Raw genomic sequence first — 115,343 nt, 5'->3', positions numbered from 1 at the left:
CACGTTCGGCGTCGCCCTGCGCCGCGCCCGGGAAGTGCTGCGCCCGGGCAGTCTGGTCATCATTCTGTGTGACGAACGTGCCCTGTCCGACTCGGCCGAACAACAGTTGGCGCTGCTGTCCCGGCATTGCGACCTGTTGCTGCTGCCGCTTTCCGACCCGCTCGACCACGCCCTCCCTGCCGCGGGCCTGTTGCGCTTCGCCGACCGAGGCGCACAACTGGAGCTGGACACGCTCAATCCGGATCTGCGTCAGGCCTATCGGGCTCAGGGCGAGGCGCGCCAGGCGCGCTGGGAGCTGCTGGCAAAGAAGCTGCGCGTGCTGTTGATGCCGCTCAGCACGCAGCGCGAGATGGTCGAACAGCTGCGCGAGTACCTCACAGGCGAACAGCCGGTGAAACAACCATGAGTTCGCTGGACCAACTGCAACCGCTGATCCTCCCGGAGCCGGTGGGTTTCTGGCCGCCCGCTCCGGGCTGGTGGCTGCTGCTGGTTCTGTTGCCGGTGCTGGGCTACGGGTTGTGGCGGGCACGCGTGTGGCTTCCCAAAAGAGCCGCTGACGAAAACGCCGAACAGCCGCTCGACCCGTTGCGTCAAGCGGCACTGATCGAGCTTTCGCAGATGCCCAAACCCTACGACGGCGCTCCTGCCGGTGCCTGGCTGCAGCAAATCAACGGCCTGCTCAAACGCCTGTGCCGCAACCACTACCCGTACAGCCAGAGCCACACGCTCAATGGCCGTAAGTGGCTGGCGTTTCTGGATAACCGCTGCCCGGCGGCGGGCCTCACGCGCTGGATGATCCTGGTCGAAGGCGCCTACAAGCCCGAATGCAAGCTTGACGACAAAGCCATCAATGGCCTGACCCAATCGGTCGAGACTTGGATTCGCAAGCATGTTTGAGTTCGCCTGGCCGTGGGCCTTCGTCCTGCTGCCGCTTCCATGGCTGCTGCGCTTCGTATTGTCGCCAGCAGACAGCGGCGAAGCAGCGTTGAAAGTCAGCTTCCTGAACGAACTCGAAGGCCTGGCCGGTCGCCGTGCCCGGGCTCATCTGCCGGGCTGGCGACGGCAGCTGCCCTTCGTCACGCTGTGGTTGTTGCTGCTGGTCGCCGCCGCCCGCCCTCAATGGCTCGGCGAGCCGTTGCCGGTCGCGGCCAGCGGTCGTGACCTGCTGGTGGCCGTGGACGTTTCGGGGTCGATGGATTATCCGGACATGGTCTGGCAGAACGACGAAGTCAGTCGTCTGACGCTGGTGAAGATGTTGCTCGGCGATTTTCTCGAGCACCGCCGGGGCGACCGCGTCGGCCTGATCCTGTTCGGCAGTCAGGCGTACTTGCAGGCGCCGCTGACCTTCGACCGCAAGACCGTTCGCGTCTGGCTGGACGAGGCGCGGATCGGCATCGCCGGGAAGAACACCGCCATTGGCGACGCCATCGGCCTGGCCCTGAAGCGTCTGCGCCTGCGTCCGGCACAAAGCCGGGTGCTGATTCTGGTGACCGACGGCGCCAACAATGCCGGTCAGATCGACCCGGCCACCGCCGCGCGCCTGGCGGCCAGTGAAGGCGTGAAGATCTACCCGATCGGCATCGGCGCCGATCCGGACAAGGGCGCAACCAGCATTCTGGGGCTCAATCCGAGCCTGGACCTGGATGAACCGGCGCTGCGTGAAATCGCGGCGATCAGCGGCGGGCAGTACTTCAGGGCGCGGGATGGCGTGCAACTGGCGCGGATCGGCAAGGCGCTCGACACCCTGGAGCCTGTCGCGCAACAGCCGACCCGGGCGCGCCCCGCGTTAGCGCTTTATCACTGGCCGCTGTCGATCGCTCTGGTGTTGAGCGTGTTGCTGGTCATCCAGGAACGCTGGCCGAACAACCCGCTCTCCCGACTCCTCGCCCGGCAACCGGTGCTCATTCAGGGCACGACGTGGCGCCAGCGCTTCAAGCGTCTGCGGAGGCACCGATGATCGCGTCCATGCTGGTCCTCTGGCCTCACTGGCTGCGCCCCGGCTGGCTGATCGTGCTGCCTTTGCTGGGCTGGCTGCTTTGGCGACTGTGGAACCGGCAGAAGCGCGTCGGCCGCTGGCAGATGATTCTGCCCAGCGCCTTCCATTCGGTGTTGCTCAGCGGCGGCAGTGGGCGTGAAAGCAAGCTGCCGTGGATTGCCCTCGGATGTGGCTGGCTGCTGACCTTGCTCGCCTTGCTCGGGCCCAGCTGGCAGCGCGTGGAACAGACCAGTCAGAAGCCGGTCGACCCGTTGGTGGTCATGCTTGAGCTCACCCCAGAAATGCTTGCAGCCGACAGTCCACCCTCGCGTCTGGAACAGGCGCGACGCAAACTGCTGGACCTGCTGCAGGCCCGCCCCGATGCGCAGACCGCGATCATCGTATATGCCGGCAGCGCACACACGCTCGTGCCGCTGTCCGACGATCTGGCAACCAGCAAGAATCTGCTCGATGCGATCAAACCGTCGATCATGCCCGAGCCGGGTCAGCGGGCGGATCTTGCGGTGCGCAAGGCGCTGGAGCTGCTCAAGCAAGGCGCGCTGGGGCAAGGCCGGTTATTGTGGATCGGTTCGTCGCTCAGCGAGCCGGAACGCGAGGGCATTCGTCAGGCAATGGGCAACCACGCGCCGCCCTTGCTGATGCTGGGCGTCGGGACCGCCGAGGGCGCGCCGGTCACACAGGAAAAAGGCGGCTTTCTGAAGGACGCTCAGGGCGGGATTCTCGTGCCGCGGCTGGACAGCCCGACTCTCAAGGACTTCGCCGAAGCATTGGGCGGCCGCTACAGCCAGTTGCGTCTGGACAGCGACGACCTCAATGAACTGGGTCTGCTCGATGGCCCCAAAGGTCTGCTCGGCGAAGGTCAGACCCTGCAACTCGACAGCTGGGCGGATCAGGGGTACTGGCTGTTGCTGCCTCTGCTCTTGCTGGCGGCCTGCGCGGGTCGACGCGGCTGGCTGTTTTGCCTGCCGCTGCTGCTGATGATGCCCCAGCACAGCTACGCGTTCGAGTTTCAGGATCTGTGGCGCCGACCCGACCAGCAAGGTCAGCATTGGCTGGAGCGCCATCGTCCCGGCGAGGCGGCGAAACACTTCGAAGATCAGCAATGGCAAGGCGTGGCGCTGTATCAGGCGGGCGACTATGCAGGCGCCGCCGAGCGTTTCGCCAAAGGCAACAGCGCCGCCGACCACTACAATCGCGGCAATGCGCTGGCGCAAAGTGGCGAACTCGAAGCGGCAGCGGATGCTTATGAACAGGCGCTGGAGCGGCAGGCGGACTTCCCCGCTGCGGCTGCCAACAAGGCGCTGGTTCAGCAGATGCTGGAAGAGCAACGGCAGACCGCGTCACAGGAAACTGAGCGCAAAAACGCGCAGGGCGATGAGAACGGCGACAATCCTCGTTCCGGCAACGTCGAGCAACCGTCATCGAATCCGCAAACCCAGCCGAGCGGCGACGAGGACGACGACGCCCAACGCTCGCAGGACATGACCACCGGGGCGCAGGCGACAGGCTCGGGACCGGATGCCGATGAGCTGACGCAGGCACCCGGAAAACCTGCTGACAGCCAGATCAACGGCGAACAGAAACAGGCGCTCGAGCAATGGTTGCGGCAGATCCCGGACGAGCCGGGCGAACTGCTGCGGCGTAAATTCTGGTACGAACAACAGCAGCATCAGGAAAAGACCCGATGAGTCGAGTGCACACGTTGCTAATTGCCTGGTGGCTGTGCCTGTTTGCCGTCGTGGCGCAGGCCGACACCCCGGCTTCGGCGCTGCTGTCGAGCGTCGACCGCACGCGTGTCAACACCGGCGAAACCGTGGAACTGACGCTGGAAACCGACGACGCGACGGTGTTCGGCAAACCCGACATGAGCACGCTGGAGGCTGATTTCGAGGTGCGCGACACGCGTCAGCTCAATAGCCTGACAACGTTGGAAGGCAACGTGCACGCCACCACGCGCTGGCTGATCACACTGATGCCGAAACACAGCGGCTCGATCGAGATTCCGCCGTTGAAACTCGGCGCGATGACCAGCCAGCCCATCACGCTGCAGGTGGTGGAGGTCGAGCCGTCGGCCAAAGGTGAACAACAGAAGCTCGACCCGGTGTTCATGGAGGCGAGCCTCGATCAGGACACCGTTTACGTGCAGGCGCAGGCGCTGCTGACCGTGCGGATTTATCATTCGGTGTCGTTGTTCGACGACAGCAACCTTACGCCTTTGCAGGTGCCGGATGCCCGAATCGAGAAGCTTGGCGACACCCGCACCTATGAAAAACAGATCAACGGCATTCGCCACGGCGTGATCGAAATGCGCTACGCACTCTACCCACAGCAGAGCGGCGACCTTGTCATTCCGGCCCAGGAGTTCAGTGCGACGCTGGTGCAAGACACGCCGGACGCCGGCGCCGCTGCAGCGATACCTCCCGGCGCCATCGCCGGTGCTCCGAAGCCCGGACGGCTGATGCGCGTCACCTCGCTGCCCATGATCCTGAAGGTCAAGCCGCAGCCGGCCAACTACCCGGCCAACACGCCCTGGTTGCCGGCGCGCAGCATCAGCCTGAGCGAGAACTGGAGCCCGGATCCGGCGCACAGCCAGATCGGCGATTCCCTGACCCGCACCTTGCAGCTCAAGGCCCAAGGCCTGTCCAGCGCGCAATTGCCGCCGTTGCCGGCCACGGAAGTGAGCGCGCTGCGGCGCTATCCCGATCAGCCGCAGCTGAGCAATCAGGCCGGAGAACGCGGCCTGACCGGGATGCGCGAGGAGCGTGAAGCACTGGTTCCGAACCGGCCAGGCGCCATCGACATCCCGGCGGTGGATCTGGTCTGGTGGAACACCCAGGAAGACCATCTGGAACACAGTGCCCTGCCCGCCCGCACGTTGCAGGTCAGCACCAATCCGGCGCTGGCGGTGGACATGCCGGTCAGCGACAACGGCGGCGCGCTCAACGGCGCCCCGATCTGGCCGTGGCAGCTGAGCACGGTGCTGCTCAGTTTCACCACGCTGCTGGGCTTCGGCCTGTGGTGGCGAGCACGCTGGCAGCCTGCGCTGACCCGGGTCGCGCAGGCCGGACCGAGTCCGCGCACGGTGCTTGACGACCTCAAACGCGCCAGTCTGGCCAATGATCCCCATGCGACGCGTCAGGCGCTGGATGCCTGGGCGCGCCAGCAACCTGAGACACTCGCCGATATGGCCGCACGCTTCGTGCCGCTGTCCGACGCACTGGATGGTCTCAATGGCGCCCTTTACAGTGAAACCGGCAAACTCTGGCTGGGCGAAGACCTGTGGCGGGCGGTGAAAGCGCTGCCCGCTGTGGAAAAACCGCAGGACCCCAACGGCGCCGACAGTTTGCCGCCGCTTTATCCGAAATGATTTTTTTATCGACAAGTCATCGTCGATTCATCAGGTTGAGTCATGACCTGCGAGCGCGAACGCCTCGAGGTCGTGGCGGGCAGACGCCGAACGGCTGTCGTCAGCACCGAAGCCTCGCCAACCCGCTCGCTCGCGCAGGGATCAGCGCCGGACTCGCCTACGTAAACCTATTCGAACCAAGGTATTCCAATGCGTCTGTTTCACACCTCCGACTGGCATCTGGGCCAGAACCTTCACGGTCAGGAGCGAGATTTTGAACACGCCAGCTTTCTCGGCTGGCTGCTGGCACGGCTGGCCGAACGCAAGCCGGACGTGCTGTTGATAGCGGGCGACATCTTCGACACTGTCAACCCGCCGGTCAAAGCTCAGGAGCGTCTGTATGACTTCATTGTCAGCGCCCATGAGCAAAACCCTCAACTGACCATCGTGATGATCGCCGGCAACCACGACTCTGGCTCGCGGATCGAGCTGCCTGCGCCGCTGATGCGCCGTCTGCGCACCCACGCCCTCGGTCGCGTGCTCTGGCTCGACGACGGCGTGCTCGACGTCGACCGCCTGTTGCTGCCGTTGACCAACGCCAAAGGCAAAGTGCTCGGTTGGTGCCTGGCGCTGCCGTTTTTGCGTCCTGCTGAGGTGACCGGTCCAACCCTGGGCGACAACTACCTGCGCGGCATCGGTCAGGTTCACGAAATGCTGATCGCGGCAGCCAACCAGAAGCGCAAACGGGGCCAGGCGTTGATCGCCATCAGCCACGCGCACATGGCCGGCGGGTCGGTGTCGGAGGATTCGGAACGCAGCCTGATCATCGGCAACGCAGAAGCCCTGCCCGCCAGCCTGTTCGGCGACAGCATCACGTACGTCGCGCTGGGCCATCTGCACAAGCCCCAGAAGGTCAACGGTGAAGATCGCATTCGCTACAGCGGTTCGCCAATTCCCCTGTCGTTCTCGGAAATCGGCTACCGCCACCAGATACTCGAAATCGACTGCGAGGGCGACACACTCACCAGCGTCACACCGCTGCTGATCCCACGTGCCGTCAATCTGCAACGCGTGGGGCCCGCGCCACTGGCCGAGTTGCTGCTGCAACTCAAAGAGATGCCTGACATCGATCTGCTTGCCGACGTTGATCGTCAACCCTGGCTTGAGGTGCGTGTGCGCCTTGATGAGCCGCAGCCGGATCTGCGCAATCAGCTCGAGTCGGCGCTTGAGGGCAAGGCGGTGCGACTGGTGCGCATCGCGGCGGAATACGCGGGCAAAGGCGCTCGCGATGAAGACGGCGAGCAAGACCTGATCGAGCTGGATCAGCTCACCCCGCAGGAGCTGTTCAGTCGTGCCTGGCTGGACAGCTACGGCAGCGAAGTCGACGAGCAGACCCTGCAAGACTTTGCCACCTTGCTGCAAGACGTCCAGCTGGAGAGCGAACAACCATGAAAATTCTCGCGATCCGTCTGAAAAACCTCGCCTCGCTGGCAGGCCCGTTCGAGCTGGATTTCACCGCCGAGCCGCTGGCCAGCGCCGGCCTGTTCGCAATCACCGGTCCGACCGGCGCAGGCAAAAGTACACTGCTCGATGCGTTGTGCCTGGCATTGTTCGGTGCGATCCCGCGCCTGAACAATGTCGGCCAGTCGAAAGTGCCGGAAATCGACGGCGACATCAGCACAAATGACCCGCGTAATCTGCTGCGTCGCGGCACGGGCAGTGGTTATGCGGAAGTCGATTTCGTCGGCGTCGACAACCGTCGTTATCGCGCCCGTTGGGAAACCAACCGCGCCCGCGACAATGCCAGCAAAAAACTTCAGGCCAGTCGTCAGACGCTGACCGATCTGGACAGTGAACAGATTCTCAGCAGCCAGAACAAGACCGAGTACAAAAACCTCCTCGAAGCGCGCCTGGGCCTGAATTTCGAGCAGTTCACCCGCGCGGTCATGCTGGCGCAGAGCGAGTTCAGCGCGTTCTTGAAAGCGGACGACAAAGAACGCAGCGAGCTGCTGGAAAAGCTCACTGACACGGCGATCTACAGCCAGTTGGGGCGACGCGCCTACAGCAAGAGCAAAGAGGCCGAAGAATCCCTGAAAACCCTTACCGCTCAGGCCGGTAATCTGACTCCGCTGGATGATGAGCAACGCGTCGAGCTGGAACAGCAGTTCAACGACGCCAGGCAGCAACTCGCGCTGGCTCAGGGGCAGTTGCGTCAGCTGGAGCTCAGACAGCAATGGCTCACCGAATTGAATCGCCTGCGCGACAGCCATCTGGCGGCGAGCGAACAGTTGGCCAGCGCCCAGCAGATGTGGGACGCGCAGGCCGCTGAACGCCAGCGCCTGGGTCAACTCGAGCGCCTGGCGCCACAGCGGCATCTGTTCGGCCAGCGCACGAAACTCGCCAGCCAGATCGCGCCACTCGCGGCGCGAGTTGACGAGCACGCACAGCAACACGCGCAGCGTCAAAACAGTCTCAACGACCTGGAAACGCAGCTGTCCGGCGCCCAGGCCGCACTGCAACAAACGCAGGAAAATCTGCACAACGCCAGGCCCGCCCTGACCGAAGCGTTTGAACAGCAGGTCCGGCTTAATCATCTGAACCAGGATCTGCACAAAGCCGGTGAGCAGGCGCGGCTGGCGGAGAAGGCGAGCACCGAAGGGCAAATCGCGCTCGATCAGTGGGTCGAACAACAGCGGCAGGTCGAAGCGCGCTTGCACTCGATTGCCTCGCAGCTGGAACAGAGCGCTTCACTGTCGGCGCTGAGCGAGTCGTGGAACGCCTACCGGCCGCGCCTGCAACAGATCGTGCAATTGAGCGCGCGACTCAAACAGGGCCGCGATGAACTGCCGCAACTGGAGGCCGGTTATGCCCTGGCCGAGCAGACCCTGAGCGAGCGTCGCACGGCATTGCAAACGCTGTTCGACGAAGCTCAGGTCAAGGCCGACGCCGTGAGCCAGGAAGTCGAGCGTCTGACGCAGTCGCTGCACGACAATCGCCAGCAACACAGCGCCAGCGATGCACTCGAGCGCCTGTGGCAGCGGCATCAGGAGGTCGCCAGCCGGTTGCAGCAGGTCCAGACGCAACAGCAACACGCCACCGAGCGACGGGCGCAGAGCATTGCTCAGGGCCTGCAACTGAAGGGCGAGCATGAAGCCGCCGAGCAGGCACTCACGCTCACCCTCGAACTGCTGCAACGTCAGCGTCTGGCACGCAGCGCCAGCGTCGAGCAGTTGCGTGCGCAGCTGCTCGATCAGCAACCCTGCCCTGTCTGTGGCAGTGAAGAGCATCCGTATCATCAGTCTGCCGAGCTGCTGCAGGCGCTGTCGGGTCATGACGACAACGAAGAGGCCAGCGCCCGGCAGAAAGTCGGCCAGCTCAGTGAAAAACTGGCCGAACTGCGCGCTGAAGTCGCCGAGCTGAACAACCAGCTCAAGCAGAGCAAACCGCAACAGGATCAACTCAGCGAACAGCTGCAGACACTGCGCCCGGAGCTGGAGGCGCATGCGCTGTACCCGCGCCTGCTGGAACAGCCTGAACACTTGCGCGGTGACTGGCTGGGCGAGCGCCTGCATGTATTGGCGCAGGAAATCCTCAGCGCCGAACAGCGCCAGACGCGTCTGCTCAAAGTCCAGCGTGACGCCGAGTCGCTTCAGCAGCAGGTTCAGCAAGCGCGCGAGGCGAGCCAGCAGGCGATGAAGCTGCTGGATGACCAGCAGCGCAATATCTCGCTGGACAACCAGGCTTTCGAAGCAGCGCTGCAGGAGTTCGAACCGCTGCTGCCAGCGGAGAGCCTGACGCCGTGGCGAACGTCGGCCACCGACAGTTTCGTGCAACTGGACAACGACATCGCGCTGCGCAGGCAACAGCTCGATCAGCAGCGCGATGAGCAACAGGAACACAACGAGCGCGCGCAGAAAATCGAGCGCGAGCGGGTCGCTCAGCAAGCGCGTCATCAGGAGCACCAGACCCTGCAAGAACGCCTGGCGGCCAGCCAGCAACAGCAGCTCGCGGTTGAACAGCGCCTTGCCGAATTGCTCGGCGAACATGCCAGTCCCGACCGCTGGCAGCAGTCGCTCGAGCAGGCCGTCGAGCAAGCCCGCCAGGCCCAGACCTCAACGGCAGACGCCTTGCAACAGGCGCGCAGCGAGTTGATCCGGCTGACGGCCGAACTCGACGGCGAGCGCCAGCGCCTGCAAGGTCTGGAGCAGGAGCACGCCGACCTCGATCGGCAGATCGCCGAGTGGCGCAGCACCCACAGCGAACTGGACGACGCGGCGCTCGAGGCATTGCTCGGCTTGAGCGACGACAGCGTCGGTCAGCTTCGCCAGCAGTTGCAACTCAGTGAGAAAGCGCTGGAACAGGCCAGGGTTCTGCTTCAGGAACGCGACGCCCAGTTGCAGCAACATCAGGCGCAACACAGTGATGCAGCAGACGCGGGGCAGTTGCTGGCTGCCCTCGCCGACGCGCAGGCCCAGGCGGCCAGTCACGATCAACTGTGCGCCGACCTGCGCGCACGGATCAGTGAGGATGATCGTCGTCGCGCAGCCAACAGCGAACTGCAGGCGCGTATCAAGGCCGCCCACGACGAGTATCTGCGCTGGGCCCGGCTGGCGACGCTGATCGGTTCGGCCGAGGGCGACAAATTCCGCAAGATCGCTCAAGCGTATAACCTCGATCTGCTGGTGCACCATGCCAATGCCCAGCTTCGGCAACTGGTGCGTCGCTATCGCCTGAAACGCGGCGGCAGCATGCTTGGCCTGCTGGTGATGGACACGGAAATGGGCGATGAACTGCGCTCGGTGCATTCGCTGTCCGGCGGGGAAACCTTCCTGGTGTCACTGGCGCTGGCGCTGGGCCTGGCCTCGATGGCGTCGAGCACCTTGCGGATCGAATCGCTGTTCATCGACGAGGGGTTCGGCAGCCTCGATCCCGAGTCCCTGCAGTTGGCCATGGACGCACTCGATGGCCTGCAGGCTCAAGGGCGTAAAGTCGGTGTGATTTCTCACGTTCAGGAAATGCATGAACGCATACCGGTGCAGATCCAGGTCCGCCGTCAAGGCAATGGCCTGAGCACCGTCGAGGTCAGCAACGGTTGATCGATTTTTTGACGCACGGACAGGTAAACTGATGTTTCTGTGCAACCCTATACCCACTGCGCGGTTGTCGCGCTGAATTTGATAGAAGGTAATACACGTGGCCAATTCCAAAGTATTTTTCGACATCACCGCCGATGGCGAGCCATTGGGCCGCATCGTCATGGAACTGAAGGACGACGTGGTACCTAAAACCGCTGAAAACTTCCGCCAGCTGTGCACCAGCGAGCAAGGCTTCGGTTATAAAGGGTCTTCGTTCCACCGCGTGATCAATGACTTCATGCTTCAAGGTGGCGACTTCACCAACCACAACGGCACCGGCGGCAAATCGATCTACGGCAACAAGTTCGCCGACGAAAACTTCACCCTCAAACACACCAAGCCAGGCCTGCTGTCGATGGCCAACGCCGGCCCGAACACCAACGGCAGCCAGTTCTTCATCACCACCGTCGTCACCAGCTGGCTGGACGGCAAACACGTGGTATTCGGTGAAGTCGTCGAAGGCATGGACGTCGTCAAAGCCATCGAAGCGCTGGGTTCGCAATCCGGTCGCACCAGCAAGAAAGTCGTCATCGCCGATTCCGGCGAAGTGAAACAAGACTGAGCACACGCCGTTGCCTTCCTCTGAGTCGGTGACGCCGACGCTGTACTCGTTCCGTCGTTGCCCATACGCCATGCGTGCTCGCATGGCGGTGGGTTACGCGGGGTGCGAGGTCGAGTTGGTTGAGGTCAGCCTGAAAGCCAAGCCTGCGCAGATGCTCGAGCATTCGCCCAAAGGCACGGTGCCGGTGTTGGTCCTGCAGGATCAGGTGCTGGAGCAAAGCCTGGACATCATGCACTGGGCGCTGGCCGTGAATGATCCGTCTGACTGGTTGCAGGCAAATGATCCAGGCGCCCGCCAACTGATCGCCGAGCTGATCGACGAGAACGACAACAGCTTCAAGGCTGACCTTGATCGCTACAAATACGCAGTCCGTTATCCCGAATACACGCAGGAAGAGTACCGCCAGCGCGGTGAGGTATTTCTGCGCAGGCTGGAGTCACTGCTGGCCAGCCGCGACTTTCTCGTCGCCGCTCACCTGTCGCTCGCCGATGTGGCGCTGGCGCCGTTCGTGCGCCAATTCTGCTTCGTCGACCCTGACTGGTTCTGGCAGAGCCCCTACCCTCGTCTGCAAGCCTGGCTGCAGCGGTTTCTCGCGTCGGCGCTGTTCATCAACGCGATGCACAAGCGCTGACTGCTAAACGACCGCCCATTCGAAAATAGGCGAGAACAGCTCGCCATGGCGTGGCGGTGGGTTGCCGGCATTCAACTTCTGCGCCCGTTGCATTTCGATCGCCTCGGCCACTTCAGTCTTGAACTCCATGCTGCGCGCCACGCCGCCCACCGAGCCTTCTCCGTGTCCCAGTAACGAGCAACCGTTGTTGATCAAGGCGAAGAACACAATCACCCAGAAGTTCGCCCCTTTCACGACGCACGCTCCTGGGTCTGGAGGAACGCGCGATCAAGTTCAACGATGGCAGTCGGTGCCGACACCGATGAAGGTGCCTTCAGTTGTGGGTTCATGCTGGTGATGGTGACCACTGCGATGAATACAACATACAAAGCGATGGCGGTATAAGCGCCTTGTTTAAGTGAATGAAGGATGGCAGTGGCCATGTCAGTAGCTCCGGGATATGTCTGTTTCAGGCGCCCAGAATGCTTGAATGGCTCATTATTGAAAAACGATGTACAGCGATTCAAAAGATCGATTCGGTTAATGATATGCGAAGTTAATCAGGCCGATAGATTTCGCCGTCACCTCATCTAATATGCCTTATCTTCTCTGCGGTGGCATGCACGTGTTCCGGATAGCCGCTTCGCATTCGCCCACGCTTGACGCAAATTAAAACCCAGGCATAAAAAAATCCCCGTTGCTTATTCAGCGAACGGGGACCAAAGGGAGGGAATTCAACGCTTTCGCGAGCAAGCTCGCCTACACTTGACACATGGCCTGACACGCAGTGGTCAGCGGGTCGCATCAACCTGTTCAAGCGAATTTGCTCGCGAAAGCGTTCGTGTTACTGCAAGGCTGTTTTACTGTTCGGTGGTGCGTTCTTACAAATCCATTCCCCGGTATCGTTTACGTCTTTAACGGGGAATGGATTTACATCGAACAGGACTTTCATCAAACGTGCTTGTCATTGCTGGGTCTTGTGATCCAGAGCGGCATAGAAGTTGGCGCTTTGTTGCAGGTACCTCGGAGTGTAGCTCTGGGTCGAGCTGATTTTTTTGTCGGTCACTTCAGCACTGGCACTGGCAGGCAATGCAACAGTAGCGGAGATGGCGGACGCGGCGATGATGGAGAAGATATTGAAGTTCATGGCGTGTACCTCGGTGTCGATGTTTCGTTTCAAGTCTTGACCGTCGTGGCCGTGGAATGAAAGTTACGCCCGAGTCGCTTTCAGAAAAAATCTTTTCTGGCACTAGCCCTTATCACTTCAATTAATACATGGCTCCAACCCTTGATTTTCAAGGGCTGGAGCCTGCGTCAACGTGTCACTTGTCACCCGTCAGCGGGTCAGGAAGCGGAAATCGGAAGGTGAATCGAAATCGACTTTCTGCACGGTGTCACCCAGAAGACCCGTTTTGGCGTCGACCCGGACGGTCACGATCTGGTTGCTTTTCTGGTTCGCGATCAGCACGAAATGCCCGCTGGGGTCGAAGCTGAACTCACGCGGCTCCTTGCCCTCGACCGAACGGCGCTGGATTTCCTTCAGCTGGCCATTGCCCGAGTCGATGCTGAAGACCAGCAGCTCGTTGACCTCGCCACGGTTGGCGACGTAGAGGAACTTGCCGTCAGGCGAGGTGTGCAAGCCACCGGCGGCGCGGTACTGCTGGCCGTCCTTGTTCGCCAGATCGACCAGCTGAGTCCGCTTGAAGGCGCCATCGTGGTAATCGAATACAGCCACTTGCGCGCTCATTTCCATGGTCAGCCAGGCGTGCTTGCCGTCCTTGCTGAACACCAGATGCCGCGGGCCGCTGCCGGGTGGCAGGTCAACGGACGGGGTTTTGGCCGGTTGCAGCGGCTGAGACTTTTTGCCGTCGTAGTTGAAGACGAACATCTTGTCGGCGCCCAGATCCATGGCAATCAGGTACTTGCCGTCCGGCGTTGGCACAGCCGCATGCACGTGGGACGAAGCCTGGCGTTCCGGATTGACTTTGCTGGCCTCGTGCGTCGCGGTCTGCGCGACAGGGCCAAGCTTGCCGTCCTTGCCGACCGGAACCACGGCGAGCGAGCCGCCCGGATCGGGATGCACAGCGTAGTTGGCGACGAACAGGAAGCGACCGTCCAGGCTCAGATTAGAGTGGGTCGGCTCCTCGCCTTTGCTTTCGATCTGATTGATGAACGAGACCGCATGGCTTTTCGGGTCGATGGAGAAGCTGCTCACCTTGCCCACCACGTCGGTCTGGCCGGGGCCGTTCTCATTGACCGCAAACAGATGGCGCTGGTCCTGGCTGAGTGTCAGCCAGGACGGGTTTTCGCTTTTGATCACCTGACGCGGCTTGGCGTCGAGCTGACCGGTCTGGGTGTTGAAGCCGAAGCGGTAGATGCCTTCGCTGGCGCCGGCGGTGTAGGCACCTACCAGCACGTCGTAGTCAGTCATGGTTCTGGCCTGAACGGAAAGGGCGGAAAGGCTGCTGGCAAGCACCAGCAAGGGCAATAATCTGGGCGTCATTGGGGCGATCTCTTGTTGGAGTTGTTGGCGCGCGGTCAGCGCAAGAATCAGGGCTATGACAGCGTTTTGCGCGCAGTAGTTGCTGAGCAAGAACACGGCAGGCGCCTGGCTTGCCACGCGCCTGCCGGAGGGCATCAGTCCTGCTCGTCTTCCTCATCCTCGTCACTGGCCGCAAAGGCATTGAGCACCACGATGCGATGATCGGCATTGCCATCGTTGATGACCCAGCTTTGCAGCGCTTCGTCGAACGCGGCGGCGTCGATCTGCGCCAGAGAAAAGCGCCAGACCTTGCGCTCGCGGCCATCCATGCTTTCGATCTGCAGCATCTCGTCGAGTGAGAACTCGAAAGCATGCAGGCCGTCGATTTCCAGCATGCTGTGGGCGGTCAGTGCGGTTTGCAGCGCTGCGCGCAGGGTGTCTGGTGATGAGGTCATGGCAGTGATTCGCGTAGGTGAAAGGGCGAATGATAGGCCAAAAGATGCCCCCGCGGCGTGCGCCCTCATCGTGTGCGAGCGTTCAGCCTGAACCCGTGAAGTCGGGCTCAGGCCGATTCGGTGATCAATCCTGCGCAGCTTCTTTCGCGTAGTAGCGCTTCGGAATGCCCCAGACGATCAGGCCGATCGCCAGCACACTCACGGCAAACAACGCGAACAGCGCCGGGGTTGCGGTACCGGTCAGATCTTTGATGCGTCCGACCATGAACGGCGCAATGATGCCGCCCAGTTGGCCCAGCGAGTTGATCAGGGCGATGCCCGCCGCCGCAGCGATGCCACTCAGAAACCGCGGCGGAATGGTCCAGAAGATCGGCATCCAGGCAACGATGCCGGTCATGATGATGGTCATGCCGATCATCAGCGGCAGCAACTGGCCTGGAAACAGCGCACAGACCAGATACCCGCCGGCGGTCAGCGTCGCGCAGCTCGCCATGTGCCAGCGACGTTCACTGTGACGATCGGAACTGGCACCGATCAACAAGTTGCCGATCACGGCGCCCACATACGGAATCACTGTCAGCAAACCAATGTTCATTGTGTCGGTGACGCCCGCGCTCTTGATCAGTTGCGGCATCCAGAACAGCAGACCGGTCAGGGCCATGACCAGGCAGAGATAAATCGCCGACATGACGTAGGTGGTCGGGTGCTTCCAGATATCTTTGACCTTCTGCGGCGTTGCTGGCGCGCTTTCTTTGGCCATCCGCGCGAGCACCACATTTTTTTCCTCGGCGGTGAGCCAGGTGGCGTCTTCGATCCGGTCCTTGACCAGCCAGAACACCACGACACCCAGCAACACCGAAGGAATGCCTTCGAGCAGAAACAGCCAGCGCCAGCCCGCCATGCCCATCACACCGTCGAAGTGTCCCAGGATCAGCCCGGCAATCGGACCGCCGACGATGCCGCACAAGGGGATGGAGCTTTTGAAGTAGGAATTGACCCGCGCCCGACGTGAGCTTGGGTACCACTGGGTGAAGAAATACAGCACGCCGGGGACGAAGCCGGCTTCCATCACACCGATCAGAAACCGCAGGGTGTAAAACCAGAACTCGGTCTGCACGAACATCATGCACGCCGACGCAATGCCCCAGGACACCATGATCCGCGCGATCCAGATGCGCGCGCCGATCTTGTGCAGCAGAACGTTGCTGGGGACTTCGAAAAGGAAATAGCCGACGAAAAACAGACTGGCGCCCAGGCCGTAGACTGTTTCGCTGAAACCCAGGTCGCTGGCCATCTGCAGCTTGGCGAAGCTGATGTTGACCCGGTCAAGGTAGGCGAACAGGAAACAACAGATGAACAACGGCACGATTCGCCAGCTCACCTTGCGGTAGATACTGTCCTCGATCACATCGGCGTCGAGCCGTTCCAGCGGTATGGCGTTGGCGGTCATGGGGCGCACCTCGTTTGTTTTTATGTGGGTGTCGGGTGGGTAGCGGTGATTCGTGGTTGAGGCTAATGCGGTGATCGTTCCCCCGCGCTGCGTGGGAACGATCACACCGTGTCAGCCGATGGCGTCGATGGTATTCACCCCGTCCACCAGTCGCTGAATCCCCAGCGGATTGGCGTTTTTCAAGGCATCGGGCAGTGCGCTGTCGGGGTAATTCTGGAAACACACCGGCCGCAGATACCGATCGATCGCCAACGTACCGACCGAGGTGCCACGGGCATCGGACGTTGCCGGGTACGGGCCGCCGTGGACCATCGAGTCCACCACTTCAACGCCCGTCGGGTAACCATTGATGAGAATGCGTCCGACCTTCTGCTCCAGCAGGCCGGTCAGTTCGCTGAAGCGCGCCATGTCATCGCCATCCACCAGCAGGGTCGCGGTGAGCTGACCGTGAAGGCCCAGCAGTGCTTCGGTGAGCTGCGCCTGGTCGGCGACCTTGACGATGATCGACGTGGGCCCGAACACTTCCTCCTGCAACAGCTCGTCGCCGTCCAGCAACAGACTGACATCCGCCTTGAACAGTTGAGGATGAGCCTGATCGCCTGCCTGCTCAGCGCCGGCCAGATGCTCGATGCCGGCGTGTGCGTGCAGGGCTTTCACACCGCGGGCGTAACTGCTCAGCGTGCCGGCATTGAGCATCGTCTGCGGCGGCTGATCGTCGATCTGTGCCGCCAGGCGTTGCTGGAATTGATCGAACGCAGGCGAGCGCAGGCCGATGATCAGACCAGGATTGGTGCAGAACTGCCCGCAGCCCTGAACGATCGAGGCCGCCAGTTCCGAAGCGATGCGCTCGCTGCGCAACTCAAGCGCCTGCGGCAGGATGATGACCGGGTTGATGCTCGACATCTCGGCAAACACCGGGATCGGCTGAGGGCGAGCGGCAGCCATGTCGCACAGCGCGCGACCGCCCTTGAGCGACCCGGTGAAACCGACGGCCTGAATCGCCGGGTGCTTGACCAGCCACTCGCCGACACCGCCGCCATAAATCATGTTGAACACGCCCTTGGGCATGCCGGTTTTATCCGCGGCACGCAACAGCGCGTCGGCTACCTGCTCGGCCGTCGCCATGTGACCGCTGTGGGCCTTGAATACCACCGGACATCCGGCGGCCAGCGCCGAGGCGGTGTCGCCACCGGCCGTGGAGAATGCCAGCGGGAAGTTGCTGGCGCCGAACACCGCAACCGGACCAAGGCCAATGCGATACTGCCGCAGGTCCGGGCGCGGCGCGGGCTTGCGGTCCGGCAACGGCAGATCGATGCGCGCGCCGTAGAAATCGCCCCGTCGCAACACCTTGGCAAACAGGCGCATCTGTCCGGTCACGCGGCCCCGCTCGCCCTGAATCCGGGCGGTGGGCAGCGCGGTTTCGCGACAGACCGTGGCGATGAACTCATCGCCCAGCGCGTCCAGTTCATCGGCGATAGCGTCGAGAAACTGCGCGCGACGTTCTGCGCTGAGCGAGCGATACGCGGGATAAGCGGACGCTGCGGCCTTGGCGGCAGCATCCACTTCTTCGACAGTGGCCTGATAAAAATCGTGGGGCAGGTTTTCACCGGTACTGGCGTCAACGCTGTAGACGATGATCGTGCCAGCAGCGCTGCGCGTGCCGCCGATGTAGTTGTGACCAAGAATCTGGGTCATGAGGGTACTCCGGTAGCGTTTGATGCTGGCCAAGGGGCTGTGGGACCGAGACCTGTCCTGCGATCTGGCGCGCAGCGGCAGCAAAACCAGCCGACACGCCGTGCCGGAAACACCGCGTTTCCCGGCAGACAGCGAAACAAGCCACGCTCCCACGCCCATTGGGCAGAAGCGGATCGAATGGTGGGTCAGAGCTGCTTGATGCCGCCAGGCTGGAACACGCCCTCGGCAGGCGCGATACCGTTCACCAGCGGCGCCCCGAATTCACGCTGGCTGATCTCGAACTTATCGCCCGGCTGCGTCTTGATGCCATCGGCGAACGACAGCGTCGCGGTGCCGAAAAAGTGTACGTGCACGTCGCCCGGACGCAGGAACTGGGCATATTTGAAATGGTGATACTCCAGATTTTCCAGGCTATGGCACATGTTGGCTTCGCCGCTGAGGAACTCTTTCTCCCACAACACCTGACCGTCCCGAAGAATACGGCTGGTGCCCGCCAGATTCTGCGGCAGGTCACCCACGCGCAGCTCTGGCCCGAACGAGCAGGCGCGCAGTTTGGAATGCGCCAGATAAAGGTAGTTCTTGCGCTCCATGACGTGGTCGGAGAATTCGTTGCCGATGGCAAATCCGAGTCGATAGGGCTTGCCGTCGTGGCCGATCACGTACAGCCCGCTCAGCTCCGGCTCTTCACCTGCGTCTTCGGAGAAAGGCGGCTGCGGGAACGACTGACCCGGGCGGATGACAATGCTGCCATCGCCTTTGTAAAACCACTCCGGTTGCACACCCGCCTGCCCTGCCGCCGGCTTGCCGCCCTCCAGGCCCCACTTGAAGATGCGCATGGTGTCGGTCATGGCCGACTCGTCATTGCCATGCTGATGCATTTTGTCCCGGGCCGACGCGCTGCCCAGATGGGTCAGGCCTGTGCCGCTGACCAGCACGTGCGCGGGGTCCGGATGATCGAGCGGCGGCAGGATCTGCAGATCGGCACGCAGCTGGGAATAATCGTGGTTGTCGCCCAGACCGAGGCTGTCGACCTGTTCGGCCAGGGAGATTTTCTTGTCGATGGCCGCCAGTGCCAGATCACGCGTACTGGTCGCACCCTGGATTTCACGTACCAGCGCACCGTCCACCAGACCGACACGACGCTGACCATTGCCCAGCTCGAACTGTACTAAATGCATGGAATGTCTCCTTTTCAGATGGTGTGCACGGTCTCTCCAGGAGCGCGCTTGCCCGCGACAGCTTTTTGGCTGAGACATTTTCATGCCTGACTCAACGCCTTCGCGGGTAAGCGCGCCCCTACACAGGCCGCTTTAACGAGAGCCGCGCGCGCTGGCGGCGAATTTCGATTCGGGCAAGACGTGCTTGCGTTCCAGCACGCGGTACACGACGCCGGTCAGAATCAATCCGCAGAGCATTACGCCCGAGAGGAAATACAGGCCGGTGGCGAGATTGCCCGTGAGTTCTTTGAGCCAGCCGATCACGAACGGGCCGATGTAGCCGCCCAGGTTGCCCACCGAGTTGATCAAGGCAATGCCGGCCGCAGCGCTGGCGCCTGCGAAGAAACGTCCCGGCAGGGTCCAGAACACCGCCGTGCAGGAAAACAGCGAAAAGGCCACCAGACACAGCGCCGCCAGCTGCAGGACTGGCGTGCCGAGGAAGGCGCTGAGGAACAGCCCGATCGCGCCGATCACGTAGAGAAACGCCAGATGGCCATAGCGATCATTGAGGCGGTCGGAGCTGCGCGGCACGATCAGCAGGCCAACGATGCCGAAGATGTAAGGCACCGCAGACACGAAGCCGGTGACCAGATCGCTGCCGCCAAATTGCTTGATCAGCGTCGGCAGCCACAGGCCCAGTCCATAAATGCTCAGCGTCACCGGCAGGTAGAACAGCGCCAGCAACAGCACGCGCTTGTCCTTGAGTGCATGCAGCGGGTTGCCGTGGCGAGTCTGGCCGTACTCTTCCAAGTCCTTTTTAAGCTCACCGGCGAGCCAGTCCTTCTCGACCGGGTCCATCCACTTCACATCCCTGGGACCGTCAGGCAACCAGCGCAGCACCGGCCAGGTCAGCAGAATCGCCGGCGCGCCGATGCACAGGAACAGCCATTGCCAGCCTTGCAGGCCGGCAACGCCCTCCATGCCCAGCAGGCCACCGGAAATCGGGCCGGTGATCATCATCGCGATGGGTTGGGAAAGGATAAACAGGCCAAGGATCTTGCCGCGGTGGCGAACCGGGAACCACTGGGTGATGTAGTACAGCACGCCCGGGAAGAAGCCCGCTTCGGCCGCGCCGAGCAGAAAGCGCATGACATAAAAGCTGGTCGGGCCCTGGACGAACGCCATGCCCATGGTGATCGCGCCCCAGGTGATCATGATTCGCGCGAACCAGCGCCGGGCGCCGAAGCGTTCGAGCATCAGGTTGCTGGGGATTTCGAGCAGGAAGTAGCCGATGAAAAACAGACCGGCGCCCATGCCATAAGCCGCATCGCCGATGCCGACGTCCGCGCCCATGTGCAGCTTGGCAAAGCCCACAGCGGAGCGATCGACGTAGGCGATCAGGTACAACAGGATCAAAAACGGAATGAGTTTCAGGGTGATGCGACGAATAAGCCTGAGTTCCTGGCTCATGTAAGCGGTCTCCACGTTGTTTTTGTTATGGAAGCTTCGGGGATCGCCTCTGTCGTCGTGTGCGCCGTGCTGCTGTGAGTGGCCTGACAGGGTCGTCCCTCGATTGGAGACGACTATATAGTATTACTATTTAAGGTTACAACTCTTCCACTCTGGCGATTTTCGGCCTATTTTAGTCAGCACGCGAAGCCTTTAGTCTTACAATAAGAGTGCTGATTTATGTCCGATTCCAATAAGAAACCCACCCTTCGTTCGGCCCAATGGTTCGGTACCGCTGACAAGAACGGCTTTATGTACCGCAGCTGGATGAAGAACCAGGGCATCGCCGACCACCAGTTCCAGGGCAAGCCGATCATCGGCATCTGCAACACCTGGTCTGAACTCACCCCCTGCAACGCCCACTTCCGGACCATCGCCGAGCACGTCAAACGAGGCGTGATCGAAGCGGGTGGCTTCCCTGTCGAATTCCCGGTGTTCTCCAACGGCGAATCGAACCTGCGTCCGACCGCCATGCTGACCCGCAACCTGGCCAGCATGGACGTGGAGGAAGCGATTCGTGGCAACCCTATCGACGGCGTCGTGCTGTTGACCGGTTGTGACAAAACCACCCCGGCCCTGTTGATGGGCGCCGCCAGCTGCGACGTCCCGGCCATCGTCGTCACCGGCGGGCCGATGCTCAACGGCAAGCACAAGGGCAAGGACATCGGCGCCGGCACCATCGTCTGGCAGATGCACGAGTCTTATAAGGCAGGCCAGATCAGCCTGGACGAATTCCTCTCCGCCGAAGCCGGCATGTCGCGCTCGGCCGGGACCTGCAACACCATGGGCACGGCGTCGACCATGGCCTGCATGGCCGAAGCGCTGGGCACATCGCTGCCGCACAACGCCGCGATTCCCGCTGTGGATTCCCGTCGCTATGTGCTGGCACACATGTCCGGCATGCGCGCCGTGCAAATGGTCAATGAAGACCTGCGCCTGTCGAAGATCCTGACCAGGGAAGCCTTCGAAAACGCCATTCGCGTGAACGCCGCCATCGGCGGTTCGACCAACGCGGTGATCCACCTCAAGGCCATCGCCGGCCGGATCGGCGTCGATCTGGAACTGGACGACTGGACCCGCATCGGTCGCGGCACACCGACGCTGGTAGACCTGCAGCCTTCGGGACGCTTCCTGATGGAAGAGTTCTATTACGCCGGTGGCCTGCCCGCGGTGCTTCGCCGTCTGGGCGAAAACAACCTGATCCCGAATCCCGAAGCACTGACCGTGAACGGCAAGACGCTGTGGGAGAACGTGCAGAACTCGCCGATCTACGGCGATGACGAAGTGATCCGGGCAATCGACAATCCGCTGGTCGCCGACGGTGGCATCTGCGTGCTGCGCGGCAACCTTGCGCCACTGGGCGCAGTGCTCAAGCCTTCTGCCGCGACGCCCGCGCTGATGAAACATCGAGGCCGCGCAGTGGTGTTCGAGAACTTCGACATGTACAAGGCACGCATCAACGATCCGGACCTGGACGTCGACGCCGACAGCATTCTGGTGATGAAGAACTGCGGACCGAAGGGTTATCCGGGCATGGCTGAAGTCGGCAACATGGGCTTGCCGGCCAAGCTGCTGGCGCAAGGCGTGACGGACATGGTGCGGATTTCCGATGCGCGCATGAGTGGCACGGCGTACGGCACGGTGGTGCTGCACGTGGCGCCGGAAGCTGCGGCAGGCGGCCCTCTGGCCGTGGTGCGCGAAGGTGACTTCATCGAACTGGACTGCTCGACGGGCCGATTGCATCTGGATGTCTCCGAGCAAGAGCTGGCGGCGCGCCTGGCAGACTGGCAGGCTCCGCAGCAACTGCTGGTAGGCGGCTATCGTCAACTGTACATCGATCACGTCATGCAGGCGGATCAGGGCTGCGACTTCGACTTCCTGGTCGGCATGCGTGGGTCGGAAGTGCCTCGGCATTCGCATTGACGGCCAGGGTGGCCAACGCGTGACCGGTTGGAACGAGCTTGCTCGCGAATGCTGACGCTCAGCCACTGAAGGTGCAGTGGCAGGACTGACGTTTTCGCGAGCAAGCTCGCTCTTGAAGGTTCTCCGCCAGTCGCGAGCTTCCAGTTTGTTCAGCCGTAAAATCCCGGACATTTCCTGCCCGCGCCCTGACTTGATCGCCAATGCTATGATGCGCGGCATTCACCGCTCAGGATCGCTCCCCGCCCCATGGATTACCGTAAGCCCTCCGACCGTAAAAGCATGCATTCGCGCATCGTCCAGGACATCGGCATGCAGATCGTTTCAGGCCGTTTCAAACCTGACGACAAGCTTCCTGCCGAAGCCCTGCTCTGCGAGGAATACGCGGTCAGTCGGCCGGTGCTGCGCGAAGCCACCCGCGTGCTGGTCGCCAAAGGGCTGGTCTATTCGCGGCCTCGCGTCGGGACGGTGGTCAAACCCCGTCGTGAGTGGCACATCCTCGACCCCGACGTGTTGCACTGGTTGATGCAAAGCTCGCCCCAGAACGAGTTTTTTACCCTGTTGACCAGCGTGCGCAGCATCATAGAACCGGCCGCCGCAGCCCTGGCGGCGCAGCATGCGACGCCGGACGAAATCGATGCCATCGGCGAAGCCTACGAGCGTATGGCGGCGGCACCGACCGTCGAGGACGTGCTGCAACCGGATCTTGATTTCCACAGCCGCATCGCCGACGCGACCCATAACGATCTGCTGGCGCATCTGTGCAACATGCTTTCACTGGCCCTGCGCGAGGCGCTCAAGCACTCCAACAAACGCCCGAATCTGCATGAGCTTGCGCTGCCGCGGCATCGTGCGATTCTCACCGCCATCGAAAACCGCGACGCCCTTGGCGCCCATCACGCAACGCTTGTGCAGCTGGATGATGCGCGCAATGCGCTGAACGCAGTGCTGGGGCAAAGCCTGAAACTGTAACTGCGCGAAAACCACGCATGCAGTCAGGGGTCCGTTTTCAGCCCGCAAGCGTCTGATCGGTTGTCGACCTCAGAGAAGCGCCCCGCATGTCAGGGCAGGTAGATGCTGAACAGGCCTCCGCCGAGTTCGCCGCCGTTGGCAATTTCAATATGACCGTGTACGCCCTGGCGCTGGTGCTGGCGTGCGATATTCGCTGCGAAATACAACCCCAGACCAGTGCTGCCGCTGCTTTGATTGATGCCCAGCACATAGTCGCTCTGCTGTTCGATCATGTGCACAGGGAAGCCCGGGCCGTCGTCGTTGACCGTGATCACCAATTGCTCGCCGACTTGCCCTGCCTTGATCAGCACCTCAGCGCGCGCGTAGCGGATAGCGTTGATGACCACATTGGAAATCACCGACCCCACCAGCTCGCGATCGAAGAAACCCGGCAGGCCGAAATCGTCGATCTGCAAACGGGCCGCGATCCCGCGACTGTCGAGCACCTCCTGATGCAGCGCCAGCTGAGCTTCGATGAAGTCGTCCAGCTCATGATAATCCGGCCGCAAAGGCAGCTGATTCACGCCCAGCTTGTACAGACCGAGCAGTTGCACGAGCATGCCGTTCAGGTGCGCAAATTCGTAATCGATCACGCCCTGTTCCGGCGTGCCGCGCTGAGCCTCGGGCAACTGTCTGATCCACTGTCCGTGGGCCTGAATCAGCGATGCCAGGGAATTTTTCATGTCGTGAACGGTGGAGGCGATCACCATCGAAAAGTCGAGCCCCGGTTGCTGATCCGTCATTCGCCGAATGCCCTGAGTCGCAGTTTCTGATATCGGTCGTATCGAGGGTCGGTCTCGGGCATTTTCCCGACCATCTTCAGACTGTTCTGACACTCTTGCAGGCTAGCCGTGTCCAGGTTCTGCACGCCCATGTGCAGCAGCGACTGAGCCATGTTCAACGCGATACTGATGTTCTTCGGCTGCAGCGCCAGCGCCTGGCGGAACATGTCCTGGGCTTCCCCCAGTTTGCCCGCGCGGTAGCTGCGAATGCCCTGCATATTGAGATCGACCGCGGCCTTGCCGGCGCTGAGGATTTCCGGGTCATCGGTCTGTTTGGCGATGCTCTGCATCACGGTCGGATCATCGCCGTAGATTTCCGCACAGCTTTTCAGCACGCCGGCGCCGGCCGCCTCCTGGCCCAGCTGCTTGAGCTGCGATGCCACGGCAAGCGCTGCGTCGGCACTGAGAAACTGCTCCATGCCTTCCAGCCGCGCCATCGCCTGCTCGGTCAGCTTGGCCGCCATTTCCGGGTCCGACGACGCCACGCTGGTCGCCTTCATCAGGCGCGCACGCACTTGCAGGCCGGCGTCGTTGGTGTGTTCCTTGGCGACTTCGCTCAGGGTCTGGTTGATCTCCACGCGGGTGCGCGCATCCAGACCACGCTCGCCGCCGCGACTGATCAAGGCCTGCGCCAGGCCCAGATTGGTTTCAGGATCCTTGAAGCGGGAAAACTGCCCCTGCGAGACCGCCTGACGATAGGCCTTGGACGCGCCGTCGAAATCCTGGTTTTCCAGCGCCAGCTTGCCCAGCAGACGCTGACGGCGCACGGCGTACGGCGACAGCCGCACGGCCTCTTCGAGCATCTTTTGCGCACGGCGGTTATCACCGCTGGCCATCAATACGTCTGCCAGACCGTCGAACAACACGGGCATGGTGTTGAACGTGCGGATGGCCTCTTCGTAAACCGTTTGCGCCTCGGCATTGCGACCGCGCTTGAACAGCAGCTTGCCGAGCGCGGCGAATGCCCAGGGCTGCGGGCGGTCTGCGAGGATCGACTTGAGAAATGCTTCCAGCGGCTCGTGCTGATTGAGGTCACGCAGCGCATCGGCTTTGTAGCGCAGACAGAGCGGCGCAAAACGTGGGTCCTGTTTGGTCAGGTTCACGCAGGCCGCCAGCACCTCGGCGGGCTTGCCGCGGTCGAGCGCCTGCAGGATCGGTTTGAGCAGATTTTTGCGCTGAACGATCTTTTCCAGTCGCTGAGCCAGACTGGCGCGGTTGAAAGGCTTCGTCAGATAGGCATCCGGCTCCCACTCCAGGGCACTCATGACCATGGCCTGGCTGTTTTCCGCCGTGACCATGACGAAGACACTTTCGTGGCTGATCAGCTTGTCGGTCATCAGGTCTTCAAGCACCTGCTGTCCATTTTTCTTGCCGTCACCCAGATTGAAGTCGTGCAGGATGAAGTCGTAGCGCTTCTGCGAGCACATCTTCAGCGCTTGCTCACCGGTGTCAGCGGTATCCACTTCCTTGACGCCCAACTCACGCAGCATCGACCTGACCGAGCTACGGAAATCGGAGAAATCATCGACGATCAGAAAGCTTTTTTGGTTCCACGCCAGCATCGAGATTCCTGTCACGGGAGTAAAAATAGCCCGAAGGCGTTACACGAAAGGTCGGCCAGCCAGCGCCCGTTTTTTTGCGGTGCAGATGATAGCCAACATCAATTTGCCATCAAGCTATTTCACGCTAGCCAAGGCCTGTTTGCATGCGGCATGACGCCGCTCGTCCGGGTTATCGGCGGCACGAAGGTAAAGCTTAGGTGATGAGCAGGGGAAAAAGCGATGCAACCACGGTGCCAGTATGCTCTCGTGTGCTCCGAGTGATCCGCCCGTTCGACCTTTAAGAGCACCTGTCGAGAATGACGTAACACGTTGATCGTGGATCCAAACTTTGTAGAAATGAAGTCAAATGACGACGTTCATCGCAAGCGTTTCAAAATGTGTAAAGTCCGTCATCCGTTAGCCGATACGCAGGCAAGGCGGCATACAACCGATGTCAGTCGCCATGCCCTCCTCCTTGCCCGAGTACTGTCCATGTCCTGGCTGATCAATCTGAAATTGAAGTCCAAGCTCCTCTCGGCATTCTGCCTATGCGCGCTGATCACTGTGATCGTGGGCGTGTTGGGACAAACCGGTATCTCGCGTCTGTACGAATTGTTCGAACAAACGGTCAGCAATAATCTGCTCTCGATCACCAAGGTCGATTCCGTAAAAGCGAACGTGATTGCCACCAACCGCGACTTTTTCAAAGTCATCGGCCTGAGCGCGATCAAGGCCAGCCCCGACGAGATCAACTCGGCGCTGCAGTCATTCAAGGAAAACCAGGTTCAGGCCGAGACCGACTTCAAGGTGTATCGCGGCACGCCGCTGCAGCCAGACGAGAAAGCGGCGGGTGACGACTTCGAGCGCGACTGGGCCGCATATATCAGCGCAGCGCAGAATACCCTTGCGGTGATCCAGACCGGCGACATCGAACAAGCCAGCAGACTTGCCGCCAGCAACGTCACGCCCAGCTATCGCAAGACCATGGGCGAGCTGAAAATCATCATCGAATCCAACGCCCGCCAGGCCAGCGAAGCGACGCAAGCGGGCGTCGACACCAACAGCCGCGTGACCTTGGTTCTGACCATCGGCTCGATCATCGCCGTGATCTGCGCCATCGCCCTGGGACTGCTCGTCACGCGCATGATTACCCGGCCGATCTACCAGTCCGTTGAAAGTGCAGCGCGCGTTGCCAGCGGCGATCTGACCCAACCGATCGCCACCGGCGGCCAGGACGAAACCGGGCAGTTGCTCAAGGCGCTCTCGCACATGCAAGGCAGCCTGAAGGGCACCGTACAGCAAATCGCCAGCGCATCGGATCAACTGGCCTCCGCCGCTGAAGAGTTGACCGTGGTCACCGACGACAGCACCCGAGGCCTGCTGCGCCAGAACGACGAAATTCAGCAGGCGGCCACGGCCGTGAACCAGATGACAGCAGCCGTCGAGGAAGTGGCGCGTAATGCCGCCAGCGCATCGCAGGTGTCCGCGCAAACGGCTGAGGACGCGCTCAAGGGTCAACAGCAAGTGCAACAAGCTGTGTCGGCGATGAACAGCATGACCGTGGAAATCAACGATTCGACCCAGCGCGTCGAAGCATTGGCCGGTCAGATCCGGGACATCACCAAAGTGCTGGACGTGATCCGTGGCATCGCCGAACAGACCAACCTGCTGGCGCTCAACGCCGCCATCGAAGCCGCTCGCGCAGGTGAGCAAGGTCGCGGTTTTGCGGTCGTCGCCGACGAAGTCCGCGCCCTCGCCCACCGCACCCAGGTGTCCACCGGCGAGATCGAATCGATGATTTCCCAAGTGCGCAACGGGGCCGAAGAGGCCGTACAGGCGATGGGCAAGAGCCAGTCGATCGCGGTGAACACCCAATCGCTTGCCACTGAGGCGGGCCGGGCGCTGGAGCGCATCAGCGAAGGTGTCAGCCAGATCAACGAGCGCAATCTGGTGATCGCCAGCGCCGCCGAAGAACAGGCCCAGGTGGCCCGCGAAGTGGACCGCAACCTGGTCAATATTCAGGACCTGTCGGCGCAGACTTCCGCTGGCGCAAACCAGACCAGCGCGTCGAGTCAGGAGTTGTCGCGCCTGGCCGTTTCGTTCAACACGATGGTCGGCAAGTTCACGCTGTAACCTGGTCGGAGCCGGTTCAGCGGACCGGTTTTCCCGCAAATGCTGTGCAATGGCCACATGAGACAAATTGGCGTATTGACTAAATCGTCCTGTGATTTGTCGTAAATCACATTTCGGGTACAATCGCCGCCCCGCCGCAGACACGCTTGGACCTGATGACCGAGTCCTGCGGCGATTGATGTTTACTCAAGCTGCTGAATCCAATGATCGAATAAAAAGCCAGCACCGAGGGACATAGAACTGGAGGTCGACCGCTTCACTGGCCTCCTGACCCTTTCCTCCGCGTCTTCCGAGAGCGAAGCCTGTCTGACGTTTGCGCCCCACCCGGCGCCAGCTAACAGGACGTTGCGCAACGAATGCTGCAGGCGGATAACTTTCTATCTATTGGATGACTCAATGTTCAAGAAAACGAGCAAGGCCCTGCTGGGTCTGGCGATTTCGGCGACCTTCCTGCAAGCCCACGCTGCCGAGAGCAAAAAAGTCGACGTGCTGTTGATCGGCGGCGGCATCATGAGTTCGACCCTGGGTGTCTGGCTCAACGAGCTGGAACCGGGCTGGTCGATGGAAATGGTCGAGCGTCTGGACGCCGTCGCCGAAGAAAGCTCCAACGGCTGGAACAACGCCGGTACCGGTCACTCCGGCCTGGCCGAGCTGAACTACACGCCAGAAGACAAAGACGGCAAGGTCAACATTTCCAAGGCTATCGAAATCAACGAAGCCTTCCAGGTGACCCGTCAGTTCCTGTCCTGGCAAGTGCGCCAGAGCGTCCTGAAGAACCCGCCTTCGTTTATCAACACCACGCCGCACATGAGCTTCGTGTGGGGCGATGACAACATCAAATTCCTGAAAAAGCGTTACGACGCACTGCAAGCCAGCCCGCTGTTCCGCCCGATGCAATACTCCGAAGACCCGGTGCAGATCGCCAAGTGGGTCCCGCTGATGATGGAAGGTCGCGACCCGAGCCAGAAGCTGGCGACCACCTGGACACCGATCGGCACCGACGTCAACTGGGGTGAAGTCACCCGTCAGTACGTGTCCTACCTGCAGACTCGTCCGAACTTCGACCTGAAGCTGTCCAGTGAAGTCAACGACATTACCCGTAACGAAGACGGCTCGTGGCACGTCGAATACAAGAACCTGAAAGACGGCACCACATCCGGTACCGATGCCAAGTTCCTGTTCATCGGCGCAGGCGGCGGTGCGTTGAAGCTGCTGCAGAAATCCGGCATTCCGGAAGCGCAGGAATACGCAGGCTTCCCGGTCGGCGGCTCGTTCCTGGTGACCGAGAACCCGACCGTCGCCATGCAGCACATGGCCAAGGCCTACGGCATCGCCTCCACTGGCGCCCCGCCCATGTCGGTCCCGCACCTGGACACCCGCGTACTCGACGGCAAGCGCGTCATCCTGTTTGGCCCGTTCGCGACCTTCTCCACCAAGTTCCTGAAAGAAGGTTCCTACCTGGACCTGTTCAGCAGCATGACTACCCATAACTTCTGGCCGATGACCAAAGTGGGTATCGAGCAGTACCCGCTGGTTGAATACCTTGCCGGCCAGTTGATGCTGTCCGATGATGATCGCTTCAAAGCGCTGCAGGAATACTTCCCGCACGCCAAGAAAGAAGACTGGCGCCTGTGGCAAGCCGGTCAGCGTGTGCAGATCATCAAGCGCGACGCAGATAAAGGCGGCGTGTTGAAACTGGGTACCGAGGTCGTCTCTTCACAGGACGGCAGCATCGCCGCTCTGCTGGGCGCATCGCCAGGTGCGTCGACCGCTGCACCGATCATGCTGAACGTGCTGGAAAGGATCTTCAAGACCCAGGTCGCGACGCCGGAATGGCAAGCGAAAATTCGTCAGATCGTGCCGAGCTATGGCACCAAGCTGAACGATTCGCCAGCCGCGGTTCAGCAGGAATGGAACTACACCGCAGAAGTGCTGCAACTGGGCAAGCCTCCGGTCATCGACCAGAGCGTCGGCACCAGCACCGCGCCGTCCAAGCCGGCCGAAAGCAAGCCCGCGAACGACATGGCGCTGTAACTCGCGCCTGACTACCCTGCGTCGGCAACCGTCGCAGGAAGGTCAATAAAGCCCCGCCAGAGCAATCTGCGCGGGGCTTTTTATATATCCGCACAAAGGCACTGGCGCACGAGGTCGGGATGTAAGCGCGGATGAGGAATTTGAGGGGCGCATTCAGAATGGTGTCCCAGGCGGGGTTCGAACCTGCAACCTTCCCCTTAGGAGGGGGATGCTCTATCCAATTGAGCTACTGAGACACTGATGCTGACGCTCTGAATGGCGCCAGCGGGACGGCGTGCATGTTAACGGCAAGCCATTGTTTTGTCATGTCGTCATTGGCTTTTTAGGCTGTAGTCCGCCGGACGTTTGACGAGGCAAAAAATCGCGTCATGCAAAATGCAATGCGGCAGAATGCCCTCATTGCAAAACGCAACCTACACCGCTGCCATTACGTTGCTAAGCCATTGATTTAAAGGCGTTTTTATTCTTAAAATGTTTGGCATGCAGACTGCATTATCCCTTCTCGCGCATTACCCCTTCAAAATCAATTTCAAGCGAAGGTACCCGAGATGAACATGACCCTCACTTTGCTGAACGCCGCCGCGCTCATCGCAATCGTCGCTTTCCATTTTCAGGATGATGGGAGCAAGGCTGAGAGTGTCGCCGTTCACGCTCAACCGCATTACCTGGTGAAACAGGCACCTCGTTTTGCAGCAATGCCCGCTCATAATTCGCAGGCGATGCTCGCCAACGACAGCGACGAAGCCATTCCAGTGGACCGGTCCGAACGTTGGGTATTCTGATTCGTTGATCTGAACCGGGTTTGCCAGCAAAAATTTTCCTAGAGAACAGCCATGTCCAAAGCAGCGTTATCCTTTCTCATCCTCGCCATTATGGCCGTAGCCCTTGATCAGCTGCTTCCAGCTTCCACGGAAACGTTTTCGACTGCGGCCAAAGCAGCTGCCGTGGTGTTCGCAGTCTTGTTCGTCGCAGCGCTGTTCGTAGGCCGGCGCATCAAGTTTGACCCGGTGCTGCGGCAGGCGAAGCCCTGAGCGAACGCTCGTTAACTCTCCTGCACACTGCTTCAGACGTACCCTCATAGATCCGAAACCTGACGACTCGCGCACGTCGTCAACCACCGCTTCTGGTGACAGAAAGACCCTTCGTCTCTTTCTTCCCAGCCTTCTCGATATTTTCTGCATCGCCCTCTACGCTGAAGACAGATAGCCATCACGGCGCAAACCCGCGTCCTCTGCGGCTGCCGCGCAGGGAGCTGAGCTTTGGGAACTTTGCAGACCAGAACGCATTTCTGATAATTGGTGCTGGCTAAAAGCCTTTATCTAGTTCAATATTTGTCACAGATTTGACGCCAAGGATCCGACGGATTGATGCATGATGACGGACCTTTATGCTGGTTGGTTGAACATTTTGCCAAAACGACAGTCAGACACTGACATCTCGCGGCCTAATGCAAGAACCGCCTCCCTCTTTGAACTAAATCGGTTAAATATATGAGCCCTATGAAACAGGCCAATTATTCCAGTCGCACAGCTGACAAGTTCGTTGTCCGTCTCCCGGAAGGTATGCGCGAGCGTATTGCGGAAGTCGCCAAACAGCATCACCGCAGCATGAACTCGGAAATCATTGCGCGTCTTGAGCAAAGCCTGATTCAGGAAGGCGCTCTGGGCGACGAGCCAAGCCTGCGTCTGGACAGCCCGGAGCTTTCGCTGCACGAACGCGAGCTGCTGCAACGCTTCCGCCAGTTGGCGCACCGTCAGCAGAATGCCCTGGTTTCGCTTATCGCTCATGACACCAGCCTGGCCAACGACGACGAATAAGTCGCGCAGCCAGAGACTAAAAAGCCAGCCTCGAGCTGGCTTTTTTGTGCCCGCTTTATTAATGGCTTAGTTCACGGCCTGCAGAAACGAAAAAACCGCCTTGAAGGCGGTTTTCCTGAAGTAGCACGTTAAAGAAGAAACAATGTAGCCAGACCCAGAAAGATGAAGAAGCCGCCGCTGTCGGTCATCGCAGTGATCATCACACTGGAACCCATCGCAGGATCTCGCCCAAGGCGAGCCAATGTCATCGGGATGAGCACCCCCATGAAGGCTGCGAGCAGGAGGTTGAGCGTCATCGCGGCCGTCATCACGACCCCCAGTGACCAGCTGTGATACAGCAGGTATGCGACGACCCCGATCACTCCGCCCCAGATGATGCCGTTGACCAGGGCGACGCCCAGCTCCTTGCGCATCAAGCGTGACGTATTCCCGGTGCTGACCTGATCGAGTGCCATGGCGCGAACGATCATGGTGATGGTCTGGTTACCGGAGTTGCCCCCGATTCCGGCCACGATGGGCATAAGCGCCGCCAGCGCCACCAGCTTCTCGATCGAGCCTTCGAACAGGCCGATCACGCGCGAAGCGATGAACGCAGTGATCAGGTTGACGGCCAGCCAGGACCAGCGGTTACGCAGCGACCGCCAGACCGAAGCGAAGATGTCTTCTTCCTCGCGCAGACCTGCCATATTAAGGACTTCGGTTTCGCTCTCTTCACGAATGAGGTCAACCATTTCGTCGATGGTCAAACGGCCGATGAGCTTGCCGTTCTTGTCCACTACCGGCGAGGAAATAAGGTCGTAACGTTCAAACGCCTGCGCGGCCTCGTAGGCATCGCCATCCGGGTGAAAGCTGACAGGATCGCTGGCCATGACCTCGGAAACCTGTTTTTCCGGGTCATTGACCAAAAGACGCTTGATGGGCAGCACGCCTTTCAGCACGCCGTCGTAATCAACCACAAACAGTTTATCGGTGTGGCCCGGCAGTTCCTTCAGGCGCCGCAAGTAACGCAGAACGACTTCCAGGCTGACGTCTTCGCGGATGGTCACCATCTCGAAGTCCATCAGAGCACCGACCTGATCCTCATCGTATGAAAGCGCCGAGCGCACGCGTTCGCGCTGCTGACTGTCGAGGGCCTCCATGAGTTCGTGCACAACATCGCGCGGCAACTCCGGTGCCAGGTCGGCGAGCTCGTCGGCGTCCATTTCCTTGGCAGCGGCGAGCAACTCGTGATCGTCCATGTCGGCGATCAGGGTTTCACGAACCGAGTCGGATACTTCGAGGAGGATGTCGCCGTCACGCTCGGCCTTGACCAGTTGCCAGACCGTCAGGCGGTCTTCAACAGGAAGCGCTTCGAGAATATAGGCAACGTCGGCGGAGTGCAGGTCATCGAGCTTGCGTTGCAACTCGACAAGGTTCTGCCGGTGAACGAGGTTTTCAACACGATCCTGGTGCTGGCCTTCCTGCCGATGAGTCAGGTCTTCGACAATGCGCTGACGCTGCAGCAGATCGATGACTTGAGCAAGGCGATCCTGAAGGCTGTCCTGCGTTTTTTTTACTTCAATTTCGGTCATAGGCGAACTCCACTCCCAGCAGTGGAACACGCCGGAAGATCAATCAGTCGATTCTTGATTGGTACAGCTTAATTCTGAGTTGCTACTGGGTAAGTCCATGGAGGTATTCCACAAGCCCCGGCGGGGCTGACGGGCGCAATCATACACCGCTTGCCGGCGCTTAAGGTTAAAAATTCAACACGGAACAATCGCTTGCAACACAATGTTAACCATCGTCCGAGTCCCCTCTGCTACGACGTCACATCCGGAGAAGAAAACACGCTGGCCGATGAATTTCCCTTTGGCTAACCTGCCCCTCCCTCGGCCAAGGAAGACGCCCCATGCCATTCCGGATATCCAGACTCGCCTTCGCATTGCTGCTGTTTTCACCTTCGATGAGCATGGCCGCAACGGTGAATCGATGCCAGGACGCCACCGGCAACATCACCTTCACCTCGGCCAGTTGCCCTCCCGGTCACACGCTTGAATTGCAGGAAGCCCACGCCCCGCTCACCGGCACTGTCCCGACAGCACCCGAGACAACCTTCGGCACAAAGCCAAGACCGCAGCGAGAACTGGTCATCGTCGGGACGCGCGATGACGGATGTGGAAACGTGTTGAGCGCTGATCAGCGTCGCAAGGCGATCATCAACCAGCAGACGCCACCGGGCATGACAAAAAGAGACGTTGAGAGCCTTTTGGGCAAACCCGACAAGATCATCGGCCGCAACGCCGAGCTGCGTTACGTGTACGAAGAGAAGAAAGGACGCAGCCGACACATCACATTCGATGAGAGCGGTTGCGTAAAAGGAAAACGCTGAAAAGCAAAAAGCCCGCATTTGCATGCGGGCTTTTCGTTTTATGGTGCACTCGACAGGATTCGAACCTGTGACCGCTCGGTTCGTAGCCGAGTACTCTATCCAGCTGAGCTACGAGTGCATGTGGCGCTTGATAAACCAGATCACCTCTGGTTGCTGCATTTTACTTCTGGAAGTGAGTGGTACTTCTGAAGACCTGTTGAAGCCAGGCTCTTTCTTAAAGCAGTTGTTCGTATCACTACCAACAACGCTTAAATGGTGCACTCGACAGGATTCGAACCTGTGACCGCTCGGTTCGTAGCCGAGTACTCTATCCAGCTGAGCTACGAGTGCATTTGTTGCCGCGCATTATAGGCCGTCGAATCTTTTGGTCAAGAACTTTTTCTAGTAAATTCAATAACTTACCGATCAAGCCAGATTACAACGTACTACGCAAATAATGGCGGAGAACGGGGGATTCGAACCCCCGACACCCTTTTGAGGTGTACTCCCTTAGCAGGGGAGCGCCTTCGGCCACTCGGCCAGCTCTCCGCAACACGGGGCGTATAATAACCACCCTTTTCCCCGTTTGCAAACCAAAAATTCAATAAAAATTAATGGCTTGGTTCCTGGTCCTTCTCTTTCTTGATGCGCAGGTAAATCTCTTCACGATGGACAGCCACTTCCTTGGGGGCGTTGACCCCAATCCGGACTTGATTGCCTTTTACGCCGAGCACTGTCACGGTGATTTCACCATCACCGATTATCAGGCTTTCTGCGCACCGACGAGTCAGAATCAGCATAACTATCTCCTCACGCCTTACATTCAAGGGACTACAGTCTGCACAACCAAAAGGCACCAGCCCGGCCATAACGGCATCAAGCTTGTGCCTGAGTATTGACTAGCGCCGGGAAAAAAACAGGTTTCTGGCGCAGATCACAAACAAAAAGGGCGCGGTGTCGACCGCGCCCCTCTGAAAACCCTTACTCGCCCTGGCGGGGAGCGTCGAGTTCGAAGGCGGTGTGCAGGGCGCGCACGGCCAGTTCCAGGTATTTCTCTTCGATCACCACCGAGACTTTGATTTCGGAGGTGGAGATCATCTGGATGTTGATGCTTTCCTTCGCCAACGCCTCGAACATGCGGCTGGCAACCCCGGCGTGCGAACGCATGCCAACACCAACGATGGAAACCTTGGCGATCTTGGTGTCGCCAACGACCTCACGGGCACCGATTTCTTTCGCGGTGTTTTCCAGTACGGTCAGTGCGGCCTGATAGTCGTTGCGGTGCACGGTGAAGGTGAAGTCGGTGGTGTTATCGTGCGCAACGTTCTGCACGATCATGTCGACTTCGATGTTCGCGCCGCTGATCGGGCCCAGAATCTTGAACGCAACGCCCGGGGTGTCTGGCACGCCACGGATCGTCAGCTTGGCTTCGTCGCGGTTGAAGGCGATGCCAGAAATGATCGGCTGTTCCATGGATTCCTCTTCATCAATGGTAATGAGGGTGCCTGGACCCTCCTTGAAGCTGTGCAGTACGCGCAGCGGGACGTTGTACTTGCCGGCGAACTCGACCGCGCGGATCTGCAGCACTTTGGAACCGAGGCTGGCCATTTCCAGCATTTCTTCGAAAGTGATCTTGTCCAGACGCTGAGCCTGGGACACAACGCGCGGATCGGTGGTGTAGACGCCATCGACATCGGTGTAGATCTGGCACTCGTCTGCCTTCAAGGCAGCGGCCAGTGCGACGCCTGTGGTGTCGGAGCCACCGCGACCGAGGGTGGTGATGTTGCCGTTCTCATCGACGCCCTGGAAACCGGCGACGACGACAACACGACCGGCCTTCAGGTCGGTGCGAATTTTCTGATCGTCGATTTGCAGGATACGCGCCTTGTTGTGCGCGCTGTCGGTCAGAATGCGAACCTGATTGCCGGTGTAGGAAACTGCCGGCACACCGCGTTTGATCAAAGCCATCGCCAGCAAGGCAATGGTCACCTGCTCACCGGTGGAAACGATCACGTCCAGTTCGCGTGGAACCGGTTGATCGCTGATCTGCTTCGCCAGGTCGATCAGGCGATTGGTTTCGCCGCTCATGGCCGACAGAACGACCACCAGATCATCACCCGCATCGCGGAATTTTTTGACTTTGTCGGCCACCTGCTCGATGCGCTCTACCGAGCCCACGGAGGTGCCTCCAAATTTCTGTACGATTAAAGCCATCTCAAAGCCGCCTCAGCCCGTGAAGGGCGCCCGTTAAACATTCAAACCGCGAAGCGCCGCAGCCCGCGGGATAGCGGGCTGCGGTGGGTCGACTTAAATTCCCTGTTCGGCGAATGGAACGGCCAGCGCAAGCGCCGCGTCCAGGCCTGCGGCGTCGACGCCGCCGCCTTGCGCCATATCAGGACGACCACCACCTTTACCACCTACGGCGGCGGCCGCTTGCTTCATCAAATCACCGGCTTTGAGTTGGCCAGTCAGGTCTTTGGTGACGCCTGCCACCAGCACGACCTTTTCCTCATGCACCCCGCCGAGCAGGATCACTGCGCGACCGAGTTTGTTTTTCAGTTGATCAACCAGCGCCAGCAGCGCCTTGCCATCCTGACCGTCGAGACGGGCAGCGAGGACTTTGGCGCCCTTGACGTCCACCGCCTGGGCCGACAGATCGTCGCCCGCAGCGCTGGCCGCCTTGGCCTGAAGTTGTTCCAGCTGTTTTTCCAACAGGCGATTGCGTTCCAGGACAGCGGAAAGCTTGTCCAGCAGGTTGTCGCGATTACCTTTGACCAGGTTCGCGGCTTCCTTGAGTTGTTCTTCGGCACCGTTGAGGTAGGCCAGCGCCACCGCACCGGTCACCGCTTCGATACGGCGTACGCCCGCAGCGACGCCACCTTCGCTGACGATCTTGAACAGCGCGATGTCGCCGGTGCGGTTGGCGTGGATCCCGCCGCACAGCTCGACCGAGAAATCACCGCCCATGCTCAGCACGCGAACGGTGTCGCCGTACTTCTCGCCGAACAGCGCCATGGCGCCCTTCTTTTTAGCGGTGTCGATATCGGTTTCTTCGGTTTCAACCGCGGTGTTCTTGCGCACCTCGGCGTTGACGATCTCTTCCAGCGCCTTGATCTGCTCAGGCTTGATCGCTTCGAAGTGGCCGAAGTCAAAGCGCAGGCGCTGACTGTCGACCAGCGAGCCTTTCTGCTGAACGTGATCGCCCAGCACCTGGCGCAGCGCGGCGTGCAGCAAGTGGGTCGCGGAGTGGTTCAGCGACGTGGCCTGACGCACCTCGGCAGCCACTTGAGTGCTGACGGTCGCGCCGACCTTCAGGCTGCCGGACACCTGAACACCGTGGTGCAGGAATGCGCCGCCGGTCTTGGTGGTGTCGCTCACGTCGAAACGCACGTCGCCAGACATGAGGTAACCGCTGTCGCCGATCTGGCCGCCGGACTCGGCGTAGAACGGGGTGCGATCGAGAATGACCACGCCGTCTTCGCCTTCGCTCAACTGCTCGACCGCCACGCCTTCCTTATAGAGAGCAACGACTTTCGCGTCGCCTGCGGTGGCGCTGTAGCCGGTGAACTCGGTCGCCACATCGACCTTGACCAGACTGTTGTAGTCCATGCCGAAGGAGCTGGCCGAACGCGCGCGCTCACGCTGGGCGTCCATCTCGCGCTCGAAACCGGCCTCGTCGAGGGTCAGGTTGCGCTCGCGGGCGATGTCGCCGGTCAGGTCCATCGGAAAACCGTAGGTGTCATAGAGCTTGAAGACGACATCGCCAGGCACGACGGTGCCTTTGAGCTCGGCCAGATCCTGCTCGAGAATCTTCAGGCCCTGCTCCAGGGTCTTGGCGAACTGCTCTTCTTCTGCCTTGAGCACGCGCTCGATGTGCGCCTGCTGGGATTTCAGCTCAGGGAAGGCTTCGCCCATCTCGGCGACCAGTGCCGCAACGATCTGGTAGAAGAAACTGCCCTTGGCGCCCAGCTTGTTGCCATGACGGCAGGCGCGACGAATGATGCGACGCAGCACGTAGCCACGGCCTTCGTTGGACGGCAGAACGCCATCGGCAATCAGGAAGCCGCAGGAACGAATGTGGTCGGCCACCACTTTGAGCGACGGCTGCTCTTCGTTGCTGCAGCCGATGGCCTTGGCCGCTGCGGCGAGCAGGCTCTGGAACAGGTCGATTTCATAGTTCGAGTGCACGTGCTGGAGCACGGCGCTGATCCGCTCCAGGCCCATGCCGGTGTCGACCGACGGCGCTGGCAACGGGTGCAGCACGCCATCGGCGGTGCGATTGAACTGCATGAAAACGTTGTTCCAGATCTCGATGTAGCGGTCGCCGTCTTCTTCTGGCGAGCCCGGTGGGCCACCCCAGATGTCGGCGCCGTGATCGTAGAAAATCTCGGTGCAGGGGCCGCACGGGCCGGTGTCGCCCATGGTCCAGAAGTTATCGGACGCATACGGTGCGCCCTTGTTGTCGCCGATGCGGACCATGCGCTCGGCCGGCACGCCGACTTCTTTGGTCCAGATGTCATAGGCTTCGTCGTCCGAGGCGTAGACCGTGACCCAGAGTTTTTCCTTGGGCAGGTTCAGCCATTTGTCGGACGTCAGGAAGGTCCACGCGTAGGTGATCGCATCGCGCTTGAAGTAGTCGCCGAAGCTGAAGTTGCCCAGCATTTCGAAGAACGTGTGGTGACGTGCGGTGTAACCGACGTTTTCCAGGTCGTTGTGCTTGCCACCGGCACGCACGCACTTCTGGCTGCTGACGGCTCGCGTATAGGCCCGCTTTTCCTGGCCCAGGAAGCAATCCTTGAACTGGTTCATGCCTGCGTTGGTGAACAGCAGGGTTGGGTCATTGCCCGGAATCAAGGAGCTGGAGGCTACACGGGTGTGGCCTTGCTCTTCGAAGAAGCGAAGGAAGGCTTCACGGATTTCTGCGCTTTTCATAGGTTCTTCCACGGGAACTGCGGCCTGAGGCAAATGCATAACGTCATTCGACGTAGCGACGGCAAAGGGCCGCATTATATAGGCGTTGTACGTGCGGTACAGCGTGTTTATTCGATAGAAACAGGCAATTGGATTATCGGTCGTCCGCGTGTCCGGTCAACGCGCGCCGAATTCGGCAAATGCCGTCACCACCTTCTCCAGTTGCGCAGCTGAAACATCCAGATGCGTGACCATTCGCAGCCGCGGGGCCGCGCTCAGGACAATTCCACGCTCGGCACAGAAGGCCTTGAGCTGCTCGGCACGCTTGCCGATCTGCACGTACACCATATTGGTGTGCACAGGCTCGACGTCGAAACCCAACTCGCCCAAGGCTTTACCCAGCAACGCTGCGTGCGCGTGATCCTCGGCCAGACGCTCGACCTGATGCTCCAGCGCATAGAGTCCTGCGGCTGCCAGCAGACCGGCCTGACGCATGCCGCCACCGACCATTTTGCGCAGCCGACGGGCCTTGGCGATGAACTCATCGGAACCACAGAGCACCGAGCCGACCGGCGCGCCCAGACCTTTGGACAGACACACCGACACCGAATCGAAATGCTGCGTGATCTCGCGGGCATCGACGCCCAGCCTGACCGCGGCGTTGTAGAGTCGAGCGCCGTCCAGGTGCAGGCCCAGACCGTTCTCGCGGGTCACCCTGCGGGCAGCGGCCAGGTAATCCAGCGACAGCACCTTGCCCTGCATGGTGTTTTCCAGCGCCAGCAGGCGGGTGCGCGCGAAGTGGAAGTCGTCGGCCTTGATCGCGCCGATGACCTGCTCCAGGTCCAGCGAGCCATCGGCCTGATTGTCCAGCGGCTGGGGCTGAATGGAGCCCAGCACTGCCGCGCCACCGCCCTCGTACTTGTAGGTATGTGCCTGCTGACCGACGATGTATTCATCACCCCGATCACAGTGCGCCATCAGGCCGAGCAGATTGCTCATGGTGCCTGAGGGAACGAACAGGGCAGCTGCGAAGCCCAGGCGCTCGGCCAGCCAGGACTCCAGATGGTTGACGGTCGGGTCCTCGCCATACACATCATCGCCCAGCGGCGCACGGGCCATCGCTTCACGCATACCTGCAGTGGGTTGAGTCACGGTGTCGCTGCGCAAATCGATAACGGTCACGGTCGAGCTCCCTGGAATGTGGTCGATCCTCAGTTCTGAGGCTTTGACCCTCGATAATCAAGGCTTCGGCCAGCAATTCCAAGTTCTGCTTATAAGAAAAGCTGATCAAAACCATCAAAAAGGCTCCAAGCACATTCTGAAAATCTGTGTTACAAACTGCACGCCGACGCAATATGCCGTCGGCAACGTTCTCAGGGCGGGGTGCGATTCCCCACCGGCGGTAATGGCGCGCAAAGCGTCTAGCCCGCGAGCGCTCATGTTTTAGGTCGGCTCCAGAAGTCGGCGAGCGAAGGTCAGGCAAGGCAAAAAGCAGCGAGCAAGCGGAGTTGAGAGGCCTCAATGAGCATTGCGAGCTGCTTTTTAACGCAGCATGACCGAGCGCAGCCACTTTTGGTGCCGAGCGGGTGTGAGGTCAGCAGATCTGGTGTGATCCCAGAGCCGACGGTCATAGTCCGGATGAAGAGAGAACGGGATTGGCACCACAGGATCGTCTCGCAGCAAGGTCGCGTGGGCATTTTGCCCGGACCGCTGACGACCCGTACCCTGGCATCCCCTTCGATCCAAAACGCCCTGTTTTTTTATTAAACAGGAGTCAGAACACATGCAACCCACCGCTATCCACGCTCACGAGCGCATCGCGTTCATTCAAGCCTGCTGGCATAAAGATATTGTCGATCAAGCGCGTAAGGGCTTTGTCGCGGAAATGGCCAACCATGGTTATACCGAGAGCGATATCGATTTCTTCGAATTAGGCGGCGCCTTTGAAATCCCCTTGCATGCCAAACTGCTGGCCAAGAGCGGTCGCTACGGCGGCATCGTGGCGGCGGGTCTGGTGGTCGATGGCGGGATCTACCGGCACGAATTCGTCGCGCAATCGGTGATCAGCGCGCTGATGCAGGTTCAGCTGGAAACCGAAGTGCCGGTGTTCTCGGTGGTCCTCACCCCTCATCACTTCCATGCCGGTGAAGAGCACCACAACTATTTCTTCAATCACTTCGTGCACAAGGGCCAGGAAGCGGCCAAGACCTGTGCCGACACCCTGACCAAACTGCGCGCCGTGCGTCGCAGCAGCGAGTCGCAGAAAGCGGTGGGCTGAGGGCATGGTGGCGTCCCTCAGGAAGCCGCCATGACTGTGGGGGCGCGCTTGCCCGCGAATGCGATGGGTCAGTTACAGATATTTGGCTGACACACTGAAATCGTGGGCAAGCGCGCGCCTGCAATGGACCGCGTCAACCCGAGGCATGGCTCACACCAGCCCATCCCCGGTCGTCGGCACGATCAGAATCCCCGCTCGCAAACCATTCTTGACCTTCGGATTGGGGAAGATGATTCGCGCGCCCTCCTCTTCCACCACCCAGCGTGAGTCGGCCAGGTCCTCGGCCAGCACGAACCCCTTGTCCAGCTTGGTGAAGTTCTCGATGTCGGCTGGCAGGTTCAGGCGAAAGGCGTCACTGTGCTTGATGATTTCGCGGGCGACGCTGAACAGCTTGAGCCCGTCGATCTGGTCCCCCGCCAGTGGCTCGGTGCCTCGAATCAGGTGTTCCAGCGCGGCTTTCAATGGCGAGAGGTTGACCTGCTGGTTCTGCCCGAAAGGCCGCGCCTTGCCCAGCTCCAGGGTGAAGGCCTCGGCCGCCAGCTTGTCGTAGGTGTAGGCACTGAACACGATCGACGGTTTATTCTGCAACAGCACCGCTTCCATGCCCGCCCGGTGTAACCGCACCAGCTCGCGGCGCGAATGCTGACGACCTTCCTTCCACGGATACAGCGCGAACTGTTCGATCTTCGAGCCGCGAATAGCCGTGTGCAGATCGTAATGCAGTCGGTAACGGTCCGGCTGGCTGAAAAAGCTCGCGGCCAGGCGCTCCAGCTCACAGGCCCGCAGTGCTTCATTTCCACTGCTTTGCTCGTGACGACCGTTGAACAGCCGGTTGATGTCCTGCTCGATGTACCGCTCGCCGCGACGCATCGCTTCCGGGTTGCCGAACAGGAACAGAATGCGCGCGCGCGGCTTGAGTTCCCCGCGTGCGATGGCGTGGATCAGCTCGTCGAGCAGCTCGATCGGCGCTGTTTCGTTGCCATGAATGCCGGCAGACAGCAGCAGATCGGTGCCGTTGTCGCGAGCCTCGGGCGGGCGGACTTCCAGTGCCCCTTCGGCGAGCCAGCGCAGGCGCACGCCCTCGACGGTCAGTTGAGTCTTTTCCGCGGGTTCACGACCCGCCAGGGTCAGTTCAAGCAGTTTGCCGAGGGCGAGCATGGGACGAGCTCCTGATCAGTGATTGCAGTCAGGGCCGTGGACGTGACCGTCTTCGTCATCGCCGCTCATGTCGGCCGGCTCCATTTCCAGCTGCAGACTGACGAGGTTGGTCGCCAGCGGGCGCAGCAAAAGGTTGGCGTATTCGGCATCGCCTTCCTCAACGTCAACACCGATCAACAGTTGCCCGCGACCGTCCTGCTGAATCCAGACTTCTTTGCCCTGCCAGATAACGGCAAAACGTGTGCAGGAAGTTTCCAGCTGGGTGCCGTCGGTGTCTTCAAGGATCAAACGCAGGGCGTCGGTCATTTCAAAAGCTCTCTCTATAAAAGGCAAAAGCCGCGCTGGCTGACCCTGAGTCAGCCCCGGCGCGATGCTTCGGATACGTCAATTGATCTGGAAAGGATAGACAGCACCGAGCTTCAGGTGCCGGGTCAGTTCATCCAGTGCCGTGCGGCATTCGTCCAACAGCTGCGGGTCGGCCAGGTCGTTCTCGCTGAGGCGGTCGCGGTAATGCTTGTCGACCCATTGCGTGAGCGTGTCGTACAGCGACGCCGTCATGATAACCCCTGGGTTGACCGCCGCCAGTTCCGTTTCATTGAGTGCCACGCGCAAACGCAGGCAGGCCGGGCCACCGCCGTTCTGCATGCTCTGCTTGAGGTCGAACACTTTCACTTCACGAACCGGGCTTTCGTCGGCGATCAGGCGCTGCAGGTAGTGCCAGACGCGCTCGTTGCCACGGCATTCTTCCGGCACGATCAACAACATCGAGCCGTCAGGGCGCGAGAGCAGCTGGCTATTGAACAGATAAGAGCGAACGGCGTCTTCCACGCCTACTTCGCTGCGCGGCACGCAGATGGCCTGAAAACGCCCGCCGCGCCGACCGAGCTTGTCGTGCAATTCGCTCAGCATGTGCTCGGTGTTGAGGAACGCGTCCTCATGGTAGAAGAGCACTTCGCCATTGCCCACGGCGATCACGTCGTTATGAAACACGCCCTGATCGATCACTGCGGGATTCTGCTGGGCGAACACCACGCCGTCATCGCTCAGGCCATGCAGGCGCGCAACGGCCTGCGAAGCTTCCAGCGTCTGCCGGGCCGGGTACTTCTGCGGCGCGGGATAGCGGGTGTCGAAGGCCGAGCGGCCGAAGACGAAGAACTCGACGCCGGCCTCGCCATAACTGCGGCAGAAACGTGTGTGGTTGGCCGCGCCTTCGTCACCGAACTGAGCGACGGCGGGCAAGGCGGCGTGATGGGCGAAGTGCTGCTGATCGGCGAACATCGCCTCCAAGACACGACTGGTGGTCGGGTGTTCGATGCTGCGATGGTATTTGCAATTGAGGTTGGCAGCCGTGAAATGCACGCGACCATCGGCGGTGTCGGCGCTGGGGCTGACCGTCGCTGCGTTCGCGACCCACATGCTCGACGCCGAGCAACTGGCGACCAATAACGGCATGGCCTGCTTCGCGGCACGCTCGATGACCTGTGCATCGGTGCCATCGAAGCCCAGCTTGCGCAGGCCTGCGATGTCCGGACGCTCCTGCGGCGCCAGCACACCTTGGGTGAAACCCATGTCGGTCAGGGCCTTCATTTTTGCCAGACCTTGCAGCGCCGCCTCACGCGGGTTGGAAGACTGCTGGCAATTGCTCTGCGACGCGACGTTGCCGTAGGACAGCCCACCGTAGTTGTGGGTTGGCCCCACTAGACCGTCAAAGTTGACTTCACAGGATTTCATCGGTGAGGCTCCGTGGATCTGTTTTTATAAACATCAATGTTCAGTTACACCACGGCGCCTGTAGGAGGCGTGGCTTGTCCCGCGATCTGTCGCGAAGCGACAGCGAAATGGGCGAATGCGGTATTTCATGCAGACCGCAACCTCTGGGTTTACGACGGGTTCCCCGCCGATCGCGGGACAAGCCACGCTCCTACAGTCCATTTCAGCTGTTTCGACTCAACGTAATACCCGGCGTCAGGCTCGCGGGCAGCGCCAGCGTCACGCTTTCCAGCGACGCCACCGGATACGCGCAGTAATCCGCCGCGTAATAAGCGCTCGCCCGATGGTTGCCCGACGCGCCCACGCCACCAAACGGTGCCGTGCTCGCCGCGCCGGTCAGTTGCTTGTTCCAGTTGACGATCCCGGCACGGCTGTGCAGCCAGAACTGTTGATAGCGCGCCTGAGAATCGGACAACAACCCCGCGGCCAGGCCGTACTGCGTGGCGTTGGCCTCGTCGATGGCGGCATCGAAATCAGCGTAGCGAATCACTTGCAGCAGCGGGCCGAACAACTCCTCGTCAGGCCGGTCGCTGACATCGCTGACATCCAGAATACCGGGGGTCAGCAACGCCGACTGCGCCTGCGGCTGGGACATCTCCAGCAACGCCACGGCGCCCGTTGCGAGCAACTGTTCCTGAGCCTCGAGCAGCGCACGGGCCGCCGCCAGAGAAATCACCGAGCCCATGAACGGCGCGGGCTGTTGATCGAATGCACCGACCTCGATCGTCGACGTCACTTCAACCAGCCGCGCCAGGAATGCATCGCCCCACGCGCCTTGTGGCACCAACAGGCGGCGGGCGCAGGTGCAGCGCTGGCCGGCAGAGATGAACGCTGACTGAATGACGGTATACACCGCAGCATCGACGTCGGCGACCTGATCGACGATCAGGGGATTATTGCCGCCCATCTCCAGCGCAAGGATTTTGTCCGGACGCCCGGCAAACTGCTGATGCAGCGAGTTGCCGGTGCGGCTTGAGCCAGTGAAGAACAGACCGTCGATACCGGCGTTGGCCGCCAGCGCAATTCCGGTCTCGCGCCCGCCTTGCACCAGATTGAGCACGCCCGCCGGCAGCCCGGCTTCAATCCAGCATTGCACGGTCAGCTCGGCGACTTTGGGGGTCAGTTCGCTGGGCTTGAACACCACGCTGTTTCCCGCCAGCAACGCGGGAACGATATGCCCGTTAGGCAGATGCCCGGGAAAGTTGTAGGGACCGAACACCGCGACGACGCCATGGGGCTTGTGCCGCAGGACAGCCGTCGCATCGCCCAGCGGGCCGCTCTTCTCGCCGGTCCGTTCACGGTAACTCTGGATCGAGATGGCGACCTTGTTGGCCATGCTGGTCACTTCCGTGGCCGATTCCCACAGCGGCTTGCCGGTTTCTTCACCGATGCAGCGGGCGATTTCATCGGCACGGTTTTTCAGCGTGGCGGCAAACGCCTCAAGGACCGCAATGCGCTCTTCCAGCGAACGGCTAGCCCAGGCAGGAAACGCCCCGCGCGCCGCTTCGACAGCCGCGTCCACTTGCCCGGCGGACGCGCCATTGCCCGACCAGACCACGTTTTGCGTGACCGGATTCAGCGAATCGAACGCCTCGCCCTGCCCGGCCTGCCAGGCACCTGCGATATACAAAGTCGTCATCAAATGCCCTCCCGAGCTGGTGACAGCGGCACGGCGCGCACCTGATCGCCGGCGTTCAGGCGCAGGCGCTTGGCGGTCTTCGGATCGACCACCAAAGTGCCGGCGGCAAAGCGCGCAGGGGCCGCGGTGATGCGGCAATCTTCGCGCTTGCGGTTGTGAATGAGGAACGGGGTCGCGTCATCGCCGGGCGTGCCGACCGCCAGCACCAGCGCCTGGCTGTCACGCACCGCACGGATCTTGGTCGTTTCGCACTCGATTGCCGGGCCCGCGTCGAAAATATCGACGTAGCCCTGATAGCTGAAGCCCTCGGCCTTGAGCATGGTCAACGCGGGCTCGGTGCTGGTGTGCACACGACCGATGACGTTGCGCGCCGCCTCGGACAGGAAGCAGCTGTAAAGCGGGAACTTCGGCATCAACTCGGCGATGAACGCGCGATTGCCAACGCCGGTCAGGTAATCGGCCTGGCTGAATTCCATCTTGAAAAAGTGCCGCCCCAGGCTTTCCCAGAACGGCGAATGGCCTTGCTCGTCGGACATGCCGCGCATTTCGGCGATGATCTTGGCGCCGAACAGCTCGGGAAATTCAGCGATGAACAGCATCCGCGCCTTGGACAGCAGACGACCGTTCAGGCCATTACGGAAGTCGTTGTGCAGGAACAGCGAGCACAATTCCGAGTTGCCGGTCAGATCGTTCGCCAGAAACAGCGTCGGAATCTCGCGATAGATATTCAGCTCCTGTGAGGCACTGACGGTCAGACCGACGCGGTAGTTGTACCAAGGCTCGCGCAGGCCCACGGCGCCTGCGATGGCGGAAATGCCCACCACGCGGCCATCGTCGTCCTCGAGAACGAACAGGTAATCGGTGTCGCCCCGCTCGGCTTCGCCACGGAAAGTCTTTTCGGCCCAGCCGACCCGATGCGCCAGACGCTCTTCGTTGGCCGGCAGCGTGGTCAGGCCAGCACCTGTGCTACGCGCCAGATCAATGAGCGCCGGTAGGTCACTGCTGCGTACGGGACGAACAATCATGCTTTCTCCTCGAGCCGGCTTCAGTCAGAAGCCGGCGAACTCGCTAATCTGCGATACGGCGTCAGGCGCTGAATGCCTGGGGTCGCCGCCATTCAACGGTCAAACCGCGACGATACGGACGCTCGCGCCCTCGCCGACACCCAAGGCCTCGGCGGCGGCCAGGCTGAGGGTCACAGGCTTGCCCGGCACCCAGTCCAGTTCCAGCATCACCGCCCGGTAGTCCTGCAACTGGCCATTGGCAACCAGATACGGGCGTCCGCCCTTCACCGCATCGCCGCTGGCGACGGTATCGACCTTCACCGGCACCACGCGGCTCTGAGCGATGGAGCGGATGCCCGAAACGCGGGCATGCAGCGTCGGGCCGCCGTCGAAGATGTCGATGTAATGATCGGTCTCGAAGCCCTCGCGCATCAGGATGTCGAAGGTGATCTGTGCGCGCGGATGCACTTGCCCCATGGCTTCCTGCGCTTCGTCGGGCAGCAGCGGCACATAGATCGGGTAATGCGGCATCAGCTCGGCGAGGAAGGTCCGGCTTTTCAGGCCGCACAGGCGTTCGGCTTCGGCGTAGTTGATGTCGAAGAAGTTGCGACCGATGGCGTCCCAGAATGGCGAGTCGCCGTTGTCATCGCTGTAACCGACGATTTCGGTGACGACCGAATCGGCGAAGCGCTCGGGGTGACTGGCGACGAACAGCAGGCGAGCCCGGGAGTTGAGCTCGGACCACAGCGTGCCGACCAGCTCGGGCAACACGTAGAAACTGGTCAGCAGGCTGTTTCCGGTCAGATCGTGGCACTGCGAGAGCACGTGAATCTTGTTGTGAATCTTCAGCTCGCGGGAGGCGTGAACGAAGGTTTCGTTGCGGAAGCTGTAGAACGGCTCGGAGTATCCCGCCGATGCGACGATGCCCGAGCAGCCCACCAGACGCCCGGATTCGGTGTCTTCGAGCACGAAGAAATAGGTTTCTTCGCCGTTGAAACTGACCTCGGCGGCGAACGACGCTTCGGACGCGGCGATCTTGTCACCGAGGCGTCCAGCATCGTCCGGCAAAGACGTGACACCAATCGGGCTGTCCGCGGCGAGTCGTTGAACCTCGCTCAGGTCAGCCATTTGCGCGGGGCGCATCACCAGCATGGTGTCACTCCTTGAGAAAAACAGGCCGGGGAAATCCGGCATGGAGAAGAAAAAACAAATCCCGAGATTGCTCGCCCTTGTAGGAGTGAGCTTGCTCGCGATGACTCTGTATCAGACAACATTGATGTATCTGACAAACCGCTATCGCGAGCAAGCTCACTCCTACAGGAGATCTATGGCGTCGATCAGGCTTGGGTCAACTTCGCTACAGCACGCTCGAAACGGTCCAGCCCTTCGGTGATGTCGGCATCGTCGATCACCAGGCTTGGGGCAAAGCGCACGACGTCAGGACCGGCTTGCAGGATCATCACGCCTTCATGCTCGGCCGCGTTGAAGAAATCCTTGGCCTTGCCTTTCCAGGCGTCGGTCAGGACACAGCCGATCAGCAGGCCCATGCCCCGGACCTGGCTGAATACGCCGTACTGCTCGCCGATTTTCTCCAGGCGCGCTCTGAACAGGTCATGTTTGGCGTTGACGCCTGCCAGCACCTGTGGGGTGTTGACCACATCGATGACCGCTTCGCCGACCGCACAAGCCAGCGGGTTGCCGCCGTAAGTGGTGCCGTGCACGCCGACCGACAGGTGCTTGGCGAGCTTTTCGGTGGTCAGCATGGCTGCCATCGGGAAGCCGCCGCCGATGCTCTTGGCGCTGGACAGAATGTCCGGCGTCACGCCGTAGTGCATGTAGGCAAACAGGTGGCCGCTGCGGCCCATGCCGCTCTGAACTTCGTCGAAAATCAGCAGCGCATTGTGGTCGTCGCACAGCTTGCGCGCGCCTTGCAAGTATTCGAGTTCGGCCGGCAGCACGCCGCCTTCACCCTGGATCGGCTCGAGCACGACGGCGCAGGTCTTGTCGCTGACGGCGGCTTTCAGCGCGTCGAGGTCGTTGTACGGCACGTGCGTGATGCCGGTGATCTTCGGACCGAAGCCGTCGGAGTACTTCGGCTGACCGCCCACGCTGACGGTGAACAAGGTACGACCGTGGAAGCTGTTGAGCGCCGCGATGATTTCGTACTTCTCGGTGCCGTACAGGTCGTGGGCAACACGACGGGCCAGTTTGAACGCCGCCTCGTTGGCCTCAGCCCCGGAGTTACAGAAGAACACGCGCTCGGCGAAGGTGGCGTCGACCAGCTTTTTGGCCAGACGCAGCGCAGGCTCGTTGGTGAAAACGTTGGAAACATGCCACAGCTTGTTGGCCTGCTCGGTCAATGCGCCGACCAGAGCCGGGTGTGCGTGACCCAGTACGTTGACCGCGATGCCGCCCGAGAAATCGACCAGTTCACGCCCCGACTGATCCCAGACGCGGGAACCCTGGCCGCGCACGGGAATGAACGCTGCGGGGGCATAGTTGGGGACCATCACCTGGTCGAAATCGGCACGTTGCACCGGTACTTGCTCAACGGACATCGGAGTCTCCTGAAGAGGAACGCCTGCCTGGACTGGCGAGCGATGGAAGGATTGTAAGGACTGATTTCGGTCCGGCCTTGCCGCCAAGCGACAACTTCTTATAGCGCCAAACCGGCTTTTTCCGCGGTTTTCGGCAATGCGACAAATTGCGTCGGAAAGGCGCAGTTTAAACGTTGGCGGCCCGATGTAGCAGCGTCCTGTCGATTTGAATTGCATCCCTTCAGAAACTGCGCTGACAACAGCACCCTGGAGGAGTGAGCTTGCTCGCGATGACGTCGCGTCAGACAACACGGCTGTATCTGACGCATTGCTATCGCGAGCAAGCTCACTCCTACAGGAGAAATCCGACGAGGCTTGAGATCACCCGCGCTCGGCAGGCACCGAGGACAGTTCGAACGGGCTGCTGCTGCGACGCTGGTTGCGGTCTTCGCGCGGGGTCGCGCCGAAGAAGTTGCGGTAGGCGCTGGAGAAATGCGGGCCGGAAGAGAAGCCGCACGACAGGCCGATCTGGATGATCGACTTGCTGGTCTGCATCAGCATCTGTCGGGCCTTGTTCAGACGCAGCTCAAGGTAATACTGACTGGGAACGCGATTGAGGTACTGCTTGAAAATCCGTTCCAGCTGTCGTCGCGAGACGCAGACATGCTGAGCGATCTCGTCAGTGGTCAACGGCTCTTCGATGTTGGCTTCCATCAGCAACACGGCCTGGGTCAACTTCGGATGACTGGAACCCAGACGGTTCTGCAGCGGGATGCGCTGGCGCTCGCCGCCTTCACGAATGCGCTCGACCACCAGTTCTTCGGAAACCGCCCCGGCGAGCTCCGCGCCATGGTCACGGGCCAGCACCGCCAGCAGCAGATCCAGCACCGACATGCCACCGCAGGCGGTCAGGCGATCGCGATCCCAGTCGAACAGATGGCTGGTGGCGATGACCTTGGGGAAGCGCTCCGCGAAATCATCCTGCCAACGCCAGTGCACAGCGGCACGGTAGCCGTCGAGCAGCCCCAGCTGCGCAAGCGGATAGACGCCCGCCGAAAGACCGCCGATCACGCACCCGGCTCGCACCAATTGCTTGAGCGCGCCACCCAGTGCCGAAGACATGGGCGGGGGCGGCTCGTCAGCCAGCAGGAAAACTTTCTGACACCCTTCCAGGCGCCCGGCCCACGGCTCGCCCGGCAACTGCCAGCTGGCACCTTCCACCGGCGGTTCGGCCTGCATGAACGACAGCTCGTACACCACGTCGGGATGAACGCGCTGAGCGACACGCAAGGCTTCCTCGGCCAGCGCCAGAGTCAAGGCTTTGGTGCCGGGCCAGATGAGAAATCCGATTCGATGGGCAGTCATGGCGTGCAATCCGAAACGTGTCGCTGTTATGGGTCACACGCTCGGGCGTGCGAAGTGAATCTGTTGCATTCAGTTCATGGCGGCGTTTTGAATGACGCGCAGCATGAACTGTTCTGACGCAAAACGCACCGTTGGCAACGGCGGCAACCCTTACTTCAGGCTGCCGGACAAGAACTGCTGGAGACGCTCCGACTTCGGATTGACCAGCACCTGACGCGGGTCGCCGCTCTCTTCCACCAAGCCCTTGTGCAGGAAGATCAACTGGTTCGACACTTCGCGGGCGAAGCCCATTTCGTGGGTGACGACGACCATCGTGCGGCCTTCCTGGGCCAGCGCCTGCATGACCTTCAACACGTCGCCGACCAGTTCGGGGTCGAGCGCCGAAGTCGGCTCGTCGAACAGCATCACCTCAGGCTCCATCGCCAGTGCCCGGGCAATCGCCACGCGCTGTTGTTCGCCGCCGGACATGTGCCCTGGAAAGGCGTCCTTGCGATGCGCGACGCCGACCTTGCTCAAGTAATGCTCGGCCTTTTCCAGCGCTTCTTTCTTTGGCACGCCCAGCACATGAACCGGCGCCTCGATGACGTTCTCCAGCGCGGTCATGTGCGACCACAGATTGAAATGCTGGAACACCATCGACAGACGCGAGCGCATGCGTTGCAGCTGTTTCGGGTCGGCAGCCTTGAGCCCGCCGTCCTTGTTGGCGACCAGTTTGAGCTCCTCGTTGTTGAGCAGAATGCGGCCGGACTTCGGTTGTTCCAGCAGATTGATGCAGCGCAGGAACGTACTTTTGCCCGAGCCGCTGGAGCCGATGATGCTGATCACATCGCCAGCTTTGGCGGTCAGCGAGACGCCTTTGAGCACCTCGTGACTGCCGTAGCACTTGTGCAGGTCCTGGACTTCCAGTTTGTTCATGGTTTGGGTTCTCACAAGTAATCAGTCACTGAGCAGGCGGCCGCTGCGCAACGGGGTGCGGCCTGCCACTTTGGCCATCCAGAAACCCGGCTGGGCGTAACGCAGTTTTTCGATGGCGAACAGCACGCCTGCGGTACCGGCGCACACCGTGGTCGCGCGATCGTTCAGCGGGTCGATGACCTCAAACAGCGGCTCGCCGGGCTCGACCCAGGCGCCCGCGGGCCGCAGGAAGGTCAGCACGCCCGGATGCGGCGCGTAGATCATTTCAGTGCCTTCGAACGGCATGCCTTCACAGGCTTCATGGCCCGGCTGCGGCCAGTCGCCACTGATCAGGCCCTGCTCGGCGAGGAACGCCAGAATGCCCTCGGCATAGGCTTCGGCCTCGTCCTTGCCGGTGTTGGACTGACCGCCCAGTTCCAGCGTCGTGGACATGCACGCCAGAGGAATCCGGGCATCGGGAAACTGCTTGGCCAGACGCAACCACGGCAGCGAGCAGGCCTCGTCGAACGAGCTGCCACCGGAATCCTCGGCGAGCAGACCGACACTCACGCCCAAATGGGCAGAAAGCGAGCGCCACTGCGGCCAATGCTGGGGCAAGGCATACATGTGCAGCGAAGCGTCGGTGTCGCAATGCAGATCGAGCACGATGTCAGCGTTGCAGGCGTGGCTCAGCAGCACGCGCTGCATACCCGCCAACTCGCTGCCCGCGGCTGGCAATTGCTCGAGCACATCCGCCATTGCCTGACGAATCAGCCTGACGTTGGCATGCGGATCATCGCCCAGTTTGCCTGCAAGCCTGTCTGCGACGGGACCGCTCAACTCGGTGAAATCGCGATTGAAGTTCTTGCCACTGCCGTACTCGAATCGCCCCTGGTGATTGCCTTGCAGCAGCTGGCACAGACCGATCGGATTGGCCACCGGCACCAGCTCGACGACACCCTTGAGCAAGCCCTGTTCTTCGAGCTGCACCAGCCGCTGTTTCAAGGCCCAGGCGGTGCGCATGCCCGGCAGTTCGTCGGCATGCAGGCTGGCCTGAATATAGGCTTTGCGCTCGCCATGGCCGAAGCGGAAAACCGTCAGCGTGCGCTGCGTACCCAGGTTGCCCCACGGCAGGCTGTGATCGATGCGTTGCATATCAGTGCTTCCTCGGCGCGAGATAGCTGAGCCAGCGGCGCTCAGCCAGCTTGAACAGTTTCACCAGAATGAACGTCAGGCACAGGTAGAACACCCCGGCGGTGATGTACGCCTCGAACGGCAGGTAAAACTGCGCATTGACGGTGCGCGCCGCGCCGGTGATGTCGATCAGCGTGACGATGGACGCCAGACTGGTGGTCTGCAGCATCATGATCACTTCGTTGCTGTACTGCGGCAGCGCCCGGCGCAGGGCCGACGGCAGCAGAATGCGGCGATACATCTTGGCTTTCGACATGCCCATCGCACGGGCGGCTTCGATCTCGCCGGGCGGGGTGGATTTCAGGCTGCCGGCGATGATTTCGGCGGTGTAGGCACTGGTATTGATGGCAAAGGCCAGGCACGCGCAGAAGGTGGCACTCGACAGCCACGGCCAGAGAATGCTTTCGCGCACGGCCTCGAACTGCGCCAGACCGTAGTAGATGAGAAACAGCTGCACCAGCATCGGCGTGCCGCGAATCACGTAGGTGTAGCTCCAGGCGAGCAGATTGACCCAGGCGACTTTCGACACCCGCATCAGCCCGAGCGGCAGAGCGGCCAACAGACCGAAGAACAGTGACAGCGCGAGCAGCTTCAGGGTGATCAACAGACCGCCGAAATAGAGCGGCAGGTTTTCCCAGACGACGTTGTAATCGAAAATCATAGCTCTGCCACCCTTACGCCGGCCGAATAGCGTTTTTCGATGCGGCGCAGTATCAGCAGCGAGACGCTGGTGATCACCAGGTACATGGCCGCGACTGCGAGGAAGAACGTGAAGGGTTCGCGGGTGGCGTCGGCCGCCTGCTTGGCCTTGAACATCATGTCTTGCAGGCCGACGACGGAAATCAGCGCGGTCGCCTTGGTCAGCACCAGCCAGTTGTTGGTGAATCCCGGAATCGCCAGACGAATCATCTGCGGCACCAGGATGCGAAAGAATACGCGCGAGCTGCTCATGCCATAGGCCATGCCGGCTTCGGCCTGCCCTTTGGGAATGGCCATGAAGGCGCCGCGAAATGTTTCGGAAAGGTAAGCACCGAAAATGAAGCCCAGCGTGCCGATGCCGGCCATCAGCGGGTTCAGGTCGATGTAGTCGCCATGGCCCAACAAAGGGGCGACGCGGTTGAGCAGGTCCTGACCGCCGTAGAAGATCAGCAGAATCAGCACCAGGTCGGGAATGCCACGAATGACGGTGGAATACAGGTCGCCCAGCCAGGCCAGCCAGCGTACCGGCGACAGCCGCAATGCCACGCCGATCAGGCCGAGCACGATCGCCAGCGCCATGGAGCACAGAGCGAGCTGCAAGGTCAGCCATGCACCGTCAAGGATGACGGCTCCGTAGCCTTTCAACATGTTGTTTGGCCCTCGAGCGCGGGATAGAAAAATGGCGCATTCAGAAGGTTTGAGAACCCACTGCCTGCGCCATTGGCGACATCAGATCGATTTACTGACCGTAGATGTCGAAATTGAAGTATTTGTCCTGGATGGCTTTGTATTTACCGTTGGCGCGGATGGCTGCAATGGCCGCGTTGATCTTGTCCAGATCCGCCTTGTCGCCCTTGCGTACGGCGATGCCGACGCCGTCGCCGAAGTAGTTGACGTCAGTGAAAGCCGGGCCGACGAACGCGTAGCCCTTGCCCGAATCAGTGTTCAGGAAACCGTCCTGCAGCAGAGTGGCGTCGGCCACGGTGCCATCGAGACGACCGGCGCCGATGTCCAGGTAGATTTCGTTCTGGGAACTGTAAGGCTTGACTTCAGCACCCAGCGGAGCCAGCACTTCCTTGGCGAACCGCTCGTGGATCGAACCCCGCTGCACGCCGATGTTCTTGCCCTTGAGCTCGGTCAGGCCGTCGCTGACGACGGTGCCCTGCTTCATGACCAGACGGGCCGGCGTGTTGTAATACTTGTTGCTGAAATCGACGGATTTCTTGCGGTCTTCGGTGATGGACATCGAGGACAGGATGGCGTCGATTTTGCGCACTTTGAGCGCCGGGATCAGGCCGTCGAATTCTTGCTCGACCCAGACGCACTTGACCTTCATTTCTTCGCACAGGGCGTTGCCGATGTCGTAGTCGAATCCGACGATGCTGCCGTCCGGGGCCTTGGAGGCGAATGGAGGGTAGGCTGCCTCGATGCCGATTTTCAGAGGCTTTTCATCGGCGAAGGTTGGCTGAGCCAATACGGACAGCGCCAGCGCACCCAGCAGCATGAGCTTTTTCATTCTTGGAACTCCATCGGTAAAACGCGACAAATGGCAGTGAGCGAAACGCCCAATGTGCAGAAGGAATATCTGAATTGTGACGCGAGGTGCCGTTCGAGCTCAGCGCCCGACAGGCCTTCGGCGAGTGATCGGCATTTTAGCGGCAGGCTGAAAGTCGATATTTCTTCAATGCGACAACAAGTTACAGAAGCACAGAGAAACGTGATCAGCCTGATTGACAGTCCAAAAGGTTTATGCAAGGACCGCGAACGACAAACCTATCAACGAAGCAAGTAACGCGCCCATTATTGGCAAAGCCTTCTAATCCGGCAAGCGTGGCGTGGGAGCAGGTTTGTCCGGGTCGGTGAAATGCGCGGTATTCGAGTGGAAATACCCCAGGGCGGGGCGCGGGATTACCGGGCCGGATGTGCGGTAACACATCGATATTTCCCGATCCTCAATCTGGCAAGTGTGAAGATCAGGAGCGCCTGCCTCACGGCAGACTGTTTCGCCTTCGGCGAGTTACTTGGAAAAGCACCCCAAGTAACCAAGGGTGCTTGCTCTCGGTTGGGCCCTTCCTTCGTCAGGGTTCCTTCACTCCGGCCTCGCTCCGTGGGCCCGCCGCCATCCGCCATCCATGGCGGGGGGCGGCTCTCGCGGCATCCATGCCGCTCGGCCCACTCCACGAGACCTGCGCTCAGCCTGCACCCAAGTCGCGATGGCGGTGTTTGGGCATCTTGCGCATGAAGATCAAAAGCTGATCAAAGGCTTCCCGGCTGAAGCCGGTCCCACAGAAGCATCGCGTGCATCCAGGGGACCGTTTCAGACCGTAGGACCGGCTTCAGCCGGGAAAGCCTCGGTGCGCACACCGGAAATCGATGGCGAACGAAACGGCGTTTTCCCGGCTAAAGCCGGTCCTACCTACCAAACGATGCATGCGCCCTGTAGGACCGGCTTCAGCCGGGAAGCTGTCGCTGTTGATCTTCTACGGGAGAGTTCGGACACCGCCAAACGCAATGTGAGTGAAGGAATTCTGAAGAAGGAAGGGCCAAACCAGGAGCCGGCATCCTTGGTGACCCGGGAGTGGTGGGACGTTCGATTTGTGTAGGTAACTCACCAAAAGCGAAACGTCTGCCCTCAGGCAGACGCTCTCGCTCGTCGAATGACCGTCAGGCGGCGGTCATGGTCTTGTGGGTCTCGACCAGATGCGCAACGACGCCCGGATCGGCCAGCGTCGAGATGTCGCCCAACGCGTCATACTCGCCGGTGGCGATCTTGCGCAGGATGCGGCGCATGATCTTGCCGGAGCGCGTTTTCGGCAGGCCCGGCGCCCACTGAATGACGTCCGGCGAGGCAATCGGGCCAATCTCTTTGCGCACCCAGTTGCGCAGTTCGATACGCAGGGCCTCATCCGGCACTTCACCGCCATTGAGCGTGACGTAGACGTATATGCCCTGCCCCTTCAGATCGTGCGGCACGCCGACCACTGCGGCCTCGGCCACTTTCGGGTGCGCAACCATCGCGCTCTCGATCTCGGCGGTGCCCATGCGGTGACCGGAAACGTTGAGAACGTCATCCACCCGGCCCGTGATCCAGTAGTAGCCGTCTTCATCGCGGCGCGCGCCGTCGCCGGTGAAGTACATGCCACGGAAGGTCTTGAAGTAGGTGTCGACGAAGCGATCATGATCGCCATACAGCGTGCGCGACTGTCCTGGCCAGGAATCGAGAATCACCAGATTGCCTTCCGCCGCGCCTTCGATCAGGTTGCCCAGGTTATCCACCAGCGCCGGAATCACGCCGAAGAACGGCCGGGTCGCCGAACCGGGCTTGAGCGCAGTGGCACCCGGCAGCGGGCTGATCAGGATGCCGCCGGTTTCGGTCTGCCACCAGGTGTCGACGATCGGGCATTTCTGGTTGCCGACCGTGTTGTAGTACCAGTTCCAGGCCTCCGGGTTGATCGGCTCACCCACCGAACCCAACAGACGCAGGCTTGAACCGTCTGCGCCTTCGACGGCCTTGGTGCCTTCGGCCATCATTGCGCGGATGGCGGTAGGCGCGGTGTAGAGGATGTTGACCTTGTGTTTGTCGATGACCTTCGACATCCGCGTGATGTCCGGGTAGTTCGGGATGCCCTCGAACAGCAGCGTGGTCGCACCGTTGGCCAGCGGACCGTAGACAATGTAGCTGTGGCCAGTGACCCAGCCGACGTCGGCGGTACACCAGTAAATCTCGCCCGGCTTGTAGTCGAACACGCGCTCGTGGGTGAGCGCTGCGTACAGCAGGTAACCGGCGGTGGTGTGCAGAACGCCTTTTGGCTTACCGGTCGAACCCGAAGTGTAGAGAATGAACAGCGACTCCTCGGCGCCCATCTCTTTTGGCGCGCAGGTGGTCGATGCCACTTCCAGCAGCGCGTGGTACCAGATGTCGCGGTGACGGTTCCACTCGATCTCGCCACCGGTGCGCTTGCACACGATGACTTTCTGCACACTGCTGGTTTCAGGGTTGGTCAATGCGCGATCGACGTTGGCCTTGAGCGCGGTTTTCTTGCCGCCCCGCAGCCCCTCGTCAGCGGTGATCACCACTTTGGATTTGCAGTCGATGATGCGACCGGCCAGCGCCTCGGGCGAGAAGCCACCGAACACCACCGAGTGAATCGCGCCGATGCGCGCGCAGGCCAGCATGGCGACCACGGCTTCAGGAATCATCGGCATATAGAGGGTGACCACGTCACCCCGGTGCACGTCCTGACCACGCAGGGCGTTGGCGAACTTGCAGACTTCTTCATGCAGTTCGCGATAGGTGATAATGCGGCTTTCGGAAGGATCGTCGCCCTCCCAGATGATTGCGACCTGATCGCCACGCTCTGCCAGATGGCGGTCAAGACAATTGTAGGAAACGTTCAAGGTGCCATCGGCGAACCACTTGATGTCGACGCGATGGTCGTCGAAGGAGGTCTGTTTGACGGTGGTGAAAGGCTTGATCCAGTCAAGGCGCTGGGCTTGTTCACGCCAGAAGCCATCGGGGTTGACCACCGACTGCTGGTACATGGCCTTGTAGGTCGCCTCGTCAGTCAGCGTCTGGGCTGCCACTTCAGGGCGGACGGGGTACAGGGAAGCCGCACTCATCTTTCTTACCTCGGTGGAAATGTTGTTTTTGTATAGCGCCGTTGTATCCGCCGATGGCCGTAAAAGCCATTCGACGATGGTCTTACCGGATCAGAGCATAACGCCGAATTCCGCTGAAGTGCCCGGTTTTCAGCAAATCTTCATGCAGACACTACGACCAAAGAACTAGACGATTGTAACCATCCACAGCGAAAACACCGATTGTTGCCGATTCACTCAATAGTCTTTATCAGAATGGTTTCTATATAACCTTTGGCCAGCGGCATAGAATTCATTCCGCCAACACGGCAAATGATTGACAACTAACAGCCCCCCACACCGGCTTGCCAATCATGTAATCGAACCTGTAATCAACTGGCTTCACGCAAAGCCCCACAAGGACTCTGTGCACCCTGACGATCGCACTTCCTGCATCGCGGAGTTGATGAAGCAACTTAGAGGAAACATGTAATGAAAGCTGCAGTGGTTGTAATGGCTCTTTGTGGTTTCAGCGTCGCCGCAATGGCGCAGGACGGACCGAATGAAGTCTCCAGCCAGGCACAACCGGTCGAGCAATACACCTACTCGACTCATCTGGACATCGCGAAAGTCATCTCCGTCGACGAAGTGCCCAACGTCTGCGCTGTGGTCCCGCAACGCATGACTTACGAAGATTCTGCTGGCAAACGCCACGTCCTCGAATACCAGGTGATGGGCAACGGCTGCAGCAACGGCTGACACGCGCATCCACGCTCATGCCTCGCGGACAATCGTCGCGAGGCTTGATGCGTGGCGGCGGCCGTTGAAAATTTAACTTGGATATATATATGTAACACCCGGTGCTTCCTGAAATAACGAACATCTTCTGACAACGGTCGCCAGTCATCACTGGGGACAGAAGTTTCGATATTTAATCAGGAAACACCATTCATGAGTTCCAATACCCTCCACGAAACATCCGGCGGGATTACCGCGAGACTGCAACGTCTCAAGGCTGACGACATCGTTGTGTTCAACGACATTACCGGCCCTCAATCCATACCTGTCTCTCTTGCCGATGTATTCAGACAGCATCTGGCGGGCGATGATGTCGTTGAGCGGACGCTTCACGACCATGATTATCTGACGCTCATCAATCGCGTGCTCGACGCCGACGAGGCAGGTCGTTATATCAGTGGCGTGTTGTACCACGGCGATAAAGACAGGCCTGTTGACCCGCAAAGCCGTTTGACTTTTTTCCGTACCGTGTGCCGGCTGGTCATCGAGCAAAGCGTGCCGGGCACACTGGATGCGGCCTTGGCTGAGATTCGCCAGAGCGCCTGCACTTACAAGACCTTTTCCCTGGCTGACCGACTGTGGAGAACGTTGCCGCAGTTGCGCCGTGTCGGCGCGTTGTGGGCAGCGGCATTCCTGCTGTACGACGAGTTGAGCCATGGCGTGCCGACAACCGAGAGCCCCGCCTTACCCCCACCCCTTGACCTGCACGGTTATCAGGACCTGTATGCATTGATGAGCCACCTGCTGACCGATGCGCCTGGAGGGTCTCTTTGTGACAAGCTTCTCAACCTGCTGCCGATGGACCTGCTGAGGATCGCCAGCGGTCAATTTCGCTCTGCCAGCCTCCAGGAAATCGCAGCAGGGGCCGATCTGGTTTCTGGCAGACAAGACAGGATAGCGTTTTTCCCCGGTGTCACCTTGACCCACTCGGCAGACACCGCGCTTGATGCGCTGCTCAACTGTGCGCCGTTTGCCGCCTTGCAGAATCAGCTGGTTGAGGCGCTGGAGTGGTACAACCCGCGGGACAAACGTCAGGCGTCAGATTCGATGGCGCGGCAGCTGACGATCCAGGCATTGATCGACAGCCTTTATCCCGTCAGTCGACGACGCATCGGCTACGTGTTGGATTTCCACCTTTTTGCCGAAGAAAACGCCGACTGTTCGCTGTACGACATACGCATCAACCTGACCAACAGCCTGCGCAGCACGCTGGGCTGCCGCCACGCCGACGCCCAGGTCATCATGCAGTTGCTGGCGGCGCGCTTTGCGCCGGAGCTGCTGCTGACCGACGCACCCGACGATTTCCGCTACCAACCCGACCTGCGCTGGGCCAACCTGCGTCATGCCATGACACTTGACCGCGCCGCGGCGGGTACCCGGACATTCGCTGAGTGGGAGGCGTTGCCAGCCAGCCTTACTGCGCAGGCCGTTACGACAGAGGAGAAGCTGCACGTCGCCACGACGCAGGTTGACGCCATCATCGTGTGGAATCTGTACCAGCGCCACGTCACCGAACACCCTCGGTACGCGGCCGATGAAATCGCTCGCATGACCCGATACTTCGAGTCCGCCTGCAATCGACAGGCCCTCAATTTTCCTCCCGACCGTATCAATGATGCTCGACGACTGCTGATAAACGCGGGCATCGATCCGGACGTGGCCAGCACGTCGCGCCATGAAAAGAGCACCGAACTCGAGGCCTATCTGGACAATGGGACTGCATATCGCCCTCCGCATCCTCTGACCCAGCCACTCCCCGATGCCACGTCGCAATTCAACCTGGCGTTTGATGAGTATCTAAAAGAAGCACGCCACGCTTACACACACCTGATGACTCTTTTTCTGGACGAACTGCCAGCGCTTCATCGCGATCGCCTGTTAAGCGCGGACATCGTCTGTTACGCGGCCGAATGGCGACAATACGTTGGTCCGATGGAGGGCGCAGTTCCCTCGGTCGGCAGCAGTCCTGCGAGTGACTGGCAGGACTGCCGGGGCGGGCACGGTGGGCTGGTACATGTCGCCCGACAGGGTGAGCATTGGGTGTACGAGCTGTTCCCGGAGCGCCACGCATTTGAGTGCATGGATGTCGACGCCAGTTGGAGTACGCAGCTTGAAGACACGAACCTTGCCGCCGCAGCGATGAACGTTCTGGTCGACCCGGATCATGAGCACTACAACGGCGTGCCTCTGCCCTATGTGAAATCCGACCTGCCAAAAGCCGTGCCGCTGCCCCGGGAGAGGGACACCGACAATCAGACGTATCTGGTACAGAGTTTCGTTGACCGGATTTTCCTGCATCACAGTCAGGCATTGCGCGAAACCTGCAAGGGCGCTACCCGGTGGGAAGCGTACACACGGTACCGCGAGTCGACCTCCAGCGCGCTGTATGCCTGGAATCTGATCAAATCGGTGGTCCCCATCGTCGGGTGTTTTGACGTCAATACCGGGGGCGAAGCTCTCTCCTGCGTGACTGACGTCGTGGGCGAGGCCGGCACGGTGATGAACATCGCCGGTCGCACGCTCAAACCGCTGATCAAGCTGGGCAATAAAGCGCAACTCTGGGTGCCTCATCCCGCTACGCCCGCTCGTCCACGCCAGCAGAACGTCAAATGGTTTACCGGTCGGGAAGCCGAGCGCGCGAGCATCGAGCAACGGGTGCATGCCGCCCGCGCCTCGGTGGTCGCTGGCAAATTCATCCAGCGCAGCGGCATGTTCCAGCGCATCCCTGACACCGAGGCAATCGCCGACTCAGCGTTGATGCTGGCGAAGGTGGACAACGTCAATCAGGTCCTCGTCCGAAACATCTCCGACGCCCAGACCCCGGACTACCGCTGGTGCAACCCCCTCGATCAGAAACCCTACGGTCCCCTGCTGTACCGCGAGCCAGCGGCCGCCATGGATGCGCCGGCAGTGTTCATCACGACGCAGAAGCACTTGCTGCCGGGCCAGTTTCCGGGCGCCGTGCACCTGAATGAAATCGCGGGGCATGGGCACGATCTCTCCGTAACCAGCAATCGGAACATACATGTGGCGCGCCGGGGGCAAACGATTACCGACCTGATCATCGATGATGTCAGCTACCGCTTCGACGATCAGAAGCCTTCCGGCCTGTTACGAAAAATCGAACTGGAACCTTCCGATGCGGGCCTCGGACAGTGGGAGAAAGTGCCCGTACACTGCGTGATCCGCAGGGGACTGCAGCAGGCAAGCTGCTCCGGCGCACTGGTCTTGCTTTCGACGACGCGCCCGGCGATCGATCCCGCGCTTGAGCCGCTCAAGCTCGGGGAACAGGCCAGTCACGCATTCATGACCCGCCGCTTCAGACCTGCACTGCGGTTCACGCCAATACGCGGCCAGGCCACTCCTCAGGAGACTCACCTGTTGGTAGACGACGGCAAGGTCAGCACCTGGGTCGACGACGTGCCAGTGAAAGTCGGCGCAACTAAAGCGAAGAGCACCCGGCGCAAGGCTCTCGCCGCCCTGCCTGAGGAGACAGCCCTTCACATGGGCATCGCCGCACCGCTGGAGTACCGCCCAACCGTCAAGGGCAGATTGATGAAGGATCAGACCCTGGGCCTGCCGGACAACCTCAATGCCGCGTGGCGTGTCCGTATCAATCAGGAACTGCCCGTGGTGCAACTGGATTCGATCTGCAGGACGGTCAAGGATCAGCGTGAACTGCGCGCGATCAGGCTGACGCTAGAGGACGTTCCGTATCTGGCCGTTGAGGCCGACACCGGCCAATTCTATAAAGCCACAGAGCGACCGGGAAACGCGCAACTTACCTTTGAGCGCATCACCTCCGATGCGGAGATTGACGCCTATCTGTCCCTCAGCGAGGGATACCGCCTTGGCGCGGGGCGGCGCACCCTGGGTCAGGACATGGACAACATTGCCCGCATGCTGTTTGAACTGGAGAGCCCCGGCGTTGACATGCAGCTCAGTTATCGCCCCTACAGTTCAATCATGGAAGGCTATGCGCGAAACATCCTCACTCAGGAGCATGCGCTTGAAAACTTCGTCGCGCTGACCAAGAGCAGCATCGCAAACTTCAAGCAGTTGGCCGCGACTGAGCCGCTGACGCGTCAACACATTGCAACCGTGCTCGACATGCTCCTGCCCGCCTCCGCCGCCAAACATCCGTGGACCCCGGTCCCCGTCGCTGCCATCGGCTTGATGACGACCGGCGAAATGATCCGCAAACATTTGAACACGACCAACCTGGCGTTCCTTCTGGCTCAGACTTCAGACGGCAAACGCCATGTCTTTTACGCGCTGGCGGGCGGAAAACGTGGCAAGGGGCTGACGCTTCGCGTCCCCGAACCCCATGAGAACGGCTCGGTCAGATTCGTCGATGCGCGCGAGCGTATGAGCGGTCAGGCTCCGGACACGGCGTTCACCAGTCTGCCGGTCCTGCGCACTGCAAAAAAACTCAAGATTCGCGAGCATGACCGCTACCTGGATGCCGAACGCCTCATCGTCACGGCGTTCAAGCAAGACATGCCGGCGGACACGGTCGTCACCCACATCCATTTCTTCACCCTGATGGACACCTGCAACTCTTGCGGAGGCTTCGTTCTGCCGCGTCTGAAACTCGACTACCCGAAGGCAGATTTTTCGGTCAGCTACATCTTGCCTTATACCGCGCCGACCTGAGGACCGGATCGTCGACCGGGTTGATCCGCGAAACTCAAGCCGATGCGGGAGGCTCGCGGATTTGGCCTGCTTCGGCGGGTGGCTACGAGAGATCGGTTTTAGGGCCCAGATGGTACTGACGCAGCTTGTTGGCAATGGTGGTGTGTGACACCCCTAAGCGTTTGCCCAGCAAGCGGCTGCTCGGGTGCTCGGCGTGGAGCCGCTCGAGCAGCGCCTTTTCGAAACGTCCGACAATGTCTTCCAGGCTCCCGTCCAGGGAAAAGCCGTCCAGAGGCTGACGCTCGCCATAGTCGGGAAAACGAATGTGCTGCGCTGTAATCACCCCGCCCTCGCACAGAGAAACCGCCTGAAACAACACGTTCTCCAGTTGCCGAACGTTGCCGGGCCAATGATATCGGCGCAGTCGGTCCAGTGCCTCGGGGCCGATCTTCGGAAGCGGACAGCCGATCTGCCGGCTGGCCTGATCGAGAAAATGCTCGACCAGTGGCGCCAGTCCGTCCAGGCAATCGCGCAGGGGTGGAATGTGCAGCGACAGGACATTCAGACGATGGTAGAGGTCTTGGCGAAACTCCCCGCGACTGCACAACTCCGACAGGTCCACCTGCGTCGCGCAGATAACGCGCACGTCCAGATACACTTCTTCATCGCTGCCTACACGGCGAAAGCAGCCGTCCTGCAGATAACGCAACAATTTCGCCTGCAGGCGCGCGCTCATTTCCGCCACGCCGTCGAGAAACAACGTACCGCCCGCCGTCAGCTCCAGCAGGCCCAGCTTGCCCTCGGCCCGCGCGCCTTCGAACGCGCCCGGACCATAGCCGAACAGTTCGGTCTCGGCCATGGATTCGGACAGCCCGGCGCAGTTGAGCGCCATCATTGGCGACTGTCCGCGAGGACTGGCCAGATGACAGGCGCGCGCCAGCAATTCCTTGCCAGTCCCGGTTTCCCCTTCTATTAATAGCGGCGCGTCCAGCGGCGCCATGCGCCTGGCCTCGCGCACCACCGCCGCCATGACCTTCGAGCTCTGGAAAATGCTGTCGAAGCCTCGCAGCTCCTGCTTGCGCACGTTGTAGATGTGCTCGCCGACGCGGTCGGCCCGGTGCAAGGTCAAGACCGCGCCGGCCATGGCCTCGCTGTCTTCGTGCTCGGACTGCAAGGGCGCGATGTCGGCGAGAAAAATCGCCCCTCTGATCTGAACCCGTAGCCCGTTTATCCGCGAGCGATTGGCGCGCACCAGTTGCGGCAGATCGAAGTCCTCGGCATAACGCGCCAGCGGAATGCCCGGCACCTCGTCGACACGTACGCCGAGCAGCTGCGCCGCGGCGCGGTTGGCGGCGACGATGGAGCCGCCCATATCGATGGACAGCACCGGAAATTCCAGCGCACCGAGCAGCGCATTGAGCTCCATGTGCCTGCGCTCGCTGGGCATCAATCCCACTCGCTTAACGCCGGACACGCCGGGAATCGTTTCGAATTTCGGAACGAGCGCCTGAAACTGAAGGTTGATCAGGTTCGGACAGCGCAAATAGATGGCGTCGCCATGCTCGCCCCCAACTTCGCCTCCCGACACATTGACGCCGTAAGCAACAAGCAATTCGAGGATGTCGCGCAGAATCCCGACGCGGTTCTGGCAGTGCACTTTGATGCGCATGAAGATTCGGTTCTCTGATCAGGCGAGTTTTTATGATTGCGCAGATTTTACCGTCAAGAATACGTGACAGCCCAGCGACGTTCCGGCCCTCCCGCACGCAGATTTGCGACGAAATCCATGCAATCGTCAGGATTTCTTTACAGCCGGCGCCTGTCAGCCACCCGGCTCAGCTCCCCCAGGCTCCGATTGAGGCCCAAGGATCGGTTATCAATAGCCACAGCAGTCGATCTGCACCCATCGCTCCAAAAACAAAAGCCATTCAGGAGAGCAGCATGAGTACGATGTACGTTGCCCGTGAGCCGGACGCAACAGGGTTTATCGATTATCCGCAGGCTGACCACGCCGTGTGGAACACGCTGATCACCCGTCAGCTGAAAGTCATCGAGGGCCGCGCCTGTCGGGAGTACCTCGACGGCATCGAGAAGCTGAATCTTCCCCATGATCGCATCCCGCAACTGAGCGAAATCAACCGGGTTCTGGAGGCCACCACGGGCTGGCAAGTCGCGCGGGTTCCTGCACTGATTCCCTTTCAGACGTTCTTCGAGCTGCTCGCCAGTAAACGATTTCCTGTGGCCACCTTCATCCGTAGCGAAGAGGAGCTGGACTACCTGCAAGAGCCTGACATCTTCCACGAGATATTCGGACACTGCCCGCTGCTCACGAACCCCTGGTTTGCAGAATTTACCCACGCGTACGGCAAGCTCGGTCTTGCAGCCAGTAAAGAACAACGCGTGTATCTTGCCCGCCTCTACTGGATGACGATCGAATTCGGGCTAATGGAAACGCCACAAGGGCGCAAGATATACGGCGGGGGTATCCTGTCCTCGCCCAAGGAAACGGTGTACAGCCTGTCGACAGCGCCGACGCACCAAGCCTTCGACCCGATCGAGGCCATGCGCACGCCCTATCGAATCGACATCCTGCAACCCCTGTATTTCGTGCTGCCGGACCTCAAGCGCCTGTTCGACCTTGCCCATGAAGACATCATGAACATGGTCCAGACCGCCACCCGCCTCGGCCTGCATGCGCCGCGTTTTGCACCTAAACCAGAAGCTGCCTGAACAAGGACATCCTTTATGACCACGCTGAACCCTTCATTGAATCAGGCTCACTGTGAAGCCTGCCGCGCCGACGCCCCACAGGTGAGCGAAGCCGAATTGCCAGAACTGCTGCGCCAGATCCCGGACTGGAACATCGAGGTTCGCGACGGCGTGATGCAGCTTGAAAAGGTGTATCTCTTCAAGAATTTCAAATTTGCGCTGGCGTTTACCAACGCGGTCGGCGAAATTGCCGAAGCCGAAGGTCATCACCCGGGTCTTCTGACCGAATGGGGCAAAGTGACCGTGACCTGGTGGAGCCACTCGATCAAAGGGCTGCACCGCAACGACTTCATCATGGCCGCCCGCACCGACGAGGTGGCGAAAGGCGCCGAGGGCCGTAAGTAAATGCACTTTTCACAGATTCAGCGCGTACCCGATGATCCGATCCTGGGCTTGATTCAGGCCTACGCCAAAGACCCGAATCCGCACAAGTTCGATCTGGGCGTGGGCGTGTACAAGGACGCGCAAGGCCTGACCACCATTCCGCGCGCGGTGAAGCTGGCCGAGCAGCGTCTGGTGGATTCGCAGCCGACCAAGACCTACATCGGCGGCCATGGCGAGCCTCGCTTCGGTACGCTGATCTGTGAACTGGTGATGGGCGCCGACTCGCCGCTGATTTCAAGCAAACGCGTGGGCGCCACGCAGACTCCGGGCGGCACCGGTGCCCTGCGCCTGAGCGCCGACTTCATCGCCAATTGCCTGCCGGGCAAGGGCATCTGGTTGAGCGATCCGACCTGGCCGATCCATGAAACCATCTATGCGGCGGCGGGCCTGAAGGTCAATCACTATCCGTACGTAGGTCGCGACAACACGCTCAACGTGGCGGCCATGCTCGAAACGCTCAATACCGTCCCGGAAGGCGACGTGGTCCTGCTGCACGCTTGCTGCCACAACCCGACCGGTTTCGACCTGTCTCACGACGACTGGCAACAGGTGTTGAAAATCGTCAGGCGCCGCAACCTGCTGCCATTGATCGACTTCGCCTACCAGGGCTTCGGCGACGGACTGGAGGCGGACGCCTGGGCCGTGCGCCTGTTCGCGGCCGAGCTGCCGGAGCTGCTGATCACCAGCTCCTGCTCGAAGAACTTTGGCCTGTATCGGGAGCGGACCGGCGCGTTGCTGGTCTGTGCCGACAACAGCGAAAAACTCGCGGACGTGCGCAGCCAGCTCTCGGCCACGGCGCGCAACCTATGGTCCAACCCGCCGGATCATGGCGCTGCAGTGGTCGCTGAAATCCTCGGCGATCCAGAACTCAAAGCCTTGTGGGCTGATGAAGTGGAAGAAATGCGCAGCCGTATCGCGCAACTGCGTCAGGGTCTGGTGGAGGCACTGACGCCGCTGGGTCTGGGCGAACGTTTCGCTCACATCGGTGTGCAACGCGGCATGTTTTCCTACACCGGCATGAACGACCATCAAGTCGAACGCCTGCGCAAGGAACACAGCGTGTACATGGTCGCGGCTGGACGAGCCAACGTGGCAGGCATCGATGCAACCCGGCTCGACGCACTGGCCGCAGCATTTGCGGCGGTGTGCACGGACGAATAACCAGCACGTCCAAGACGGTCCTATAAGGCAACGCGCGCCCTGTAGGACCGGCTTCAGCCGGGAAGGCGTCGGTTGCCGTACCGCAAAACTGATGTTGCACATACCGGCCTCTTCCCGGCTAACGCCGGTCCTACCGAAGCAACGCACAATCCGTAGGACCGGCTTCAGCCGGGAAGGCGTCAGTCGCCGTACCGCAAGACTGATGTTGCACATACCGGCCTGTTCCCGACTGAAGCCGGTCCTACCTAGCACCTACCTGCCCGGACGCAGGTCTGTTGTAGCGCGTTACCCTCACTACATGACCAACGGCCAGCATTAAAAGTCTGATTGTCATGTCGTCTGCTGTATCCTCCCTGAGCGTTTTCGGACGCGCTGTTCAAATCAGCAGAAAAACTTGTGAGGAGCGACGCTATGCATGAAATCCCAAATTTCCCCTTCCCAAGCCAATCGCAGCAAAGCGCAGCAGCCCGTCAGGAACTCGGTCAGCCGATCGAGATGCAAGCCAGCGGGAAACGTGATGACAGCAAGAAAGCCCAACGCCCACGCTGAAGGCTGATTTTCAGCCCCTATGCAAGAGCGTCTTCGAGGCGTACTTCCATAAGGGCTGAATCGTTCGATCAAGTCAGTCCATACGTCACACGAAAAACCCGCCTGATTCCGTCCCGATTCAACCTTCTACTGCCATGAACGGGCTTGCCTCGCTATCATGTGATCTATCGCTTGGCTTCAAGCGTCTACGCTCCATTCTGTTTCATCCCCGCTGTCCCCTTCTGTCGTAATCGTGGATTAGATGCCCATGCCAGACGCTTCGAGCGCCTCCCCTCAACGCCCAATGGCCGTGACACTGCAAGTCGTTTCCATTGTGCTGTTCACCTTTATCGGTTATCTGAACATCGGCATTCCCTTGGCCGTATTGCCTGGCTACGTCCACACCGACCTGGGCTTCGGCGCCGTCGCAGCCGGGCTCGTGATCAGTGTTCAATACCTCGCGACACTGCTCAGTCGGCCCTATGCCGGCAAAATCATCGACAACAAAGGCCCCAAGAAGGCAGTCATCATCGGCCTGTTCGGCTGCGGCCTGAGCGGCGTATTCATGCTGCTGGCGGGATGGCTGGACGCATGGCCGATGCTCAGTCTGATCAGCCTGTTCATCGGTCGGCTGGTACTGGGCAGCGCGGAGAGCCTCGTAGGCTCAGGCTCCATCGGCTGGGGCATCGGTCGCGTGGGGGCGGTCAATACCGCCAAAGTGATTTCCTGGAACGGCATCGCCAGTTATGGCGCGCTGGCAATCGGCGCGCCACTGGGCGTGTTGCTGGTCAATGCCATGGGCCTGTGGAGCATGGGCGTGAGCATCATGCTGCTCGCCGCGCTGGGCATTACTCTGGCGTGGAAAAAGACCCCGGCGCCTATCGTGCATGGCGAACGGATGCCGTTTCTGCATGTGCTCGGCCGTGTCCTGCCTCACGGCACCGGTCTGGCATTGGGCTCGATCGGATTTGGTACCATCGCGACGTTCATCACGCTGTACTACGCAAGCCATGCATGGCCCAAGGCGGTGCTGTGCCTGAGCCTGTTCGGCGCCTGTTTCATTGGTGCCCGGCTGCTGTTCGGCAACATGATCAACCGTATCGGCGGTTTCCGCGTGGCGATCGCCTGTCTGTCGGTCGAGGCGCTTGGCCTGTTATTGCTGTGGCTGGCACCCAATCCGAACCTCGCGCTGGCGGGCGCGGCGCTGACCGGGTTCGGCTTTTCGCTGGTGTTTCCGGCCCTGGGGGTCGAAGCGGTCAACCTGGTGCCCGCGGCCAGTCGGGGCGCGGCAGTGGGGGCTTACTCGCTGTTCATCGACCTGTCCCTGGGGATCACCGGCCCGGTTGCGGGTCTGGTCGCTTCAGGCTTCGGTTTCGCATCGATCTTCCTGTTCGCAGCCCTGGCATCGCTGGGCGGGCTGGGGTTGAGCATCTACTTGTATAAGCAGGCCAAGGTCATGCGGGAAAAATCAGCGGCGGTGTGAGCACTGAGGGCTGCCAGACCGTCGGTCGAAGCAGTCCTGCCAATAGGCTCAAAAATCCACTTTCCCCCGCCCTGCCTTGATCGACCCGCGCTTGGATTTGGATTCGAGTCTGCGCGTCTTCGAGCCCAGTGTCGGCTTGGTAGGCCGGCGCTTCTTCTCAACCTTGGCGGCACTGACGATCAATTCGCTCAGTCGCTCCAGCGCGTCCGCGCGGTTCTGCTCCTGCGTCCGGTTTGCTGCGCCTTGATGACCACCACGCCGTCGCCGGTGATGCGGCTGTCACGCAGCGCCAGCAGCCGTTCCTTGTAAAACGGCGGCAGGGACGATGCGTTGATGTCGAATCGCAGGTGCACCGCACTGGACACCTTGTTGACGTTCTGGCCGCCCGCGCCTTGTGCGCGAATGGCGGTCAGCTCGACTTCGCTGTCTGGCAGATGCACGTTGTTGGAAATGATCAGCATGGACTTGCCTGAGCCTATGAGGGCGAATACCAAACCTGTAGGAGCGAACGTGCTCGCGAATGCGTCCGGTCAAATGATACTGATGTGCCTGACGTTACGCCTTCACGAGCAAGCTCGCCCGCAAGCGTTGCAGCCTGCTGAAAATCGCGGCGCACCCTGCGCCGCGTTCAACTATTTGATGATCGACGTGCGCTGTGCCATGGACTCGCCACTGGGGAGGCGTTTGTTCTTGATCACGTAAAACACCCACATCACCACCAGCCAGACCGGGATCGCGTAAACCGAAACCCGGATGCCCGGAATCATCAGCATAATGCCCAGAATCAACACCACGAACGCCAGACAGATGTAATTGCCGTACGGATACCAGAGCGCCTTGAACAGCGGCTGCTGGTCCCTGCGAGCCAGATGCTGACGGAATTTAAGGTGCGAATAGCTGATCATCGCCCAGTTGATCACCAGGGTCGCCACCACCAGCGACATCAACAGTTCCAACGCATTCTGCGGCATGAGGTAGTTGAGCAGCACGGCAATCAACGTCACCGCAGCCGACACCAGGATGGCCCGAACCGGCACGCCGCGTCCGTCTACACGCGCCAGTGACTGAGGCGCATCGCCCTGCTCGGCCATGCCGAACAGCATCCGTGCGTTGCAATACGTGCCACTGTTGTAAACCGACAGCGCCGCAGTCAGCACGACAAAGTTGAGGATGTGTGCAGCCACCGTACTGCCCAGCATTGAAAATACATGCACGAACGGGCTGCCGCTGTAAGCGTCACCAGAGGCGTTAAGGTCGGCCAGCAAAGCATCCCAAGGCGTCAGCGACAACAGCACCACCAGTGAACCGATGTAGAAAATCAGGATGCGATAGATCACCTGATTGATGGCCTTGGGGATGATGGTCCGGGGCTGGTCCGCTTCCGCCGCCGTGAAGCCGAGCATTTCCAGGCCGCCGAAAGAAAACATGATGAACGCCAACGCCATCACCAGGCCGCTGGCGCCGTTAGGGAAGAAGCCGCCGTGATCCCACAGGTTACTGACCGACGCCTGAGGTCCGCCGCTGCCGCTGACCAGCATGTAACTGCCCAGCGCGATCATGCCCAATATGGCGACGACCTTGATAATGGCGAACCAGAACTCGGCCTCGCCGAACACCTTGACGTTGGCCAGGTTGATGACGTTGATCATCACGAAAAACGCGGCCGCCGACGCCCATGCAGGAATTTCCGGCCACCAGTACTGCACGTATTTGCCAACCGCGGTGAGCTCGGACATGCCCACCAGAATGTACAGGACCCAGCAGTTCCAGCCCGAGAGAAAGCCCGCGAAACCGCCCCAATACTTGTGTGCGAAATGGCTGAACGAGCCGGCGACCGGCTCTTCGACGATCATCTCGCCCAATTGGCGCATGATCATGAAGGCGATGAAACCACACAGGGCATAGCCGAGGATCATCGACGGACCCGCCGATTTGAGGACGCCAGCCGACCCCAGGAACAATCCCGTACCGATGGCGCCACCCAGGGCGATCAGCTGGATATGACGATTTTTAAGACCACGTTTCAAGTCACCCGAATGGGACATGTGTTCACTCATTGCATAGTCACCTTGTTGTTCTTGTCTGTGACGGAATCGAACCCGACGCGCTCATGACGCGGCGGAATGGAAGACAGGGTGGGTAAACCCCGAGTCTGGTTGGCGGCCATGCGCCGATGGATCACAGAAAAAACGCGGCGCATTGTACACCGTCAGCGCCGCCGCTGGCCGTGAAAACCTGCGCATTCGGTCAGGCCAGGGCCGGTTGAATACGGGGCTCGGAAGTCAATGTCCGACTATTCGAAAGGGTGCGCTGAGCGAGAAATGTACAGAAACCGACACAAAACCGACGGAAAAAAAATTTCAGCGGAAACGCTTCAGCTCGGACGTTGTTTTTTCTGCAAGTTTTCGTTTTCACAGGCCAACTGCCAGCATTTTCAGCGCAAATTCGCTTTTGCAACAGTCAGACTATTGAACTAGCTTTTTCCTCGCTTGCTGGCCACGAAGGTCAGCGTGCTTCCTAGACGAGTCAGTCGCAGGCGCCGGCCAGGCTGTTCTCGTCGCATTCGGCAAGTACGTCATTCTCAGGAGATTCACCTATGCAATCTGTAGAAAACACTCTGGAAGAAGAACTGCAACTGGACGACTGGTTTGAAGCACCCACTCATGATGCTGCCGTGGAGATGATGCAAGCTGACGCCGTGGTGGCGTTCGGCACCGCGATGTGGCCGTTCTAAGGCAACCGGGGGCGAGCGCGGCTGACGCGCTCGCCCTTTTTTGTTTTCAGCCTTCGCAAGGGAGCGCCCCATGACGGAACAGAGCAGCGCCATCGAGCATTTTCTTTATTACCTGCACCATCATCCAGCAGTCGCCGACATGCCCTCGCCCAATGTGCTGCTTGCCCACACCGAAGCGTACAGCGCCATGGTCGGCGCCATCGTCGAAAGCCCGACGGCTCGCGACAGCTTTCATTTCAGCACGATGCCTCTGGACAGTTCGCCCATCGAGGAGCTGGCGCAAGCCATCACCCGCGCCGACCTGTACGTCCTGTTCTACGATGCCTCGACTCTGCCCAACCCGAGCGCGGAAGGCCCGGCGTTTATCCGTTCCTTGCAGACCGTGATGTCGGAACAGTGGAAAAAATCGTTGTTGTTCAAGGATTACGGCCTTTATTTCTACGACACCTTCAGCATCAAACCTGAGCGGATCGCCCATTTGAACGCCGCGCTCATCGACACCATGAATCAGGGCCAGACCTTGACCTTCAGCGATGCACGCGGCTCGCATTTCGACGCACCGCTGCGTGAGCTGAAGAAGTGGACCAATATCAACGGCGTCGGCAATTACGACCTGGCACCCGGTGAGATTGCCACCCACAGCGACTCGATCAACGGCCAGGTGAAGTTCGTCGGCACCTTTCTCAGCACCATTCCGTTCGCGCGTAAGTACGGGGTCATCGACTCGCCGCTGGAACTGTGGATCGAAAACTCGACGATCACGCGTGTCGCAACGCAAGTGCCGGGGCTTGAGAAGGACTTCAACAAGTATCTGGATGCCAACCCGTCGAACCGGCGGGTCGAGGAGTTGGGCATCGGCACCAATGAGGGCGTCAGACAGTTATACGCGCGCAATGCTGGCTTCGAAGAGCGTCACTGTGGCCTGCACCTGGGGCTGGGCGGCGGTGCCAAAGGCAGTCATCACCTTGATCTGATCTTCAACGATGGCGCGCTCGCGGTGGATCGCCGGGTCGTATTCGACGGCACCCAATACGTGAATCTGTAAACCGCGCACAAAGAAAAACGCCAGTCGTTCGACTGGCGTTTTCATGTTCAACCCAACCTTACTCGGGCTTGCGACGACCGAAGCCCGGACGCTGGCCAGAACCGGCGGGTGCGCCACGACGCTTGCCCGAAGGCGTTTTGTCGTCAGCCAGTTTGATGCCCGGACGCGTGGCTTTCGGTTTTGCCGGGCGCTTGTTCATCTCGCTCGGACGTTCCGCCACCGGCGTGCCACGGCTGCTGTCTGTGCGGCTGTCGCTGCGACCACCGGCCGCCGGACGAGGCGAGCGCGCCGGGCGACTGCTGTCAGCCGGCTTGCGGGCTGGACGTTCGCCATCGGCCATGCGCGGCTCACGGGCCGGACGCTCGGCAGGCGCCGCGTCCCTGGCCGGACGCAACTGACGAACGCGCTCGCCTTTGCCCAACGGACGCGACGACTGGCGCTGCAAGCGCTCCAGTTTGTCCTTGGTCTTGGCGTTCATCTGCGGCATGGCGACAGGCTTGAGGCCCACTTCGGCACTGAGGATATCGACTTCCTGCTGGGTCATTTCGCGCCAGCGGCCCATCGGCAGATCCGAGTTCAGGAACACCGGACCGAAGCGCACGCGCTTCAGGCGGCTGACCACCAGGCCCTGGGATTCCCACAGGCGACGCACTTCGCGGTTACGGCCTTCCATCACCACGCAGTGGTACCAATGGTTGAAACCTTCACCGCCCGGCGCTTGCTGGATGTCGGTGAAACGCGCCGGACCGTCTTCCAGAATCACGCCGTTCTTGAGGCGCAGCAGCATGTCGTCGTCCACCTCACCACGGACGCGCACTGCGTACTCGCGGTCCATCTCGAACGAGGGGTGCATCAGGCGGTTGGCCAGCTCACCGTCGGTGGTGAACATCAGCAGACCGGTGGTGTTGATGTCCAGGCGACCGATATTGATCCAGCGACCTTCTTTAGGACGCGGCAGGCGGTCGAACACGGTCGGACGGCCTTCCGGGTCGTCGCGGGTGCAGATCTCGCCATCGGGCTTGTTGTACATGATGACGCGACGGACCGTTTCGGCCGCTTCTTCGCGCTTGATCACGCGACCGTCGACGCTGATGGCGTCGTGCAGGTCCACCCGCTGACCCAGGCTTGCCTGAACGCCGTTGACCTTGATGCGGCCTTCGCCGATCCACGCTTCGACGTCACGGCGCGAGCCGACGCCAATACGGGCGAGGACCTTTTGCAGCTTCTCGCCTGCTGGGCCGATCTCTTTGTCCTGCTTGTCTTGTTCACTCATCTGGGCACCTCCCGGTGTGTCGATCAGACCGTGCGCGAGTGGGCACGGCCTGTTGCCCTGCTCGCTGCCGGAGCGACGCTCGGCTGCGAAACGGGGCTGAAAACTGGAACCTGTGGCGAGTGCGGATCGCCAAAAGGTCGCGAATCATACGCTCATGTCACGCGTTGCGCATCACAGACTAGACGAAAACCCTGACTGCATGATCGCGATCACTTCTTTTTCCGTCGACCGGCACGCTTGAGCTTACTCAGGCGCGCCACCGACTCGGCCAGTACCGCGCGCTTTTCGTCCTTGTCCATCTTCTTCCACGATTTGATTTCGCGCTTGCTGCGGCCACAACCGATGCAGATGTCATCGTCGAATTTGCAGATGCTGATGCAAGGGTTTTTGCTGCTCATGAAAAGCCCTGAAGAGTGGATTTATCCTTTGTGGGAGCGCGCTTGCCCGCGATGGCGGCATGCCCGTCAACCTTGTACTGGCCGACACGCCCCAATCGCGGGCAAGCGCGCTCCTACAGGTCTACGGCAAATTGAGCCTTGCCGTTTCACCGCGGATCATCGTCGTCCGTTCGCTCATCTTCCAATTCAGACTCTTTATCGGCGTCATCGAGCAATAAATCGTCAAAGTCGATTTTCAGGCCGTGCTCCATCGTGTCGAGCTCGGCCAGCAGGCTGCGGAAGCTGGTTTCGTCGCGCGGCGCTTCCGGCTCCTGCTCCGTTTCAACCGCAAGGCTGGCATCGGCCAGCGCCTGCAGATGCGCAGGCACGGGCGCGTCGTCGAACTCAAGAACAGGCTCGGCCTCCATTTCCCGCAGATCGGCCAACGGCGGCAGTTCGTCGAGGCTCCTGAGGTTGAAGTGATCGAGAAACGCCTTGGTGGTCGCGAACATCGCCGGCTTGCCCGGCACATCGCGGTATCCGACGATCCTGATCCACTCGCGCTCCAGCAAGGTCTTGACGATGTTGCTGTTGACCGCAACACCGCGCACATCTTCAATTTCGCCGCGGGTGATCGGCTGGCGATAGGCGATCAGCGCCATGGTTTCCAGCAGCGCCCGCGAGTAACGCTGCGGGCGCTCTTCCCAAAGGCGACCGACCCATGGCGCGAACTTCTCGCGGATCTGCAGGCGGTAGCCGGTCGCCACCTCCTTGAGCTCGAACGCACGGTTATCGCACGACTTGCCCAGCAGGGTCAGCGCCTTCTTGAACACCGCAGGCTCCGGACGCTCGCCTTCTTCGAACAGCTCATAGAGCCGCTCCAGCGATTGCGGTTTTCCGGAAGCCAGCAGAAAAGCTTCGAGCAGCGGCGCGAGTTCGCGAGGTTCGTTCAGGTTCATCGATCAGCTCTTTATTCGGCTCGCGCGCGCACATGAATGACAGCGAAGGGTTCGTTCTGCACCAGTTCCACCAACTGCTCCTTGACCAGCTCAAGCACGGCCATGAACGTGACGACCACGCCCAGCCGCCCCTCCTCTGCCGTGAACAACTCGGCAAACGGCACGAAACCCGCACCCTTCAGACGCTCCAGCACATCACTCATGCGCTCGCGGGTGGACAGCGCTTCACGGCTGACCTGATGGCTCTCGAACATGTCAGCGCGCCGCAGGACCTCGGCCATGGACATCAGCAATTCTTCAAGCGCAACGTCCGGCAGCAGCTTGCGCGCCCGCGCTTCAGGCGCATCCAGCCTGGGCACCACGACGTCCCGGCCGACACGGGACAAACCGTCGATGCCCTCCGCCGCGGCCTTGAAGCGCTCGTATTCCTGCAGACGGCGAATCAGCTCGGCGCGCGGATCGTCCTCTTCCTCCTCAGCCGTCTCGGAGCGCGGCAACAGCATCCGCGACTTGATCTCGGCCAGCATGGCAGCCATCACCAGATATTCGGCGGCCAGCTCCAGGCGGACGGTTTTCATCAGCTCCACATAGCCCATGTACTGGCGAGTGATTTCCGCCACCGGGATGTCGAGGATGTTGATGTTCTGCTTGCGGATCAGGTAGAGCAGCAAGTCCAGCGGACCTTCGAACGCCTCGAGGAAGACCTCCAGCGCGTCCGGGGGAATGTACAGGTCGACCGGCATCTGCGTGACGGCCTGACCGTAGACCATCGCAAACGGCAGTTCCTGCTGAGCGTCGGCCTGAGGATCGAGAGATTGCGCGTCGGTCACTCGACTTCGACCCCGAACGGTGTCGGATCGCCGCAGCCGACGCGGACGACTTGTGGATCGCCCTCGGCCAGATTGATCACGGTGGACGCCGAGATACCGCCCTCGCCGCCGTCGATGATCAAGTCCACCTGATGCTCGAGGACCTGGCGCATCTGCAGCGGATCACTCATCGGCAGAGTTTCGCCGGGCATGATCAGGCTGACACTCATCAGCGGCTCGCCCAGTTCCTGCAACAGTGCCTGAGCAATAGGATGCTGCGGCACACGCAGACCGATGGTCCGACGCTTGGGATGCAGCACCAGTCGTGGTACATCCCGGGTCGCGCCGAGGATGAAGGTGTAGGGGCCAGGAGTGTGAGCCTTGAGCAAGCGGAAAGCGGCGGTGTCGACTTTGGCAAACGTGCCCAGTTGCGACAGGTCGCAGCACATCAGGGTGAAGTTGTGCTTGTCATCAAGCTGACGCAGGCGGCGAATGCGATCGACCGCCGTCTTGTCTTCCATTCGACAGCCCAGGGCATAGGACGAATCGGTCGGGTAAACCACCAGACCGCCGGCCCTGATAATCTCGACCGCCTGCTTGATCAGACGCGACTGCGGGTTCTCCGGATGGATCTGAAAAAATTGACTCACGGTATCTTCCTGTTCAGACGGCAGTAGGCTGGTCATTTTTTTTGAACCGACACCAAAGCGGCGGCAGATCCTCCGGCAACGGGCGATACACGCCAATTTCGGACCAGGCGCCTGGGGCATGAAAATCACTGCCGGCACTGACCAGCAGACCGAACTCTCGGGCCAGAATAGCCAGGCTGCCGACTTGATCGGCAGGCTGCAGACCATTGACTACTTCGATCGCATGGCCGCCGGCCTGAATGAAGTCGGCGACCAGTTTGCGACGTTTGCTGCGTGTGAAATCGTAATGCCAGGGATGGGCCAGGCTGACCCATGCCCCCGCCGCGCGCAGGGTCGCCACAGTGTCTTCCAGCGTAGGCCAGTGCTGTTTGACGTCGCCCAGCTTGCCTGCGCCGAGCCATTTGCGGAACGCTTCGGCGCGATCTTTCACGAAACCTTCATTGATCAGGAAATCGGCGAAGTGCGGTCTGGCCGGTGCATTGCCGCTGTCACCCAAGGCCTGCTGCACGGCGCGCGCACCTTCGAGCGCGCCAGGCATACCTTTCATCGCCAATTTGCGACTGATTTCTTCGGCGCGCAACCACCGCCCGGTGTGCAATTGCTCAATGGCATCGAGCAAAGGCCGGGCATCGACATCGAAGCCGTAGCCCAGCACGTGGATGGTGGCACCGCCCCAGGTGCAGGACAACTCGATGCCATTGATGAGCTGCATATCCAGCGCAAGCGCCGCCGCACGGGCTTCTTCGAGGCCTTCGATGGTGTCGTGATCGGTCAGTGCAAGCACTCTGACGCCGTTTTCGTGGGCACGTGCGACAAGAGCCGCAGGCGCAAGCGCGCCATCGGAAGCGGTGCTGTGGCAGTGCAGATCGACATTCATAGGGGCGCTTTCGCAGTCATTGATGTTTGTTATTATGCCGTCACATCCAGCTTCTGGCTCTCACCGTGAAACAATTCATCGACTTCATCCCGCTTATCCTGTTTTTCGTCGTCTACAAAATCAGTCCCCAAGCCGTCGACATTCTTGGCCACAACTTCATGGTAGGCGGGATTTTCAGCGCCACCGCGATGTTGATCGCCAGCTCCATCGTGGTCTACGGCATCCTTTATGTGCGTCAGGGCAAGCTTGAAAAAAGCCAATGGCTGACCCTGATCGCCTGTCTGGTCTTCGGCAGCCTGACGCTGGCGTTTCACAGCGAAACCTTTCTCAAGTGGAAAGCGCCGGTCGTCAACTGGCTGTTCGCGTTGATTTTCGCCGGCAGCCATTTCATCGGTGACCGTCTGCTGATCCAGCGCATCATGGGCCACGCGCTGACCCTGCCGCAGGCTATCTGGACCCGACTGAACATTGCCTGGATCGTGTTCTTCCTGTTCTGCGGCGCCGCCAACCTGTATGTGGCGTTCACCTATCAGGATTTCTGGGTCGATTTCAAAGTCTTCGGCAGCCTGGGCATGACCCTGCTGTTCCTGATCGGCCAAGGCATTTTCCTGGCCCGACACATCCACGACGCCGATGCGTCCACCCAGCCTTCAACAAAAAAGACCGAGGACTGAAATGCTCTACGCAATCGTCGCAACAGACGTCGCCAGCTCGCTGGAAAAACGCCTGGAAGCGCGCCCCGCGCATCTGGAACGCCTGACGGCACTCAAAGCCGAAGGCCGCATCATCCTCGCCGGCCCCAACCCGGCCGTGGACAGCAATGACCCGGGCGCGGCGGGTTTCACCGGCAGCCTGATCGTCGCCGAATTCGAATCGCTCGCCGCCGCACAGGCCTGGGCTGACGCCGATCCATACATCAAGGCAGGCGTCTACGATCACGTGGTGGTCAAGCCGTTCAAGCAAGTCCTGCCGTAACCTGCCGCACCGTGCCCGGCTCTTTGAGACCGGGCATTGCGTGCTCCCGCCTCTGATTGCTCATTATTCGCATCCTGCTGCCGATAGCCTGCCAAATGCCCAATAAAAACGGTGCAGTTGTCAGGCGCCGCAAAAAAGTCAGGAGTTCAGATGCGTCCACGTCTGTGGTGTGTACTGGCGGCCGCGCTGGCCGTTTCGGCAATCAGTTTCGATGTGCAAGCGGAGGAAACGAGCGACACCATCAGCCACGCACTGCCGCTGCCCAGCGCGGCGAGCCAGTTGACCGATCTGCGCCAGCGTCTGGCGGAAAGCGAGAAACAACGCGAAGAACTGACGCGGCAGATGCAGAATGCCGATGCCGAACGCGAAAGCATCCAGCTTGGTCGCCTGCGTCAGGAGAACCAAAGGCTTAAACTGCAGCTCAAAGAAGCTCAGTCGGTCATGCCTGCGCGGGTGCTGACCGAGCAACAACAATGGTTCGTCACAGGGGCTGGCGTTGCAATGGTGGCCCTTCTGTGCGGTATCTTTGCCAGCGGCTGGCGTAGACAGCGTCGGCAATGGCTAAATTGAGTGAGTCATGAGCGAGCTGTTACTTATTGATGATGACCAGGAGCTCTGCGAGCTTCTGAGCAGTTGGCTGAGCCAGGAAGGGTTCGTGGTCAGGGCTTGTCACGATGGCCAGAGCGCCCGCAAGGCACTGGCCGAATCCGCTCCGGCGGCCGTGGTGCTGGACGTGATGCTGCCCGATGGCAGCGGGCTTGAAGTGCTCAAGCAACTGCGCACCGATCACCCTGATCTTCCGGTCCTGATGCTGTCCGCACGCGGGGAGCCGCTGGACCGCATTCTGGGTCTGGAGCTTGGAGCCGACGATTACCTTGCCAAGCCCTGCGACCCTCGGGAACTGACCGCACGCCTGCGCGCCGTCCTGCGCCGCAGCCACCCCACGGCAGTCTCTTCGCAGATCGAACTGGGCGACCTGTGTTTCAGCCCGGCCCGTGGCGTGGTCACCATCGACGACCAGGAATTCACCCTGACCGTCTCCGAAGCCCGCTTGCTCGAAGCCTTGCTCGGCCAGCCAGGCGAGCCTCTGGACAAGCAGGAGCTTGCGCAACTGGCGCTGGGTCGCAAACTCACCCTCTACGACCGCAGCCTGGACATGCACGTCAGCAACCTGCGCAAGAAGATCGGCCCGCACGCCGACGGCCGCCCGCGCATCGTGGCGCTGCGCAGCCGGGGTTATTACTACGCGGTTTAGCCATACGACATAAATGCAGGAGCGCGCTTGCCCGCGATGGCGGTGTGTCAGACACATTGCAATGCCTGACGGATCGCGTTCGCGGGCAAGCGCCTGCAAGTAACTGCCCCGACATCGATCTGTCAGCCGCATCACAAGTCCTCTTTACCCAAGCTTTACCCCCGCCTGACCTCGCTTGACCTTGATCTCCCTAAACTGGCCACAACCGGCACAGAGCCGGATTCGAGACAAGGAGATACACCATGCGCAAGACTCTGATGGCTTTGATGTTCGCTGCTGCCCTGCCTACCGTTGCACTGGCGATGCCTCCGGAAGGCGGCCCGATGGCTGGTGCCGGCGGCCCAGGCTTCGATGGCCCTGGCATGCATCACCGTAAAGGTCCGTTCGACAAGCTGAACCTGACCCCGGAACAGCGTCAGCAGGTCGGCAAACTGATGGGCGACCAATGGCGCGGCCGCTCCGAGATCACCCACAAGTATCTGGCCAAGCTGTCGCCGGCCGATCAGAAAGCGATGCAGGATGAGCTGGCTGCCAGACACGCGAAAACCCAGGCCGACATCCGCGCCATGCTGACACCCGAGCAGCAGAAGATCTTCGATCAGATCCAGAAGGATCAGGCTCAGCGCCGGGCCGATCGTGCCGAGTTCGAAGCCTGGAAAGCGCAGAAAGCGCAAAAAACCCAGTAATTCGCGGCCACCGCTGCTGGCGCGGCATTACACTCCCTGACCCGACACGCTCTCCCCGGCGTGTCGGGTTTTCTGATTGAGGGGCGTGACCGAGGGTTTTAAGTGCGTTCATTGTTCTGGCGAATTCTCGCAAGCTTCTGGCTGGCGATCGCATTGGTGGCGGGTCTGTCGATCCTGTTGGGGCATATGCTCAATCAGGATGCCTGGATTCTCAGCCGTCATCCCGGCCTGCATAACTTGCCGGAAAAATGGACTCAGCTTTACGAGAACGAAGGTGAAGGCGCTGCCCAGGACTTTCTGCAAGGCCTCAAACGCAAGTATCACATCGACGTCCAGGTGCTCAACGACAGCGGCGAAGCGGTGATTCCCGGCACGTTTCCCCCACGTGCGGCCGCCTTCGAAGCCCGTCAGAAGGACGATCCCCGGCAACTGCCATGGCGTCGTCTGACCAGTGAATACACCAGCCCCAAGACCGAAGAAACCTACCTGCTGATCTACCGTATTCCACATCCTGAACTCGATGCCTGGCACCGCGAAAGCCTGCTCTGGCCGCTCAGCGCGCTGGGCATTGCGCTGGTCGTGCTGACCTTGTTCAGTCTGCTGGTGACCTTGTCGATCACGCGTCCGCTGAGCCGTCTGCGGGGCGCCGTGCATGACCTTGGTCAAACCACCTATCAACAGAACAGCCTGGCCCAGCTGGCCAATCGCAGAGATGAATTTGGTGTTCTGGCCAACGATTTCAACCGTATGGGTGCGCGCCTGCAAAGCCTGATCGGCAGCCAGCGACAGTTGCTGCGCGACGTTTCCCACGAACTGCGCTCGCCTCTCGCACGCCTGCGCATCGCGTTGGCACTGGCCGAGCGGGCTGAACCTGCCGAGCGAGAAAAGCTCTGGCCGCGTCTGACGCGCGAATGCGACCGGCTGGAGGAGCTGATCGGTGAAATCCTCGCCCTGGCGCGACTGGACGCCGACATGGGCAGCGCCACGGCCATCGATCTTCCCGGGCTGCTGCATCACCTGAAAGCGGAAACCGAGTTGGGCAGCACAGACCAGACCGTCGCCGTTCAGGTGCAGGCTGATGTTCAACTGCAGGGTTGGCCGAACGTGCTCGAACGGGCGCTGGACAACCTGCTGCGCAACGCGCTGCGTTTCAATCCCTCAGGTCAGCCCATCGAGCTGAGCGCGCGCAACGAAGATGACACGCTGTTCATCAGCGTGCGTGACCATGGCCCTGGCGTCAGCGAGGATCACTTGGCTCAGCTGGGTGAACCGTTCTACCGTGCGCCGGGCCAGACCGCTCCGGGCTATGGTCTGGGTCTGGCCATCGCCAAACGCGCGGCGGAAAAGCACGGAGGCCATCTGCTGCTGGAAAATCATCCGCAGGGCGGCTTCATCGCCAGCATTGTCGTGCCGCACGATCTGGCGACCGTGCACAGCTGACGGTCGGCCGTGGCTTGCTCGCGAACAGGTCCAGCCGGTGGTGACGAGGTGGCTGACGCACCGAAATCGCGAGCCCGCCTTCGACGGCGGAAATGCGCAGTGCCGGTCTACCCCTGCCACTCGCTGACGAAGTCCACGACTACAGGCTTCGCCGCCTCGCGCGGTGGGTTCAGCGGCGTGCCCAGATACAGGAACGCAACGACTTCTTCATCCGCAGCCAGGCCCAGGCCTTTGGCCACATGTGGGGAGTAGGACAACTCGCCGGTGCGCCATACCGCGCCAATGCCCAGCGCATAGGCGGCCAGCAGCACGCCATGGGCAGCGCAGCCTGCAGTGATGAGCTGTTCGCTTCTGGGCACCTTGTAATGTTCTTGCAACCTGGCGATGACGACCACCACCAGCGGTGCGCGCAGAGGACCGGAGCGGGCCTTCTCCAGCGCTTTTTCATCCGTACCGCTGCCGATTTCGATCAGCGCCTCGGCCAGCAGATCGCCCATCCGCTGACGCGCGTCACCTTCCACGGTGAGAAACCGATAAGGCCGCAACTGTCCATGATCGGGAGCACGCAAGGCGGCGCTGAAGAGGATTTCGCGTTGAGCCGCATCGGGTGCGGGCTCGATCAGCCGGGGGACGGACACGCGATTAAGCAATACATCAAGCGCTTCCATTGAATCGTCTCCTGAAATTTGATGGGGCATTGTAGTGCCGCAAACACATTCTTGAACTTCAATAACGAACAGCGGTGGCATTTACTTACAAGACACGCAGAAAGTGCCTCGGTTTACTTGGCTCTGCCCACGGGTAGAATGAGCGCCTTTCCATCACCTAGATCAGAGCGACTGCATGGCGTTGCCGACCCTTCGCATCATCGGTTTCATTATCGGCATCTTTCTCATCACCCTGGCCATCGCCATGGTCGTGCCAATGGCGACGCTGCTGATCTTCGACCGCACGGCGGACATGCCCTCGTTCCTCTGGTCCAGCATGGTCACCTTCATCTGCGGCCTTGCGCTGGTGGGTCAAGGGCGGCCGGAACACGTCCACCTGCGGCCCAGAGACATGTACCTGCTCACCGTCAGCAGCTGGGTCGTGGTGTGCATATTCGCCGCGCTGCCGTTTCTGCTGACCCAGCACATCAGCTACACGGACTCCTTTTTCGAGAGCATGTCGGGCATCACCGCGACCGGCTCCACGGTCCTCAGCGGGCTCGACAGCATGTCGCCCGGCATCCTCATCTGGCGCTCACTGCTGCACTGGCTGGGCGGCATCGGCTTCATCGGCATGGCCGTGGCGATCCTGCCATTGCTGCGCATCGGTGGCATGCGGCTGTTCCAGACCGAATCGTCGGACCGCTCGGAAAAGGTCATGCCGCGCTCGCACATGGTCGCCAAATTCATCGTGCTGGTTTACATCGGCATCACCGTCCTGGGCAGTCTGGCGTTCTGGTGGGCAGGGATGAGCCTGTTCGACGCCATCAACCATTCGATGTCGGCGATTTCCACCGGCGGTTTTTCCACCTCAGATCTGTCTCTCGCCAAATGGCCGCAGCCGGCGGTGCACTGGGTGGCGATCGTGGTGATGATTCTCGGCAGCCTGCCCTTCACCCTGTACGTCGCCACCTTGCGCGGCCATCGCCAGGCGCTGTTCCGAGACCAGCAAGTGCAGGGCTTCATCGGCCTGCTGCTGGTCACCTGGCTGGTGATGGGCGTCTGGTATTGGGCGACCACCGATCTGCCGTGGTACGACGCGTTGCGCCATGTCGCGCTGAACGTGACCTCCGTGGTGACCACCACCGGTTTTGCACTCGGCGACTACAGCCTCTGGGGCAACTTCGCTCTGATGCTGTTCTTTTATCTGGGCTTCATCGGCGGCTGCTCGGGGTCAACCGCGGGCGGCGTGAAAGTGTTCCGGTTCCAGGTCGCCTACATCCTGCTCAAGGCCAACCTGCATCAGTTGATCCATCCTCGGGCGGTGCTCAAACAGAAGTACAACGGCCATCGTCTGGACGACGAAATCGTTCGTTCGATTCTGACGTTTTCGTTCTTCTTCACGATCACCATTTGCCTGATCGCACTGCTGCTGTCGTTGCTGGGGCTGGACTGGATGACCGCACTCACCGGCGCGGCCAGTACCGTGTCTGGCGTCGGGCCGGGGCTGGGCGAAACCATCGGTCCGGCGGGCAACTTCTCGACGCTGCCCGATGCCGCCAAGTGGATTCTGTCGGTCGGCATGCTGCTTGGCCGGCTGGAAATCATCACGGTGCTGGTGCTGTGCATCCCTGCGTTCTGGCGGCATTGAGTCAACGCCGCCGGACAGAACACGGCAGGTCCCTGCAAGCGCGCTCACAGGGAATCGAGGGCGGCTATTCGATCGCCTTACGCACCCGGTACTCGCCCGGCGTCTCGTCGAACCAGCGTCTGAATGCACGGAAGAAGTTGCTCGGGTCGGCGAAGCCCAGCAGGTAAGCGATCTCCAGCAAGGTCATCTGCGGCTGCGCGAGGTACTGCTCGGCCAGTTCGCGACGGGTGTCGTCGAGCAGCGTCTGAAAACTGGTGCCCTCCTCCTGCAACCGTCGCTGCAAGGTGCGCTGTGAGAGGTGCAAGCTCTGGGCTACCGCCTCACGTTTGGGCTCGCCCTGCGGCAGCAACCTGCAAATCACCTGGCGCGCTTGATGGGTGACGCGGTTGCTGGCAAAGCGGGCCAGAAACTCCCCGGCGAAACGGTCATGCAAATTAGCCATTGCCGCATCAGCGGTCGGCAAGGGCGCTTCCATGTCGGCGCGCTCGAATACCAGAGCGTCGTATGGCGCATTGAAGGTCAGCGGCGCGTGGAAGAATTTCTTGTACGGCTCGACGTTTTTGGGCTGGTCACCCTGAATCAGTACCTGACGCGGGTGCAACGGACGGCCCGTCAGCCAGCCGCAAAACGCCAGTGCAACGGCCAGCGAGGCCTCGGCGCTTTGCCGCGTCGGCGGCAGTCGATCGCCATGCACAGTAAGGATCAGGGCGTAACCCTCCGGGATCAGCCGAAAACTCAAGTCGGCGCTGTCGGCAATGATGCGCTGATAGCGCACCAGACGCTCAAACCCCTCTTTGAGGGTCTGGCTGGACATCAGCGCATACCCGGCCACGCTGAACGACGCCGGCCTGACGACGCGAGCCATGTTCAGACCGATCGCCGGATTACCTGACAGCTCGACGGCACGTTGCCAGAGGCGAGTCATGGAGTCCTGGGCAAATCGGGCGTCAGGGTTCTCAAGGTCCGCGTAGATCAGGCCCAGTTCACGGAACAACGCCTGGCAGTCGAGCCCGTCCATCTCCAGGGACCTTACGATGCCCAGGGCCCAACTCGAAGAAGTCGTCTTTTCCATGCTCACGTCTTCTTATTATGCTCAATCGCCCCCTGCGACTGATAGCCGAAGGATACTACGTTGGCACCCATTGTCACTGCCTGCAGCGAGGGCTGGACTAAACTGAGTCGACACAGCGCAGCCGAGCAAAGCCCCGTGGAAAACCTGAGAACGTTCGAGCGATTTGCCGATTTCTATCCGTACTACCTGCAAGAGCACCGCGACAGCACCTGCCGTCGCCTGCACTTCGTGGGCACCAGTCTGGTCATCGCCATTATGGCGATCGCGTTATTGAGCGCCAACTGGGTGTTGCTGTATGTGTTACCGTTGGCGGGATACACGTTTGCCTGGATCGGGCATTTCTTTTTTGAGAAGAATCGACCTGCCACGTTCAAGCATCCGTTCTACAGCTTGCTGGGCGATTTCGTCATGTACAAAGACATGCTGATCGGCAGAGTGCCCTTCTGATAAAGGCGCTGCCCTGAGCTGAGCGTTGCCCCCGATCGTGAGCTGGACAGGTGCAGGCTTCAGACCGTTTCGCCCACGGCAGGCTCGATGACGCCAGCTTTTGCTTTGACATGGGCATCGGCGAGCCTGAACAGTTCGATCGTGCCGTCCCAGTGCTCGATCAGCGCGGTGCACGACTCGACCCAGTCGCCGCAATTGAGGTATTCCACGCCGCCCACCTGACGAATTTCCGCGTGGTGAATATGCCCGCAGACCACGCCATCTAGCCCGCGCTTCACGCATTCGTGAGCGATGGCTTCCTCAAAATCGCTGATGAAATTCACGGCTGTCTTGACCTTGTGCTTGAGGTAAGCCGAAAGCGACCAATAGCCGTAGCCGTATTTCGCCCGCCAGTGGTTGAGCCAGCGGTTGAGGGTCAGGGTGAATTCGTAGGCAGAGTCGCCAAGAAAAGCCAGCCAACGGTGATAGCGCGTGATCACATCGAACTGATCGCCATGGATCACCAGCATCCGGCGACCGTCGGCGGTGGTGTGCACCGCCTCGTCCACCAGCTGGATGTTGCCCAGAATCAGTCTGGAATAGCGACGCAGGAATTCATCGTGGTTGCCGGTGACATAGATCACCTCGGTCCCGCGCTTGCTCATGGTCAGCAGGCGGCGGATGACGTTGGTGTGCGCTTGCGGCCAGTACATGCCGCCGCGCAGTTTCCAGCCGTCGATGATATCGCCGACCAGATAAATCCTGTCGGCATGATACTGCTTGAGGAAGCCGGACAAATGCTCGGCCTGGCAGTCCCGGGTTCCCAGATGCACATCAGATATCCACAAGGTCCGGACACGTTGTTTACGACTGGGTCTCACGTTCTCGGCAATGCTCATGGACGACCTCCACTCTGGTTTTCCCAAGGGTGGACCGGGTCAATGAAATGAACATGACGAGGCTATTGAAGTTTGATGACAAAGCCCGCGGTCGAGCGAGGTAGCGCCAGGCAGACGATACAGCAGGTGCACAACCGTTACGTCAACACGAACTCCACCGGTTCGAGCAGCGGCGGAAGCGGCTCGACACCCAAGGCATCCAGCACGTCGCGCTCGACGATACGCACCAACGCATCCAGCGGCAGGTCGTTCTCGTCATAACCGAACGGGTCTTCGAGCTCGTTGCTGATCGCGTCTAGACCAAAGAAGGTGTAGCTGACGATGGCGATGAAAAACGGCGTCATCCACCCCAGCGGTTCCGCCATCGCGAAAGGCAGCAGGATGCAGAACAGGTAGATGGTGCGGTGCAGCAGCAAGGTGTAGGGAAATGGCAGCGGCGTGGTCTTGATCCGGTCACAGGTGGTGAGCACACGGCTCAGCGCGCTGAGATGGCTGGCCAGCAACGTGTAGCGCCACTCGTTGATCTGCCCCCTGTCGGCGGCCTGCGAACACTGTCGCCCGACTTCGCGCAGAATCCGGTCGCAGGGATTGGCCGCCCCGGCCGGCGGCATTGTGCTGAGCCAAGGCCCGGCCGCTCGCTGGATATCCTGACGCCGGAGCACGGCGCCGAGTGCGTGGGCAAAGCCGCACAGGTCACGAAGGATCGAGCCGCGCACACCGTCATCCTTCATCACCTGGGTTTCGCGAATGATCGAACGCGTTTCGGTGATCATTTCGCCCAGCGCCTTGCGCGCCTCGTACCAGCGGTCGTAGCAGGCGTTGTTGCGAAAACTCATGAAGATCGACAGCGACAACCCCAGCAGCGTGAACGGCGTCGCGCTGACCTTGGCGAAGTAGTCAGGGTGCAGGTTTTCGATCAGGACGATCACTGCCGCCAACAACGTGACCAGCAGGCTGCGCATGGCAATGCGCCGCGCAATCGAGCCCTTGAGGGCGAGCAGCACATTGATGAGGTTCGGATGAGGTCTGACGATCATGAACGGTCTACGGCTGACAAGTGCGGGGAGGGCAACCGAGCATAGGCGTGTTACGCCAGCGGGGTCCAATCGCTACTGGCAACCACGTCATCGACGCGCTCGATCAACTGTCCTGATCGGCGCTGCGATCGTTGTGCCCCAGATCGCGGTCGGGGTCGATCTGGTCACGCACACGCTGTTTCAGGACTTTGGCTTCGGGAAACCCGCCATCGGCCTTGCGCTCCCAGATCTGCACGTCGTTGCAGGTAATGCGGAACACGCCGCCGGTGCCGGGGATCAACGAGACTTTGCCCAGATCGTCAGAGAATGTACTCAGTAACTCCTGCGCCAGCCACGCCGCACGCAGCAGCCACTGGCACTGCGTGCAATAGATGATGGCGATTTCCGGTTTCGTCGACATGGTCAATTGAGTCCTGCGAGCAGATCGCGGGCGGTTTGCTGTGGGCCGTCGTCGGACTCGTCGATCACCTCCTGCAGCAGCCGACGCGCCTCTTCGACGTTGCCTTCATCGATCAGCACCTGGGCTTCGTTGATTTTGCTCAGCGGTGCTTCGTCCAGATCCAGCAGATCGAAGCCGCCTTCGTCGTCCATGAAGCTGTCAAGGAAGGCATCGTCGATCAGGTCACTGTTGCTCTGCACCACCACCGGCTCAGCCTCGAACTCGACATCCATCTGTGCAGGCGCTTCTTCTTCGGCAAAATCACTGAGGAACTGCTCTTCGGGCATCTCGAAGACTTCCGGCAACTCGGTCAGGTTAGAGGCGAATGACGGATCCAGCTCAGGCTCGGCCTCCGGCGCCGGTTTGCGCGGGGCCGGGGTGTTTTCGAAGGGATCGACCAGATCCCAGTCGGCGTCCATCGACAGATCATCCAGATTGAGCTGGAAATCGTCGGCGGCGGGCTGAGGATTCAGCGCTGCTGCTGCATTCTCGTCGAGCTGCGCCTGCGCTTCCGGAGCGGCGGCTACCGCGGCACCGGCGACCACTGTGGCAGCGACCGGCGTGGTCATGGCGGGCGACGCGGTTTCGGCAGGAGGCACGGCGACCGGCGCTGTTTCGACCTGTAACTTTGGATAGCGGCTGCGGATCTCCTGGAGTTTCTGCGCTTCAATGCCCTGACTCAGCAGGATCTGCTCTTCGCGGTCGAAACCTTCGAGATCACCCTGCTCACCCAGCAATTCAAGTACGCGTAAACGCACATCGGTGCGCTGGGGCTGCTTGTCCAGCGCATCGCGCAGGATTGCCAGGGCTTCGGCGAACCGGCCATAGGCGATATAAATGCTCGCGCCATCCAGCGCGTCGGTGGCGGCCCCTGCCAGACGCTGCCCGGCAGGCGCCGAAGTGGCCGGACGCGGCGCTGTCACCGCAGGCACTTCGAACACCGGCGTGACGGTGGCCTGGGCAGGCTTGATGATCGGCTCGACCGTCTCGGGCTGCAGGGCCATTTGATCTTTGAGCTTGTTGCGACGGACCGACCAGGCCAACGCCAGCAACAGCAGAATGACTAGCAGACCGGCCAGCAACGTGGTCCACGGCAGACCTTCGTCTTCAACCGGCTGAACGGGCGCCGGCGCAACAACGACGGGTGCAGGCGCAGGTGTCGGCGCCGCGGCAGGGGTCGGGGTCGGGGTCGGGGTCGGCGCGGCCGTGACCAGGCCCGGTTCCGGCGCGGGGGCGGCATCCGCAGGCGCACCCGAGGCCGGCGTCACCGGTGCGGGAGCGGGCCGTGAAGCCAATGCCTTGAGTTCGGCCAGCTGTGTTTGCAGTTCGATGATCTGCTTGTCCTTGTCGGCCTCCTCGACGGACGCCTCCTGAACCTGCTGCTTGAGATCTTCCAGCGATGTGCTGAGCTGCTGATTTTCCAGCGCAGTGGCCGTCAGTTGCTCGCTGGCACCCGGTCGAGCGCCTGCCGCTCCCGAGCCGGATGCAGTCGGGGCGGGCGCGACGTTCGTTGCGTTCTGCCCACCGGCCGGCGCGCTGTTGGCGGCTTTGGGCTCGGCGGCACTGTCCGGCAACAGCAGGCTCTGGCCGACCTTCAGCTGACTGCGTTCGCCATTGGGAAAGGCCTGCGGGTTCAGGGACAGAATGCCGCTGATCAACTCGCTAGAGGAGACTTTGCTGCCGGGGGCCTGCATCTGCCGGGCAATGCCCGCCAGCGTGTCGCCGGACACCACGGTATAACGTTTGCCCTGCCGGGCCTGCGGTGGCGCGACCGGCAGGCGCGAGTCGCTGTCCTTCGCCCCGGAGGCGGGCGATTGGGTACGGCTGCGCGTCGCGGCGAGCCCGGAAGCCGAGGTCGGCGGGTCGAGGAGAACGGTGTATTCGTGCAGTTGATCGCCGTTCGGGCGCACCAGTCGCACGACGAAATCCAGGTAAGGCTCGGTGACCGCCTTGCGCGATTCGACATGGATCACGCTGCGGCTGCCACGCACCACGGGCGTAAAACGCAGATCGTTAAGGAAGAACACCCGCTCGACGCCCGCTTTGGCGAACGCCTCGGGCGAGGCCAGGCTGACCACGATTTCGTCCGGCGTCAGACCGCCCGCTTCGATGAGTTCGATGTCGGCATTGAAAGGCTGCCCCAGCGCCGAATGCAGCGTGATCTCGCCCAGACCCAATGCCGCGGCCATTGAACTGTGGAGCAGCGAAGCCGAGGCGATCGCCAGTGTCAGCAACCCCGAGCGAAGACCCGACTGAACGCGATCTGGTGCAAAAGCCCCGCGCCGACTACCGGCCTGAAAACTCTTCAGCATGCGAACCCTTATAGAGAACAAGGCAGGCTTCCCTGCACTTTCGTTTTACGCGCACGGACAGCGCGTCCGGCAGAATCAGTATGGGTGCAAATAGAACAGGATGTTTCGACAGGTTCAACGTATTTGTCGCGGGCGCCCGGCCCCGGCGTCAGGATTTTTCCAGATTGGCCAGAATTTTCGAGTGAACGCGCATGCACACGCGCAAATCCTCTTCATCGATGCCGACGAACAGCTCATGGCGCAGGGCGGTGGCGATGGTTTCGATCTTCTCGATCAGCGGCCGCGCGGTATCACTGAGCACGATCTTTTTCGCACGCCGGTCTTCTACCACCGCCTGACGACGAACCAGTCCCTGGTTCTCCAGACTGTCGAGCAGTCGCGCCAGGGTCGGCCCTTCCACGCCTACGCTCTGGGCCAGTTCGCGCTGGGTCGGCGGCTCTTTGAACCGCGCCAGATGCAGCAGCACCAGCCAGCGCGCCTGAGACAATCCCAGGTCGGCCAGGCGACGATCAAGCTCGGCGCGCCAGCCGCGGGAAAGATTGGCCAGTTGCATGCCAAAGCGGTGTTCTTCGGTTAACGGCATAGGTAACTCAATGGTTAAAGGCGATTCCTAATTAATAGGCAGCTAACCATGGACCCTCTATCGAGGCAAGCGTCTGGATGTGGTCTTTCGTCGCACAACACTGTGCAGTCCGGTAAGCGGCAGGTTTGGCGTGGGAAGGGGCAGCGCCGTGCGTCAACGGTCGCAGGCTGCAGGTTGCAGCGTCTACAGGATTCACGCCTGTTCGGACGCTGGCGTCAAACTTCGAATTCGGACTGCAACGCCGCACGCACGCAATACAGCACGCCTTCCGGGACGCGGCCGGTGAACAATTCGGCGATCGCCGCCACCGGCGGCAGCTCGCCCTCTCCGTCGAGGAAGGCGTCCTGGATTTCGCTGAGCAGGTCTTCCGGCAGATCCAGCGCCTGATCGAGCGATAACTGCTGCTTGCCGATGGCTTCGGCAAGCATCGTGTAGACGTTTTTCTCCGAACATTGCAATTGCCCGGCGATCTGCATCGGGGTCATGCCGGCTCGCGCCAGGCTGATCAGTTCGTGACGCAGGTCGGTGACGACCCGCGGCGCCGGAGCCGCGCCGCCGAGCACTTCCAGGAACGCCTCGCCGTAACGCTCCAGCTTGCGCGCACCGACACCGCTGACCCGGCCCATTTCAGCCATGGTGCCTGGCTGGCTGCGCAGCATCTCCAGCAACGTGGAATCGGGGAAAATGACGTAAGGCGGCACGCCATGTTCTTCCGCCAGCTTGCGCCGCAGGGTGCGCAAGGCTTCCCACTGTTCGCGTTCCTCGCCACGCACCAACTGACTGGCCGGGCTGCCGGAGGCTTTCGGGGTCGTCTGCGGCTTGAGGTCGCGACGCAGCTGCAGCGTCACTTCGCCGCGCAGCAGCGGTCTGCACGTGTCGCTCAGGCGCAGGCCGCCGTAGCCTTCCAGATCGATGTCAGCCAGACCGCGCGCCACGAGTTGTCGGAACAACGAGCGCCATTCGCCTTCGCTGCGGCTCTTGCCGACACCGAACACCGAAAGATGCTGATGCCCGAAACCCTGGACCTTGTCGTTTTCCTTGCCCAGCAGCACGTCGACCAGATGGCCGACGCCATAGCGCTGACCGGTTCGATAGATTGCAGAGAGCGCCTGACGCGCAGGTTCGGTAGCGTCCCAGGTCTGCACGCCGTCGACACAGTTGTCGCAATGCCCACACGGGTTTGGCATGTCTTCGTCGAAGTAGGCCAGCAATGCCTGACGCCGGCAGCGGGTTTCTTCGCACAAGGCGAGCATTGCATCGAGCTTGTGATGCTCGACGCGCTTGTGCCGTTCATCGCCTTCGGAGTTCTGCAGCATCTGCTTGAGCATCAGCACATCTTGCAGGCCGTACGCCATCCAGGCATCGGCAGGCAGACCGTCACGCCCTGCCCGACCGGTTTCCTGATAGTAGGCTTCCAGCGACTTGGGCAAATCCATGTGCGCGACGAAACGCACGTTGGGCTTGTCGATGCCCATGCCGAAGGCGATGGTCGCGACCATGATCAGGCCTTCCTCATTAAGGAAGCGGCGCTGGTTCTCCGAGCGCGTTTCGATCGGCAGCCCGGCGTGATACGGCAGCGCCGGATAGCCGTTGTCGCTGAGGAACGCAGCAGTTTCCTCGACTTTCTTGCGCGACAGGCAATAAACGATGCCGGCATCGCTGCGCCGCTCGGAAAGGAACGCCAGCAATTGCTTGCGCGGCTGCTCCTTGGGCACGATGCGGTAGAAAATGTTCGGCCGGTCGAAGCTGGACAGAAAACGCTCGGCATTCTGCAGGTGCAGGCGATTGACGATTTCTTCCCGGGTGCGCTTGTCGGCGGTCGCCGTCAGGGCGATGCGCGGCACGTCGGGAAACAGCTCGGCCAGTTGGCCCAGCTGCAGGTATTCGGGCCGGAAGTCGTGGCCCCATTGCGACACACAATGGGCTTCGTCGATGGCGAACAGGGCGATCTTGAGGTTTCGCAGAAAGGCCAGCATGCGCGGCTGAACCAGGCGTTCCGGCGCCAGGTAGAGCATTTTCACTTCGCCCAGACGGATTCGGTTGGCAAGGTCGCGTTGTTGCTCGGGGGTGAGCGTGGAATTCAGCGCGGCCGCCGAAACACCGAGTTCTTCAAGCGTCGCCACCTGATCGTCCATCAGTGCAATCAGGGGCGACACGACCACGGCCAGACCGTCGCGCAACAGGCCCGGCACCTGAAAACAAAGGGATTTGCCGCCGCCCGTAGGCATCAGCACCAGCGCATCACCGCCATTGGCCACGCGCTCGATAATGGCACCCTGGCGACCACGGAAGCTGTCGTAGCCGAAGATGTCTTTAAGTACGCGTTGAGCCTGGTCGAGCATAGATACCCCGGATGGTGCCACTGCAGCGGGTGAAGATCGCTGAGCAAATCGCAAAGCGCGGCAGTATACCGGAGCGCTCCGGGCGATAGGACAACGCGTACGCCAACGGTCGATTTTTTGCGCAATACCGATTCCATGGCCCTCGCCGCTGGCGTCCTCGGCCCTCAGGGCCTAGAATTCAGCATCGTTTATTTCCAAGGTAGTCCGTCAATGTCCTTCGCTGAGCAATTACACCGCCTGCAAGCCTTCCTCGACGCCGATGAGCTGCATGACGAAGCGCTGGACTATGTAGCCGCCCATGGCTACCTGACCGCGCTGTCGATCTGTGCCGAAACCGTTCCGGACCGCGAATGGATCGACGCACTGTTCGCCGAACCGCCGCACTATGAGGATCAGGCTCAGCATGACGAGATCGAGTCCACGCTCATCAAGCTCAAAGAGCATATCGCCCGTCAGCTGGCGTCGGACGAAGAGTTCGAGCTGCCTTGCGATCTGGATCTGGGCGACGACCCGGATGATTCGGAACTGCGCGGCTGGTGCATCGGCTTCATGGAGGGCGTGTTCCTGCGTGAAGCGGCCTGGTTCGAAAACGACGAGGAAGAAGTCAGCGAGATGCTGCTGCCGATCATGGTCGGTTCGGGTCTGTTCGATGAGCAGCCTGAGTTTGCGGACATCGCTGCTGACGCCAACCTGATGGATGACATGATCGTGCAGATCCCGGAGGCGCTGACCGCGCTGTATCTGCTGCTGCACGCACCGGACGAAAAGCCCGCCATCCTCAAGCCCCGCCACCACTGAGTCTGCGCCTATGGCGCAGGGCAGTTCCGGTGATTCAACACCCCGCACGAGTCGTTCCAGGCTCGTGCGTTTTCTCTTGCAAGGCATTGGCTGGCTGAGCGTGGCGCTGGGCGTCGTCGGGATCTTTCTGCCGGTGTTGCCGACCACGCCGTTTCTTCTACTGGCCGCCGCCTGCTTCGCCCGCAGCTCCCCGCGCTTTTATCACTGGCTGGTCGATCACCCTCGTCTCGGTCCGTGGATTCGCGATTATCTGCAAGGCAACGGCATTCCCCTTAAGGGCAAGGTTTACGCCATCGGGCTGATGTGGCTCAGCATCGGGTTTTCCTGCTGGCTGGTGCCATTGGTGTGGGCGCGGGGCTTCATGCTGATCAGCGCGGCGCTGGTGACGGTGTATATCGTGCGGCAGAAGACGTTGCACCGCTGACTCTCCACCGGACACTCCGGCCTCTTCGTGAGCAAGCTCACTCCCACAAATAGGTAGCGGGCATTCCCGGGTTCTCCCGCCAGACACAAAACCCATAGGAGCGAGCTTGCTCGCGAAGGCTGATTGCCAGCCGCTGCATCTCTATGGGATGTACCGCCAATTCGCGAGCAAGCTCACGCCTACACGGATCTGCGGGCATTCCCGAATTTTCCGGCCAGACACACAACCCGTGGGAGCGAGCTTGCTCGCGAAGACTGATTGCCAGCCGCTGCATCTCTATCGGATGTACCGCCAATTCGCGAGCAAGCTCACGCCTACACGGATCTGCGGGCATTCCCGAATTTTCCGGCCAGACACACATCCCGTAGGAGCGCGCTTGCCCGCGAAGGCTGCGTTCCAGCCGCTGCATCTCCACCAGCCACAGCGGCCTCTTCGTGAGTCAGCTCGCGGTTTTCCGGGTATTCGACTGCCCCCCATCGAGACCGAGGCCTGACGGGCAGCGTCGCGTTTATCCCATTCGCCAGCGGCAACACCAAGAAGCCAGACATTTGGTGCGGTGTTTCAGGCACACCGCAAGCCTTCCCTCACACCGTATCGACCTTCAACGAATGGTCCCCAAGCATTCCGTTGATGATGGCTGCGGCATCCGGGCCGCCGGCCACCACGCCGCCAGCACCGGGGCTGACGCCGTAGTGCTGGGCCAGATCCACGCCGGCAAGGTCGATGGTCTGCGTGATCGCGCCCCCGGCGACGCTGCTTATATCGATGGTTGAAACCAGAGATGTCCCGCTGCCGCTGACGCTGAAATGCAGGAAGTTTTCCAGCGAGTTCGCGTCCCCGTGCTCGCCCTGGAGCAGTTGAGACAGGTCCAGCTTGTCGAGGCCGAAATTGAAGTCGGTCACGGTGTCGTGCCCGGTGTTCCCCGCCTGCCACTGGAAGGTATCGTGCCCCGTGCCACCGGTCAGGGTGTTGTTGCCCGGTCCGCCGATCAGGATGTCATCGCCCGCCCCGCCGTTGAGCACGTCGTTGCCCAGGCCGCCGTTGAGTATATTGTTGCCCTGATCGCCTGTGAGGTGATCGTTGAAGTTCGAACCGATCAGGTTATCGATATTCACCAGCGTGTCGACGCCCGCCCCACCCGTGTGCTGCGGTCCGAGTTCGGCGGTACTGACCGTGACGCCCGCAGTGGCCAGCGAGTAGTTCGCGGTGTTGTGGCCCGCGCCGCCGTCGAGCAGATCGTTGCCCGATCCGCTGAACAGCATGTCATTGCCGTTATCGCCGAACAGCTCGTTGTTGCCTGGTCCGGCGATCAGCACGTCGTTGCCGTCGCCACCGTGCAGATGACTGTCCGCGGCGCCCACCAGCACATCGTCGCCTGTCGTCCCAAGCACGACCTGCCCGTCCTGATGGGTAATGTTCACCGCCGCGGTGCTGCTGCCGCCGTGGGGATCGGTGACGGTATAGCTGCTGTGGACATCGGGCGTGTTATTGACCGCCGCGTAGTCGATCGTCAGGTTCAGGTTGTAGTGTTCCTTCACACCCGGATCGGCCTGATTCACCACGACCAGCCGGTACACGCCATCTTCAGTGGCAGTGAAGCTGCCGCCGTCGGCAATGCCATGGTAGGCGCCTTCCTCGAACTTCCAGGCCATGCCCAGCACGTCGTTGGTCAGGGAGTGGTCGACGGTGACCGTCTCCCCGGCCTTCAGATGGACGCTGTACAGGTCCTGTGCATTGGCGGGCGACCCATTGACCGCGCCCAGATAGCCGCTGATCACCAGCAGAGCCGTCGTCGCCGAATTGTTGAAAAAATCACTGCGCTCCAGATTCTTCAGTTGATTGACCGCTTTGTTCTGGCTGCTGGCGAACGGAAGGGTCTTGAGCGACGTCGCGCTGAAATCACCGCCCTTGGCGGTCCAGCCGGTGTCGAAACGGGTCGGCGTCGCGGTCAGCGAGCCGCCGTTGCCTGCTGCGTCATTGGCCGCCAGCGCCTGCCCAGGAATGAAAACGGTCGCGCCGTTCTGGTTGGTGATGACGTTGTCGGCCACGGCCATGGGCGCTTCGTACACCGGCGACGGCACGACATGGATATTCAGGTTGGCTGACGCCAGATCACCGTCGTAGTCACTGAGCACGTAATGGATGTTCTCGGTCTGCGGCTGCTGCACGCCAGCAGCCGGGGTGTAGGTGTAAGCGCCGGTGTTCATGTTCATCACCAGGGTGCCGCCCTGCTCGGTGGTGATGGTCAGGTTGTTGCTCAGTGGATCGAGCGTGCCGTGATTCTCGCCGCCTGTGGTGGTGACTCTTCCGTGATGGCTGAACGCTGTCGGATCGAACTGGTAAGTGGTGCCGTCCACGCTGATCGATTTGACGTAACCCTGATCCGCGCCGAAGGTGCCCCCTTCCAGCAGACTGCCGTGCACCCCACCCTGCACCGTGCCGCTGAGCACGACATTGAGCTGGCCCAGATCGGTCACGATCACGGCGTTGCTGTCAGTGGCCGTCGCGCCATTGTGCGCGACCGGGTCCAGATAGGTGCTGCTGACTTGCGTGCCGACGCCGATGGCGTAAGCGTTGATGTGATGGCTGTCGAGGAACTGTGTCCAGGCCGCCTCTTCACCGGGGCTGATGCCATCGCCACGGTCAGGGTCTGGCACGCTGCCCGGATCGGAGTGCTGCGGTGACGTGGTGGGGTTTCCGTCCGAGAAGAAATACGCCACATTCTGCGCGCCGCTGATGGCGCCTTTTTGGCTGAACGCCTGTTCGGCTGCCGCCAGCGCCGCGTCGTAGTTGGTGCCGTTCCCCGCCGTCAGGCCGTTGACCATGGCTTTGGCCGTCGCCACATCGACCCATTCGTTGCTGCCGACGTGCGCCTGGCTGTTGAAGGTCACCAGTTGCACGCGTACGTCGCCCAATGCTTCGTATTTGTTCAGCAATTCGACGATCGCCTGTTTCTCAAGCCCCAGCCTGGACAGGCCATTGACGCCCGACGCTTCGTTCATGCTCGCCGAAGTGTCGACGATCAGCATCAGGTTAGTGCCGGTCGATTCGCTGGTGACGGTGCGATCGATGCACGCGGCCTTGGGCTGGTCGTCGACGATGTTGACGACGATCTGCGCCGACGACGAATGCCCGAGCGAATCAGTGACGGTGTAGGTGAACGAGTCGTGGATGACATTGGGCCCGTCGTTGGCGCCCGGCGTGGTTTGCGCCGGGGATGTGAGCGTGTAGGTGTAGCTGCCGTCGGCATTGAGGTGCAGCACGCCGAACGCGCCCTGGGCGGTGCCGTTATGCGCGCCTGGCAGGCTGAAGGTCAGCGCCCCGGTGCCGCCCTGCACTGAGTCGGCGACCGTGCCGGTGCCGGTTTCGGCCTTTGAGCCCGGGTGACTGCCGTTGACCTTGCCGGGCGCCAGATCCAGTCCGTCCTTGTAGGTATCCAGCGCGCTTTCATGAACGGTCACGTCGTGGTCGTTGCACGCCACCGGCGGACAGGGCGGCGCCACATTGACCGTCACCGTCGTGGTGCTGGTGTCGCCGTCGGCGTCGCGAATCGTGTAGGTGAACACGTCCTGCTCGCCATGAGGACCTACCAGCGCGGGGTTGCTGTGATACGTCGCATTACCCTGATTGTCGACGATCAGCGTGCCGTACAGGCCAGTGATCACGGTATTCAGGCCGCCGGACACTGGCGTTGACGTATGGTCACCGGCACGCACGCCGATGATCAGGCCGTTGGGGCCAGCACCGTCGGCACCTGCCGAGTCATTGAGCAACAGGTTGCCGCTGACCTCCCCACCCGCCGCGACATTGCCAATGTCGCAATGGGCCTGCGGCGTGTCGTCGACAATCCTGACCACCACGTTGCTGCTGGCGACGTCGCCATCGGAGTCCACCGCGTGCACGGGAATCCGGTCATTGACCGACACCCCGTTACCCCTGCTGTGATCTTCCGGGGTGTTGAGCGTATAGGTGTAATTCACCACGCCCGTGACCGGGTTGTAACCGAGGATGGTCAGCGTGCTGCCGGACGGCAACTGCGCCGTGTGCGGCGAGGTGATCGCCACGCCGTTCTCGATTACGTTGATGCCGCCCACCGTCAGCGTCTGCAGGCCGTCGGGTGCGGTGATCTTGATCGTGCCGCTTTGGGTGAGTGCGGCGGCATCCGGATGAGAGCCGCCTGGCAGGTGCGATTCATTGACCGTGCAATCGCCCGGCGCAATGATCACGCCGCTGTCAGGCACCACATTGACGGTGATCGTCGTGGTGCTGGTGTCGCCATCGGCGTCACGGATCGAGTAAGTGAACACATCCTGCGCACCTTCCGGCGCAATGACGCCGGGCGTGCTGTGGTAATCGGCGTTGCCGGCAGCGTCGATGATCAGCGTGCCGTAAAGACCATTGATCACTGTGTTCAAGCCGGTCGTGACCGGCGTTGACGTATCGCTGCCGGCGCGCACGCCGACAATCAGCCCGCCCGCGCCCGGACCGTCAGCACCCGCCTGATCGTTGAGCAACACGTTGCCGATGACGTTGCCGCCTTCGAGCACATACCCGACATCGGCGACGGCGTGCGGCACATCGTCGACCACATGGACGATAACGCTGCCGTCAGCCACATCGCCGTCACTGTCCACCGCGTGTACCGGAATCTGCTCATTGTCGATCGTGCCATCACCCTGATTGTGGGATTCCGGCGCGGTGAGCGTGTAGGTGTACGTGACCACGCCCGTGGTTGGGTTGTAATCGAGGATGGTCAGCGTATTGCCTGAAGGCAGCGTGATCGATTGCTGCCCGGACATTGGCACGCCATTGGTGACAACGTCGATGCCGCCAATGGTCAGCGTTTGCAGCCCGTCCGGTGCGTTGACCTGAAACGTCCCGCCCTGGGTCAGCGCGGCGCCATCCGGCGCACTGCCGCCCTCCAGGTTGGCTTCGTTGAGCGTCACCTCGCTCTCACCCAGGGAAATGCCGTTGTCCGTCGGCGGTGGCGGTGGCGTGATGACGGGCGGCTGGCTGGCGTCGGGCGAGCCATCGTCCCGCCCGCCGATTTCGCCTTCCGGCACCAGAAACACTGGATTGAGCCCTTCGGTGGGGAAGCCGATCACCGGATTCACCACGCCACCGGTCTCGGTCAGCATCACATAGGAGTGGCCCCCACCGAGCGCGCTCGGCGAGCCACCGGGATTGGCATTGCCCGCGGCGGGCGCATCGGTGACCTGGCTGGGGTCCGCGCCGGCGGCGATGGCTTGCTGCAATTGCTGCACGTCGGTCAGTTGCGCCTGACTGGGCGCGGCGGCATCCGGGGTATCGATAGGGGTCGCATGGTTGGCGAGGATGTGCGGCGTCAGCGGCATGCTGCTGTCGCGCCCCAGGGTCAGCTCGCCGCCATCGGTGAGGTGCACGGCCACCGCGCCCGCAGGCCCGGTCTGGAGCTGCTCACCGGCGTAGAGCCTGTCCCCCTCGATGACCAGTCGTCGGGTTCCATCACCGGCCACCGCGAAAACGTCGCCCACCACTTTTTGCACCGTACCGATCAACCTGGCCATAGACACTCCCTTGCTGCAAATAACCGATCAGAAAATGTTACGAATCCAACAAAAACTGTTCGAACGGCGTACAGAAAAGGCTTTAAACCATTATCAGACGACAATTTTATGTCGCTGAATCTTTTCAAGTTTTTTGTTCGAAAAACGACTTGATGGGACGCCGTCAAATTTCCGCTGAAACGCGCACAAAACCTTTTAAGCGCCCGTAATGCATTGAATACAGGCGAGTCATGGATTTCACCATCGCCTGAAAATCCAAAAGGACATAAGTTTTTTTTGGAATAACGGATATGAAAAAAACGTCTGAGCTTTTCCGAAAGTTGTTCTTAGCTGTGATGTTACAAACCTGATACGGTTTTAACCGAAGGAATCGCCGGTTTTTTGGCGTAGCAGCACGATAACATTTCACGGAGAAGTATTCATGCGCGATCTGACCCCGCTCTACAGTGCAGTTGTGTTGGCGGTCGCCTGCGCCCAAGCGCAAGCCATGTCCCTCAACCAGGCGATTCAGAACACCATCGACAATCACCCGGAAATTCACGCCAACGTGAACAACCGATTGTCCGCAGACGAGGATGTGAAGTTCGCCAAAGGAGGCTATCTCCCCACGGTTGATCTGATCGCCGCCTACGGACGTGAACACACCGACAGCCCGAATACCCGGGGCTTCAACAATCACAACGAAGAAACCCTGAACTACACCCAGTCGGAACTGCGGCTGCGGCAAATGCTGTTCGACGGCTTCAACACCAAGAACGAGGTCGGCAGGACCCGCGAGGTCGTCAACTCCCGTGCGTATTACCTGCGCGGCACCTCTGAAAGCCTCGCGCTGCGCACTGTCGAGGTCTATCTGGAAGTGCTCAAGCGTCGCGAGATGCTCGATCTGGCGAAGAACAACCTGCAGGCGCACCTGCGCATCAACGACCAGATCGGCTTGCGCACCAATCGGGGCATCGGCAGCAACGCAGACGCCGATCAATCCAAGGCCCGTCGCGCGCTGGCCGAAAACAACTTCTACACCGCGCAAGTCGACCTGGCCGACGCCGAGGCGAACTTCTTCAGTGCGGTCGGCAGGATGCCGGATGAGCTGGAAGCTCCGCCGAGCATCAGGGGCGAGGTGTCTCCCAGCCTGAGCGCCGCGCGGCAAAGCATGCTGATCAACAACCCCTATCTGAAATCGGCGCAGGCCGACGTCAACGCCGCAGAGAAGCAATACGAAGTGGCGAAATCGCCTTTCTACCCACGTTTCGACGGAGAGCTTGCGGTCGGCGCGAACGACAACCTGCAAGGCGAGGTAGGCCACGACAACGAATGGCGCGCTGCCGTGGTGATGAATTACAACCTGTTCAACGGCAATCGCGACAAAGCCCGCCTCAATTCCGACTCCTACAAGACCGGGCAGGCCATGGACATTCGCAACAACGCGCTGCGCATGCTCAACGAGAACCTGGCGCTGGCCTGGAATGCGATGAATAACGCGCGCACCCAGACGCCGATCGCCCGCGAATACGCCGAGACCACCACCCGCGTGCGCGCTGCGTATCAGGATCAGTTCGGCCTCGGCCAACGCACCCTGCTCGACCTGCTGGACAGCGAAAACGAGCTCTACAACGCGGCCCGCCGCTACACCGAACTGCGCTACACCGAAGAATTCGCGATGTACCGGGTGCTGGCCACTGAAGGCGAGCTGTTGCGCAAAGAGCGCGTGGTATTGCCGGCTGAAGCGGTCGCCCTGACGGAAGTCAAAAGCGAAGCACGGCTGCCTGAACTGAAGTAGCGCGCAAGCGCCCGGGAGAAGTCTGTGACGCGCATGGAACCGACACACATCGATCTGGCCCATCCGATCGACCCTCGTTCGAACTACGACGATCCGCTGCTCGACGGCCTGCTGATCCTCTGCAAACTGCACGATTGCAACGCCAGCCGCACCAGCCTCAGTGCTGGCCTGCCTCTGGCGCAGCATCGGCTGGGCGTTGAACTGCTTCCCCGTGCCGCCGCTCGCGCCGGACTGCAGGCGCGCATTCTGCGCCGCGATCTGGACGCCATCGACCGGCTGAACCTGCCCGTTTTATTACTGCTCAAGGGCAACCGATGCGCCGTGCTGCGGCGCTGGGAAGAGGACGGGCGTGCGCTGATCCTGCCCAGCGAAGCCGAAGGTGGCGAGCAGCGGGTCACCCGCGAAGAACTGCAAGCGCTCTACACAGGCCAGGCATTGTTCGCCCGCCCGCGTCACGAACTGGAAAACCTGCGCGCGCCGCTGGTGCCCAGGGTCAACGCCTGGTTTCGTGACACCCTCAGACTGTCGCGCTGGCTTTACAGCGACGCAATTCTCGCCAGCCTGCTGATCAACCTGCTGGGGTTGATGGTGCCGCTGTTCGTCATGCAGACCTACGACCGCGTCGTGCCCAATCAGGCGACGTCGACCCTCTGGGTGCTGGCCGTCGGCCTGCTGATCGGCACGGCGTTCGAACTGACGTTGCGTCTGGTGCGCGCGCGTCTGCTGGATCAGGCCGGGAAGAAAACCGACGTGATTCTGTCCGCCACGTTATTCGAGCGCATTACCGGAATGGCGATGAAAGCGCGCCCTGCCACCGTCGGCGGCTTCGCCCAGAGCATTCATGATTTCCAGGGCCTGCGAGAATTTCTGACCGCCGTCACCCTCACCAGCATCATCGACCTGCCGTTCGCCGTGCTGATGCTGGCGGTGATCGGGCTGTTGGGCGGCTGGCTGGTGGTGATTCCGGTGGTGGCTTTTCCGATCACGATCCTGTTTGCCTGGATCATCCAGATGCGCCTGCGCGACACCGTCGAACGCAGCCTTGCGCTGGGCGCCGAACGTCAGGCCCTGCTGGTGGAAACGCTCGGCGGACTGGAAACCCTCAAAGCCTGCGGCGCCGAAAGCGAACGCCAGCATAAATGGGAGTCGACCCACGGCGCCCTCACCCGCCTCGACAGCCACGCCCGGGACCTCTCGGCGCTGGCCAGCAACGGCACCTTGTTCATCCAGCAATTCTCGGGCATGGCGACCATCGTCGCCGGGGTCTACATCATCATTGCCGGCAACCTCAGCGTCGGTGCGCTGGTGGCCAGCTATATGCTCGGCAGTCGCGTGCTGGCACCGCTGGGCCAGATCGCCGGGCTGATCACGCGCTATCAGCAGGCGCAGATCACCATGAAGAGCACCGATGCGCTGATGGCCCTGCCGCAAGAGCGCGAGCCTGGCCGAACGCCGCTTCAACACACCCGGCTGGAAGGCGCGCTGCAGGTGGTCAACGCCAGTTTCGCCTATGGCGGCCCCGGTACGCCCGCCGCCCTGAGCGAAGTCACGATCAGCGTCAGACCCGGTGAGCGGATCGGCATCATCGGTCGCAGCGGTTCGGGCAAGAGCACCCTTGCCCGATTGATGATGGGTTTCTACACGCCTGATTCCGGCCAGCTGTTGCTCGACGGCCTGGATCTGCGTCAGGTCGACGTCGCGGACCTGCGCCAGCAAGTGGGCTACGTGGCCCATGATCTGCCGCTGCTGGCGGGCAGTCTGCGGGACAACCTGACACTCGGCGCGCGTTACGTCAGCGACGCCAGAATGCTGGAGGTGGCCGAATTGACAGGCGTGACCGACCTTGCGCGCAACCATCCGCAGGGCTTCGACCGCCCTGTTGGCGAGCGCGGACAACTGCTTTCCGGCGGGCAGCGTCAAGCGGTCTTACTGGCCCGCGCGCTGCTGCTCGACCCACCCATCATGCTGCTCGACGAACCCACCAGCCACATGGACAACGGCAGCGAAGACGTCTTGCGCCAGAAGCTGTTCACGCTGATGCAAGGCAAAACCCTGCTGCTGGTCACCCATCGCATGTCGATGCTCAGTCTGGTGGACCGGCTGATCGTGATGGACAACGGCAAAGTTGTCGCCGACGGTCCCAAAGAGCTCGTCGTCGAAGCGTTGCGCAAGGGCCGTACCGGCCCGGCCATGGTTTAAGGAGCGTCGCCCATGTCATCCGCTCACAGCTATTTTCACCCTGATCGCCAGGTCGATAACGAGTTCATGCCTGAGGTCGCAGGCGTCGCGGCGCAGGACTCTCCCCGTGGCGCGCGCGTCACCGTGTGGATCGCCGCCGCGCTGATCATCACCGCGCTGGTGTGGGCCAGGTTTGCAGTGCTGCAAGAGGTCACGATGGGTGAAGGCAAGGCCATTCCGTCGAGCAAGGTGCAGGTGATCCAGAACCTGGAAGGCGGCATCGTCACGGAAATCTTCGTGCGCGAAGGGCAGATCGTGAACAAGGGCGACACCTTGCTGCGCCTGGACGACACGCGTTTTCTCTCGAACAAGGGCGAAAGCGAAGTGGACAAATACACGCTCATGGCGCAGGTTGATCGGCTGTCGGCGGAGGCCGAAGGCAGGCCGTTCAAACCCTCTGCCGAGGTGCTTGGCAAAGCGCCCCAGGTGGCGGCCGATGAACAGGCACTGTATGACTCTCGCCAGCGGCGCCTGGCCAGCGAGCAGCGCACGTTGCAGGAGCAATTGCGCCAGAAGATGCAGGAAGTCGCCGAGTTTCGCTCCAAGCAGGATCAGTATCGCAATCAGCTGGGCTTCATTCAGCAAGAGCTGAGCATGTCGGCGCCACTGGTGAACAGCGGCGCCGTGTCGCCAGTGGAGATCATCCGGCTCAAGGGCAAGGCGTCCGAGGCTCGCGGGCAAATGGATGCCACTTCGCTGGCGATTCCCCGCGCCGAAGCCGCGATCAACGAGATCAGAAGCAAGATTCAGGAATCCACTGATACCTTTCGATCCGACGCCACCAAGGACCTCAACGAAAAGCGTTCGGACCTGGCTAAAGCCAGCGCCACCAGCATCGCCATCGACGACCGCGTCACGCGCACCACCGTGACCTCGCCGGTCAAGGGCATCGTCAAGACCTTGAAAGTCAACACCATCGGCGGCGTGGTTCAGCCCGGCAGCGACATGGTGGAAATCGTGCCGCTTGAGGACAACCTGCTGATCGAAGCCAAAGTCAGGCCGCAGGACGTTGCCTTTCTGCATCCAGGCCAGAAAGCCATGGTCAAGTTCAGCGCCTACGACTACACCATCTACGGCGGACTGCCGGCCAGGCTGGAGCTGATCGGCGCCGACACGACCACCGACGACAAGGGCAACACGTTCTACCTGATCCAGGTACGCACCGACAAAAACCACTTGGGCAGCGATGCGAAACCGTTGCTGATCATCCCCGGCATGGTCGCGACAGTGGACATCATCACCGGCGAGAAAAGCGTAATGGACTACCTTCTCAAACCCGTCCTGAAAGCCCGCACCGAAGCATTACGGGAGCGGTGATCCTGCAGACTCATTGACGCCTTAATCCTCTGCAGGCGCAATTCGAAGTGATGAGGGTTGCGAATGCGGTGTGTCAGCCAGACCGCATTCGCGAGCGTCGTCACCTCCGATTGCTCCTGCAGTAATTGTGTTCCATGAGTCATTTTTTCTTCTTGTCGCTCTTTGCGAACGCGGCCTCCAGCGCCTCGTTGATCGTGCGCAGGACTTTAACCCGGGCCCAGCGTTTGTCGTTGGCTTCGACCAGCGTCCACGGGGCGATTTCGGTGCTGGTGCGGTCGACCATATCGCCGACGGCCTCTCGGTATTGCGGCCACTTCTTGCGGTTGCGCCAGTCGTCTTCGGTAATTTTGTGCCGTTTGAAAGGGATCTTCTCCCGAGCCTGAAAACGCTCAAGCTGCGTCTTGTCGTCAATCGCGAGCCAGAACTTCACGACCACGATGCCCGCATCGGTGAGCTGTTCTTCGAAATCATTGATCTCGCTGTAAGCCCTCAGCCAGTCTGCTTCAGAGCAGAAACCCTCGACCCGCTCCACCAACACCCGGCCATACCAGGAACGGTCGAATACGGTGAACTTGCCGCGCGCCGGAATCTGTCGCCAGAACCGCCACAGATAAGGTTGTGCCAGCTCGTCCTGGCTGGGCGCGGCGATGGGCACGATGTGGTACTGACGAGGATCGAGCGCGCCGGCAACCCGCTTGATCGCCCCGCCCTTGCCGGCGGCATCATTCCCCTCGAACACCGCCACAAGCGCATGACGACGCATGCGCTTGTCCCGCATCAGGCCGGAAAGACGCGCCTGTTCGGTGATCAACTGCTCTTCGTAATCGTCCTTTTCCAGCGCCAGCGACATGTCCAGATTGTCCAGCAGACTGCGCTCGTCGGTGTTGCTCGGCAGCGGGCCGAGGTTGACGAAATTGCTCTGGCCTTCAGGGGTTTTCAACGCGCTTTGCAGGCCTTCCAGCAACAGCCGGCCGACCGTCAGGCTCCGGTAGTTCGGGTCTGCGCCTTCGATCACGTGCCACGGCGCATAATCGCGACTGGTGCGGCGCAGGACGCGCTCGCCGAATCGCACGAACTTGTCGTAGGTTTTCGATTGCTGCCAGTCCAGCGGGCTGATCCGCCAACTGTGCAGCGGATCGTCCTTGAGGGTCTTGAGGCGCTGCTTCATTTGCTGTTTGGAGAGGTGAAACCAAAACTTGAAGATCACGGCGCCTTCGTCGACGAGCATCTTCTCCAGACGCTCCGCGCCGTTGATGGCCTGATCCAGCACCGGGTCGGTGAATTGCTTGTGCACCCGGCCCTGAATCATCTGGCTGTACCAGTTGCCGAAGAACACGCCGATGCGGCCCTTGGGCGGAAGCTGTCGCCAATAGCGCCAGACCGGAGGATGAGCAAGCTCCTCATCGGTCTGCTGGTCGAAGGTGCGCACCTCGATGTAGCGCGGGTCCATCCAGTCGTTGAGCAGTTTGACGGTTTCGCCCTTGCCAGCGCCTTCAATGCCGTTGATCAGCACAATGATCTGGCGTTTGGCTTGTTCGTGAAGTTCGTATTGCGCCTCCAGCAGCGCCTCGCGCAGTGCCGGAACTTCAGCGTCGTAGGTCTCGTCATCGATGGTATGGCCGATTTCAGCGGATTCGAACATGCATGGCTCCCTTCATGATCGCCCAAGACTAGCAGGCGTCTGGTATCAGTGAAGGGTATGACCGCCAATCGCGTTCAGGGGTCAATCGCAACGAAAATCGGGCCGCCGGCGTGCCGGGTGACCGTGTGCTCCGTCACCCGACACACCGCAATGCGTATTACCAGCCGGCGCGGTACAGGTCGGTCAGCTGAATGAGCATGGTGTGCTCATCCGCCTCACGCTGGGCGATCAACGCTTGCCCCTGGCGGTGGTATTCGTCAGGATCTTCAGGGGGATGGTCCTCGAGCGCAGCCATCCGGGTCTGGACCACCGCCGTCGCCAGTTCCATGCCCGGCCCATGCTCGGCACGCAAGCGGGCATTCCATTGACGGTCAGCCACCGCGAATTCAAGAAACGCAGGGCCCTGCTCCGCCTCGAGCACCCGCCGGCGAGCGTCCAGCAACGCGCCCTGATCGACAGCAGCCAGGCGCTCCCAGACCATGCGATGAGGCTGACCGGGCAGCGCCAGTTCGTCGGCCAGACCGATGCGGTACGCCATGCGCACCTCGGCGGAGTCGACGTTCATGCCCAACCCTTGGCGCCGGAGGATTTCGGCGTCGGCAATGGCCTGAACCTCATTGAGCCGGAACAGCTGGCGAATCACCCCAAGCATGACCGACGTGCGCTGAGCCTGCGCCACGCCGCGAAGCGCCTGCTCGCTGTAAACAAGCACTTGAATGTCACTGAAGATCAGACGCGCGCCGTCCTGGCAGGTCTGGTCAGCGCCGAACAGGCGATCGTTGGCGATGACCTCGACCTGCCCGCGCAAGGCCGCATCTGTCGCAACCGATTCCAGCACCGTGAGCACGTCACAGGCAAGCTCGGCGTGGAACAGACGAAAATCCGCAGCCTGACGAAGACGCTGCAGCAGCACCAGCAGATGCGGCGCATCGCCTGCCTGCTCGACCTGCGCCCAGGCGGCGCGCAGTCGATCGTTCAGCGCCGGCTCATCCGGCCTGATCCATAATTCGACCGACGCTGCCGGCGCGCGCGCACCGGAAGTGGAAGGATGCGCATGATCGGTGTCGTCGTCATCGGAGCTCTCGCTGTCGCTGCCCTCGACCATGCCCTCCACCGGAAGCTCGCGGATGTCCTCGGGGAAGTCGTAATCCAGGCGATAGCGATGACCGAAGCCGGTGTCATTACGCCAGTAATTCTCCAGCGACTGATGATCCAGCGGATTGTTGTACGCATAGATCACCAGGTGGCGGTCCGGATCGTGAGGGTTTTCGATCACCTCATCGGGTATCTCTACGATATGGTTGTCGCTGATGTCGAGCTCGTTGAGCCCCAGCGAATGAGCCCACTGCGGCCACTGAGTCAGCCCCGTATTGTTGATCCAGAGCGTCGACAGGCGCAGGCGACCGGTGTCAGTGAACTGAGCCAGCGGGCTGCTGGCCAGGCTCAGCGAATCGAGGTCGGGAATGTCCATCAGCACATCCATTACCGCTTGATCGATGGTCCACGGCATGCGCTCGAGCGACAGGTGCTCCAGCCGTTCCAGTCGAGGCAGGATGTCCGGGATGGCAAGGAAGCTGGCGCGCAGATTCAGGTGCGTCAGGGACGGGAAGTGTTCCAGAAAGGCGTTGGCGCCCTGCAGATCGGCGGTGATGTGATTAAGATCCATGCGCCTGATGTCAGCATAAAAATCGGGGAGCGCTGGCAGTTGCGGCAGGGTGATGTGCTCAAGCGTCAGCGAGCGCGGGCCACGCGGTGCCGCGCTGTGACTGTAGCGCCAGGCACGTTCGATGGCCGTTGCCACGGTGCGTCGCGCCGGGCGCTCGTTTTCATTGATAAGCACGCTCATGTCATCGGCCTCGACCCACGCCAGAAGGCTGCAGTACAGCTGCTGCCAGGCCTCGATCCGCTGCCGGGTGGTCGCCAGCAGATCAGCCAGCGGACGCTGTCGTCTGGCCCTGTCACGCACTTGCGCCGGCAGGTCGGGACTCTCCGGATACAGCTGCGTCATTGCCTGCAACAGTTGCTGCTCCACCTCGCTCGGCGCCTCGCTGAACCCGGCACCACGGCCGCTGAGCGGATAGCCGGTGCGGCCGTCCACCAGCCGCATGGGCATGCGCGATGCACCGTCGGGCAACCATTGTCCCAGCGTCCGGGCGGCCCATGTCGGCTGCTGTTTCAGCCATTTGAACACCCGGCCTTTGAGCACGCGGGCATCGATGTCGGCATCGGCAAGGCCGATTGCCTGTCGGGTTTGCTGAGGCAACGCACGCAGCATCGCGGAGAACAGACTGCCTTCGCGTCCGATGGATTTGCCCTCGCCGTCACACGGATGATAGGCGTTGGTGCCGCGCACCAGGATGCGACGTTCAGGCGACTGCTCCGGGCCGATGCTGTCGAGCAGCGCACCTTTTGCCGTGCCCTCGCGAATCTCCAGTCGCAGGTCATCGGGCCATCCGGCAAACAGCTCGACGCTGCGCAGGGTCAGGCGTTGAAGGTCGCGGCTGGCATGGCTCGGCGTAAGAAAAAAACCTTCCAGCACGCGGCTCATCCGAGTCTGCCGCAGATGACCACGCACCTTGCCCGCAATCTCCAGCGGGATGCGCCCGCTCGATTGCATTACCAGACGCTGCTCGGCGGTGGCGCTGGCCAGCAACTCACGGGCCGACGCCAGCGTCAGCGAAGAAAAATCCCGCCTGAGCAGCGTCACCAGTGGGTCACTGGACCGCTCGCTTTCGCGATAGGCCGCTTCGAAGGCTTCGACGGATCGGGCCGCGTTGTCGCTCAGACGAAAGCGCTTGGCGACGTCGATCAACGCTGCCGGTGGCCTCTGGTTGACAAGCGCATGCCGGACCGCTGCGGCATCGACATCGGCCACCGCCATGATGCGCGTCAGGGTCTTGTCATCGAAATCGGCCAACGAAGGGTGCAGACGGCGAAGCTCGCTGCTGCTGTCCCATAACCGCACCTGACCGGTCGAATCCGTGACCGGCTGCATCCGCGCGATGAATGGAGGCGGCTCGACGTTCGTGGACTTGGGTCCGCTCGCCCACTTGCCGGCCGCGCCCATGGCCGCCAGGAACGCGAGGTTTTCCGCGACCTCGCTCAAGTGTTCCAAGGCCTGGCTCATGTCGCCATGACGCCAGGCATCCACGCCTTCGAAGGTGTCGACCAGCAGCTGCGCCCCAGACATCAGTAACAGGCCTTCTCCCAGCCCGGGCACGAAGAACGCCGCGAGATTCAGCGCATCCATGCCGTATTCGCGCCATTGGGCCAGACGCTTCAGACGGGTATTGGCGTCCTCATCATCGGTCGGCACGGCCAGCACCCGCGCGTCGTCCTTGATGTGCAACATCGATTGCAGGTACAGAAAATCGTCGAGCGTGATGCCCAGAGACACGGTCTGCAGGTCGAGATTGGCGTTGGGGTCGTCTTGGGTCGTAGCCACCCGCTGACGATGAAATCCTTTGCCCCCCGCTACACTGTGCACGCTTTGCGGGGCGAGGCGATCATGAAGCAAGGAGAAAAACGCCCCTTTGCTGCGCTGAGCGAGGAAGCGGTCAAAGTAGCGCTGGTAGCCTTCGCTGCGTAGCTTCGCCCTCAATGCCTGCATGAAGGCGTCGAGCGAGGCGTAGGACCGAACGGGTGCGTCGGGCTCGCCCGGTAGATAGACCACGCAGCGCGCCGCGCCGGGCGCCTGCATCACCAGCGCATCGCGTAACGTGAAGCCCAACAACTGCAAGGTGAACAGTTGCCCGGAAGACGCCTGCCCCTCCAACGCAAGCAGTGCCTGATACTCCGCCTCGTCGATCAGATCTTTCATGCGTGCGATGTGGGATTCAACCCTCAGTGCCAGGCGATCCTTCTCAATCAGCAGTTGCTTGATTTCTTCGCTGCCGACACTGCCAGGCACATCCGCGCGCGCCACCGGATGCAGCACGTGGCGAAGGTGGCGCTGATACTGGCCGCCCACATCCACCTTTCGACAGAGCTCGATGAAACGCTCGGGGCTGACGTTCTGCCTGTTAAGGGGATCGCTTCGTGCCTGCAAGTGGTCCCTGCCCGACAGGTTGCGGTAAATCAGCGAGGTATTTTCCTGCACCACCTGTGCCTGCTCGCTGACCTCGAAGTTCTGCAGCGCGGCCTGCAACAGCGACTGGGTGGTCGAGCTTTTCGGTGATGCGCGCCCGGTCAGCCAGTCGCGCTCGAAACTGACGTGGTAGAAATGATCGGCGTCGACATCCAGGCCCGGCCCAAACGCGTCTTGCAGCGCCTGGGCCAGTAACGGACGGGCGAATGCGGGCAGGTCGATGATGCGATCGAGCACCTGCCCTGCCGCCAGCGTGGCGCGACGGCTGGCGCCCATGTCTGCCGTCAGGGCGTTGCGCATCTGCGGCGACGCGTTGATGAACCAGGCGGGCAAGGTGTTGTTGATGATGGTCGAGACTTGAGGTAACGCGGTACTGCTCATGGTGACGTCCTTGTGAATGACTGAGCGTTGAACGTAATCAGGATTCACGCGGGCGCTGGCATACATAGTTATTCATTTCGTCGCGCTGTCTGCATTCACCGGGCGCTGGGGTAAAATCGCCGCCTTGCCTACCCCGAGCCGAACATGACCACCATTGACCACGCCCAGATTGACTGGGACGAGAACGGCAACCCCCATTCGAGGGTGTTTTGCGACGTGTACTTCTCCACCGAGTCAGGCCTGGACGAAACCCGCCATGTGTTTCTGACGCAGAACGCGCTGCACGAGCGCTTCGCTGCGCTGCCTGACGGCGGTCGTCTGGTGATCGGTGAGACCGGCTTCGGCACCGGCCTGAACTTCCTCTGCGCCTGGCAGCTGTTTGCTGCGCAGGCTCACGCGGGGGCGCGTCTGCACTTTGTCAGCGTCGAGAAATACCCGCTCAGCCGTGACGATCTGCAACGGGCCTTGCAGCTGTGGCCTGAACTCAAGCCCTTCGCCGACCAATTGTTGACGCAGTACGTGGCGATTCACGAGGGCTTCCAGCGTCTGGTGTTCGAAGGTGGCCGGGTGACCCTGACGCTGTTGATCGGCGACGCGCTGGACATGCTGCCGCAGCTGGACGGCGAGATCGACGCATGGTTTCTGGACGGCTTCGCGCCTTCGAAAAATCCTGAAATGTGGACCCCGGAGCTGTTTGCCGAACTGGCGCGTCTGGCCGCTCCCGGCGCGACCATCGGGACGTTTACCAGTACCGGCTGGGTGCGCCGCGCGTTGAACGCTGCCGGCTTCAAGATGAAACGCGTGCCCGGTATCGGCCACAAATGGGAAGTGCTCAAGGGCAGCTTCATCGGCTGGCCCGAGGACACGCCCGCCCCGCCTCGCGCCAGGCCCTGGTTCGCGCGGCCGGTCCGGCATGGCGATGAACGCAGGGCGCTGGTGATTGGCGCCGGGCTGGCCGGTTGCGCGACCGCCGCAAGCCTGGCCGCGCGCGGCTGGCAGGTCCAGTTGCTGGAGCGTCATCAGAGCGTTGCAGCCGAAGCTTCGGGCAACCCGCAAGGCGTGCTGTATCTGAAATTGTCGGCCCATGGCACCGCGCTCTCGCAGTTGATTCTCAGCGGCTTCGGCCATACGCGTCGCCTGCTGGAGCGGTTGCAGCGGGGCGTCGACTGGGATGACTGCGGCGTGCTGCAACTGGCATTCGATGAAAAGGAACACGAACGTCAGGCACAACTGGCCCAGGCATTTACCCCTGACTTGCTGCAGGTGCTCGAGCAATCGGACGCTGAAACGAAAGCCGGTATTGCCCTGACAAGCGGCGGCCTGTTCTATCCGCAAGGAGGCTGGGTGCATCCGCCTGCGTTATGCCGCTATCAGGCGCAGCAGCCAGGCGTTGATCTGACCACCCATGGCGAGGCGCTCGAGTTGCGCCGCAAAGGCGAGGTCTGGCAGGCCTGGAATGGCGACCGGCTACTCGCCCAGGCGAAGGTGGTGGTGCTGGCGGGTGCAGCTGAGGTCAAACGATTCCCCGCCAGCGCCGACCTGCCGCTCAAGCGCATTCGCGGGCAGATCACACGACTGCCGGAAACGCCGGCCAGCGCATCGCTGAGCACGGTGGTCTGCGCCGAGGGCTATGTCGCGCCCGCGCGGCTGGGCGAACACACATTGGGGGCAAGCTTCGCGTTCAACAGCGATGACCTGACGCCCAGCACCGCGGAGCATCTGGGCAACCTCGATCTGCTGCGGGAAATTTCCGAGGACCTGACAGACCGGCTGCAGGCCAGCGAAATCCCGGTGGAGGACCTGCAAGGCCGCGCCGCTTTTCGCTGCACCAGCCCGGATTACCTGCCGATCGTCGGACCACTGGCTGACCGCGATGCGTTCTTCCAGGCCTATGCCGTACTGCGCAAAGACGCCCGCCAGGCGCCGTCCATCCAGTGCCCGTGGCTGGACGGGCTTTACATCAACAGCGGCCACGGCTCGCGCGGCCTGATCACCGCGCCGCTGTCCGGCGAGCTGATCGCCGCGTGGCTCGACAACGAGCCCCTGCCCCTGCCCCGCAGCGTGGCCGAAGCCTGCCACCCCAACCGATTCGCACTGCGCAGTCTGATTCGCGGAAAGTAATGATCTGCGTGACACCGATGTGGGAGTGAGCTCGCTTTTGAACAGGCCAGTGTGACTGGTTTTTTTAGTTTGGCTGGTAGAGATGCAGCGGCTGGCAGTCAGTCTTCGCGGGCAAGCACGCTCATACGGGATTTGTGTCTGGCCGAAGAATTCAGAAACGCCCGCGACCTATCTGTAGGCGTGAGCTTGCTCGCGAAGAGACCGGTACATTCGACACAGATGCAGGGGCTGGCAAAGCGTTGCCTCAGTAGGACCGGCTTCAGCCGGGAAGCGGCCGGCGTGGGCACCCGGGGTGGGTGTGCATCGACAGCGGTGCACATGCGTACCTTCCCGCTGTTTACATCTCCCCCGGACAACCCGGTATTCTCCCTCTCATTTCCCCTGTCAGGTGCATGTCGATGCTGCAAGTCCAAGGCGTGTTCAAAAGCTATGCCACGGCGCAGGGCCCGTTGGCGGTATTGCGGGGCGCGGATCTGCAGCTGGAACAGGGTGGCAGCCTGGCGCTGATGGGTGAATCGGGCAGCGGCAAGAGCACGCTGCTGCACCTGGTCGCCGGGCTGGATCAGGTGGACAAGGGCAGCATCGAGATCGCTGGCGAGCGTCTGGATCAGATGAACGAGGCGCAACTGGCGAACTGGAGGCGCACACAGATCGGCCTGGTGTTTCAGCAGTTCAACCTCATCGGCAGCCTCAGGGTCGAGGACAATCTGGCGTTCCAGGCGCGTCTGGCCGGACGCTATCAACCGCACTGGCA

Annotated in this window: 90 protein-coding genes, 4 tRNA genes, 1 pseudogene and 1 riboswitch (2 of these 96 cut by a window edge); of the genes and pseudogenes, 41 read left to right on the top strand and 54 right to left on the bottom strand. The window is 61.1% G+C overall.

Annotation, left to right across the window (positions count from 1 at the left end; genetic code table 11):
* From BMZ10_RS15850 to BMZ10_RS15810, 9 genes are all read left to right on the top strand, one after another.
* Positions 1 to 406: the 3' end of a DUF58 domain-containing protein gene (locus tag BMZ10_RS15850; RefSeq protein ID WP_093464202.1), read on the top strand. Its footprint begins 539 nt before the window's first position; 406 of the gene's 945 nt are visible here — the last part of the coding sequence; its start codon lies off the left edge, out of view; its stop codon occupies positions 404 to 406.
* Complete coding sequence (locus BMZ10_RS15845; protein WP_093464081.1) at positions 403 to 897, top strand: DUF4381 domain-containing protein; 495 nt, start codon at positions 403 to 405, stop codon at positions 895 to 897. The genes BMZ10_RS15850 and BMZ10_RS15845 overlap by 4 nt, the downstream gene beginning before the upstream one ends.
* Positions 890 to 1,957, top strand: coding sequence for a vWA domain-containing protein (locus tag BMZ10_RS15840; RefSeq protein WP_093464078.1), 1,068 nt, complete (start codon positions 890 to 892; stop codon positions 1,955 to 1,957). Before BMZ10_RS15845 ends, BMZ10_RS15840 begins: the two co-directional genes overlap by 8 nt.
* 8 nt (positions 1,958 to 1,965) lie before the next feature.
* The gene (locus tag BMZ10_RS15835; protein ID WP_093464200.1) at positions 1,966 to 3,684 is read left to right on the top strand and encodes a VWA domain-containing protein; all 1,719 of its coding nucleotides are present in this window, start codon (positions 1,966 to 1,968) and stop codon (positions 3,682 to 3,684) included.
* Positions 3,681 to 5,363, top strand: coding sequence for a BatD family protein (locus BMZ10_RS15830; protein WP_093464075.1), 1,683 nt, complete (start codon positions 3,681 to 3,683; stop codon positions 5,361 to 5,363). The genes BMZ10_RS15835 and BMZ10_RS15830 overlap by 4 nt, the downstream gene beginning before the upstream one ends.
* 189 nt (positions 5,364 to 5,552) lie before the next feature.
* Positions 5,553 to 6,794, top strand: a complete 1,242-nt coding sequence (locus BMZ10_RS15825; RefSeq protein ID WP_093464072.1) for an exonuclease SbcCD subunit D C-terminal domain-containing protein — start codon at positions 5,553 to 5,555, stop codon at positions 6,792 to 6,794.
* Positions 6,791 to 10,438 (top strand): AAA family ATPase, encoded by a 3,648-nt coding sequence (locus tag BMZ10_RS15820; protein WP_093464069.1) that lies wholly within the window; start codon positions 6,791 to 6,793, stop codon positions 10,436 to 10,438. The genes BMZ10_RS15825 and BMZ10_RS15820 overlap by 4 nt, the downstream gene beginning before the upstream one ends.
* A gap of 97 nt (positions 10,439 to 10,535) precedes the next feature.
* Positions 10,536 to 11,039, top strand: coding sequence for a peptidylprolyl isomerase (locus BMZ10_RS15815; protein ID WP_093464066.1), 504 nt, complete (start codon positions 10,536 to 10,538; stop codon positions 11,037 to 11,039).
* Positions 11,040 to 11,049: 10 nt separating this feature from the next.
* On the top strand, positions 11,050 to 11,670 hold the full coding sequence (locus tag BMZ10_RS15810) for a glutathione S-transferase (protein WP_256214512.1): 621 nt from the start codon (positions 11,050 to 11,052) through the stop codon (positions 11,668 to 11,670).
* 3 nt (positions 11,671 to 11,673) lie between these two features.
* On the opposite strand, the gene BMZ10_RS15805 is transcribed toward BMZ10_RS15810, so the two are convergent.
* The 9 genes from BMZ10_RS15805 to BMZ10_RS15765 form a co-directional block, all read right to left on the bottom strand.
* Complete coding sequence (locus BMZ10_RS15805) at positions 11,674 to 11,904, bottom strand: hypothetical protein (RefSeq protein ID WP_093464064.1); 231 nt, start codon at positions 11,902 to 11,904, stop codon at positions 11,674 to 11,676.
* Positions 11,901 to 12,092, bottom strand: a complete 192-nt coding sequence (locus tag BMZ10_RS15800) for a hypothetical protein (RefSeq protein WP_093464061.1) — start codon at positions 12,090 to 12,092, stop codon at positions 11,901 to 11,903. Before BMZ10_RS15800 ends, BMZ10_RS15805 begins: the two co-directional genes overlap by 4 nt.
* A gap of 521 nt (positions 12,093 to 12,613) precedes the next feature.
* Positions 12,614 to 12,796, bottom strand: a complete 183-nt coding sequence (locus BMZ10_RS15795) for a hypothetical protein (protein ID WP_093464059.1) — start codon at positions 12,794 to 12,796, stop codon at positions 12,614 to 12,616.
* 189 nt (positions 12,797 to 12,985) lie between these two features.
* The gene (locus tag BMZ10_RS15790) at positions 12,986 to 14,152 is read right to left on the bottom strand and encodes a lactonase family protein (protein WP_093464196.1); all 1,167 of its coding nucleotides are present in this window, start codon (positions 14,150 to 14,152) and stop codon (positions 12,986 to 12,988) included.
* Positions 14,153 to 14,286: 134 nt separating this feature from the next.
* Positions 14,287 to 14,586, bottom strand: coding sequence for a DUF5629 family protein (locus tag BMZ10_RS15785; protein ID WP_093464056.1), 300 nt, complete (start codon positions 14,584 to 14,586; stop codon positions 14,287 to 14,289).
* Between the two features lie 124 nt (positions 14,587 to 14,710).
* The gene (locus tag BMZ10_RS15780) at positions 14,711 to 16,036 is read right to left on the bottom strand and encodes an MFS transporter (protein ID WP_093464054.1); all 1,326 of its coding nucleotides are present in this window, start codon (positions 16,034 to 16,036) and stop codon (positions 14,711 to 14,713) included.
* Positions 16,037 to 16,147: 111 nt separating this feature from the next.
* Complete coding sequence (locus BMZ10_RS15775) at positions 16,148 to 17,731, bottom strand: aldehyde dehydrogenase (NADP(+)) (RefSeq protein ID WP_093464052.1); 1,584 nt, start codon at positions 17,729 to 17,731, stop codon at positions 16,148 to 16,150.
* A 185-nt stretch (positions 17,732 to 17,916) separates the two neighbouring features.
* Entirely contained in the window at positions 17,917 to 18,909 is a 993-nt protein-coding gene (gene araD1, locus BMZ10_RS15770) for an AraD1 family protein (RefSeq protein WP_093464049.1), read from the bottom strand.
* 132 nt (positions 18,910 to 19,041) lie between these two features.
* A complete protein-coding gene (locus BMZ10_RS15765) occupies positions 19,042 to 20,358 on the bottom strand; it encodes an MFS transporter (RefSeq protein WP_093464046.1) in 1,317 nt (438 codons plus the stop codon).
* Between the two features lie 219 nt (positions 20,359 to 20,577).
* On the opposite strand from BMZ10_RS15765, the gene BMZ10_RS15760 reads away from it, so the two are divergent.
* Both BMZ10_RS15760 and BMZ10_RS15755 read left to right on the top strand, forming a co-directional pair.
* The gene (locus tag BMZ10_RS15760) at positions 20,578 to 22,320 is read left to right on the top strand and encodes an IlvD/Edd family dehydratase (RefSeq protein WP_093464043.1); all 1,743 of its coding nucleotides are present in this window, start codon (positions 20,578 to 20,580) and stop codon (positions 22,318 to 22,320) included.
* Between the two features lie 246 nt (positions 22,321 to 22,566).
* Positions 22,567 to 23,289 (top strand): FadR/GntR family transcriptional regulator, encoded by a 723-nt coding sequence (locus BMZ10_RS15755; protein WP_093464040.1) that lies wholly within the window; start codon positions 22,567 to 22,569, stop codon positions 23,287 to 23,289.
* An 89-nt stretch (positions 23,290 to 23,378) separates the two neighbouring features.
* Here BMZ10_RS15755 and BMZ10_RS15750 read toward each other — a convergent pair whose 3' ends face one another.
* Both BMZ10_RS15750 and BMZ10_RS15745 read right to left on the bottom strand, forming a co-directional pair.
* Entirely contained in the window at positions 23,379 to 24,071 is a 693-nt protein-coding gene (locus BMZ10_RS15750; protein ID WP_093464036.1) for a sensor histidine kinase, read from the bottom strand.
* On the bottom strand, positions 24,068 to 25,672 hold the full coding sequence (locus tag BMZ10_RS15745) for a response regulator (RefSeq protein WP_093464033.1): 1,605 nt from the start codon (positions 25,670 to 25,672) through the stop codon (positions 24,068 to 24,070). Before BMZ10_RS15745 ends, BMZ10_RS15750 begins: the two co-directional genes overlap by 4 nt.
* A 471-nt stretch (positions 25,673 to 26,143) precedes the next feature.
* On the opposite strand from BMZ10_RS15745, the gene BMZ10_RS15740 reads away from it, so the two are divergent.
* Together BMZ10_RS15740 and mqo are read left to right on the top strand one after the other, a co-directional pair.
* Positions 26,144 to 27,784 (top strand): HAMP domain-containing methyl-accepting chemotaxis protein, encoded by a 1,641-nt coding sequence (locus BMZ10_RS15740; protein WP_093464030.1) that lies wholly within the window; start codon positions 26,144 to 26,146, stop codon positions 27,782 to 27,784.
* Positions 27,785 to 28,180: 396 nt separating this feature from the next.
* Positions 28,181 to 29,818 (top strand): malate dehydrogenase (quinone), encoded by a 1,638-nt coding sequence (gene mqo / locus BMZ10_RS15735; protein ID WP_093464028.1) that lies wholly within the window; start codon positions 28,181 to 28,183, stop codon positions 29,816 to 29,818.
* 159 nt (positions 29,819 to 29,977) lie between these two features.
* Here the strand turns inward: mqo and BMZ10_RS15730 are convergent.
* A tRNA-Arg gene (locus BMZ10_RS15730) sits at positions 29,978 to 30,054 on the bottom strand.
* A gap of 318 nt (positions 30,055 to 30,372) precedes the next feature.
* On the opposite strand from BMZ10_RS15730, the gene BMZ10_RS15725 reads away from it, so the two are divergent.
* From BMZ10_RS15725 to BMZ10_RS15715, 3 genes are all read left to right on the top strand, one after another.
* A complete protein-coding gene (locus BMZ10_RS15725) occupies positions 30,373 to 30,600 on the top strand; it encodes a hypothetical protein (protein ID WP_256214511.1) in 228 nt (75 codons plus the stop codon).
* A gap of 51 nt (positions 30,601 to 30,651) precedes the next feature.
* On the top strand, positions 30,652 to 30,849 hold the full coding sequence (locus BMZ10_RS15720) for a PA3371 family protein (RefSeq protein WP_093464022.1): 198 nt from the start codon (positions 30,652 to 30,654) through the stop codon (positions 30,847 to 30,849).
* 459 nt (positions 30,850 to 31,308) lie between these two features.
* Positions 31,309 to 31,635 carry an Arc family DNA-binding protein gene (locus BMZ10_RS15715; protein WP_093464019.1) on the top strand — a complete coding sequence of 109 codons (327 nt, stop codon included), beginning with the start codon at positions 31,309 to 31,311 and terminating at the stop codon, positions 31,633 to 31,635.
* A 128-nt stretch (positions 31,636 to 31,763) separates the two neighbouring features.
* Here the strand turns inward: BMZ10_RS15715 and mgtE are convergent, their stop codons facing one another.
* Positions 31,764 to 33,206, bottom strand: a complete 1,443-nt coding sequence (gene mgtE / locus BMZ10_RS15710) for a magnesium transporter (protein ID WP_093464016.1) — start codon at positions 33,204 to 33,206, stop codon at positions 31,764 to 31,766.
* Positions 33,207 to 33,526: 320 nt separating this feature from the next.
* Between mgtE and BMZ10_RS15705 the strand changes: the two genes are divergently transcribed.
* Complete coding sequence (locus BMZ10_RS15705; protein ID WP_093464013.1) at positions 33,527 to 34,006, top strand: DUF4124 domain-containing protein; 480 nt, start codon at positions 33,527 to 33,529, stop codon at positions 34,004 to 34,006.
* Positions 34,007 to 34,047: 41 nt separating this feature from the next.
* Here BMZ10_RS15705 and BMZ10_RS15700 read toward each other — a convergent pair.
* From BMZ10_RS15700 to ltaE, 7 genes are all read right to left on the bottom strand, one after another.
* Positions 34,048 to 34,124 (bottom strand) — tRNA-Arg (locus tag BMZ10_RS15700).
* A 135-nt stretch (positions 34,125 to 34,259) separates the two neighbouring features.
* Positions 34,260 to 34,336, bottom strand: a tRNA-Arg gene (locus BMZ10_RS15695).
* A gap of 107 nt (positions 34,337 to 34,443) precedes the next feature.
* A tRNA-Ser gene (locus BMZ10_RS15690) sits at positions 34,444 to 34,534 on the bottom strand.
* Between the two features lie 62 nt (positions 34,535 to 34,596).
* Complete coding sequence (gene csrA, locus BMZ10_RS15685; RefSeq protein WP_020290522.1) at positions 34,597 to 34,785, bottom strand: carbon storage regulator CsrA; 189 nt, start codon at positions 34,783 to 34,785, stop codon at positions 34,597 to 34,599.
* Between the two features lie 181 nt (positions 34,786 to 34,966).
* Positions 34,967 to 36,199 (bottom strand): aspartate kinase, encoded by a 1,233-nt coding sequence (locus BMZ10_RS15680; RefSeq protein ID WP_093464006.1) that lies wholly within the window; start codon positions 36,197 to 36,199, stop codon positions 34,967 to 34,969.
* 93 nt (positions 36,200 to 36,292) lie between these two features.
* Positions 36,293 to 38,917 (bottom strand): alanine--tRNA ligase, encoded by a 2,625-nt coding sequence (alaS, locus tag BMZ10_RS15675; protein WP_093464003.1) that lies wholly within the window; start codon positions 38,915 to 38,917, stop codon positions 36,293 to 36,295.
* Between the two features lie 156 nt (positions 38,918 to 39,073).
* Positions 39,074 to 40,078 carry a low-specificity L-threonine aldolase gene (gene ltaE, locus BMZ10_RS15670; protein WP_093464000.1) on the bottom strand — a complete coding sequence of 335 codons (1,005 nt, stop codon included), beginning with the start codon at positions 40,076 to 40,078 and terminating at the stop codon, positions 39,074 to 39,076.
* Between the two features lie 183 nt (positions 40,079 to 40,261).
* A riboswitch (FMN riboswitch) is annotated at positions 40,262 to 40,551 on the top strand.
* A gap of 128 nt (positions 40,552 to 40,679) precedes the next feature.
* Between ltaE and BMZ10_RS15665 the strand changes: the two genes are divergently transcribed.
* Entirely contained in the window at positions 40,680 to 41,174 is a 495-nt protein-coding gene (locus BMZ10_RS15665; protein ID WP_093463997.1) for a 6,7-dimethyl-8-ribityllumazine synthase, read from the top strand.
* Positions 41,175 to 41,324: 150 nt separating this feature from the next.
* On the opposite strand, the gene astE is transcribed toward BMZ10_RS15665, so the two are convergent.
* From astE to acs, 14 genes are all read right to left on the bottom strand, one after another.
* Positions 41,325 to 42,332: a succinylglutamate desuccinylase gene (gene astE, locus BMZ10_RS15660; protein WP_093463994.1), complete on the bottom strand. Its 1,008-nt coding sequence runs from the start codon at positions 42,330 to 42,332 to the stop codon at positions 41,325 to 41,327.
* 15 nt (positions 42,333 to 42,347) lie between these two features.
* Positions 42,348 to 42,638, bottom strand: a complete 291-nt coding sequence (locus tag BMZ10_RS15655) for a topoisomerase II (RefSeq protein WP_093463991.1) — start codon at positions 42,636 to 42,638, stop codon at positions 42,348 to 42,350.
* A 78-nt stretch (positions 42,639 to 42,716) separates the two neighbouring features.
* Positions 42,717 to 44,063 carry an N-succinylarginine dihydrolase gene (gene astB, locus BMZ10_RS15650; RefSeq protein WP_093463988.1) on the bottom strand — a complete coding sequence of 449 codons (1,347 nt, stop codon included), beginning with the start codon at positions 44,061 to 44,063 and terminating at the stop codon, positions 42,717 to 42,719.
* A 202-nt stretch (positions 44,064 to 44,265) separates the two neighbouring features.
* On the bottom strand, positions 44,266 to 45,744 hold the full coding sequence (astD, locus tag BMZ10_RS15645) for a succinylglutamate-semialdehyde dehydrogenase (protein WP_177182135.1): 1,479 nt from the start codon (positions 45,742 to 45,744) through the stop codon (positions 44,266 to 44,268).
* Positions 45,741 to 46,766 carry an arginine N-succinyltransferase gene (gene astA, locus BMZ10_RS15640; protein ID WP_093463981.1) on the bottom strand — a complete coding sequence of 342 codons (1,026 nt, stop codon included), beginning with the start codon at positions 46,764 to 46,766 and terminating at the stop codon, positions 45,741 to 45,743. The genes astD and astA overlap by 4 nt, the downstream gene beginning before the upstream one ends.
* Positions 46,767 to 46,865: 99 nt before the next feature.
* On the bottom strand, positions 46,866 to 47,897 hold the full coding sequence (gene aruF, locus BMZ10_RS15635; RefSeq protein WP_093463978.1) for an arginine/ornithine succinyltransferase subunit alpha: 1,032 nt from the start codon (positions 47,895 to 47,897) through the stop codon (positions 46,866 to 46,868).
* 185 nt (positions 47,898 to 48,082) lie between these two features.
* Positions 48,083 to 49,303, bottom strand: coding sequence for an aspartate aminotransferase family protein (locus BMZ10_RS15630; protein ID WP_093463975.1), 1,221 nt, complete (start codon positions 49,301 to 49,303; stop codon positions 48,083 to 48,085).
* Positions 49,304 to 49,663: 360 nt separating this feature from the next.
* On the bottom strand, positions 49,664 to 50,647 hold the full coding sequence (argR, locus tag BMZ10_RS15625) for a transcriptional regulator ArgR (RefSeq protein ID WP_093463972.1): 984 nt from the start codon (positions 50,645 to 50,647) through the stop codon (positions 49,664 to 49,666).
* A gap of 150 nt (positions 50,648 to 50,797) precedes the next feature.
* Positions 50,798 to 51,562 carry an ABC transporter ATP-binding protein gene (locus BMZ10_RS15620; RefSeq protein ID WP_093463969.1) on the bottom strand — a complete coding sequence of 255 codons (765 nt, stop codon included), beginning with the start codon at positions 51,560 to 51,562 and terminating at the stop codon, positions 50,798 to 50,800.
* Between the two features lie 21 nt (positions 51,563 to 51,583).
* A complete protein-coding gene (locus BMZ10_RS15615; RefSeq protein ID WP_093463966.1) occupies positions 51,584 to 52,696 on the bottom strand; it encodes a succinylglutamate desuccinylase/aspartoacylase family protein in 1,113 nt (370 codons plus the stop codon).
* Between the two features lies 1 nt (position 52,697).
* Entirely contained in the window at positions 52,698 to 53,396 is a 699-nt protein-coding gene (locus BMZ10_RS15610) for an ABC transporter permease (protein WP_093463963.1), read from the bottom strand.
* Positions 53,393 to 54,082, bottom strand: a complete 690-nt coding sequence (locus BMZ10_RS15605; protein ID WP_093463960.1) for an ABC transporter permease — start codon at positions 54,080 to 54,082, stop codon at positions 53,393 to 53,395. The genes BMZ10_RS15610 and BMZ10_RS15605 overlap by 4 nt, the downstream gene beginning before the upstream one ends.
* 91 nt (positions 54,083 to 54,173) lie before the next feature.
* Entirely contained in the window at positions 54,174 to 54,950 is a 777-nt protein-coding gene (locus BMZ10_RS15600; RefSeq protein ID WP_093463957.1) for an ABC transporter substrate-binding protein, read from the bottom strand.
* Between the two features lie 1,148 nt (positions 54,951 to 56,098).
* Complete coding sequence (gene acs / locus BMZ10_RS15590; RefSeq protein WP_093463951.1) at positions 56,099 to 58,054, bottom strand: acetate--CoA ligase; 1,956 nt, start codon at positions 58,052 to 58,054, stop codon at positions 56,099 to 56,101.
* 450 nt (positions 58,055 to 58,504) lie between these two features.
* Between acs and BMZ10_RS15585 the strand changes: the two genes are divergently transcribed.
* A complete protein-coding gene (locus tag BMZ10_RS15585; protein WP_093463948.1) occupies positions 58,505 to 58,771 on the top strand; it encodes a DUF2790 domain-containing protein in 267 nt (88 codons plus the stop codon).
* Between the two features lie 192 nt (positions 58,772 to 58,963).
* Positions 58,964 to 63,466, top strand: a complete 4,503-nt coding sequence (locus BMZ10_RS15580; RefSeq protein ID WP_093463945.1) for a deaminase domain-containing protein — start codon at positions 58,964 to 58,966, stop codon at positions 63,464 to 63,466.
* A gap of 82 nt (positions 63,467 to 63,548) precedes the next feature.
* Here the strand turns inward: BMZ10_RS15580 and BMZ10_RS15575 are convergent, their stop codons facing one another.
* On the bottom strand, positions 63,549 to 65,114 hold the full coding sequence (locus tag BMZ10_RS15575) for a sigma-54-dependent transcriptional regulator (protein WP_093463942.1): 1,566 nt from the start codon (positions 65,112 to 65,114) through the stop codon (positions 63,549 to 63,551).
* Between the two features lie 272 nt (positions 65,115 to 65,386).
* On the opposite strand from BMZ10_RS15575, the gene phhA reads away from it, so the two are divergent.
* From phhA to BMZ10_RS15560, 4 genes are all read left to right on the top strand, one after another.
* Positions 65,387 to 66,175, top strand: coding sequence for a phenylalanine 4-monooxygenase (gene phhA, locus BMZ10_RS15570; RefSeq protein ID WP_177182144.1), 789 nt, complete (start codon positions 65,387 to 65,389; stop codon positions 66,173 to 66,175).
* Between the two features lie 15 nt (positions 66,176 to 66,190).
* A complete protein-coding gene (locus tag BMZ10_RS27730; protein ID WP_177182134.1) occupies positions 66,191 to 66,559 on the top strand; it encodes a 4a-hydroxytetrahydrobiopterin dehydratase in 369 nt (122 codons plus the stop codon).
* The gene (locus BMZ10_RS15565; RefSeq protein ID WP_093463939.1) at positions 66,560 to 67,759 is read left to right on the top strand and encodes an amino acid aminotransferase; all 1,200 of its coding nucleotides are present in this window, start codon (positions 66,560 to 66,562) and stop codon (positions 67,757 to 67,759) included. It abuts the gene before it with no gap.
* A 796-nt stretch (positions 67,760 to 68,555) separates the two neighbouring features.
* The gene (locus BMZ10_RS15560; protein WP_093463936.1) at positions 68,556 to 69,770 is read left to right on the top strand and encodes an MFS transporter; all 1,215 of its coding nucleotides are present in this window, start codon (positions 68,556 to 68,558) and stop codon (positions 69,768 to 69,770) included.
* 48 nt (positions 69,771 to 69,818) lie between these two features.
* Here BMZ10_RS15560 and arfB read toward each other — a convergent pair.
* Together arfB and BMZ10_RS15550 are read right to left on the bottom strand one after the other, a co-directional pair.
* Positions 69,819 to 70,231 (bottom strand): annotated as a pseudogene (arfB, locus tag BMZ10_RS15555) (alternative ribosome rescue aminoacyl-tRNA hydrolase ArfB).
* A 171-nt stretch (positions 70,232 to 70,402) separates the two neighbouring features.
* Positions 70,403 to 71,827 (bottom strand): amino acid permease, encoded by a 1,425-nt coding sequence (locus BMZ10_RS15550; RefSeq protein WP_093463933.1) that lies wholly within the window; start codon positions 71,825 to 71,827, stop codon positions 70,403 to 70,405.
* A 539-nt stretch (positions 71,828 to 72,366) separates the two neighbouring features.
* Between BMZ10_RS15550 and BMZ10_RS27725 the strand changes: the two genes are divergently transcribed.
* Entirely contained in the window at positions 72,367 to 72,504 is a 138-nt protein-coding gene (locus tag BMZ10_RS27725; protein ID WP_177182133.1) for a hypothetical protein, read from the top strand.
* Between the two features lie 70 nt (positions 72,505 to 72,574).
* On the top strand, positions 72,575 to 73,549 hold the full coding sequence (locus BMZ10_RS15545; protein WP_093463930.1) for a M29 family metallopeptidase: 975 nt from the start codon (positions 72,575 to 72,577) through the stop codon (positions 73,547 to 73,549).
* A 58-nt stretch (positions 73,550 to 73,607) separates the two neighbouring features.
* On the opposite strand, the gene rluB is transcribed toward BMZ10_RS15545, so the two are convergent.
* From rluB to BMZ10_RS15515, 6 genes are all read right to left on the bottom strand, one after another.
* Positions 73,608 to 74,822 carry a 23S rRNA pseudouridine(2605) synthase RluB gene (gene rluB, locus BMZ10_RS15540; RefSeq protein WP_093463927.1) on the bottom strand — a complete coding sequence of 405 codons (1,215 nt, stop codon included), beginning with the start codon at positions 74,820 to 74,822 and terminating at the stop codon, positions 73,608 to 73,610.
* A 209-nt stretch (positions 74,823 to 75,031) separates the two neighbouring features.
* Positions 75,032 to 75,220 carry a DUF1289 domain-containing protein gene (locus BMZ10_RS15535; protein WP_093463925.1) on the bottom strand — a complete coding sequence of 63 codons (189 nt, stop codon included), beginning with the start codon at positions 75,218 to 75,220 and terminating at the stop codon, positions 75,032 to 75,034.
* 146 nt (positions 75,221 to 75,366) lie between these two features.
* Positions 75,367 to 76,158: an SMC-Scp complex subunit ScpB gene (gene scpB / locus BMZ10_RS15530; protein ID WP_093463922.1), complete on the bottom strand. Its 792-nt coding sequence runs from the start codon at positions 76,156 to 76,158 to the stop codon at positions 75,367 to 75,369.
* An 11-nt stretch (positions 76,159 to 76,169) separates the two neighbouring features.
* Positions 76,170 to 76,868, bottom strand: coding sequence for a segregation and condensation protein A (locus BMZ10_RS15525; RefSeq protein ID WP_177182143.1), 699 nt, complete (start codon positions 76,866 to 76,868; stop codon positions 76,170 to 76,172).
* Positions 76,869 to 76,984: 116 nt separating this feature from the next.
* Positions 76,985 to 77,617 (bottom strand): L-threonylcarbamoyladenylate synthase, encoded by a 633-nt coding sequence (locus BMZ10_RS15520; RefSeq protein ID WP_093464194.1) that lies wholly within the window; start codon positions 77,615 to 77,617, stop codon positions 76,985 to 76,987.
* Positions 77,618 to 77,630: 13 nt separating this feature from the next.
* On the bottom strand, positions 77,631 to 78,494 hold the full coding sequence (locus BMZ10_RS15515) for a PHP domain-containing protein (protein ID WP_093463916.1): 864 nt from the start codon (positions 78,492 to 78,494) through the stop codon (positions 77,631 to 77,633).
* Between the two features lie 65 nt (positions 78,495 to 78,559).
* Here BMZ10_RS15515 and BMZ10_RS15510 point away from each other — a divergent pair, with 65 nt between their 5' ends.
* The 6 genes from BMZ10_RS15510 (at position 78,560) to BMZ10_RS15485 (ending at position 82,850) form a co-directional block, all read left to right on the top strand.
* Positions 78,560 to 79,168 carry a septation protein A gene (locus tag BMZ10_RS15510; RefSeq protein WP_093463913.1) on the top strand — a complete coding sequence of 203 codons (609 nt, stop codon included), beginning with the start codon at positions 78,560 to 78,562 and terminating at the stop codon, positions 79,166 to 79,168.
* 1 nt (position 79,169) lies between these two features.
* Entirely contained in the window at positions 79,170 to 79,469 is a 300-nt protein-coding gene (locus tag BMZ10_RS15505; RefSeq protein ID WP_093463910.1) for a YciI family protein, read from the top strand.
* A gap of 150 nt (positions 79,470 to 79,619) precedes the next feature.
* Positions 79,620 to 80,039: an SH3 domain-containing protein gene (locus tag BMZ10_RS15500; RefSeq protein WP_093463907.1), complete on the top strand. Its 420-nt coding sequence runs from the start codon at positions 79,620 to 79,622 to the stop codon at positions 80,037 to 80,039.
* Positions 80,040 to 80,046: 7 nt separating this feature from the next.
* Positions 80,047 to 80,724: a response regulator transcription factor gene (locus BMZ10_RS15495; protein ID WP_093463904.1), complete on the top strand. Its 678-nt coding sequence runs from the start codon at positions 80,047 to 80,049 to the stop codon at positions 80,722 to 80,724.
* 242 nt (positions 80,725 to 80,966) lie between these two features.
* Entirely contained in the window at positions 80,967 to 81,410 is a 444-nt protein-coding gene (locus BMZ10_RS15490; protein WP_093463901.1) for a Spy/CpxP family protein refolding chaperone, read from the top strand.
* A gap of 102 nt (positions 81,411 to 81,512) precedes the next feature.
* On the top strand, positions 81,513 to 82,850 hold the full coding sequence (locus BMZ10_RS15485) for a sensor histidine kinase (protein WP_093463898.1): 1,338 nt from the start codon (positions 81,513 to 81,515) through the stop codon (positions 82,848 to 82,850).
* Between the two features lie 107 nt (positions 82,851 to 82,957).
* Here the strand turns inward: BMZ10_RS15485 and BMZ10_RS15480 are convergent, their stop codons facing one another.
* Positions 82,958 to 83,518 carry a nitroreductase family protein gene (locus BMZ10_RS15480; RefSeq protein WP_093463895.1) on the bottom strand — a complete coding sequence of 187 codons (561 nt, stop codon included), beginning with the start codon at positions 83,516 to 83,518 and terminating at the stop codon, positions 82,958 to 82,960.
* Between the two features lie 175 nt (positions 83,519 to 83,693).
* Here BMZ10_RS15480 and BMZ10_RS15475 point away from each other — a divergent pair, with 175 nt between their 5' ends.
* Positions 83,694 to 85,148: a TrkH family potassium uptake protein gene (locus tag BMZ10_RS15475; RefSeq protein WP_093463892.1), complete on the top strand. Its 1,455-nt coding sequence runs from the start codon at positions 83,694 to 83,696 to the stop codon at positions 85,146 to 85,148.
* 64 nt (positions 85,149 to 85,212) lie between these two features.
* Here BMZ10_RS15475 and BMZ10_RS15470 read toward each other — a convergent pair whose 3' ends face one another.
* Positions 85,213 to 86,220 carry an AraC family transcriptional regulator gene (locus BMZ10_RS15470; protein ID WP_093463890.1) on the bottom strand — a complete coding sequence of 336 codons (1,008 nt, stop codon included), beginning with the start codon at positions 86,218 to 86,220 and terminating at the stop codon, positions 85,213 to 85,215.
* A gap of 135 nt (positions 86,221 to 86,355) precedes the next feature.
* Here BMZ10_RS15470 and BMZ10_RS15465 point away from each other — a divergent pair, with 135 nt between their 5' ends.
* The gene (locus tag BMZ10_RS15465) at positions 86,356 to 86,667 is read left to right on the top strand and encodes an Mpo1-like protein (protein ID WP_093464192.1); all 312 of its coding nucleotides are present in this window, start codon (positions 86,356 to 86,358) and stop codon (positions 86,665 to 86,667) included.
* A 59-nt stretch (positions 86,668 to 86,726) separates the two neighbouring features.
* On the opposite strand, the gene BMZ10_RS15460 is transcribed toward BMZ10_RS15465, so the two are convergent.
* The 6 genes from BMZ10_RS15460 to recQ all read right to left on the bottom strand — a co-directional run bounded on the left by BMZ10_RS15460 (position 86,727) and on the right by recQ (position 94,258).
* Positions 86,727 to 87,545 (bottom strand): UDP-2,3-diacylglucosamine diphosphatase, encoded by an 819-nt coding sequence (locus BMZ10_RS15460; RefSeq protein ID WP_093463885.1) that lies wholly within the window; start codon positions 87,543 to 87,545, stop codon positions 86,727 to 86,729.
* A gap of 137 nt (positions 87,546 to 87,682) precedes the next feature.
* Positions 87,683 to 88,582, bottom strand: coding sequence for a bestrophin family protein (locus tag BMZ10_RS15455; protein WP_093463882.1), 900 nt, complete (start codon positions 88,580 to 88,582; stop codon positions 87,683 to 87,685).
* A gap of 103 nt (positions 88,583 to 88,685) precedes the next feature.
* On the bottom strand, positions 88,686 to 88,982 hold the full coding sequence (locus BMZ10_RS15450) for an Rdx family protein (RefSeq protein ID WP_093463880.1): 297 nt from the start codon (positions 88,980 to 88,982) through the stop codon (positions 88,686 to 88,688).
* A 2-nt stretch (positions 88,983 to 88,984) separates the two neighbouring features.
* Positions 88,985 to 91,333, bottom strand: a complete 2,349-nt coding sequence (locus tag BMZ10_RS15445) for a FimV/HubP family polar landmark protein (RefSeq protein ID WP_143070294.1) — start codon at positions 91,331 to 91,333, stop codon at positions 88,985 to 88,987.
* Between the two features lie 148 nt (positions 91,334 to 91,481).
* Positions 91,482 to 91,916, bottom strand: a complete 435-nt coding sequence (locus tag BMZ10_RS15440) for a MarR family transcriptional regulator (RefSeq protein ID WP_093463877.1) — start codon at positions 91,914 to 91,916, stop codon at positions 91,482 to 91,484.
* 215 nt (positions 91,917 to 92,131) lie between these two features.
* Positions 92,132 to 94,258: a DNA helicase RecQ gene (gene recQ, locus BMZ10_RS15435; RefSeq protein WP_093463873.1), complete on the bottom strand. Its 2,127-nt coding sequence runs from the start codon at positions 94,256 to 94,258 to the stop codon at positions 92,132 to 92,134.
* A gap of 210 nt (positions 94,259 to 94,468) precedes the next feature.
* On the opposite strand from recQ, the gene BMZ10_RS15430 reads away from it, so the two are divergent.
* Together BMZ10_RS15430 and BMZ10_RS15425 are read left to right on the top strand one after the other, a co-directional pair.
* On the top strand, positions 94,469 to 95,056 hold the full coding sequence (locus BMZ10_RS15430) for a UPF0149 family protein (RefSeq protein ID WP_093463870.1): 588 nt from the start codon (positions 94,469 to 94,471) through the stop codon (positions 95,054 to 95,056).
* Positions 95,057 to 95,066: 10 nt separating this feature from the next.
* Entirely contained in the window at positions 95,067 to 95,480 is a 414-nt protein-coding gene (locus BMZ10_RS15425; RefSeq protein ID WP_093463864.1) for a YbaN family protein, read from the top strand.
* A gap of 584 nt (positions 95,481 to 96,064) precedes the next feature.
* Here the strand turns inward: BMZ10_RS15425 and BMZ10_RS15420 are convergent.
* The gene (locus BMZ10_RS15420) at positions 96,065 to 101,026 is read right to left on the bottom strand and encodes a retention module-containing protein (protein ID WP_093463861.1); all 4,962 of its coding nucleotides are present in this window, start codon (positions 101,024 to 101,026) and stop codon (positions 96,065 to 96,067) included.
* 421 nt (positions 101,027 to 101,447) lie between these two features.
* On the opposite strand from BMZ10_RS15420, the gene BMZ10_RS15415 reads away from it, so the two are divergent.
* From BMZ10_RS15415 to BMZ10_RS15405, 3 genes are read left to right on the top strand one after another with little or no spacing between them, the layout of a single operon-like run.
* On the top strand, positions 101,448 to 102,803 hold the full coding sequence (locus tag BMZ10_RS15415; protein WP_093463858.1) for a TolC family outer membrane protein: 1,356 nt from the start codon (positions 101,448 to 101,450) through the stop codon (positions 102,801 to 102,803).
* Positions 102,804 to 102,827: 24 nt separating this feature from the next.
* Positions 102,828 to 105,002, top strand: coding sequence for a type I secretion system permease/ATPase (locus tag BMZ10_RS15410; protein WP_371265975.1), 2,175 nt, complete (start codon positions 102,828 to 102,830; stop codon positions 105,000 to 105,002).
* A gap of 12 nt (positions 105,003 to 105,014) precedes the next feature.
* On the top strand, positions 105,015 to 106,358 hold the full coding sequence (locus BMZ10_RS15405) for an HlyD family type I secretion periplasmic adaptor subunit (protein ID WP_093463855.1): 1,344 nt from the start codon (positions 105,015 to 105,017) through the stop codon (positions 106,356 to 106,358).
* Between the two features lie 139 nt (positions 106,359 to 106,497).
* On the opposite strand, the gene pap is transcribed toward BMZ10_RS15405, so the two are convergent.
* Both pap and BMZ10_RS15395 read right to left on the bottom strand, forming a co-directional pair.
* Positions 106,498 to 108,000 carry a polyphosphate:AMP phosphotransferase gene (gene pap / locus BMZ10_RS15400; RefSeq protein WP_093463852.1) on the bottom strand — a complete coding sequence of 501 codons (1,503 nt, stop codon included), beginning with the start codon at positions 107,998 to 108,000 and terminating at the stop codon, positions 106,498 to 106,500.
* Between the two features lie 157 nt (positions 108,001 to 108,157).
* Positions 108,158 to 112,468, bottom strand: a complete 4,311-nt coding sequence (locus BMZ10_RS15395) for a dermonecrotic toxin domain-containing protein (protein WP_177182132.1) — start codon at positions 112,466 to 112,468, stop codon at positions 108,158 to 108,160.
* 144 nt (positions 112,469 to 112,612) lie between these two features.
* Between BMZ10_RS15395 and mnmC the strand changes: the two genes are divergently transcribed.
* Both mnmC and BMZ10_RS15385 read left to right on the top strand, forming a co-directional pair.
* Positions 112,613 to 114,589 carry a bifunctional tRNA (5-methylaminomethyl-2-thiouridine)(34)-methyltransferase MnmC2/FAD-dependent 5-carboxymethylaminomethyl-2-thiouridine(34) oxidoreductase MnmC1 gene (mnmC, locus tag BMZ10_RS15390; protein ID WP_093463846.1) on the top strand — a complete coding sequence of 659 codons (1,977 nt, stop codon included), beginning with the start codon at positions 112,613 to 112,615 and terminating at the stop codon, positions 114,587 to 114,589.
* A gap of 398 nt (positions 114,590 to 114,987) precedes the next feature.
* Positions 114,988 to 115,343, top strand: partial view of an ABC transporter ATP-binding protein gene (locus BMZ10_RS15385; protein ID WP_093463843.1) — the 5' portion only. Its footprint extends 313 nt past the window's final position; only the first 356 of its 669 coding nucleotides appear in the window; its start codon is at positions 114,988 to 114,990; its stop codon lies off the right edge, out of view.

The organism is Pseudomonas sp. NFR16 (genome assembly GCF_900108875.1).
Taxonomy (GTDB): domain Bacteria; phylum Pseudomonadota; class Gammaproteobacteria; order Pseudomonadales; family Pseudomonadaceae; genus Aquipseudomonas.
Note: the sequence above shows the minus strand (reverse complement) of the source record. Positions and strands in the feature narration are given on the sequence as shown.

Bases quoted from the DNA above. Each gene is read 5' to 3' on its own strand.
- BMZ10_RS15600 (WP_093463957.1), bottom strand. From the start codon at position 54,950: ATGAAAAAGCTCATGCTGCTGGGTGCGCTGGCGCTGTCCGTATTGGCT.
- BMZ10_RS15425 (WP_093463864.1), top strand. From the start codon at position 95,067: ATGGCGCAGGGCAGTTCCGGTGATTCAACACCCCGCACGAGTCGTTCC.
- BMZ10_RS15780 (WP_093464054.1), bottom strand. From the start codon at position 16,036: ATGACCGCCAACGCCATACCGCTGGAACGGCTCGACGCCGATGTGATC.
- BMZ10_RS15775 (WP_093464052.1), bottom strand. From the start codon at position 17,731: ATGACCCAGATTCTTGGTCACAACTACATCGGCGGCACGCGCAGCGCT.
- BMZ10_RS15575 (WP_093463942.1), bottom strand. From the start codon at position 65,114: ATGCGCATCAAAGTGCACTGCCAGAACCGCGTCGGGATTCTGCGCGAC.
- BMZ10_RS15835 (WP_093464200.1), top strand. From the start codon at position 1,966: ATGCTGGTCCTCTGGCCTCACTGGCTGCGCCCCGGCTGGCTGATCGTG.
- recQ (WP_093463873.1), bottom strand. From the start codon at position 94,258: ATGCTCGACCAGGCTCAACGCGTACTTAAAGACATCTTCGGCTACGAC.
- BMZ10_RS15725 (WP_256214511.1), top strand. From the start codon at position 30,373: ATGACCCTCACTTTGCTGAACGCCGCCGCGCTCATCGCAATCGTCGCT.
- BMZ10_RS15450 (WP_093463880.1), bottom strand. From the start codon at position 88,982: ATGTCGACGAAACCGGAAATCGCCATCATCTATTGCACGCAGTGCCAG.
- BMZ10_RS15790 (WP_093464196.1), bottom strand. From the start codon at position 14,152: ATGACGCCCAGATTATTGCCCTTGCTGGTGCTTGCCAGCAGCCTTTCC.
- BMZ10_RS15665 (WP_093463997.1), top strand. From the start codon at position 40,680: ATGCAACCCACCGCTATCCACGCTCACGAGCGCATCGCGTTCATTCAA.
- BMZ10_RS15430 (WP_093463870.1), top strand. From the start codon at position 94,469: ATGTCCTTCGCTGAGCAATTACACCGCCTGCAAGCCTTCCTCGACGCC.
- BMZ10_RS15480 (WP_093463895.1), bottom strand. From the start codon at position 83,518: ATGGAAGCGCTTGATGTATTGCTTAATCGCGTGTCCGTCCCCCGGCTG.
- BMZ10_RS15560 (WP_093463936.1), top strand. From the start codon at position 68,556: ATGCCAGACGCTTCGAGCGCCTCCCCTCAACGCCCAATGGCCGTGACA.
- BMZ10_RS15785 (WP_093464056.1), bottom strand. From the start codon at position 14,586: ATGACCTCATCACCAGACACCCTGCGCGCAGCGCTGCAAACCGCACTG.
- BMZ10_RS15750 (WP_093464036.1), bottom strand. From the start codon at position 24,071: ATGACGGATCAGCAACCGGGGCTCGACTTTTCGATGGTGATCGCCTCC.
- BMZ10_RS15820 (WP_093464069.1), top strand. From the start codon at position 6,791: ATGAAAATTCTCGCGATCCGTCTGAAAAACCTCGCCTCGCTGGCAGGC.
- scpB (WP_093463922.1), bottom strand. From the start codon at position 76,158: ATGAACCTGAACGAACCTCGCGAACTCGCGCCGCTGCTCGAAGCTTTT.
- BMZ10_RS15655 (WP_093463991.1), bottom strand. From the start codon at position 42,638: ATGACCGACGCCCTGCGTTTGATCCTTGAAGACACCGACGGCACCCAG.
- BMZ10_RS15800 (WP_093464061.1), bottom strand. From the start codon at position 12,092: ATGGCCACTGCCATCCTTCATTCACTTAAACAAGGCGCTTATACCGCC.
- BMZ10_RS15405 (WP_093463855.1), top strand. From the start codon at position 105,015: ATGTCATCCGCTCACAGCTATTTTCACCCTGATCGCCAGGTCGATAAC.
- BMZ10_RS15580 (WP_093463945.1), top strand. From the start codon at position 58,964: ATGAGTTCCAATACCCTCCACGAAACATCCGGCGGGATTACCGCGAGA.
- BMZ10_RS15680 (WP_093464006.1), bottom strand. From the start codon at position 36,199: ATGGCTTTAATCGTACAGAAATTTGGAGGCACCTCCGTGGGCTCGGTA.
- BMZ10_RS15830 (WP_093464075.1), top strand. From the start codon at position 3,681: ATGAGTCGAGTGCACACGTTGCTAATTGCCTGGTGGCTGTGCCTGTTT.
- BMZ10_RS27730 (WP_177182134.1), top strand. From the start codon at position 66,191: ATGACCACGCTGAACCCTTCATTGAATCAGGCTCACTGTGAAGCCTGC.
- BMZ10_RS15565 (WP_093463939.1), top strand. From the start codon at position 66,560: ATGCACTTTTCACAGATTCAGCGCGTACCCGATGATCCGATCCTGGGC.
- BMZ10_RS15705 (WP_093464013.1), top strand. From the start codon at position 33,527: ATGCCATTCCGGATATCCAGACTCGCCTTCGCATTGCTGCTGTTTTCA.
- BMZ10_RS15840 (WP_093464078.1), top strand. From the start codon at position 890: ATGTTTGAGTTCGCCTGGCCGTGGGCCTTCGTCCTGCTGCCGCTTCCA.
- BMZ10_RS15505 (WP_093463910.1), top strand. From the start codon at position 79,170: ATGCTCTACGCAATCGTCGCAACAGACGTCGCCAGCTCGCTGGAAAAA.
- BMZ10_RS15755 (WP_093464040.1), top strand. From the start codon at position 22,567: ATGGATTACCGTAAGCCCTCCGACCGTAAAAGCATGCATTCGCGCATC.
- BMZ10_RS15845 (WP_093464081.1), top strand. From the start codon at position 403: ATGAGTTCGCTGGACCAACTGCAACCGCTGATCCTCCCGGAGCCGGTG.
- pap (WP_093463852.1), bottom strand. From the start codon at position 108,000: ATGTTCGAATCCGCTGAAATCGGCCATACCATCGATGACGAGACCTAC.
- BMZ10_RS15415 (WP_093463858.1), top strand. From the start codon at position 101,448: ATGCGCGATCTGACCCCGCTCTACAGTGCAGTTGTGTTGGCGGTCGCC.
- araD1 (WP_093464049.1), bottom strand. From the start codon at position 18,909: ATGCATTTAGTACAGTTCGAGCTGGGCAATGGTCAGCGTCGTGTCGGT.
- BMZ10_RS15420 (WP_093463861.1), bottom strand. From the start codon at position 101,026: ATGGCCAGGTTGATCGGTACGGTGCAAAAAGTGGTGGGCGACGTTTTC.
- BMZ10_RS15630 (WP_093463975.1), bottom strand. From the start codon at position 49,303: ATGTCCGTTGAGCAAGTACCGGTGCAACGTGCCGATTTCGACCAGGTG.
- mqo (WP_093464028.1), top strand. From the start codon at position 28,181: ATGTTCAAGAAAACGAGCAAGGCCCTGCTGGGTCTGGCGATTTCGGCG.
- astB (WP_093463988.1), bottom strand. From the start codon at position 44,063: ATGAAATCCTGTGAAGTCAACTTTGACGGTCTAGTGGGGCCAACCCAC.
- BMZ10_RS15455 (WP_093463882.1), bottom strand. From the start codon at position 88,582: ATGATCGTCAGACCTCATCCGAACCTCATCAATGTGCTGCTCGCCCTC.
- acs (WP_093463951.1), bottom strand. From the start codon at position 58,054: ATGAGTGCGGCTTCCCTGTACCCCGTCCGCCCTGAAGTGGCAGCCCAG.
- astA (WP_093463981.1), bottom strand. From the start codon at position 46,766: ATGATTGTTCGTCCCGTACGCAGCAGTGACCTACCGGCGCTCATTGAT.
- BMZ10_RS15720 (WP_093464022.1), top strand. From the start codon at position 30,652: ATGTCCAAAGCAGCGTTATCCTTTCTCATCCTCGCCATTATGGCCGTA.
- BMZ10_RS15495 (WP_093463904.1), top strand. From the start codon at position 80,047: ATGAGCGAGCTGTTACTTATTGATGATGACCAGGAGCTCTGCGAGCTT.
- argR (WP_093463972.1), bottom strand. From the start codon at position 50,647: ATGACTGCCCATCGAATCGGATTTCTCATCTGGCCCGGCACCAAAGCC.
- BMZ10_RS15765 (WP_093464046.1), bottom strand. From the start codon at position 20,358: ATGAGCCAGGAACTCAGGCTTATTCGTCGCATCACCCTGAAACTCATT.
- mnmC (WP_093463846.1), top strand. From the start codon at position 112,613: ATGACCACCATTGACCACGCCCAGATTGACTGGGACGAGAACGGCAAC.
- BMZ10_RS15500 (WP_093463907.1), top strand. From the start codon at position 79,620: ATGCGTCCACGTCTGTGGTGTGTACTGGCGGCCGCGCTGGCCGTTTCG.
- BMZ10_RS15615 (WP_093463966.1), bottom strand. From the start codon at position 52,696: ATGCAACGCATCGATCACAGCCTGCCGTGGGGCAACCTGGGTACGCAG.
- BMZ10_RS15825 (WP_093464072.1), top strand. From the start codon at position 5,553: ATGCGTCTGTTTCACACCTCCGACTGGCATCTGGGCCAGAACCTTCAC.
- BMZ10_RS15550 (WP_093463933.1), bottom strand. From the start codon at position 71,827: ATGAGTGAACACATGTCCCATTCGGGTGACTTGAAACGTGGTCTTAAA.
- BMZ10_RS15535 (WP_093463925.1), bottom strand. From the start codon at position 75,220: ATGAGCAGCAAAAACCCTTGCATCAGCATCTGCAAATTCGACGATGAC.
- BMZ10_RS15475 (WP_093463892.1), top strand. From the start codon at position 83,694: ATGGCGTTGCCGACCCTTCGCATCATCGGTTTCATTATCGGCATCTTT.
- BMZ10_RS15620 (WP_093463969.1), bottom strand. From the start codon at position 51,562: ATGAACAAACTGGAAGTCCAGGACCTGCACAAGTGCTACGGCAGTCAC.
- mgtE (WP_093464016.1), bottom strand. From the start codon at position 33,206: ATGACCGAAATTGAAGTAAAAAAAACGCAGGACAGCCTTCAGGATCGC.
- BMZ10_RS15545 (WP_093463930.1), top strand. From the start codon at position 72,575: ATGACGGAACAGAGCAGCGCCATCGAGCATTTTCTTTATTACCTGCAC.
- aruF (WP_093463978.1), bottom strand. From the start codon at position 47,897: ATGCTGGTGATGCGCCCCGCGCAAATGGCTGACCTGAGCGAGGTTCAA.
- BMZ10_RS15740 (WP_093464030.1), top strand. From the start codon at position 26,144: ATGTCCTGGCTGATCAATCTGAAATTGAAGTCCAAGCTCCTCTCGGCA.
- BMZ10_RS15760 (WP_093464043.1), top strand. From the start codon at position 20,578: ATGTCCGATTCCAATAAGAAACCCACCCTTCGTTCGGCCCAATGGTTC.
- BMZ10_RS15745 (WP_093464033.1), bottom strand. From the start codon at position 25,672: ATGCTGGCGTGGAACCAAAAAAGCTTTCTGATCGTCGATGATTTCTCC.
- BMZ10_RS15605 (WP_093463960.1), bottom strand. From the start codon at position 54,082: ATGTTGAAAGGCTACGGAGCCGTCATCCTTGACGGTGCATGGCTGACC.
- BMZ10_RS15515 (WP_093463916.1), bottom strand. From the start codon at position 78,494: ATGAATGTCGATCTGCACTGCCACAGCACCGCTTCCGATGGCGCGCTT.
- BMZ10_RS15715 (WP_093464019.1), top strand. From the start codon at position 31,309: ATGAGCCCTATGAAACAGGCCAATTATTCCAGTCGCACAGCTGACAAG.
- BMZ10_RS15490 (WP_093463901.1), top strand. From the start codon at position 80,967: ATGCGCAAGACTCTGATGGCTTTGATGTTCGCTGCTGCCCTGCCTACC.
- csrA (WP_020290522.1), bottom strand. From the start codon at position 34,785: ATGCTGATTCTGACTCGTCGGTGCGCAGAAAGCCTGATAATCGGTGAT.
- BMZ10_RS15585 (WP_093463948.1), top strand. From the start codon at position 58,505: ATGAAAGCTGCAGTGGTTGTAATGGCTCTTTGTGGTTTCAGCGTCGCC.
- astE (WP_093463994.1), bottom strand. From the start codon at position 42,332: ATGCTCGCCCTCGGCAAACTGCTTGAACTGACCCTGGCGGGTCGTGAA.
- alaS (WP_093464003.1), bottom strand. From the start codon at position 38,917: ATGAAAAGCGCAGAAATCCGTGAAGCCTTCCTTCGCTTCTTCGAAGAG.
- rluB (WP_093463927.1), bottom strand. From the start codon at position 74,822: ATGAGTGAACAAGACAAGCAGGACAAAGAGATCGGCCCAGCAGGCGAG.
- BMZ10_RS15445 (WP_143070294.1), bottom strand. From the start codon at position 91,333: ATGCTGAAGAGTTTTCAGGCCGGTAGTCGGCGCGGGGCTTTTGCACCA.
- BMZ10_RS15795 (WP_093464059.1), bottom strand. From the start codon at position 12,796: ATGAACTTCAATATCTTCTCCATCATCGCCGCGTCCGCCATCTCCGCT.
- BMZ10_RS15440 (WP_093463877.1), bottom strand. From the start codon at position 91,916: ATGCCGTTAACCGAAGAACACCGCTTTGGCATGCAACTGGCCAATCTT.
- BMZ10_RS15610 (WP_093463963.1), bottom strand. From the start codon at position 53,396: ATGATTTTCGATTACAACGTCGTCTGGGAAAACCTGCCGCTCTATTTC.
- BMZ10_RS27725 (WP_177182133.1), top strand. From the start codon at position 72,367: ATGCAATCTGTAGAAAACACTCTGGAAGAAGAACTGCAACTGGACGAC.
- BMZ10_RS15395 (WP_177182132.1), bottom strand. From the start codon at position 112,468: ATGAGCAGTACCGCGTTACCTCAAGTCTCGACCATCATCAACAACACC.
- BMZ10_RS15470 (WP_093463890.1), bottom strand. From the start codon at position 86,220: ATGGAAAAGACGACTTCTTCGAGTTGGGCCCTGGGCATCGTAAGGTCC.
- phhA (WP_177182144.1), top strand. From the start codon at position 65,387: ATGAGTACGATGTACGTTGCCCGTGAGCCGGACGCAACAGGGTTTATC.
- BMZ10_RS15460 (WP_093463885.1), bottom strand. From the start codon at position 87,545: ATGAGCATTGCCGAGAACGTGAGACCCAGTCGTAAACAACGTGTCCGG.